This is a genomic window from Adlercreutzia sp. CNCM I-6215, assembly GCF_977072315.1.
Genome location: NZ_CDRVMA010000009.1, coordinates 1 through 113565, shown reverse-complemented (window position 1 = coordinate 113565; position 113565 = coordinate 1). Strand labels below are relative to the sequence as shown.

Sequence of the window (113565 nt, the reverse complement as noted above, 5' to 3'; positions counted from 1 at the left end):
TGGGCGGCGGTACCAATTTATCTTACCCAGGGTACCAAGCCCGCTGACTGGCGGTACCAGATTCTGCTGATTGTTGGTACCGGAGAGGGTTACTACTCAAACAAGCTATTTCTGGTATCTCCACGTACCTCCCTTCTTCTTAAAAAAAACACTCGCGTATGTTCGAGTTCTCACGATAGATGCAGAGAGCCCCAGTCGCTATGCAGTTGAGAACAGGGTTGATCATCAGCTCGCCTTCGATACACAAATATTGCTCGGCGAGCTCAAACTCCGAACCGATAACAGTCGCGCTACAGTCCTCGCGCGTCTCCATGATCTTGAACAGGTCGACCGAGCCTTGCGTCGATATATTGTTAGGATCGTCCGGCAATCTTCTGGGCAGGTACCGCAAGATGAAGGCAACCTCAAACGAGATGATCGTGCGGGCGACGGGGACGTTCACCTTGTGCGCCAGCCAAATCTGGACGCCGGAGATGGAGGAGAAGCTCTGCCGCTCCGACGCGCAGCGCCAGGCGATGGCCTACGGTCACGGGTTCACGCGGATCATCAGCCCCACGGGGCAGGTCATCGCCAAGATGGAGCACGACGCGGAGGGCGTGCTCGTCGCCGACATCGACCTGGGGCTCATCCCGGTCGCCAAGTACTTCATGGACCCGGCTGGCCACTACTCCACGCCGGGGAACATGCAGCTTTTCGTGGACGCGAGCCGCCAGAAGCCCGTGTTCATCCTCGGCGAGGAAGAGTGCCCGAGGGCCTCTCCTACGAGGACATCCAGTTCGAAGTTCAGTAGAATCTCGCCACCCGGAGGGTGCGGCCCAGGTCGTCTTCGCGCGGCATCGGGCCGCACCCTCCGCAATTCCAACTTCCCTGGGCGCTAGGGCGCACCAGAACCACCTGGACAAGTTCCCCAACGACTACTGCCATATCCCCAGGGAGCTCATGAGGAAGTACTTTCAGAAGGTGGAATAGCTTTCTCCACTTGTTCCAAACGCTGCTATAGCTCGGCGAATCTTTCCATACGCTCGGTCTCCGCCTCAGACAGGCGGCGCAGCATGGCGGCCAGGCCGTCGTAGTCGCTGCGCGCCAGCAAGTCCATGTAGGCGGCGCGCTCTTCCACGGGGATCACTACCGGAGCGAGACCGGCTCGCATGAGCCCGCGGTTTACGAGGATGCGACCCGTCCGCCCGTTGCCATCTTCGAAGGGATGAATTCTCTCGAAGCGGATATGGAAGCGGGCCTCACGCAGGAAGGGGTCTCCTCCCTCGTCGTGGTTGTACTCGTACACGAGCTGCATCATGAGCTGGTTCACTTGATTGGCGGCCGGCGGCAGGTGCTCCGCCCCGCGGACGATCACCTGGCCGTGACGATAGTCGTCGATGCCGCTTATGTTGCGGTTGATATCCCGCGCTATAGCCTTGACAAGCCGCTCCGAAAGAGGGTCGTCCATGTTTTCCGATGCCGTGGCCAGGGCGTACTTGTGGTTGATCGCCTCGTACAGCTCGCGAGCCGTGGCCGTCACCTTCATGGTGTTGTCGTTCCAGAGGATGGCATAGGTCTCGGCAAAGGACAGCGTGCTGCCCTCGATGGCGTTCGAGTGGTATGTGCTGCGTGTCACGTAGTCTTCGAAATAAGCCTGGTGATCGCGCGTGAATTGCAGGGCATCCACGGGGCGCTCCTCATAATGAAGCGGGTGCCCTCGTTACGGAGAGCACCCGCTAGGGTGATCAAGCGTCAAAGGAAAGAGGAGAACCCCTACTCCCACTCAATCGTAGTTTTTGCCGTCAGGCGTACAATACGTATCAAATCATGTTATGTCGTCCAACCTGCATCATGACGTCCACCTAGTTAAGCAAATCAACAGTATCGTTTTGTACTCACCTTAAATCCCGTTTTACACACCTCGGAAAGGGAATAAATACGGCGTTACAATAAAGCACCTGTGAACAGGTGTTTTCTCCTATTTCGAAAATGCTGAGTACAAAAATGCCGAGATCCCGATCGTTTACTCCGCAAATTTATTACCAGGAATAACTCAGGAATAAATTCAGCATAGGGGTGTAAAGGCCTGAACAGGCAGAACGTGAAACGCTGAGTACAAAGTGAGTTCCAAGTGAGTACAGGGTCTTTATGAGCCGGTTCGCAGAGCAAAATCGCCCCAAACCGCTTAGCAGCATGCATCGACTGCCCATTTGCCGCCCAGATCCAGCATGCGGCGAAGGGAGGTCGCCAACTTACCTCTGCTCAACCGATAAAGGCACGACCTCGTTGATGGGGACATGCTTGTGAAGCGTGCCGTCATCGGCTCTCACATCGCAACTGGGGCAGACACCGAAACAAACGCCGCCGCCCCTAGGATCGACGACGAAAACGGTGCCGGAGACGAGGTTTCCGTCGAATTCGAATCGAACCCTGTTGCCCGCTTCTGGCAGGACCCTGGGTGACTCCATGGTAATTCTCCAATCTCAAGCACTCGTTTGCGAAGACGCGCGCTCCGGGTGGAGCTGCGGCGGTAATGCCACGAGAGGCTCGGTTCCCCCGTGAGCTAGCTCTTGGGAAACTCCAGTCCCTTCAGCGTCTTCAGGAACACTTTGCTGAGCCTTCGCCTGCTCTCAAAGAAGATGAGCTCGGACTTGCTCATGCCCGCGCCATTTTCAGATTTCTCCCGCATAAGCTCCAGCGTGCAGACCATGTCCGCCGCCTGGCTCAGCCTGTATTCGGAGGGAGCTATCTTGCGGACATCCACATTCGTCAGATACGCGCAAAGCACGGTGTTGATGAGGTCCGTGACAAGAGCCTGACCGTTGTCGTAGTACACGATGACCGACTCGAATCCCTGGAAGAAAGCAAGGTTGTCCCTCAGGAAAGAGCCCAGCTCGTTTGCGAGCCGCCCCCTCAGCGCGAACCGGTCGGCGCATTCCCTCTTCCTGACGGAAAACGTCTTGTAGCTGATAGGGCTAAGCCTCATGAACGAGAACATCTTGAAGAAGACCTTGCGGCGCTTTTCGAGATCGACGTCCTTCCATTCGTCCTCTTTGCGGACTATGGGACCGGAGTGGACTGCTTCTTCAGGATGCACATCCAGAAGATCGAGCTCGTAGCAAAGCTTTTGTTCCTGCTGTTCGATGCTCGATGCTTGGTCATGGAGTATCATCGTGATCAGATAGAACTCGGAGTTCGACCCTACGTCTCCAGATTCGTCGATGAATATCCCAAGGTCAGACAAGGTATTGCTCCTAGATATAGAAATGGCGGGGAATATCCCCGCCGCAGGGTGGACCAAGATCTATTCGACCAGTCCGTTGCTGAACATTATAAGGCCTGCGAGCTCCTGCGACAACAGGCAATTCCGCCCTACACGAAATCGTGACCTCTCGTGGCTATACGCAGGCGTAGACCATATCCCAGGTGATGATCTTTCGAATCGCCCCGCATGCTCGGCGATAATCTCCGGCACCAACAGCAGCCTCATATGCAATCTTCACGGTAAGCTCGTCTATACCGACAGCCTCGGCGATCCAGAGGAGCGAGGCAGCGTTCATCAGGCTGTTGCAGCATCGTCTCGCGCTGGAGTTCGGAGTCTGCCTGCTGTACGAACCGCTTCCCTTGGTCTCGTTCGCGCGAAACCATTCGACCATGTGCTCGCGCTCGGTCCTTCCCGTCTTGGTGGACGAGTCGTGAACCTCGCTTATGTACCTGTCTGAATATGGGTAGTGATCCTCTTTGGTTCTGAGAATGTCCGAGAATCTCCTGCATCTGATGTCGGCCAAGCTGTTTCCCTCGTTTATGGTTCCTTCACATGTAATTATAACGGCAGGCACGGAGAGCCACTTTTGCACACCCTATGGCCTATCGCCTCTTTCCGAAGATCGCATCTATGATGCCGTAGACGATCGAAGACCCGAGCCATAGAGGAACAATCAGTATCGAGGCGATGAACAGACCGTAGAGTAGCGGGTGCAAGACAGCTCCTCCAACCAATCCGGCTATTGCCAACCCGATGACAAGTATCGCTATTATCCAGCCCATCAAAAGACCCTCCTGAACCACTGTGACAAATTGTCACAGTGGCCCTGAGCAGGCGACACTTCGAGAAAACTAGAACAGGCAGGCATCTATGGCCTCCTTGCCGCGAAGCTAGTGAAGCCAAATAGTGCCTCTGACCTGGTAATACTCACTCCCACTCGATAGTTTTAGGGGCGGATAATTGTTCGAGCAGAGTCATTTCGTATCACCTCATCATAGGATGTCCGACTAGTGTCGAGCATTCCTAGTACCAATTTGAACTCACTTATTTCGCAATCTCTAGTCTTAGCATGAGGGAGTAAATAAGAAAACTAGAAAACACTTTGTCTGACCAGCCGAAACTCTCTGCACATGTTTATGTTGAGTTCAACTACCCATTATACAGGACTCACATTTATACCCAGGAATAACGCAGGAATAAAAACAGACTATGGGTGTAAAGTCCTGAACTGCGCAAACGAAAAACCATGAGTTCAAAGTGAGTTCACGATGAGTTCAGTGTCTCCGAAGGCCAAATCACTGTAAAACATCACATCCAAGCCATTAGCCGCCATGCGAGAGCCATTGTTCTGCGGAGACTAGACTGACTTAGGTCAAGGCAGAGATAGCAGAGCATAAGAAAGGCCGAGGGATGCCCTCGGCCATTCAGCAGAAGAAAAGCCTCCAGCAGCTTCCATGAACTAGACTAGTCGCGAATTAGAGTGCCTATTCCGTTCGAAAACGCTGTAGGCACTCAACGCCCTTGTTGATTGCGTTCTCGCTGATCGAGTAGTGCATCCAGCGCCCTTGCTTCCTAGCGCTGATCAGACCGGCATCCTTCAATATCTTCATGTGATGAGACAAGGTGGGCTGGGTGATGTCGAGCTCGTCGAGAATACGACAGGCGCAGAGATCCTCTCCTTGGGATACAAGTTTTAGGATACGCAAGCGATTCTCGTCTCCGAGAGCCTTGAATAGCAGCGCTGTCTTCTCTGTCTCCATGATTCCAAACCTTAGAAATTGATGCTTATCTATATATTCAATCAGGATGTTACGGCTGTCAAGCGCAGAACGCACCCCGTCAGATAGCGGCTTCCGCCTACAGGAGCTCCTCGATCTCCGATTGCGCGAGCACCTTGCCCTGCGAGACGACCTTGCCGTTCACGAGAAGCGCAGGCGTAGCCATGATGCCCGCCTCGGCTATCGCTACCGGGTCGGTGACGTACTCCACGCTCACCGCGCCGCCCGCCTTCGATGCGGCGGCCTGCGCGTTATCGTTGAGCTGGTGGCAGCGCTTGCATCCCGGCCCCAGCACGGTCAGCACGACTGCATCCGCCCCAGATGAATCGCACTCGCATGCCGCAGGTGCCTCCTCGCCCTCGGGTACCTCCACGATCTCCATGTCGCAGCAGCAGCTATCTTTCTTGTCCTCTTTGCCGAGCACCTTTCCGAACAGTCCCATCTTCCTATCCTTTCTCTAATGGGCCTTCATTGCTATATGCTTCTCATGCCGCTAGGGCATGACGAGTGTGAACGCGAAGCCTGTGCCTATGGCCACCAGCAGGATGCACAGCACGAACGTCACCACCATGGGCTTCTTGAATATGCTGTTCAAAAGCGACACCTCGGGGATGGAACAGCCCGCGCCGCCCAGGATGAGCGCGATGACGACGCCCGCTGACACGCCCTTCTCCATGAGGATCCCCGCGATGGGGATCATCGTCTCCACGCGGATGTACATGGGGATGCCGATCACGGCGGCAAGCGGGATGGCGCAGAGGTTGTCCGCCCCGGCAAGCCCTTCCAGAAGCTCGGTGGGAACAAATCCGTAGATGAAGGCTCCGATGCCCGCGCCGAGGAGCAGCCACCCGACGACCCCCTTGAACAGCCCTATGGCGTCCTTGAAGGCGTACTTGCATGCCTGAGCCTGCTTCTGCCAGAACGTCCCCTTCAGGTTCTCCCAGGTGACCTCGTCGCCTCCACAGCACCCGCCCTTGACGGCGACGTTCTTGATGTAGCGGGAGAACCCGAGAGCGTCGAGCAGAAGCCCCACGCACACCGCGAACGTGAAGGTGATGACGGTGTAAACCAGCGTGGGAACGGGCCCGAAGAACACGAGCAAAAGCGCGATGATGGCCGGGTTGAGGATGGGCGATGTCATCAAAAACGATATGGCTCCCGAGAACGGAGCGCCGCTCTTGAAGAGCCCCACCAGCACGGGGATGGTGGAGCATGAGCAGAACGGCGTCACCGCCCCGAGCGCCGCGCCGAGCACGGCGTTGGTGACCTTGTGGGGACGAGAGAGGATGCGCTTGATGCGGTCCTTCGACACCCACACTTGCAACAGGGCCACGAAGAAGCTTATGGCGATGAAGAGCAGGAAGAGCTCCCCGAACAGGTAGGCGAACGCGCCCAGAACGTTGAGCAGGTTCTCCACGGTGAATAAGTTGTCGAACATCTATGCCTCCTTGGGCTCGCATGCCGATGGGAAGGGGTATGGCCCAAAGCCCATCGGCCGCAATCAATCGAATCAGCTATACGGTCGTCAATTGAAACCCGGGAGGCCTACACCGACCTGCATCTATGTCTTCTCTTGCACCTGCACATAAGAGCTCCTAAACGAACAATGGCTGCAGCCAGTTGAACACGTACCCGCTTATGATCATGCCGATAAGGCAGATGCCGACGAACGTGGCGAGCAGCTTCGGCTTCACCACGCGCGAGAGCATGGTGAGCGAGGGGATCGAGAGCACGGTGACGCTCATCATGAACGCGAGGATGGTGCCGAGTCCCACGCCCTTGCCGAAGAGCGCCTCGGCGATCGGGATGGTGCCGAAGATGTCGGCGTAGATGGGAGCGCCGATGAGCGTCGCGAGCACGACGGCAAACGGGTTGCCGTCGCCCAAGACCGCCTCGACGATGTCCTGCGGGATCCAGTTGTGGATGAGCGCGCCGATGGCGACGCCCAGGAGGATGAAGGGGAACACCTTCTTGAAAGTCTCCGCCGTCTGCCCGAGTGCGTAGGTCGCGCGCTCCTGCTTCGTCATCGTCTCGGCTTGCACGGCGTCCACCGCCTCGCCGCGCACGAAGTCGGCCACCTGGTCATCCATGTGGAGGTGCTGAATGACGGTACCCCCCGCCACTGCGATCACGAGTCCCACCACCGTGTAGATGAGGGCCACGTGCGGGCCGAAGATGCTCATGATGAGGATGATGGAGGCGATGTCCACCATGGGAGACGAGATGAGGAAGGAGAACGTCACCCCGAGCGGGAGCCCCGCGCGCGTGAACGCGATGAACAGCGGGATAGAAGAGCAGGCGCAGAACGGCGTCACCGTGCCAAGCAAAGCACCTACGATGTTGCCGCCGATGCCCTTGAACCGCCCCAGGATGCGCTTGCTGCGCTCGGGCGGGAAGTAGCTCTGAATGTAGCTGATGATGAAGATCATCACGCAGAGCAGAATGACTATCTTGACGGTGTCGTAGATGAGGAAATGTATCGTGCCTCCCCATTGGGAGTTGACGTCCAAACCGAATGCGCCCACGAGCATGGTCACAAGATCCGAAAGCCACTGCATCTTGAGCACCTGATCCATAAGGTACGAGCCGACCACTTCCATTATAAATCCTTTACATCGATAACCGTCTATGTAATACGCTTAGTATATTCATACATTGAAATGTGTCAATGTATAGTCTATGAATCGCTGGATTCTTAAAACAATTCAAAGTTATAAAGCTAAGGAATCTGAAATCTAAGCGCATATTTGAAACATTGTCTCTAGGCACAGCACTCCAGAAGCCGCCAATATACAGTATTGGAACCGGGAAAAGAAAGACCCGTCAAGGCTTTGACGGGTCATTTTCAATCAAATCGAGAGTGAGAGGATAATCGAGTGGCTTGCAAAATCCTTGTGGAGAATTACACAGTTTTACAAAGAATTAGAAAGTAATGGTGAAGCAAAATAGCGCCTCTGAACTGGTAAAACTCACTCCCACTCGATCGTTGCGGGCGGTTTGCTGGTGATATCATACACCACTCGGTTCACGCCGGGGACTTCGGCTACGATGCGGCCGGAGATGCGGGCTAGGACGTCATAGGGCAGGCGGGCCCAGTCGGCGGTCATGGCATCCGAGCTTTCTACGGCGCGCAGGATCACCGGGCGGGCGTAGGTGCGCTCGTCGCCCATGACGCCCACGGACTTGATGTCGGGCAGCACGGCGAAGTACTGCCACACACTGTGCTCGCTGTTGCGCTCGCCCGTCTCGACGAACAGACGCTCGTTGTAGGCGTCCAGCTCCTCGCGCACGATGGCGTCGGCGTTTTTCAGGGTGTTCAGCTTCTCGGCGTCCACATCGCCGATGATGCGGATGGCCAAACCCGGCCCCGGGAAGGGCTGGCGGTGCACGATGTAGTCGGGCAGCCCGAGCGCCGTGCCCAGCGCGCGCACCTCGTCTTTGAAGAAGTGGTCCAAAGGCTCGATCAGGTCGAAATGCACGCCCTCGGGGAACGGAATCAAGTTATGGTGCGACTTGATGGTGCTCGCCTTCCCGCCGGTCTTGCGCGCGCCGCTCTCGATGATGTCTGGGTAGATGGTGCCCTGGGCCAGGTACTTCACCGGGCGCCCATCCTGGGCCAGATCCTCCGCCACGGCGAAGAACTCCTTCCAGAACTGCGTGCCGATGATGCGGCGCTTCTCCTCCGGATCGGTCACGCCGCGCAGAAGTTCCAGGTAGCGCTCCTCGGCGTGCACGTGGATGAAGTCCACGTCGAACTGCTTCGTGAACACCTCTTCCACTTCCTCGGGCTCGCCCTTGCGCAGAAAGCCGTGGTTCACGAACACGCAGGTTAGCTGCTTGCCGATGGCGCGAGCGCACAGCGCCGCCACCACGGATGAGTCCACGCCGCCCGAAAGGCCTAAAATGACGCGGTCGTCCCCCACCTCGGCGCGAATGGCCTCGATGGAATCGTCGATGATGGAATCCATAGTCCAGTCCGGCTCAAGCTCGCACACGCCGAACAGGAAGTTGCGCAGCATGGTCTGACCGAACTCGGTATGGCGCACCTCCGGATGGAACTGCGTGGCGAACAGGCGCCGCTCGGGGTATTCCATGGACGCCACCGGGCACACCTCGGTGCGCGACGTGATGGAGAAGCCCTCGGGCACGCGGCTCACGGCGTCGCGGTGGCTCATCCACACGGTCTGCTCGCCGGGAGTGCCGTCGAACAGTGCCGACTCGCCCGCCCGCGTGATGACCGCCGGGCCGTACTCTCCCTTCTCGGTGTGGCCCACTTCCCCGCCGAGCGCCACGGCCATGGCCTGCTGCCCGTAGCAGAAGCCGAGCACGGGAATTCCCAGGGCGAGAATCTCCGGGTCGATGGAAGGCGCGTCCTCCGCGTACACCGACGCCGGGCCGCCGGACAGGATGATGGCTGCCGGTGCGATAGCGCGCACCTCCTCGGCCGTGATGTCGCAGGGCACGATTTCGGAATACACGTGCAAATCGCGCACGCGACGGGCGATGAGCTGCCCGTACTGGGCGCCGAAATCGACGACGATGACTTTCTGTTCCGGGGTAGCGGACTCGGCCACAATGCCTCCTTGGGTCGCGAAATGTTCGAGGGCGATTTTACACCTCCCCGCACGCAGAGGTATTTCTACGAGGTGAAATATCGAGAAAGTGCGGAATGGGCGGTTGGGAGATTAGGGTAGACCAAGGTCTGCCCCTACGGGCGGACAAGCGAGATGGCGGGATGCAGCGCCGGATGACCTACCGGAGGTACTTCGCGCGCAGGGCCTGACGCTTCTCGGGGCCGAAATCCAGGGCCTCGGCGAGGTAGGCATCGAAGGAGCCGTAGTTGGCGTTCACCGCCGCCATGGCGCAGTCGTAGTAGTCGTTGTAGGCGTAGAACAGCGAGTCGATGTCCGCATCGAGCCCCTTCATGAGACCCAGCTTCTTGCTGATGGCGTCGACGATCCCCTCGGCGCGGTTGCGCGCAAACAAGTTCGTGGCCAGGTAATCGGCGCGCACGTAGGCCTCGGGCACGCCGAGCGCCCGCTCCACGATAACCGCGCCCAGGCCAGCCCGGTCCTTGCCCTCGGAGCAGTGCCACAGATACGCTCCACCGTCGCCTTCCAAAAGCACCTCGAGAAACGACGTGTAGGCAACCCGCCCCGCGTCGTCCAGCAAAATCTGGGGGTACATGCCCCGCACCAGCTCGTGAGGACTGGCGTTGTAGCTGGCGAAGGTCTTCAAGTCCTGGGCCACGCCCGCGCCGTGGGTAATGCCGATAGTCTCGCCGGACAGCGCCGGGAAGTCGTAGAAGACCACGCCTTCCATAAACTCGCGGGGGTCGGGCTCCTTGTCGCGCTCGAGCTGGGTGCGGAAATCGATGACGCCGGCCAGGTCGTAGTCGCCCACAAGCCGCGCCAGATCCTGCTCGCTCGCCTTGTGAAGGCACCCGCTGCGGATGAGTTTCGCCGGCGCGATGCGGCGTCCATCGGCCGCCGGCATGCCGCCCAAATCGCGCGTGTTATGCAGCCCCTCGAAGGGGATGTGCCCGAATTCGGGGAACCCGGGAATGGGCTCGGGCATATCCAGCGGCGAGGACTTTTCCTCGTCGACGCGCTTCTCTTCCGTGGTCATGGCGGCCTCCTGTCTCGGCGAGCGCGGGATGCACCCGCATCGATATCTCTCGCTTATAGTAGGACAGCAAAGGGCCGCCCGCTACAAGCAGACGACCCTTGTCATCGTTTCGTCGCGACGAACGCGCCGACATCGGCAGCGCCGAACGCTCGGTCGCAGGCCTTCGCGCTCTCCCTAGGACGCCTTCGCGAAGGCAACCGACGAGGCCTCCACAGGACGCGCCGGGTCGCGCATCCAATCGTTCATGCTGCCGGCGTACAGATACAGCTTGCTGTACCCCGCCGACGCCAGGTAATCGCAGGCGATCTTGGCGTGCACGCCCATCTGGCAGTACACGATGACCGCATCCTCGGGGAAAATGCCGTTGTCCTGGAACATCTCGGCCAGCTCCTCGGCCGGGTCGTCCGAGGCAGCAGCCACATCGAGCCGGATGTTGATGGCCGAGGGAATATGGGCCGTGTCATAGCGCAGCGGCGGTCGCACATCCACGATGGGCATGCGTCCTATCTCGCGCTTCACGAAGTCGGCATCGACGATTTGGTAAGCCTTCATTGCAACACCTTTCAGATTCGCATCGGGCGCGATGGGACGGCCATCCGCGCCTTCTTCCCCGCCTCGTATCAATGATTGGGAGATAGCCGGATCGTGCACGAGACAAAGGCATGCGACACTGCGCCCTATCGCGTTTTCTGCCTTCAATGGTAGCTTTGACACGCCTTCCGATGGCGACGGAGCCGTTACGCTTCCCCTTCCGTTGCTCTTCCAAACGGGATCTTTTATTCCTCCCCTTGACAGGTCGATGGCGGTGTTTATACTTATGAACAGTTGCTCATATGTTTAATAGTTTGCAAGGAGTCAAGATGGGCGAACCGACAGCCATAGAGAAAGAAGCCGGCAAAATCGTGGAGGGCGCCTGCGCATCGCTGGAGGCTTGCCCCTGCGGCTGCAATCGCGAGGCCACGGCCAATCTGTTCGCGGAGATGCCCGACGAGGAGCTGCTGTTCGATGTGGCTGACCTGTTCAAGGCCTTCTCCGACACCACCCGCATCAAGATCCTGTTCGCGCTCATGGGCGGCGGTCTATCGGTCACGGAAATCACCGAGACCGTCGGCTGCACCCAAAGCGCCGTGAGCCACCAGCTGCGCACGTTGAAGCAGGCGCGCCTCGTGAAGGCCACCCGCGACGGCAAAAACGTCATCTACGCCCTGTCCGATGACCACGTCTACACCATGCTCGCCCAGGGCATGACCCACGTGTGCGAGTAACCCTGTCCCCCTTGCGATTCACCGAACCGCCCGCCACTATCGAGTGGGAACAACATTGAAAGGAACCATCATGCGCAAGTCATTCAAACTGGAGAACCTCGATTGCGCCAACTGCGCCGCGAAGATGGAGGCCGGCATCAATGAGCTGCCCGGCGTGAACAAAGCATCCATCAGCTTCATGACGAGCAAGCTGATGATCGACGCGGACGCCGCCGACGAGGAGGCCCTAGCCGCCATTGTCGACGCCGCCCAGGCCGTCTGCACCAGCTACGAGAAAGACTGCCGCATCGTCCGTTAGGATTCCCCATGAACCCGAAGCAGAAGAAACTCCTCACCCGCATCATCGTCGCGCTCGTGCTGTTCGTCATCATCGAGGTGGCGGCCCAGACCGGCATCCTGCGCGCCGCCTTCGGCACCCCCGGCGACGTGTACGCCGAGTTCGCGTTGTTCCTCATCCCCTACCTCATCGCCGGCTACGACGTCATCGCCGGCGCCCTGCGCGGACTCGTTCACGGACACGCGCTGGACGAGGACTTCCTCATGACCGTGGCCACCTTCGGCGCGTTTGCGCTGGTGCTGTTCCCCGACACCGAGCCGCACATGGCCGAAGGCGCGGCCGTGATGCTGTTCTTCCAGGTGGGCGAGCTATTCCAAAGCTACGCCGTGGACAAGTCGCGCCAGTCCATCGCGGACATGATGGATATCGCGCCCGAGTACGCGAACGTCATGGAGGAGGGCAAGCTGAAGCAGGTGGATCCCTTCGAGCTCGCCCCCGATGACGAGTTCATCGTCATGCCCGGCGAGCGCATCCCGCTTGACGGCACGGTGCTGACCGGCGAAAGCCAAATTGACACGGCGGCGCTCACCGGCGAGTCGGTGCCCCGCACGGCGCGCCCAGGCGACGAGGTCATCTCCGGCTGCGTGAACCTGACGGCCAAACTCGTCGTACGCGCCACCAAGCCCTTCGAGGACTCCACGGTAAGCCGCATCTTGGAATTGGTGGAAAACGCCGCCGAGAAGAAGGCACGCACCGAGAACTTCATCACCCGCTTCGCCCGCGTGTACACCCCCATCGTCGTGGGCGTGGCCGCTGTACTCGCCATCGCGCCCCCGCTGTTGTTCGGCGGTCAGTGGTCCGACTGGATCCTGCGCGGACTCACCTTCCTCGTGGTGTCGTGCCCCTGTGCGCTCGTGATTTCGGTACCGCTGTCGTTCTTCGGCGGCATCGGCGGGGCGTCGCGCCTTGGCATTTTGGTGAAAGGGTCGAACTACCTGGAAGCTTTAGGATCTACCGAAACCGTCGTGTTCGACAAGACCGGCACCTTGACCGACGGCACCTTCTCCGTGACCGAGCTCATCGGCGCCCCTGGCGTAAGCGAGACCGAGCTTATCGACATCGCCGCCGCAGCCGAGACCTTTTCCACCCATCCCATCGCGCAATCGGTGCGCGCCTATCGCGACTCCCTGACGACCGACGCGCGACCGGACAGCGACAACGACGCGAATCTGGCGCAACCGGACAGCGACTCCACCACGACTGGCGCGCGGCCCGGAAGCAGCTCCACCACAACCGCCGAACGGGTGCGCGACGTCCGCGAGATCAGCGGCCAGGGCGTGGAAGCGGTCGTGGACGGACGAAACGTGCTCGTGGGCAACGGCAAGCTCATGGCGGCCCATGACATCGCCTTCACGGCCACCGACGTGCCGGGCACCGTGCTCTACGTGGCCGCCGACGGCACCTACCTGGGCGCCATCGTCATCGCCGACACCGTGAAGCCCGACGCCGCCCGCGCCATCGCCGATTTGCGCGCGGCCGGCGTGAAGAAGACCGTCATGCTCACGGGCGACCGCACACCCGTGGCCCGGGCCGTCGCCGCCGAACTCGGCATCGACGAGGTGCACGCCGAGCTGCTTCCCCAAGACAAGGTGGCCGAGGTGGAGGCGCTTCTCGCCCAAACCGAGCGCGACACCAATGGCAAGGGCAAGCTCGCCTTCGTGGGCGATGGCATCAACGACGCACCCGTGCTCACCCGCGCCGACATCGGCATCGCCATGGGCGCCATGGGTTCGGACGCCGCCATCGAGGCCGCCGACATCGTGCTCATGAACGACGACCCCGACGACATCGCCCGCGCCATTCACCTGGCGCGGCGCACCATGGGCATCGTCTGGCAGAACATCGTGTTTGCCCTGGGCGTCAAGTTTGCCGTGCTGGTGCTGGCCGCCTTCGGCATCGCCAACATGTGGATGGCCGTCTTCGCCGACGTGGGCGTGGCCGTCATCGCCATCTTGAACGCCATGCGCGCCATGAACGTGAAGCGCTACCTCGACTAAAGGCGAGCGGTCAAATCAACTTTAAACTGCATTTCGGCAACCGCCCGTTCACAGGCTGGCTCATAGCCCCCGATTTTCCCAGTCGGGGGCTATGCTCTTTCCAGCACATCAGTTGCACCACGCGCCGTCGCCTTCCAACGTCAACGGCGCGGCGACACTGCTGCGCGCACTTTGTGTTCCCGACCACTTTGGAGGTTCGTCATGAAAGACGAGAAGGAGACCTTGCGGAAGACCGCCGATAGCATTCACGTGATGGAAAAGTTCGATCCGGCCATCCTCGCTGATGTGACCGCGCCCGTCGTGTCGCTCTATATTCCCGTGCACCACACCGAGCGCGAGGAGCGCCGCGATATCTGGGATCGCGACATGTTCAAGGATCTGATGAAGGATGCCGAGCGCACGCTCGCCGAAACCTACGACAAAGATGCCTATAAGGGCATCGTCGAGAAGGCCGACTACCTGCTCGAGCATCCGGACATGCCGCTTTGGCTGCATGCCGGCGAGGGTCTGGGCTTCCTCATGAACAACGACGACATCTACGTGTACAACCTGTTCTTCGCCCCCGAGCCCATGGTGGCCGCCGGCGACACCTACTTCGTCAAGCCCCTGCTGCGCAACTTCCAGTACGGCACCGAGTACTACGTGCTGGAGCTGGGCAACGACCGCTTCAGCTGGGTGAAGGGCGACCGCACCCACGTGGAGCGCCAGCAGCTGCCGCAGGAAGTGCACGACTTCTTCAGCGAGCTGTTCGCCAACAGTGACGACACCGCCGCCGACGCCCGCAAGGGCGAGAAGGGCGCGCTGGACTACATCTCGCTGGAGGGCCACATGGGCCAGTACCACGACCATCAGTCCCGCAATGAGGTGAAGAAGGACGACGCCCTGCCCTGGTTCCGCTATGTGAACAAGGCCGTGAACGACTACCTCGTGCGCGATGACACCACCCCCATCATCCTGTGCTGCGACGAGGAGTACGAGCACGCCTTCCGCAAGCTCTCCACGCTGCGCCACCTCCTGCCCGTCGGCATCAAGAAGGATCCCGCCGGTCTTGACGGCAAGGCGCTTCTGGAAGAGTCGCTGACCGTGATGGACGGCATCCGCGATGCGAACATCAAGGAAACCGCCGAGAAGTTCGGCGCCGATGCGGCCCACGGCAAGGCCTCGGACGACTTCGACGCCATCGGCATGGCACTGGCCGAGCGCCGCGTGGGAGCGCTGTTCCTCGTGAAGGGCAAAATCCTCCCCGGCGGCTTCGACATCAACACCGGCACCGTCACCTTCGACGGGAACCCCAACCCAGTCGACGACGGCTACATCGACCCGGCCGCGCCCGACATCACCGACGCCTTCGCCCAGGCGGCACTGGCCCAAGACGCCCACATCTACATCGTCGAGCAGGATCAGATGCCCACCGACCAACCCGTCGCCGCCCTCTTCCGCTACGCGGAGTAACTCGCCCGACATCGCGACGAATAGCTATACTGAAAGGGAGCTCTTATGGGCTCCCTTTTTTCGCGCCTCGAAGGAGTCCTCATGACCGACCCCGCCAAATATGCCGGCCTCACCATCAACCAGCCCGATGTGGCGCTCATCTTCGAGGGCGGCGGCATGCGCAACAGCTACACTGCCGGCATGGTGGTGGAGCTGCTCGCGCGCAACCTGAACTTCGGGCGCGTCTACGGCATCTCGGCCGGATCCAGCCATACGGTGAACTACCTGGTGCGCGACGCCACCCGTGCCCGTGCCTCCTTCGTCGATCTGGTGAAGTACCCGCGCTTCGGCGGCTGGGGCAGCTTCTTGCGGGGCACCGGCTACTTCAACAGCCCTTACCTTTACGAGGAGCTGATCGAGAACGCGGCCGCCGGCGACCCCATGGCCTTCGACTGGGACACCTTCGCCGCCAACCCGGCCGAGATGCATATCGAGGCCATGGATTGGAACACCGGCGAGACCGTCGCCTGGACCCGCGCCGATGTGAAAGACGCCCACGACCTGGGACTGAAAGTGCGCGCGTCGTCCACCATGCCCATCTTCATGCCGCCTACCACCATCGATGGGCGCACCTATATGGACGGCGGCATGGGAGATAGCTGGGGCATCCTGCTGAATGCCGCCCGCGCCGACGGCTACGAGCGCTTCTGCATCATCCGCACCCAGCCGCGCGGTTATCGCAAGCGCCCCATGAGCCGCGCCGCCCAAGCGCTCTTCCGCGCCGCCTTCCGCGCGCATCCCATCGTGGCCGAGCGCACCATCGCGCGCTGGCAGCCCTACAACGAGCTCTGCGACGAGATAGAGCACCTGGAAGAGGCGGCCGCCGCCTGGGTCTTCTACCCCGACACCATGGACGTCACCAACAAGACCACCGACTACGACGCCCTCGTCCGCTCCTACGAGACCGGCCTCGCCCAGGCCAAACGCGATATCGGCTCCCTCATCGAGTGGCTCGGCTAAACCGCCTATAAAGCAAGAGCACCCCGCAAAGGAGAGTACAGGCAAATCGCCAGGTGCTCTTTCGGAAGCCGAGAAGACGCCATCCTAGGGGTAGAACGAACGACCTTTTAATATTGCTCAATGAACGAAGCTAAGTCACTGCGGCTATGGACATCAAGTTTTTGGTAGATGTTCTGTACATGGGTCCGCACGGTGTTCAGCCCCATACAAAGCTCTTCCGCGATTTCTTTGTTCCCACGTCCCGCAGCCAGCATTCCCAATACCTCAGCTGTGCGTGGAGGCAAGTGATACTGCGCCGCAATGCGCTCGCATTTGTGGTTGAGATACTCTTCTCTGGCTTGCTGAAGATCAAACGCAGAGCGATCAGTTACCTCAGGGGCTTCCTGAATCGATACCTGGGTCAGCTCCACAAGGTTTCCCCCCGAGAGAACTACCGTCGCGCAACACACCACGACTAGAACAAGAGCAACCCAAAGATATTCGCCCCCTTGGAAGCTGTAAATCGACTTTAGATAGCCTGCACCGAGCAAATACCCCGCTATCGACCCCGCCAAAAATGCGGCGCGGCCAAACGCAACGATACAAAGTGCCCGCTTTCGACCCACGAAGGCAGCCGCGGCAATGAGGCACCATGACAAAACATCGAGAACCAGGTAGAGCGCATTAGTCAGTTCGAACATCCAATGAGCGTCTACCCCGACCGCAAACACCAGAAGTAACGCAAAAACGCAGCTGACCACAACCAAATAGTAAACTCCACGTAGCATGGATACCGAGAGACCCTTAACTGCCAGCAGCATAAGCGACAAGCAGGAAACCAGGGCGAGGAACATCATCGAATGGAGATAACCCTCCTGAGAGGCGTCTAGGAACAGCACACGCCCCATGCCAGCCACAGCCGCAAACACGAAGAACGCCGAGAAGAACCGCCAGAAATCGACAAGCGACACGCGCAGTCCCCTCTCGCCTTCCTCAGCCTCGTCAGCTCGCTTCCCTCCCTTTCTATAAGGGCCAGTGAGCACCAGCGCCGTCGTTGTCATCGGGAGCAAAGCCAACACGAGCCCTGCTGATATCAGAGTGACGCACGAAACCACAAACCAAATAAGCATTGAGAGAACCGACGATGCCGAGATAAAGAGAAACGCACGCTTGGGCCCCTCTTCAGCAAGATCAAGACCAATCCTCACGGCAAGTGGAGCCATTCCCGCAGCCGAAACGCATGAGCCGAGGCCGAAGAAGAAGGGGGTCAAAAACCCTACGGAGAACAGCATGAGCAGCGATCCCGCAGTCGCAACAAGAGCGAAGCCGGAAATAGCCAGCGGAAGCGAAAGAACCCTCAACGTTCGACGAGGAAGGAACGCCGCTGCTACGAAAGCTGCCACAAGAGTCAGAGAGGGAGCCACGAAGAGAAAGATGCGCTCTACGGGACCCGCCGCATTGAAGCGAATCCACGACTCCCCGAAAAACGTCATATGGTACCAAGCCATATAAAACGCCAGGGCGAAGCAATGAATGCCGGGCCACTTCTTCCCCTCGTCCGACAAAGCCGCAAACAAACCGCCCATGCTCTTTGTAGATGCCGCGCCTCTCGCCAATTTGCCAGCACCTCCAAAGTATCGCCGGCTACGCACACTCCTTCAGGACGAGGAGACATGCCTCCAGCCCCTTCGCCCAATTAGCATAATACCCCGTTTTGTCCCGCTCCTGCAGCGACTTCGAAAAAATGGGAGTCCAGCGGGCAAGGTGCTCATCGGCAAAACGGGCCGCATCTGCAACGAGAGCACGGCCCTCCTCCTCTTCGTCGGCTAAGGCGGCTCTTAGACAGAGGGCGGAAAGAAAGCCAAGCTCGATGGCGATATGGTCATCGGCCACCTGTTGAAACTTATCGGCTACATAGCCAAGTGACTTATAGAAATTGCGAACATCGAGGGTACTTTCCTGAAAGAGGAGCTGAGGGTTGCCAACATACGTGGATTCCCAGGGAGAAACCTCGAGCGAAGGGCTTACGAATAAGCGATAGTATCCCTCCCCGATGCGCTGGAAGTCATTCTCATCTGTCAAAAACTGGTCCATAGCGCAGGCAATAGCCTCGTTGCCTCCCAACCCAAGAAGGGCAAGAGCTTCCTGGAAGGTATCTTCGCGCAACGCATTGACCTGTCCAACACTGGGCTCTGCGCCGAATACGCTCTGTAACACCTTCAGCACCAAACCGAAGGCAGCCGCCTTTTGTCGATCAAATACGCTTACGTCTGTGCTCATTGGCCTTTCCTTTCCTTCGGCTCGGTAGACAGTTCTCCGAACATTTTCAGATTTGAAAACTTCAGCATATGGAAGGCGACCGCGCACAATTGCAATCGCCTTCCATCTCGCACGCTCATTTCGCGAACACTCGCCTTCGCGGCTTTTCAAATCGCATCTTTCCAGCAAGCATCCCTATAGACGAACGCTGGCGATTCTCTTAATAGACGCTCTGAACAGTGAATTCTTCTTCAAGAGCACAGGCACGCGGGTTTATAAGCAGCGAAGGGTTCGTCTCGCTAGCGGAGGGCAGCACCGGAATCTCCGACACCAAGCCTTCGCCATGAAGAGCGCGCAGATCGTCCAAATCGCCGAACTCCAAGCAGCGCATCAGGCAAGAATCGACACAGACGGGGTTCCCTCCAGCGGCAGTTAAATCCGAACAACCGTCGCACTTACGGCTCACACTTGCCTCCGCGTCATATTGGGGTTGGCCATAGGGGCACGACATTACGCAAGACCGACAACCAATGCATACCTCTTCATCGATAGTTACCAGTCCCTGCTCGTTCTTCGCGCAAGCTCCCGAAGGGCAGTTGCTCACACACGCAGGGTCTTCGCAGTGATTGCAGCCTTCGGAAATGTGGAAGAATGACCCCTCGGGGAAGCGTCCCGCTTCTACCGTCACCACACGGCGGAACAACATTCCCACCGGAAGAGCATTCTTGTCCTTGCAGGCAATCTGACAGGTTCGGCAACCAATGCAATTGACTGCGTCGAAGTAAAATCCCATACGTCCCATCGTTACTCCTCCTCGTCTTTCTGGCATTCGGGCATCGCCACAGGACGCTCCCAATCTTCAGGGCTGCCATCCACCTTGGTCACCGAGCAAATCTGGGTGTTGTATCCCGAGACGCCCGTGCCGCCCGTCACCGAGCCGCACAGCGTGGCGCCGGATCCGCCTAGATCGTTTCCTTGCTCGTCCATCTCAAACCATCCTCCATGGGGTAGCCCAACCACGCCAGGCATGATGCGGTTGGTCACACAAGCCTGACGCACCACCCGACCGTAATCGTTCTCAACGAGAACCGTGTCGCCGGTCTCAATGCCTAACGACTCGGCATCTTCCAGACTTATGAACAGCGGGCGTTTGAATGCCTCGCGAAGCTCCAAGACGTTATCGAAGTGAGCGTGCGCTGTACGGGGGTAGTGAGGATTGAAGAGCTGGAAGGGATACGGGCCTTTTTCGCGTGCCTCGTAGTTCGCAAATGTCGCCTTATAGCCGAACTTCTGATCATCGACGTATTCGGGCACGGGGGACACGACGCCCCATCCTGCGCGAGAGGTTTGCTCTTCCAGGCGACGACAGTACAGTTCCATCTTGCCGCTTTCGCTCGCGAGGGGATTTTTCTCGGGAGCAGTTCGGAACGCCTCGTATGCGATGTGCCCGTGATTGTCAGATTCAGAACGGGGTACGGTTATCACGCCCTGCTTTAGCGCGTCCCGGTAGGAAATCTTACCTTCTTGGGGCTCACCTTCCACGCCGAGGGCTGCGATGTCCTCTGCGGTAAAGGTAACAAGGGGCGAGAAGGTCTTTCCGTCGTCTTCAATAATCTGCGTCCCGGAAATCTGATAGAACGATTGCTGCTCGTCGGAGTACGGATAGGCCAAATCGGGGTCGATGCCCCAGCGCGCGAGGAGTTCGCGTCCAATCCACGTGACCGACTTCGACTCCCAGAGCGGATCACACACCTTATCGCCCAAGAAAGCCGCCTCTCGCCCCGTGAACATACCCAACTGGGGCGGCAGCTCCCAGGGCGAGCACACGGGAAGTACGATATCGGAGTACTGGGCGTTCGGATTGAACGTAAGCGCATGGGTCACCACAAAATCCATCTTTCGGTAGGCCTCGATACCCTTTATCTGGTCTTCCGTACGGCTGAGCATATTGAGCGAATAGTTGTAGATACAGCGAACATCAATCTCGCGCTCTTCGCCTTCGAGAAATTGGCCAAGGCCGTTGTACACGTAGCGATCCTCCAGAATCGCGGGCCACAGCAGCGGATCCTGAATGCAATCATCAACGGGGTCGGGCACGCATGGCAACTTTCTCCAGCCCGGGTTGATGAGCGCATTGCCGCCACTTGCCGAGGTGTCGCGCAAGCTGCTGCCGGTCATATGGCCCGACTTGCCGAAATGTCCACCGAGCACGCACCCCACTGCCATAAGAATCTGAGGAAGGTTATCTACGTCGTTGCAGCGCCCCGGACCCCATCCACAAAGCAGGGCCGTCTTGTTTTCCATACCCAGCACATAGGCAATCTCTCGAATCTTGCCTGCAGGAACGCCGCAAATCTCCTCTGCCCACTCGGGATTTTTGGCACAACCGTCATAGATTCCCAGAATATGGTCTTTGAAGTTCCTCTCGGTGTCGGCGCCCTCCGGCATGGATTCGGCATCGAAGCCGATGGAGCAGCGATTGACCACGTCCCAATCAATAAGCGGATTACTCTTGGGATCATCCTCGGTGATCATCACGTAGGCGCACGCCATGAGAAACGCGATATCAGTGCCAGGGCGAATGGGCACCCATTCCGCATCCAAGACCTCTGCCGTGTCCGTATGCATGGGGTCGATGCAGTAAAACTTGCATCCGGCGTCTCTCATGGGCACGAAATTCGCCCACAAGGTTGTGCCGTCAGAGCTCCAAGCAGGGTTCACGCCAACCATGACCGCGTATTCGCAGTTGCGTGCGTCAAGTCGATCATTAAGCATGTCGATGCCGCCACCAGCATTAGCTGTTCCAAAACCCACCAGTTCGGGAACGTTCTGGAAAGAGCCCGCCGAGCCCGTGCCGTAATGGGACACTTGACCGCCGTAAAGATTCAGCACATTGAAGAATTCCAGCCCCTTGATGAAGAAGTCAGGAAAATCGATGTACATTTCATAATCAACATAAGTACGGTTCGTGGGCTGTTGACCGCTTCCGAGAATGGCACGGTTTCCATAGGTTTCCTTGATGCGCGTTATTTCGTCTGCCACCATATCGAGAGCTTCGTCCCACGAGATGCGCTCCCACTCGTCAATGCCACGTAGGTCACCGTTGACGTTATCGCCGCCACCCGGCTGCCAGTGCTTCCGCTTCATAGGGAAGCGAACGCGGTCCTTCGAGAACACGTCAAACTTTCTCGAGCGGCCACGCAAGCAGGCGCGGTGCTGAGGATGATTGAAAGAATCGTCGTGGGTGTCGTCAGTTTTAAGCCTGAGGACGGTGCCGTCTTTCACATAGGCTTTGAGTCCACATTTGCCGCCGCAATGCGCCCAGCACACTACTGGCTTCCACTCCGGTTCAACTTCTTCCAACTCTCCTGTCTCTGCCATTCGGACGTTGTTTTCGGAGCACCCTAGGCTTGTAGCGCCCAAGGCAGCAACCGTGGCGGCACACGCGCCAATGAAGCCCCTTCGAGACAAATCTGACAATCTCTTCTCCGTATTAGACATAGTTCCCCTTTTCTCTCTACGGGATAAAGCGTTCTTGCAAACATCCCGGTTTGCAAGCGCCGACAATCCGCAAGATAGAACGCGGGGCTATACTTGTCCTCATCTATTCAGACGTTTGCGGGTTTTGGGACTAGTTCTTTTGGATGAGTCCAGTTTTGACCTGGGTTTTTTGTTATTTAGCTATAGTGAAGTTGCCGTCAATGCGACCATCTGATGGCGCGAGCGAAGGCAGCGACGAGGCGAACGCAATATTTAGAGCACCGTACTACTATCTCCCAAATGCCCTCGCTCGCTTCTAATGCCAACAAATAAGCACGACTAACCATTTCCAAATATCAAGGCTCGGTCATTCGCTATTGTTCGCAATGTCCATCCATTGCGTTCACGGACCACCCGTACGCGAACGCCAGCAAATGAAAGACTCGGAACCCTCATGAGCATCTATGATTTCAGCGTTAGAGTCTAAGGCGACACCGACGTGCCGCTGTCCAAATACAAGGATAAGGTGCTTCTTATCGTTAACACCGCCACCAGTCACGGTTTCACCCCACAGTACGAAGGCCCGGAGAAGACGGGCGCCGCCTGGATCTTCTATCCCGACAAGATGGAAGTCACCAACAAGACCACCGACTACGATGCCCTCGTGAAAATCCTACAAGGACGGCCTCGCCCAAACCCAGCGCGACATCACATCCCTCGTAGAATGGCTGGGCTAAGCCGACCGAGAGCCGGCAATCCTCCGAAGACAAAAAAGGACCCCTCTCGTAAGCGGGGTCCTTGTGTTCAACCGTGATGGTTGGGAGAAGTCTTCGCGAAAGCGAATTTACTTCAGGGTCACAGCGGCGCCGGCCTCTTCCAGCTTGCCCTTGATCTCCTCGGCCTTCTCCTTGTTCACGCCCTCGGCGACAGCCTTCGGAGCGCCCTCGACGACCTCCTTGGCCTCCTTCAGGCCCAGGCCGGTGATCTCGCGGACAACCTTGATGACGGCGATCTTGTTGTCGCCGAAGCCCTCGAGCACGACGTCGAAGTCGGACTTCTCCTCGGCGGCAGCGCCACCCTCAGCCGGAGCGGCGGCGGCCACGGCCACCGGAGCGGCGGCGGACACGCCAAAGGTCTCCTCGATGTCCTTCACGAGCTCGGAAGCCTCGAGCAGGGACATCTCCTTCAAAGCCTCAATGATCTCTTCACGAGTAACAGCCATGTTAGTTTCCTTTCAAAGGGGGCCGGCACCTCTTTGCGCCGACCGTCATTTCTTTTTGCGTTACGCGGCCCATCTCAGGCCGCCCGAGCTGTTAGGCAGCTTCCTTCTGCTCGGCCACGGCCTTGACGACCTGGGCCAAACCGCGCGGCACACCGTTGATGGTGGTAGCCAGACCGCGAGCGACGCCGGAGATGGCACCGGCGATCTGAGCCATGAGCTGCTCGCGAGAGGGCAGAGAAGCGATAGCCTCCACCTCTGCGGCCGACACGGCAGCGCCTTCCATCAGGCCGCCCTTGATCTCAAGGTTCTCGTTGGCCTTGGCGAAGGTCTTCAGGGCCTTAGCCGATGCGGCCACGTCGTTGCCGGAGAACACGAACGCGCTGGGGCCGGCGAGCATATCGTCGAGCGTCGGCAGTTCGGCCTCGGCAAGCGCCAGGTGAACCAGCGTGTTCTTGTAGACCTTCAGCACCGAGCCGGTCTCGCGAATGTCGCGGCGCAGCTGCTGCATCTCCTTCACGGTAAGACCGCGGTAATCCACGACCCACATGGCGGAAACGCCGTCGAGATCCTCCTTGATGCTGGCGAGCATCTCCTTGTTCTGAGCGTTGGGCATGTTGTACGTACACCTCCTTCTCAAGCTTATCCGGGTTCCGCACCTTGGTGGGTGGGCCGCAAGCCTGAGAAGCGAAAACGGCCCCCGCCCATAAGACGGAGGCCGCACGTATTCACGGAAGCGAATCTGTCGACCACCTCGGCGGGCCGCTTGCGCGATTAAACCGAGCCGTTGCGCCGGGTGTCGCCCCTTTCGGAACGCCCCGCAGGCGGTTGCAGACTCGGTACCTGCTGTCTTAAGTAGCGGAACATATCTGTTCGTTGCACTGCCCACCTTTGGGCAGCTCGTCTATTCTAGAGCGAATCCCGCCCGTGTCAACGGGTTTTTCTCCCCTCTTCAAAAAACCCGCGCGAGCGGCATGCCCGAATGGCATTCTTTGGATGCGCTATGGGCGCCTTAGGGGTGCGCTACGAGGGCACGCCCAGCAGCTCGAAGAGCTCCTTGCGGGAATTGATGCCCATCTTCTCGTAAATATGGCGCGTGTGCGCTTTGAAGGCACCCTCGGCGATGAACAGCTCCTGCTGGATGACGCGTCCGGTCTTCCCCTCGGCCAGAAGCGCCAGCACCTCCTGTTCGCGGGGGCTCAGCCGGTAGGTGGCCGACAGCTCCTCCACCCGCTGGCCCACGCGCTCTTCCTCGGCCGTGCGCTCGATAAGACCGCCCTCTTCCAGAATGTCCACGCCCCACTTGCTCGCCAGCTCTTTCTCCGAGAACAGCAGCACCGTGGCCGCCAAAATGAGCACCGACACAGCGACCGTCACCGCGAGCGCCTCGGTGGCTGCGGGCAGGCCGAGCATTCCCAGCGCGTCGGTGGCGCCGCCGCCGGCCATCTGCAACAGCTGCTCGGCGTTCTTGATGGCCATGAACGCCACAATGGCCACGCCCAGACGCTTGGCAATGTCGAAGAGCAGAAACATCACGAGGAAGGACATGAGCGAGTAGCTGATGGCGATGAGATAGCTGGATGCCGCCGTGCCCAGCAGGCTCTCGGCCGGTACCAGCAGAAAGCCGCACACCATGAGCACCACGGGCGACCGGTACAGAAGCCCGATATTGAATCGCTTCGATGCGAAATAGGCCGTGGCGAACAGCACCGCCATGAGAATGAACGTCGAGACCGACGAGTGGCGTCCCGCGCCCGCCACCAACTGGTTTGCCCGCATACCGTAAGCAAAGGCATACAGGCCGTACAACACGAACAGCTTCCACGGGTAGGAGAACTTCGGCACGCCGTGCTTGGGGCGATCCGCCGCAGGCACGTGCTCGTAGGCACCGCACAGGTACAGCGCCGCCAGCAAGGGCAAAAGTACGAGCACGGCCTGGGCCTGGATGCCCCCAAGCCCCTCGCAGAAGAACGTGATGACCGAGCCCAAAAGCATCGCGCCCGATAGGAACAGGAAGATGCGCAGCAAGCTGAAGGTAGCCAGCACCTCGGCGGCCAGAAGCAAGAAGAGCCCGTAGCCCACGCCCGCCGCCAGCGAGCCTGCGACCGTAAGCCCCAAGGCCGCTCCCGGCACCCACGCGGCCAACACGCACAGCAGCGACGCGGCGACCATGCAGCCGAAGGAGACCGCCTTCACCGTGCGATTCTCGTTCAGCGGCACGAGCCGTCGGAACAGCAGCACCAGCAGGACGCTAATGGCGATGAAAGCGACGTCGAAGGTGAGGTGCGGATCGAAGCCGCTCGGCGGCGCGCCCAGCACACCCGCGCCCGTCGCGCCGGTGAATGTCAGCGTCGCCCAGGCCCGGGCGCATCCGTAGGCGCAAATATAGCGCCGGCCGCCCCGCAAGAGCGCCCGGCGATCTTCCGCCTCAGTCATCGATTCGGCCATAGGCTCCTTTCCCTCATTCGGCATTATACGGCAAAGCCGACGCCCGGTGAGGGGCGTCGGCTCAGAGGGAGGGCAAGAAAGCGCCGTTAGCGAGTCTACAGGCCGGCGACGTAGCGGCCCGTGGCGAAGCCGGTGGTGATGGCGCGGCCCACCGACAGGCCCTCGATGTCCATGGGGTAGTTGCTGTTGCCGAAGAAGGGACCGGAAGCGTTTCCGACGGCGAACAGGCCCTCGATCGGCTTCATGTCGACGTCCAGGCACTGGAAGTTGCCATCACACCACAGGCCGTCCACCAGGGCATCGATGTTGTTCGCGCCGCGCGGCACCGCGTAGCAGGGGGCCTCGATGGGCACCATGTACTCGTCGCGCTTGCCGAAGTCCTCATCGCCGTTGCCGGCGGCCACCAGCTCGTTGTAGCGGTTGATGGACTCGACGATGGCCTCCACGGTGTAGTCGTGGGCCCAGCCCTCCTCGTCGGCGTAGGCGATCATGCCCTCGGCCAGCTCCTCCAGCGTGTCGCCCTTGATCCAGGCTTCGGGATCGACGTTGCGGTAGGCGTTGTGGATGGAGATGTCGGAGAAGTCCTTCCAGGCATCGTAGTGCTCCTCCCAGTTCGTGGGCACGATGGAGAAGAACTTGGCGGCCGTGGACTCGGCGAAATCGACTTCGGCCAGGTACTTGTTGGTGAACTCGTTCAGATAGCCCATGCGGCAGCAACCCTCGTCCATGAAGCGCTTGCCGTGACGGTCGAGGAACAAATACGGCATCTCGAAGCGCACCTTCGGGCCCTCGCCGTGCACCATCTTGGTGTGAGAGGCGGGGCACATCTGGGCGCCGGCCCACATGGCGGCCTTCAGGCCCGTGCCGTTGCGGAAGTCGACGGCCTGATGCAGGCCCTTCGCGTCGGGGGTGTAATAGTACAGCATCTCGGAATCGCCCACATAGTCGCCGGCGGCCATGATGACGCCCTTGTTGGCACGCAGCAGCACGTGAGCGCCGTCCTTGGTCTCGCCGATGGCACCCGCCACGCGGCCGTCCTCCACGAGCAACTGCACGCAGGGGGTCTCGAAGAAGATCTCGGCGCCCTCGGCCTGCACGGCGTCGCCGATGACGAGCGCGCCCTTCTGATGGCCCTCGTCATGGAAGTAGGTGTTGGCATGGAAGAACACCTCATGCCCGTTGCAGTTCACCGTGTAGTCGTAGGGCTTCGACTCGCTGCCGCCCTTGGCCGCAGCCTCGGCCCACCAGGCCAGCGCCTCCTGGGAGTTGCGGGCCCAGGTCTCTACCTGGCCCAGGTTGGCGCGGTAGTCGCTCTTGTAGTTGATGAAGGACAGCACCGCCTTGATGCCGGCCTCGTTCGTCTTCGTCAGGTCGATGGAAGCGCCCATGTTGCCGGCGGTCTGCACGATGGACAGACTCTGCAGCGCGCCCACCGTGGCGCCCGCCTCGAGCGCGGCGTGCATGGCGGAAAGCCCCGACTCGCCCGCGCCGACGACCACGACATCGTAGGTGTGCTCTTCGTCGAACTCGGTGATCTCGGCCGGTTTCTGCAAAAAGCTCGGGCCCACGTAGGTAGAGCCATCCTCGGCGGCAGCGCCCGTGCTCGCCATCTTCTGCTGGGGGGCGCATCCGGCAAGCGCGCCGGCGCCGGCAGCGGTGATAGCGGCCAGGCCACCGAACTTGAACAGGTCGCGGCGAGAAACATTCATTCCGTTAGTCATGATGGGTCCCTTTCCCTCACTCGTGATGCCGAGCTTCTCTGAAAGCTCGGTTGCAGCGTCCGTGCTGCGTTGGTTTGCGGAGAAGCTTTTCGCTTCGCCGCCGCAGCTCCCTCGCTGCACCACGCACTATGGACGCCCCGGCAAATCCACGCATCGACCAAGCGGAAAAAAGAAGTTTAAAGCTTTAAACCCTCCTATAAACCTTTACGTTGACCTGGGAAAACAAAAAGCGAGCGAGATTGCTCCCGCTCGCTTTAAACCTTGAGAATTACGTTGGCCCCGAAGCGCCCCTAGGCCACTTTCTCGGTATCCTCGCCAGAGGCGACGTCGGCAGGCGTCTGGGCGGCGCCGTCCTGCTGCACCACGTCGTCCTCGGGCTCGCCGGAGGCGTTCTCGTCTCCAGCCGGCGCGCCGCTGCCCGCAGCATCCTCGGTCGCCGGAGCCTTGCCGCCCTCGCCCAGGATCTCGTAGGCCGGGCTCACGTTGGAACCGGCAGCTTCCACGTAGGTGAAGTTGATCTCGTCGCCCACCTTGTAGCCGACGATGTCCAACAGCCCCGGCAGCGCGAAGTCGAAGATGGAACCGTCCTCCCCTTCCACGGTCAGGTAGAAGTGGGTGTTGCCCTCGATGACCGCCTGGTTCATCGAGCGGATGGTGCCCTTCACCGTCACTACGTCGGTCGCGCCGTCTCCGCTCTCAGCCACGACACCGTTGGTGGCGAGCAGCGCCTCGTAGGCCTTCTGGGTGTCGGCCACCGTATCGCCCACGGCCACGTTCTGGTAGCGCTGGATGTCGATCATGGCGAACTTCTTCACCAGGCCCGCGCCGTCCTTCAGGGCCATGAAGTAGGTCGGCTGGTTCGACACGTTGATGAGCAGCGGGAACGTGGAGGTGTAGCGCAAGTTCTGCACCTGGCCCTCGGCGGACTGCATGGCCGAGTCCTCCGTGGCGCCCGAGACGCTGTAGAAGTGCGACTCCTGGGTGCGCTGGTTCACCAGCACGAAGCCGATGATGGAATTGTCGGCCGTGGCCGAGGTGACGCCGGTGTAGACCCACACGTCGTCGTCCTTGGCGATGTAGTTGTAGCCGAGCGTGCCATCGGTGCCGGGCGTCGTGCGCACCACGCCCTCCTGACCGAGGAACGAGTTCAGCCAGCCGTTGTTGTAGGCGCCCCACCAGTTGTACTGCTGGATGAGCAGCTCGGCGGGGAACACGCGGTCGACCCACTCGGGGCAATCGGCCACAGCGAGATCCTGAGTCTCGCCGGTGGTGGCGTCGCACAGCACCACACGGCTGATGGTCTCGCCGCCGAAGAGGCCAATGGTGAAGTCCTTCACGGGACAGATCCACCAGGGGTGGCCGTCCTCGTCAATTTCGAAGGACTTCTCGCCGAACATGTAGAAGGGATAGGAAAGCTGCACGTGGCGGTCGATGTTGCGCACGAGCGGCTCGGACTGCGAATAGTGGATCGGCGAGTCGCCCAGACGCACGATCTCGGCGTCCTGGGTGGTCATGTTCACGAGCGCGTAGGCCGGGATGCCGCCCTCGCGGTTGGTGAACCACTTGAACAGGTCAGCGTAGCCCAAGGGGCTCACGCGCACCGGCGTGCCCTGGTAGTTGATCTGCGAGTACAGGTTCGACACCTCGAACTGGCTGACGTACTCGGGGATGGAGCCCATCTCGCGGTTGCCCAGCAAAATGGCGGAATCGCGGTCGATGACGGGAATCTCCGAGTAGTTCACTTCCTTGATGTCCTGGGCAAACTCCAGCGTGTCGGTCTTCAGCACGTTGGAGTACTTCTCGGCATTGCCCGGGAAGATCGCCATGGACATAAGGGCGCCAATGGCCACGAGCGCCACCACGGCCACGGGCACGAAGGACAGAATGCGGAAGGTCTTCGCCTTGCCCTCGTTTTTCGTCACTTCCTTGGTGCCCGTCTTGTACTGCTTGGAGCGCATCCAGAAAACGAGGAACAGCGGCAGCAGGATAACGATGAAGACGAAACCCCAGAAGTCCGTGGAGTGAATGTTGATGGCCGGATGGAACCACCAGTAGGCACCGGCGATGACGAGCAGCGCCAGCACGATGATGAGCACCAGCCACTTCTTCGACGGCAAATGGAAGTCGTTGGCGAGGAACTCGAAATCGACCGTAGGGCCACCATGGCCGCCATCACCGCCGTCACCGGAGCCGGAGCCGCCATGGCCGCGGCCGCCGCCATGACCCGCGCCGCCGAACCCGCCGAAGCCTCCGAAGGGAAAGCCGCCGAAGCCGCCCACACCGCCGCGCGAGCCCGACGCTCCCGCGCCGGCGCCCGAGCCAGAGCCCGAGCCGGAACCGGAGCCCGGCGTCTGCGGCCCGGACGACGCCGAATCCGACGCGCCGGCGCCCGAGCCCACGCCATCGGTGTTCATACCCGACTGGCGCAACGCCTCAAGCAGCGAATCCAAACCAGATTGTGCCACGTAACTCATCCTCTCTTTGTCGGCCGCAGCGCACCGCGCGGCGACCTCGTCCTGGGGCCCCTTTGGCCCCGTAGAAGGTTTCGTGACACTATACAGGAAGGCCCTGCGCCAACACCCAACCCGTCAAATACCCGAAAGAAAACCACGGGCCTGAAGATTTTCTTCACTGCGACCTTAAAAGTCTACCTCCGCCCACAACTCCAGAAGCAATCCCTCGACACGCCGGAACACCCTCGTGTTGTTCGAAACGAGCGTCGCGCCATGGGCAAGGGCCGTCGCGGCAATCAGCAGATCGTTCGGCCCGATTATGCAACCGCGCCGCTTCAAGTCGGCCCGGACTCGCGCGTAGCAGGCGGCGCACCGGGAATCGAAGGGAATGATGTGCAGCGGCGACAAGAGGCTCTCTACAAAATAGCGGCCCTCTTCGGGATTGTTACTGTTCTCGGCCCCGTACAGCAGCTCGGCCTCGACGATAGCCGGCACGCCGAACAGATCCGGCGAGCTTTTCCGCATGATCTCCTGGGCCCGCGGCAGATGGCCCCGCATGATCTCGATGCACACATCGGAGTCGAAGAAATACATGACGGCCCCTTACGCGAACAGAACGATCTCGTCGAGGTCTCCCTCTTCCTCGGGGACGACGAACGTCGGATCCTTCAGACAGCCGTAGACGTTATCCCAGTAGCCCGACGGCCAGCCGCGCCCTTCCCCACTCTCGCGAATGAGCCCCGTCACGTACCTCGACATCGACTGATGCGCTCGAGACGACTTCTCGCGCAGCATTTCCATGGTCGGCTCATCCAGATACAAAGACAACTGCGGCATAGCGCACCTCCTGTATACTTGTCACACAAGTATACTTGCCTTTATACTTGTCGTCAACTTAGACCAGCTTACGTGCATCCTGCGGGATTACCTATGGTTGCCGAGACGAGCATAAAAGCTCACGGTACGCCAACCCCGCCAGCGGCTCTACATTTTGTGGCGCGATCGCCCGAAATACCGCTTCTACAGAATCGCCCGGCCCAGCTCGCCGACGACTTCTTCCAGGCGCACCTTGGCCTCGGCATGAGTGGCCATGTCACGCAGCGTCACAACGCCTTCGGCCAGCTCGTCGGGACCGAGGACGGCCACGCGGGTCGCGCCCAGCTTGTCGGCCAGCTTGAACTGGCTCTTCAGCGAGCGCTTCTGGTGATCCATCTCGGTCGTGAAGCCGGCATCGCGGCACTCCTGCACGAGCACGAAGGCCCGGGCGCGCACGGAGTCGTCGACGCAGGCCACGAACAGATCACACTTCTGGGCTCGCGGGAACTCCACGCCGGCCGCCTCCAGGGCCAGCACGCAGCGCTCGAAGCCGAGCGCGAACCCGAGACCGGGCGTGGGACGGCCCCCCACCTCCTCGGCCAGCTTGTCGTAGCGCCCGCCGCCACCGATGGCGTTCTGGGCGCCCATGCCGTTGTCCACCTGCACCTCGAACACCGTACGGGTGTAGTAATCCAGGCCGCGCACGAGCTTGTAGTCCTCCTCGTAGACAACCCCGGCGCCATCGAGCAGAACCTTCACCGCATCGTAGTGCTCGCGGCACTCGTCGCACAAGTGGTCGGTGATCTTCGGCGCGTCAGCCATAATGGCCGCGCACTGGGGATTCTTGCAGTCGAACGCCCTCAGCGGATTCACCTCGGCGCGCGTCATGCAGGTGTCGCACAGCTCGTCGGCGTGCTCGTCCATGTAGGCGCGCACGAGCTCGCGGTAGGCCGGACGGCACTGCTCGCAGCCCATGGAGTTCAACAGAAGGCGCATGGAATCGCGCGGGATGCCCACCTTCTCGTAAAAGCGCATGAGCATGATGATGGCCTCGGCATCGATCGTAGGCTCCTCGGCGCCCAGGCACTCCACACCCACCTGATTGAACTGGCGCTGACGCCCCTTCTGCGGGCGCTCGGCGCGGAACATCGGGCCTGCGTACATGAGCTTCGCCGGGGCCGCGCCCTGCGGCACCAAATCGTGCTGCACTACGGCGCGCACCACACCGGCCGTGCCCTCGGGGCGCAAGGACAGGCGGCTCTTCGCCTTCGGGGCCTTCCCCTCTTCCACCCAGCGACGCAGATTCTCACCGGAAATGGCCGTGAACATCTCCTTGGACACCACATCGGTCGCTTCGCCGATGCCGCGGACGAAGAGCTCGGTCTGCTCCATGATGGGCGTCTCGATGGGCAAATACCCGTAGGCGCCGAACACCTCGGCCGCCGTCTGCTTGAACTGATTCCAGAACAGCGCCTCGTCAGGCAGAAGATCGCGAGTCCCCTCGGGAGCGTTAATGGCCATGGTGATATCCTTTTTCGTCGACGGGGCTTTGCGGCCCTGGTAAGTGAAACTTCGGGTATTGTAACGCAGAAAGGACGACCCCGCAGGCCGCCCTTTCCCAATGGTTTTGCAAGTTTAATCCCAGCGGCGATGGCGGCGAGCCGACAGGCCGACGAAACGGGCGAGGCGCTACAGATGCTCGACCACCAAGTCGCCCATCTTCGCGGTGCCCACAACCTTGTCGACCGGGGTCTCGGCGTCCTTGATGTCGCCGGTGCGCCAACCGGCGTCCAGCACCTCGGTGACGGCGCGGCGGATGTCGTCGGCGGCCTCGCCCATGCCGAAGCTGTAGCGCAGCATCATCTCCACGGAAAGGATCTGTGCCAGCGGGTTGGCGATACCGCGCCCGGCGATGTCCGGCGCGCTGCCGTGGCTCGGCTCGTACAGGGCCACGCCGTCGCCCAAAGAAGCGCTGGCGAGCATGCCCAGCGAGCCCGTGATCTGGGCGGCCTCGTCAGAGAGAATGTCACCGAACATGTTCTCGGTCACCACCACGTCGAAATCGGCGGGACGGTTGATGAGCTGCATGGCCGTGTTGTCCACCAGCAGGTCCTCCAGCTCCACATCGGCGTAGTCCGCGTCGTGCACGCGATGCACGATCTCGCGCCACAGGCGGCTCGTCTCCAGCACGTTGGCCTTGTCCACACTCGTCACCTTGCCGCGGCGCTTGCGGGCGATTTCGAAGGCCTGGCGGGCGATGCGCTCGATCTCGTACTCGGAGTACTCCAGCGTGTCGTAGGCGCGCTGGCCCGGCGCTCCGTTCACGCCGGCGGCCGGCTCGTCGTAGAAGCGCTCGCGGCGACCGAAGTACAAGCCACCGGTGAGCTCGCGGACGATCATCATGTCCACGCCGTCGACGATCTCCGGGCGCAGCGTGGAGGCGTCGGCCAGAGCGTTGAAGATCTGCACGGGACGCAGGTTGGTGTACAGGCCCAGCTCCTTACGGATGCCCAAGAGCCCCTGCTCCGGGCGCGGGGCGGCAGGATCGGTGGTGTCCCACTTAGGGCCGCCCACGGCAGCCAGCAGCACCGCGTCGGAGGCGCGGGCCGCATCCAGCGTCGCCGTCGGCAAGGGCTCGCCTGTCGCATCGATGGCCGCACCGCCGATGAGCGCGTCGGTGTACTCGAAGGCGGTGTCGTACTTCGCACCCACGGCGTCCAGCACCTTCACGCCCTCGGCAATGATCTCCGGCCCGATGCCGTCGCCGGCAAGCAGGCAAATCTTGTAGGTAGTCGTCATGCTACGCGTCCTTTCCGAGCTTCTTCTGCCAGCGGGGCACGAGGCCTCCCGCGTTGATGATCTCCATGAGGAACGGCGGGAAGGGCTGGGCCGTGAAGGTCTCGCCCGTGGTCTCGTCGGTGATGGTGCCCGCATCGGCATCCACGCTCACAACATCGCCGTTGCTGATGGCGTCCACGGCCTCGGGGCATTCCATAATGGCCAACCCCGTGTTGATGGCGTTGCGGTAGAAGATGCGCGCGAAGCTCTTGGCGATGACCACGTCCACCCCGGCTGCCTTGATGGCGATGGGGGCGTGCTCGCGCGATGAGCCGCAACCGAAGTTCTCATCGGCCACGATGATGTCGCCGGGCTGCACGTTGTTCACAAATTCCGTGTCCAGATCCTCCAGGCAATGCTTCGCCAGCTCCGCCGGATCGGAAGTGTTCAAATAGCGGGCGGGAATGATGACGTCAGTGTCGATGTCGCGCCCGTAGCGGTGCACGGTTCCCTTGAATTTCATGGAGCTTCCTCCTACTCCGCCGCGTCCGCGACGGCTTCCAAATCTTCCGGAAGGCCGATGTGGCCGAGCACGGCCGAAGCGGCGGCCACGGCCGGCGAGGAGAGGTACACCTCGCTGGTGGGGTCGCCCATACGGCCGACGAAGTTGCGGTTGGTGGTGGCGATGGCGCGCTCTCCGGCAGCGAGGATGCCCATGTAGCCGCCCAGGCACGGCCCGCAGGTGGGGGTGGACACGGCGCAGTGGGCGTCGATGAAGATGTCCATGAGCCCCTCGGCGATGCACTGCTGGTACACCTTCTGAGTGGCGGGGATGACGATGCAGCGCACGTCCGGATGCACCGTGCGGCCCGCGAGCACGGCTGCGGCCTGGCGCATGTCGGCGAGGCGCCCGTTGGTGCAGCTGCCGATGACGGCCTGGTCGATCTTCACGTCGCGAGCCTCGGCCACCGGGCGCGTGTTGCTCGGCAGGTGCGGGAAGGCCACCGTCGGCACGATGTCAGCGGCGTCGATTTCGACGACCTGGGCGAACTGCGCATCGTCATCGGAGTAGTAGGCGGTATAGGGCCGCTCGGCGCGCTCGTCCAGATAGGCGCGGGTCACATCGTCCACGGGGATGAGGCCCGCTTTGCCGCCGGCCTCGATGGCCATGTTCGAAATGGAGAGGCGCTCGTCCATCGGCATACTTTCGATGGCGCTGCCCGTGAACTCCATAGCCTTGTACAGGGCGCCATCCACGCCGATCATGCCGATGATGTGCAGGATGACGTCCTTGCCGGTGACGCCGGGGGCCAGCTCGCCGTCGATGACGAACTTGATGGTCTCGGGCACCTTGAACCAGGCCTTGCCCGTGGCCATGCCCACGCCGGCATCGGTGGAGCCCACCCCCGTGGAGAACGCGCCCAGCGCGCCGTAGGTGCAGGTGTGGCTGTCGGCGCCGATGATGAGGTCGCCCGCGCCCACGACGCCCTGCTCCGGCAGAAGCGCGTGCTCCACGCCCATGCAGCCCACCTCGTAGTAGTGGGTGATGCCCTGCTCGCGCACGAAATCGCGCACGATCTTGGCTTGCTCGGCGGACTTGATGTCCTTGTTGGGGGTGTAGTGGTCGGGCACGAGGGCGATCTTAGTCGGATCGAACACCTTGTCGGTGATCTCGCGAACGGTCTTGATGGCGATGGGGGCCGTGATGTCGTTGGCGAGCACCAGATCCAGATCGCATTCGATCAACTGGCCCGGTTCCACCTCATCCAGCCCCGCATGGGCGGCGAGAATCTTCTCCGCCATGGTCATGGGACGAGTCAAGGGATGCTCCTTTGCGCGCGATAAACATTACTCTCAAACTCGGCTATTGTAGCACCGTGTGTTTTTCCACTTGGTTTCCCTGGGCCTAAGTGCGAGATTTTCCACGCAAAAGCACTCGTCGCCTTTTTCGGGCCCTTCCCCATCCCTCTTTTCGGAATTCTCGCAGTAAATGCCAGTTCGACCCCGAAATGGCCGGCTTCCATCTGTCCCTTCTGCCATTTCTGCCCTCAACTGGCATTTTTCTGCCGCTTCAGGCCCGTAATGGCAGAGAGCTTCCGAACGTATCGACCATTTCGGGGTCGAACTGGCATTTGGCGGGAAGATTTCGAAAACGAAGCCAGCCGCTAACGTAAAAAGCCGCGGCACCCGCAGGGAGGAACGGGTGCCGCGGCGTCTCGAAGATGGCAGTCGCTAACTTACTTCTCGGCCAGCATCTTGCCGACCATACGGCCGAAGGTGGCGCAGCGCCCGGCGTTGAAGCCGGCGGCCAAGTTCGGGTAGGTGCCCGCGTAGTAGCAGCCCTGGTCGTTGCCGACGACATAGACACCCTCGATGGGGGCGCCGTCCTCGCCGTAGGGCTGCAGATCGTCGTTTACCTGGATGCCGTCCAGCGTGCACAGCGTCAGGCCGCAGTTCTTCACCGAACCGTAGAACGGCGGCGTCTTGATGGCCGACAGGCGGAAGGCCTCCTTGCCGAACTGCGGATCGACGCCGGCCTCGTAGTTCTTGGTTTGCTGGGCGCAGGTGTCCAGGAACACCTGCTTGTCATCGCCCGTAAAGCCGAGCTTGTCGGCCAGCTCCTCAAGGGTATCGGCCTTCTGGATGAAGCCGGCCTCGACGAAGGCCTCCATCTCGGGCTCGATCCACTCCTCCAGCATCCCGGGGAAGGCGTCGTGGTCGCTGCCGCCCTCGGGCTGCATGTAGATGGTGGAGCAGCCCACCGTGTGGAAGACGGGGATGTACTGCTTCCAATCGCCGTCCCAGATCTGATGCCAGTAACGCTCAGCCGCAGGGCGCTTCGACGATGCGTTCATCACGTAGTCGTAGGGAGCGCTCTCGTTGTGGAAGCGCGCGCCGTGTGGATCGACCCGCAGGAAGGGCTGGGAGGCGTAGAAGAAGTACCCGTAGGAGTCGCCGCCGATCTCATAGGGATGCGCGATCTCCTGATCCGCCGTCAGCAGGCAGCGGTTAAACGTGAGGGAGGTGTGCACCTCATCCATCTTCGCGCCGGCCCACATAAGCGCCTTGATGCCGTCGCCGGTGCAGGAGGGGAAGGCGTCGAAGGTGCCCAGGCACGAGTAGCGCGTGGGCTGCAGGGCCTGGTACATGTCCTGATTGCAGGCGTAGCCTCCCGTGGCCACCACGACGCCCTTGGCGGCATTGATGCGGATCATGCCGTCCGGCCCTTCGGCATAGGCGCCCACTACCTTGCCGTCTTCCACGATGAGGTTCTTCATGGGCGTGTTGAAGCGGATCTCGCAGCCGTCGAAGGAGGTGAGGTAGCTGTTCAGGCACTCGGACACCTGCGGCTCGCGCTCGGCGTAGCCGGCACCGTCGCGACCGTTGGTGCCGTGGCCGGTGGGCCAGTCCTTGTAGAAGGTGCCCTTGGGCATGTTCCACTCAAGCTGAACCTCAAGGCCGTCCTTGGCGATGACGTCGGCGTACCAGTCGATGGCCTCTCCGGAGTTCTCGGCCCACTTGCGGTAGAGGGACGAGTGCACCTGGCCGTCGGCGTAGCGATCCATGTCGTTCATGATCTCCATGGGATCGATGGCGGCCGCCTCGCCCACCTCCTGCTGGAAACGGGAGTTCACCGCGCCCAGTGCCGAGGAGCGCACGCCGTTGCCGGCGGACGACTTCTCGATGAGCAGCGTTTTGGCCCCGTTCTCGGCGGCAGCGCACGCGGCGAAATAGCCCGACGTTCCCGCGCCGATGACGAGCACGTCGCACTCGATGGTCTCCGCGCAATCACCATCGCTGATGGCGGGCGCTTCGCCGAGCCAGTCGGGCGCGCCGGAAGCCGAGGCGGTGTCCTCTTCGGTCGCAGCTCCCTCGGTCGGCGCCTCCGCCGGCGTCTTCGGGGAGCAGCCGGCCAGAGCGCCTGCAGCAGCCAGCGACCCCAGGGCGGCGGCGCCGGTCAGAAACGAGCGGCGGGAAAGCGAAGATTCAGTCATGATAGTTCCTCCTTTAGCTCCTTCGGCCGTGGTGCTGTTTGTCGCAGAGGCCCATCCCCTGCGAGCGCAACCGAACGTACCCGGCCGAAATCCCTCCCTTGAGATTTCAAGGTGGACTCAGTGTGGCACCGACAACATAGACAAACATCGCCTAAAGGCTGGGTTTTCATCCGTTTTCACCTACAATAGGTGAGGGTGATAGACCCCATGGAAGCCTATGATGGTTCCGCAAGAGCGCTTTCAGGGAGGGAACGTGACGAAACCGAAAACGAAAGCAACGGCACAAAGCTTGACGAGACTCGAGAGGACGCTGAAGGTGCGCTATCTCGGCATCGGATTTCTCTGGGCGTGGGTCTACGGATCCTTCGAGACCTTCGCAGTCTTTCCGGAGCGCGCGGGCATCGGCATCAACGCCGACAGTTCCTGGCTCGCCTCGGCTGTCGTTGTGACGCTCACGCTTTTCGTTTTGGGATTCGTCCTAGGGAGGCGCCAGACCATGGCGCCCCCCTGGCTCACCGTCGCAGCGGGAGTGGCAACGGCGGCAGGAACGCTTCTCTCGGGACTGGCGGCCGCCGAGGGGATTCTTGCGCCAGCAGTGGTCAGCGGCGCGCTTACGGGGCTCGGCACGGGCGCTCTTTACGTACTGTGGGGACAGGCCTTGGCAGCGCTGGACATCGAAAGCTCCGAAGTCGCCATCCCGGCTGCTTCCCTTACCATGCTCGGCTGCGCTTTGGTTCTCCCCTACTTGCCAAGCACCGTCGGCATCCTGGCGACCGCCTCTTTGCCTCTCGCGTCGGGCCCTATGCTGCTGGCCACCTATCGAGATATTCCACCAGTTGAAAACGCAAGCGTCGCAACAGACGGCCTGCGCCGGCCGGCGCTCTTTACCCTCGCCCGCATCGCCGCGCTGCTTTTCCTCTCATATTTCGTCATCGGATGCTCTGGCGCGCTGCAAGCGAACGCCGACGCGCCCTTCATTGATTGGGGCATCGACATCGCCACCGTCATCGGCTCAATCTGCGGCATCGCCCTCGTGGTCGGCATCGTACTGTTCGCCGCACGTCCAAGTTTCGACGGACTCTTTCGGCTCATTGCCCCGCTCGTTGCCATCGCCCTTGCCCTCCTGCCGTGGGCAGATCTGTGGGCCGTTGCTCTCTCCACGAGCCTTGTTGCCATTGCGGACACCACGCTTACCATCGCCGCAGTGCTTTTCGTGGTGACAGCGGCCAAAAGCAATGGGGCAAAAGCAGCTCTCGGCATCGGCGTAGCGGAAGGGTCGCTGCAGCTGGGTGTTCTGGCGGGCAACCTCGCCGGGCGTGCCTTGAGCGAGATGACCTCCATCGAGCCATTGGGGTTGTTCGCCATCGCCCTGGGTCTTTTGGTCGTGTTTTCCCTCTCCTGGCTGGGATACCCCACCAACCGCTCCTCTGTGCTTGAGATCTCCGCTGCTCACAACACCGCTCCGCGCAATGAGGCCGTCCTGCCGATTGGCAGGATCGACAAGCCAGATGACCCCGGCGAGGCAGGCAGCATCACCTCTAGCGCCGACACGACCATCGACGGCATCTGCCAGCGCCTCACCGAGGAGCACGGTCTGTCGGGCCGCGAGGCGGAAATTCTCGGCTACCTGGCGCGCGGGCGCAGCCAACCTTACATCCGCGAGGAGCTGGTGCTTTCGAAGAACACCGTGGCCACCCACGTCAAGCATATCTACCAGAAGCTTGGCGTTCACTCCCGTCAGGAGCTGCTCGACCTGTTCGAGTAGCTACTCCTGCAGCGCGGAGCAGAGGGCGTCGAGCAGCGTAATGGCGTAATGCTGGGCGGAGCGCTCCGGGCCGGCTTCCAGCCAAACGGTGCCGGGGAGCAACACCGACACGCGGGGCCAGCTCGCATCGCGGGCCACGTCGACGGCCGAGGCCAGACGCAGCGCCAGCGTACCTTCCTCCTCGTAGGACACCAGCGGCACTCCGACCTCGGCATCCGTCGCTTCCAACAGCACGTGCACAAGCATCATTGACGCATCCGGCGGTACCGACAGCGCATCGGCGCTGATGATCTTGGAGGCCGGGTTGGTCGCCTGGGCCACGTTCGACATGCGCGAAGCCACGGCGCGGGAGAACTCGTCGGTGCCGAACAGGCACACGGCGTTGCGTTCCAGCACGTCGGCGGCGCGGGCGAAGCCCAGATGGCGCACGGGCCCGTGGGTCGCCTCCTTGCCAACCCAGGAATGGGCCAGGTTGCGCAGAGCCGCGTAGGTGTAGGCTCCGGCAATGCCATCGGAAGGCAGCCCCAGGTTCAGCTGGAAGCGACGCAGCGCCTCCTCGGTATGGGCGCCGAAGATGGCGTCACGTGTACCGTAGAAGAACCCGAGCGCGCCGAGCGCCTGCTGCAATTCCAGCACGTCATGACCGTGGAAGTAGGGCATGCGCAAGTACAACGTGCGGTCGCCCAAGTTGTAGGTGGCATCCACCAAAGCGGCCCACACCTTCTCGGTCACATCCTCACTCGGCGGCAGTGCCGACGCGGCAAGGAAATCAGCCAATGCGGCGGCGGTAGCGTCGTCGAAGGTGCCAGTGATGGCATCCTCGGGAAGGTGCCCGATGCGGGCCAGGCGCGTCTGCACGTCCTCGACGGCAGCGCCGGTGTCATTTCTTTTGATAGGCTCCATGTTACTTCAACCTGTTCACAAACCAGTCGGCCATGGATACGAGCAAATCGCGATACGGCGAGGGAGGCAGCGCCCCGGCCAGTCGCGCCTTAGCATTCAGCGTAAGATCCTCAGCGAAGGTGCGGGCGTAGTCGATGGATCCCGTTTTCTCCATAATGGCCACGGCCTCGGCGAGCACCTCCGGATCGCGCTCCTTCGAGGACAGAATCTCGACGAGACGCTCTCGGGCCGCAGGCTCGGTGTTCTGCAGAGCGTGCACGACAACGAGCGTGCGCTTTCCCTCAGTGATGTCGCTGCGGAAGTCCTTCTTCTTGGCCTCGTCAGTGCCCACGAGGTTCAGTAGATCGTCCTGAATCTGGAAGGCGAGGCCCGTGTCAAGCCCGTAGCTGCGCAGGGCCTCCACCACCTCGTCGGAGGCGCCCCCCACGATGGCGCCCACGGCCAGCGGCACCGCGCCGGAATAGTGGGCCGTTTTGTGGATGGCCATGGTGAGGTAGTCCTCGGGCGTGATGTCGTAGCGGCCGTCGCGGGCCCAGCCCAGATCGAGCGCCTGGCCCTCCACCGTGCGGCAGGTCATGGCGATGAGCTCCTTGATAACGCGCACCTTCACGGCGTCTTCCAAAAGCGGGTCGTTCACCACCGGACCGTTTACCATGGAAAGAGCCAGATCCCCCATGTTGATGGCCAGCCCCAGCCCCTCGGTAAGGTGCAGGCAGGGCTCGCCGCGGCGCAGCTCGGCCTCGTCGGCGATGTCGTCGTGGATGAGGGCCGCGGAATGGAAGTGCTCAATGGCCGCGGCGGCGGTGGCGGCACGGTTGGGGTCGCCGCCCACGGCCAGACAGGCCGCGAAGCAAATGAGCGGACGATGACGCTTGCCCGCGTTCTCGCTGTAATGATAGAGCGGATCGTACAGGTAGCGGTCCATATCCCCGTGAGTCCCATGGGGAATGTAGCTGTTGATCAGCTCCCCGACCGGATCGGCGTAGGCTTTCAAATAGTCTTCGAACGTGGCGGGCGTCTCTTCGACGCTGGCGAGGATTTCTGAGATGTTCTTCATAGCGCTTTCTTGCCAGAGGGCGGTCGTTTCAGCATCGAACCATAATACCACGGGCACCAAGGCCCGCGCCGCGCGATCAGCCCACCGACAAGAATGTAAGATTTGGCGGCGAGGAGCGACGCCGGCACCATGGCCCTAAGCAGCGTAAGGGCACGACTGCCCTACAGATCGAACTCCCGAAAGAGCTCGTCTCGCCGGACGGGATCGGATGCCGCTTGCGCGAGATCGTCGACGCGGCCGGCCTCGATGAGCCGGGACGCCAGGGCGGCGAACCGCGCGGAGCCCTCCTCGAGGCCTTCTTGGCGGCCTTCTTGGCGGCCTTCCTCGCGCGCCTCCTCGCAGGCGATGCGGCCGTTTATGCGCTCGCGCCGCGCGGCGTTCTCCACGATCGTGCTCACCGACCACACCTTGTCCACCCACTCTCGATCCTCGTTGGCCCGCCCGACCGCCTCCTCTATCTTGCGCGAGAGCGAACCCAGGGCCTTGCCCGTCTGGGCATATCTTAGCAGATCGAGCAGGTCCCCGCCCGGCGCGTCCTCCCACGCCCGGGCGTTCAGCGCGAGCCAGTGCGAGGCATTCCCGAGCCGCAATTCGGGGACCTCGTCGCATCGGCGCTCGAGGTGGTAGACGGGCAGGTCGTACCCGAAGGGATCCTGGCTGCACAGGAAGACGACGAAGCTCTCGGGCAGCCGGTCGTAGTCGTCCCCGGCGGGAAGCTCCCTCACGTCCAGGACAGCCTGGTAGTACCGGAAGCGCTTCCCGAGCAGGGGCTCCCGCTGCGCCTGCATCTCCAGGTCGTAGACCCGCTCGCCCGACCCGCGCTCCCTGGCGTACACGTCCATGCGGACGCCGTGGCTCTCCGGGGCGGGGTCGAGCACCTGCTCGGCGTTCAGGTAGTCGATGCGCACGGCCTCGATGCCCAGCACGGCCCTGATGACATCGCGACATATCGACTCGTCGGTCATGACCCTCCCGAACATCCAGCTGTTGGTGAAATCGACCCTTCTTTGGCGCTCCCGCATGACTCCTCCTCCATCGGACTTGCAGCATGAGCCTAACAGAGCCGAGCCGTAGAAATGACGCGGGAATGTCCCGTTTCGTTCCTCGCGCCGACCGCAGTCGCGCCGCAAAATGAAGCGGGCCCCGGCGAAAAAAGCCAGGGCCCGCTCTTGGGAGACTATTCGATTCGTATCAGCTAGACGGCGCAGTCCCCGGTCTCGAGATCGAAGCCCGATGCAGCATCCAGGGCACCGACCGCTGCAACAGCACGCCGGTCGACGAGCGCCCGGCGGACGCGCAGCGCGGCGTAGGCGCCAAAGATCACCGTGTACACGACCACACTTGCCACAGCGGCCTCGCCGCCCTGGCTCGCCGCCGGCGCCAGCATCAGCATGAGGTGCACGTACACCAAGCCGAAGAACACATAGGCCCACCGCTGCAGGCGCTTCCAGCTATCGGTGCGCATGCGGCGCTTTACGAAGGCGAAAGAGGTCACGCCCAGCACCAGCAGAAGCACGAGCAGCGCGAGCGCTACCACCAGGGCGCTCACCACATTCACCCCCAGCGTGCCGCCGAGTCGCGGAGCGTAGGAGCCCAAATACACCGCCATATGCCCGCAAGCCAAAATGCATGCGATAATGGACAACTCGCTGCGCACCGGCTTAAGCCACTGATGCACCTTCGATCCCTTGGCGAACACACCGATGTACATGACCACCACAAACAGCGCCAGCGACAGCACACACTTGCCCATGAGCAGCGTAAGCGGCCCCATTACAACACGGGGGAGCAGCCCCTCGACGCCAATGACGTAGGCCACGTCAGCCGCCACAGCCAGTACGTAAAACGCCACCGGCCACTTATGCAGCGGCGTGCGCAGAGCCAGGCAAGCCGCCACCGTCACCGCCAAAACCATAAGGAATGTCATTGCTTGCTCCTCACCCTCGCCTATGCCGCACGCTCAGCAAGCGTTGCCAGCAGAAAACGCCCGTACGCCGCCAGCGCGCCATAGAAGCGCTCGGCCGCCGGGTCCACCTTGCCCGCCTGCGCGAGGCGTTCGACCTCTTCAGCCGTGCGCGTCAGGAAATCCGGCAGCCACAAAGCCGCGTGGTCTCGAACGAAATCAGCAACCCGACCCCGCCAAAGCGCCACGGCCTCTTCATCTTCCGCCTCTAAAGAAGCCGCCTCGCTGCCAAGGAGAAACGAGAGGAACGCCCATTCGTTCCACGCGCTGTCGCACGGCTCGGTCTCGGCGTCCTTCGGCAGAACGCCGCTCTCACGCATGGTTTTCTCGACACGCAGGGTCAGCGCCGTACGGAACAGCGCCGGCGCTCCGGGCAACCCCTCGCGAACGTGCACAAACGCGCTCTCGTAGGGAAAAATGGCCACTCCGCTTCCTTGGCGCGCGTACAGCAGCGACCATGCGCGGCGCAATGCGGCCCCGAGCGCCTCAGCATCTTCGTCGGCAGCGCACACGAAGCCTTCGCAAAGCGCCTCAATGTCACCAGCGCGCCCGTCATCACGCGCTGCCGCCACGTCTTTCGCGCAGCCAACCGCGTCGTCGTGCACCGATCCGCTCGCCACCGCTGCCGCCACATCGTTGTCAGGAAAGCGCGTCAGCGCGCTCATCAATTCGCAACCGTCGGCCAAGCCGACAACTTTCCTCATATCCTCTGCGCTCACGAAGCCTCCTTACAAAGAGGCGGGCGCCGTACTTTCCGACGCCCGCCCTGCCGTTTCCAGATACGCGCTTACTTCAAGTAGTAGACACTCGGGTTCGTCCCCGCCGACTCCAGCATGAGGTGATAGTCGCGGCCCTCGATGGCCTTCGACACCTCAGATTCCGGATCGTCCAAATCGCCCCAGTAGCGGGCGCGGGCCGGGCACAGCTGCATGCAGGCCGGCACATCTCCGCGATCGACGAGGTTCTTGCAGAACGTGCACTTCTCCACCGTCCCGGCCTTGTGGGGCGGGGCGTCGAACTCGCCGACCTCAACCTCAAGGTAATACTCGGGGTTGTCGCTGATAAGGGTGCGGACGCCCTCGTAGGGGCACGCCTTGATGCAGGACTCGCACCCGATGCACAGATCCGTATCAACGAACACGATGCCGTCCTCGCGCTGCTGGGTTGCGCCAGTGGGGCACACGCTCAGGCAGGCCGGATCAGCACAGTGCTGGCACTGCATGGGCAGGAAGTTCAGCGTGCAATTGGGGAAGGTGCCGCCGGCGTTGTCGTTGGCAAGGGCGCCGCGGGACACGGCGGTACCAATGGTGTCGAAATCGTCATCGGTCTTGGTGTACACGACGTTGTACGTCAGCTCCTTCGGCAGATTGTTCGCTATCTTGCACGCCGCAGCGCACGCCTGGCATCCGATGCAGCGACGAAGGTCGATCGCCATTCCGTATCGAGTCATCTATCTCAGCCTCCCTAGAGCTTCTCGATGGCCACAGCGCAGTCGAAGTAGGACTGGTTTCTGCAGGCCTGGTTGTATTCGTTGAAGGTCGTACGAGCAAGGTCGCCGTCAATGTGCTCGCGCGTCAGGAAGCTGCGCGGGCAGTGAACCGCCTTGCGCTGCTCACCGGGATTGAGGACGGCCAGCATGGTAACCGATCCGCGGTCGTTGTAGAGACGGACGGTATCTCCCTCTTCGATACCCAGCTCGGCGGCATCTTCCGGATTGATACGGCACACCGGTGCGGCCTCGAACTCCTTCAGATAATCGACGTCGTACCACTGAGTGTGGGCGCGGGTGCGCATATGCTCGCAGCAGATGGTGAAGGGGTACTTCTCGCGGATGGGGTTGGAAAGATCGGCCTCGCGCGCCGGCTCCCAGAAGACCGACAGCTTTTCCTTCTCCAAATCCAGCTCCTGGCCCATCATGTAGTCGGGCTTGGGATCCTCGCGGTAGAACATGGCGCGTCCCGTAGGCGTTCCGAAAACAGCGCCCTCGAAGGCGATGGTGGGATCGTTGTCGCAACGCAAGTAATTCTTCTCGCGGATCTTGTCGATAGTGATCCCCTTCTCCTTCCCATAGGGAGTGGAGAGAAGGACATTCAAGTACTCGTCGGCCGTGAACTGGAAGAAGTCACCGTATCCCATAGCCTCGGCGATGAGCTTGTAAATCTCGAAGTCCGGCTTGCTCTCGTACAGGGGCTCGACGGCCTTCTCGTTCCACAGCAGATAGGGGTTGCAGTAGTAGCGGACGCGCAAATCCTCAGTCTCGAACCAGTGGCAAGCAGGCAGCAGGATGTCAGCGTACAGCGCCGTGTCGTTCATGGTCATGTCCTGGATGACAATGAACTCGATCGCATTCATGAGCTCGAGGGTCTTGTTCTGATCCGTCTGATTCGAGACGACGTTGGTGCAGGAAGCGTAGAAGGACTTGATGGGGAAATCCTCGCCAAGCTTCTTGCCCGTGTGCACAATGTTGTTGCAGAAGTCGGTCCAGTTAAGAATAGCGCCGACTCCCTGAGGCACTTCACCCGAGGCGCTCGGCATCGTGATGCATGCCTGCACATTGCCCTCGCCGAAGTTCGGCTCGCCGGTGAACAGACCCGATCCCGAACGACCCATCTGGCCAGACACGAGCAGAAGCGAGTTGATGCACTTCGAGCTGTACATGCCGTTGTTGTAGTGGTTCAGACCGAACTTCATGTCCGTCTGAACATCGCCTTCCTGCGTGTAGAGGTGCGCGAGGTGCTGGATGTCCTCGACGCTCACGCCGGTCACCTCGGAGGTGTGCTCCAGCGTCCACGGCTCAACCGCTTCCCGCACCAGCTCCATCTCCGTGCGCACCGCGATGCCCTGGATGGGGGCAACCCCGCCGAGCGCAGGCTTGACGGCCTGTGCCAGGGGCACAGCGCTGGAAGTCTCCTCGTCCCACACCACGTAGGGGTCGACGGGAACTTCCTCGCCCTGAGCGTTGGTCGCAGTCTCGGTCGGCTCCACGCCCAAGTCGCTCATGCGCAGGAATTTACCGTCCTCCTTGATCAGCAGGGGAGCCTCGGTGTGATCGCGCAGGAAGTCGGTCGCTTCCCAGCCCTGCTCGAAGATCTCGTGGATAGCGCCGAGCGCCAGGGCGCCGTCGGTAGCCGGATGCACCGGGATGAACCAGTCGGCCTTCGAGGGCATGACGCGATAGGCGATATCGATCACCACAAGCTCGGTGCCCGCATCGCGCGCCTCCAGGAAGAAGTGTGCGAGCTGCTTCTGGGACACCGCCGTGTCGCCGCCCCAAATTACATGGTGCTTGGCGTTAATAGCGTCCGAGCTGCGATTGCCATAGGGGCCGGCTCCAAACACGTAGGCCCAGGACATCGGCGTAGCAATATCGCGGTCCGGCAGGACACGGCTCGCGCCCATGACGTTCAGCAGGCGAGCCATAATGGAGCCCTCCGGGGCGCCGCCGCCGAGAGTACCGGTGTTGCCGCTGCCCAGGAACATGGCAATGGACTTCGGGCCGAACTCCTCGGTGTAGCCCTTCCATTTCTCGGCGATCTCGGCAATCGCCTCATCCCAGCTAATGCGCTCGAACTCGCCACTGCCGCGCTCACCTACACGACGCATGGGGTACTGCAGTCGCTCGGCGCTGTACACGCGGGCGGGTTGGACAAGGCCCTTCGGGCAGATACGGTCGAACTCGGGGCCGTCATCGAAGTGACCCGCAGTCGTGCGCACCACGCGACCGTCGCGCACACGGACGTTCAGGTAGCAGCCCTGACCGCACTGGGCACGGCACGCGCCCGAGTAGATCTTCGTCTCCGGAACCTCTACCGTCTCCTCGCCCGTTTCCGCCAGCGTCTCCTTGGCGGGGGCGCAGCCGACGAGCGCGCCGGTGGCCGTCAGCGCGGCCGCTCCCTTGATGAAATTTCTGCGCGAGAAACTCATGCCCGTTGTCTGTTCGGTCATGTCCTGACTCCTCTCTCTCCCTCGCATGTTGACGAGGACGTTCGCCAGGGAGGGGGTGGCTCGCGTCCTCGCCCGCGTGAAAAGTCTCCTCTTTGGACTTTTCGATACTGCCATTATGCCGAGGTGCGCCGATTAATAGCGATACGCTATGCCTAAGCTTTAGGTTAAATTGACCTTAACAGGAGATTAAGTGGCCAATCGACAAGCATTCCGAACAGGGCGTTTTAGGATTTGGCGATGTTTCATTTTAGGATTTGGCGCTCGGCGCGACCCGGAGCGGCCCGCATGATCCACACGATCGCCACAGCCTGTGCCTACCCCAAGGTGTCGGCCATTTTGTAACCAACGCGCTGCACCGTCAGCAGGTATTTGGGCTCGCTGGGGTTCTCCTCTATCTTCTCGCGTATCTTGCGCACGAACACGGTGATGGAGTTCGAGTGCGCGTCCACCTCCCCTTCGCCCCAGATGTACTCCTGAATCTGACCGCGCGTGAACACCTTACCCGGGTGCGTCGCCAAAAAGGCCACGATCTCGAACTCCTTGGTAGTCAAATTCGCAGGAACACCGTGCACAAGCACCTGGTACTCGTCGAAACGCACCTCCAAGTCGCCGATAGTCACCGATCCGTCGCGGGTCGTGCAGCGAGCGAAATCAATCGTATCTTTGTGACGGCGGATGTGGGCCTCGATACGCAAAATAAGCTCGGTGGCGTCGAAGGGCTTCGTCACGTAGTCGTCACCCCCGGCCCTAAACCCAATGGACTTGTCCACAATGTCGTTTTTCGCCGACAGGAAGATAATGGGAATGCGCCGCCCCTCGGCGCGGATACGCGTGCACAAATCGAACCCATTCATACCCGGCAGCATAACGTCTAAAAGCAGCAAGTCCGGTTTCTCGGCGGCAAGCATTTCCATCCCCGACTCGGCGTCAGTGGCCCCGCAATACTCGTAGCCGTTCTTCGTGAGCAGCTTCTCGATGGCCATATGCAGGCTCTCCTCGTCATCGATGAGCATGACCTTGTACACAGCCGCCTCCTCGTCTCTCGCGTTCCGCGGCCTTCGAGGCGCCACACCCCGCGACCGCCGATCCTAGACCCGCGTTTCCTGCGGGCGCAGGTGGCTCCGAGCCGCCTACTCGTCCTCGTCCAACTCTACCACGGCCTTGACGGGAATGCGCACGGTAAACGCACTTCCACACCCCAGTTCGCTTTCCACCCCCACGGTGTAGCCCTGGGCCGCGGCGTACTCGCGAACGAGCGCCAGACCCAGCCCGCTGCCGCCGTAAATGCGCGTGGTAGAGCTATCCACCTGGAAGAACCGGTCGAAAATGCGCTCCTGATTCTCCTTGGCGATGCCGATGCCGTTATCGGACACCGTCACCAGCACATCTCCGGTTTCCTCCTCGCGCATCGCGGAAAGGGACACCGTGCCCCCAGCCGGCGTGAACTTCACTGCATTGCTGCCCAAGTTCTCCAGAATGCGCATCATCTTCTCGTAATCGCCGGAAACGAGCGGGACATCCGGAGCCACCGTCGTCGCCAGCGTTACCCGCGCCCCCACAGCCAGAGGGCCGATGGTGCTCTGCGCCGACGCCACGATGTCGCCCAGATCCATCAGCTCCATAGACACCGCCATCGCCCCCGCGTCCGACCGGGCGATATCCAGCATGTCGTTGATCATCCCCAAAAGCACCGAGCTCGACTTGCGCACCTCTTCCCAGCTGCGACGCTCCTCCTCGTCGGCCCCGCCCGACTCCAACGCAATTTGGGCGAGCGTGATGATGGAGGTGAGCGGCGTGCGCAGCTCATGGTTCACCATAGAGAGCAAATCGCTCTTCACCTGGGATTCCTTCGCCAGTTTCTCACTTAAGGCCTCCAGGTTATCGCGCTGGGCAGCCAACTCCTCGTTGGCTCGGCGCAAGTCCTGGGTACGCGCCTCCACCTGCTCCTCGAGCTCCTCGTAGGTAACGCTCAGCTCGCGGGACATGACATTGAAGCGATCGATGAGACTCGCCACCTCGCGCGCCGTGCCCGCGTCGTCCATGGATTGCCGAAGACGTCCTTCGCCCACTTCCCCGAACGCCCTCTTCATAGCCTCAAGCGGCCGCAGCACGAACACGGTCATGAGCCCGAACACCACGATGCCGATGAAGGTGGCCAGAAGCAGGAAGAAGCCCACGTCGCGGACAACGTTTTCCCGCAGGGCCTGATACTGCTGCTCCAGCGGAATGACGATGCTGATGGCGCCCCCGACGGAGTCCAGCGTCCAGCCCTCCTTGGGAAAGCCGGTGACATCGATCTCCCCGGCCGGTTCGCCATGGCACTCAAGGCAGCTCTCGTTTACCCTGAGCGCCTGCACATAGCGGAACTGCGCGGCGCCGTTGTCGGCCGAAGTTTGGGCGCGGTCGACCTCGGCCGGGTCGTCGCTCACAATGCGGAAGAACTCCTGAGTGTCCTTTTGCTCGTTGAACAGGGCCAGCGCCTCGGTTTCGAAGGCATCGGGCTTGTCCTGAGCCCGGCGCGGCTCGAAGTTCGTGTAGCGGATGGAGTAGTTGTTGCCCGCCGAGAAGATGGCGCCGACGCTCTTGCCGACGATGGCGCAGTGCAGCCCCTTGAACTCGTAGACGCCCGTCGTTGTGTTGTTGATGGTGTGCTGGGAGTTGTCCATGAACTCCCACACGGCGTCCATCTCGCGCGCGAAGGTGCGCGCCTCCTCGGCGAGCGAGTCCTCCATGTTCTGGGTTTGCATGCGGATGTCGAAGAGCGTGAACACCGCGGTGGCCACCACGAACACGAAGGTGAGCACGAGCAGCGATACCACTCGCAAGCTGATATTGCGTATCCTCATGGCCACCCCCTCGCACCGACAAGATTCTCCAAGTTCCCATGGTAACCCGACGCCCATGCACCGCAGCCTAAGTTTTGCCTAAGCTTTCGATTAACAGGATATTAAGGGATGAGGGGTGGAAATCTTGACGGGAAGTCGATAAAGTGAGGGCGAAAGCTTCGGCGCGCTCCTTGTTCCCTGTCGGCGGCGCGCATCTGGGCTGCACCGAGAAAGCATCGTGGAAAGGAAGAGCCTCGTGAGCCTTCGCCCCCTCCTCGCATCGCGAAAGGCAGCCAGGGCCTTTGCCCTGGTTCTCGCGGTGTGCCTGGGGCTGTCCATCATGCTGGGAGCCGCCGCGCCCGAAAGCGATGCCGACGAGGTGCCGCCCTTCCGCTTCACGGGGCGCATGGGCCAGGGCGTGTGCGACACCTTGTGGGTGTGGACCCACCACCTTGATGAGGCCCGCCAGGATGTGCTCACCGAGCAATCCCTGCAGGCAGCGCGCCGGGCCGAGCCCGCACCTTCGGCCGACGACGACAGAACGCCCAATGCCGCAAGCAGCCTCATCTGCTTCCTCGGCGAGGAAGTGCCCTATCGCCAGGGCGAGCCAGCCGACATCACCGCGCCCGACGGCTACGCCAGCACCTGGGTGGGCACCGGGTGCGTCTCCGACAACGCGAACACCTACTTTATCGGCCACAACCCCGGCGTCTTCGAGCGCGTCATGGATTTGGAAATCGGCGACAAGATCACCGTGTTCGACGACGACGGCGCCTCGCGTACCTACTACGTCTTCGACACGCTCTTTCTGCCCAACGGGTCGAACTACTTCGTCTACGAGGGCCGCATCGCGCCGACCGGCGAGACCATCACCCTGCAGACCTGCACCGGAGACAACCAGCGGGTGCGCTGCGTCATGGCCCGCTAGGGGCGACGGGCGCGAACGTCGCGCGAAGCGCTCTCTTGTCGTGGTATCATGCGTACATTCGCCGTTATCGGACGGCACACGATACGCGGGGGCGTGGCGGAATTGGCATACGCAGCGGACTTAAAATCCGCCTCTTCGGATTGTGGGTTCGAGTCCCACCGCCCCTACCATCAATCTTCCCGGGCGGCCTCGAAGATCATGCCGTGGAGGATGTCCGATTCGCTGGCCGTGTAGGCGTCGGCGCCGGCCAGAGCCAGCACCTCTTCCAAAATGACGAATCCGGCCACGATGACGCCGGCGCGCTTCGGGTCGAGGCCCACCGTAGCCTTGCGCTCTTCCAGCGGCTCGGCGGCCAGACGTTCCTCGATGGCCGCAAGCTCTCCAGCAGCGACAACGGCCTTGTGCACGCGGGAGGAATCGTAGACCTCCATGGCCTCGCGGATGCTCACGACGCTCGTGGCCGTGCCGGCCACGGCCACCACGCGGTCGATGGCGAACCCGGCGGTGGCCAAGCCTTCGAAATACGGCGCCATGGTCTCGCGAATCCACTGACGGGCCGCATCCATCTGGTCTGGCGTCGGCGGATCGTCGCGGAAGAACCGCTCCGTCACGCGACGGCACCCGATGTTGAAGGAATGGGAAGCAACGGGATCCTCGCCGAAGCGGCCGGCCACCACCTCCGTCGAACCGCCGCCGATATCGACGACGAGCAGGTTCTCGCCGGGGAAATCGCTGGAAGCGCCCAAGAACGTGAGCTGCGCCTCCCGGGAGCCGGGGATCACCGCCAACGTGACGCCGCGCTCTGCCAAGCGGGCCGCGAACTCGGGGCCGTTGGCCGCATCGCGGGAGGCTGAGGTGGCCATGGCGATGAGCCGTCGCACGGGATGCTCGGGGGTATCGTAACGTGCGAGCACCTCCAAGTAGCGATCCACGCAGGCGAGCACCCGCTCGATAGCCGCCTCGGACAGGCGCCCCGTAGCGTCCACGCCCACGCCTAGATCGGTGATGGCGTACTCCTTGTCCACGTCGATGATGCGTCCGTCCTCCACGTCCGCCACAAGAAGACGGCAGGTCACCGTCCCGATATCCAAGGCCCCATAGCGCCCATCAGCGTACGTCATATCGTGCTCCTGTCGATGTTCAACCTTATTCCACGCCGAAGAGGGGATCGAGGAGATCCGAGTACCAGGTGTCGGGGGCGGTGATGTCCTCGGAAACGATGTTGCCGCGGAACTCGGAGGCCTCGTCCTTTTCGTCCAGCCCGCTCACGGACACGGCGTGCTCGCCCTCGTGCACCCAGCCGAGCTGCGTGCGGGCCGCGTCCTCGATGCCGGCCTCGGTGGAAAGGGCATCCACCGACGCCTCGATGGCGGCGTTGCGCTCCGTGACGGCCTCGTACTCGGCGGCGAGGCGGTCTCGCTCGCGGATGTCCTGGTAGAGCTGCTGGGCCGGCCCGTAGAGGAAAGCCGCCCCCAGCCCCAGGCACAGAACCGTGGCGCAGGTGACGATGAAAGGCGCCCGAGTAAAGAAAGGAGCTTTCGCCTCGGGCATCTTGACGCGCCCAGAGGCGCCCGATTCCTTCTGCTGCATCCGAGACGAACGGCGGTGCGACGAGCCCATCTCGCCTTTGTACACGGCGGCGCGCGGACCGGCTTGGGAGGCGTCCGAGGGCTTGCCGGCCTCGTACTGGCGATAGTAGGCGCGACCCGCCCGCTCTTTCGCGCGCTGGCGGCGCTTCTTGCCGAACCGGGAGGTCAGGCGGCCCAAGGGCCCCAAGGGGGCTTCCAGCTCCTCGTCGTCGACATCTGCGGCGCGCGCGGCCCCGCGCGATTCCAAAGAGCCCGGCCCGCGGTGGGCGTCGCTCATGGAAAGGGGCGCGTAGCGAGAACCGGATGCCGGCGCGGCGAACGACCGGGCCGAAGAGCGCCCGGCGCTTGCGGCTCGACCGGTCACGCGCACCTCGAAATCCGGGTCATCGGCGAAGCGGCCGGCATGGGCGCGCACAGGCGGCGTCTGGCGCGCACGACGATCCGACGCAACGCGTCGCGCTGTGTCGAAGGAAACGATATTCGCCTGTCGTGGCACGGGAGTTCGCTCGTCCTTTCGCTGCCGGGGTTCGTTTCTGGTGCGGGTAGTCAGTCGAAAGCGGGTAGATTATCGGTCAGGCGCCGAGGCGCCCCTTGCTCACAAGTCGAGGCTACGGACGAACGCGCCCCATTTCTCGAAGGAGGCATCGCTGATGGCGTGTTCCATCTGGCAGGCCTCGACTTCCGCCACCTCGGGCTCGACCCCCAAGGCCTTGGTCAGAAAGTCGAAGAGCATGCGATGGCGGTCGAGCACCGACCGACCGTAGGCGTAGCCCGCCTCGGTCAGCGTGATGTCGCCGTAGTGCGGTTGCACGACCAGCTCCTGCTCCTTCAGAGCGGAGATGGCCTTGTTCACCGACGCTTTGGAAACGCCCAGCTTGTTGGCCACATCCACCGAGCGCACGGGCGCGTCGGTCGTGCCGCCCAGCATGACGATGGCCTCGAGGTAATCCTCGTGGGACATGGACGTTTTCACCACAGCAATCTCCTTATCGAACAAGTCAGATCATCATAGCACGGCGCGCGAAGAAAAAAGAGGCTCGGAGCCGAAACTTCCGAGCCTCTTTCACATTGTCTTCGCCAAACGGTTACGGACGGCGCGGGGCCTGATCCCCCACGGCCTTGGCGGCGGCTTGGGCCATAGCCTCGGCTGCCTGGCAGCACGGCGGCATCTCGTCACCGGCACCCGTGCCGTTGATGCGGCTTGAAACGGTCGGTCGAACGGCCGAAGCGCAGTGGGAGCAGCCGGCGCAGCCCCCTTCTCCATCGCCGCAGTGGTCGCCGCAGTCGCACAGGCCGCGGCGCGTCATGCGCCGGATGGCGAGCACCGCCAGGGCCAGGATGACCAAAAGGATGACGACAGTGGGGAAATTGAGGCTGAGCTCTTGCATAATGGCTCCTTGCAACTTAGGCGTTCTTTCTCGCCGCTTCCAGCCTGCCCGCGCCCTTGGGCTTGGCGGCCGGGCGGAACAGCAGGTACAGCATGCCCGCGGCCACCACGACAGCCAAAGCCGTGAACGGGCCGAAGGCGATCTCACCGGCGATAAGGCCGCCGAACTGGTAGATCATGAGGCCCACGCACCAGGCGAAGGCGCACATGTAGCCGATGGCGGCCCAGGTCCACTTCGCCGACATCATCTGGCGACGGATAGTGCCGATGGCCGCGAAGCACGGCGCACACAAAAGATTGAAGGCGCAGAAGGCCATGATGGCCGCCGAGCTGCCGCCGAGCATGGCGGCAAACGAGGCCCACAGCGACGGGTCGGTCTCGCCGATTTCCTCGCCGAGGCTCGTGATGACGCCTACGGTGGCCACGACATTCTCCTTGGCCACAAGGCCCGTGATGGAGGTGACGGTAGATTCCCAGTTGCCGAAGCCGAGCGGCGCGAAGATCCAGGCGAGCAGGTTGCCGAGGCCGGCCATGAGGCTGTACTGGATATAGTCGTCAACCTCGGGGTCGAGCAGGCCGAAGGAGCCCTCGTAGAAGCCGAAGTTCAGCAGGAACCAGATGACCATAGAGGACAGGAAGATGATGGTACCGGCTTTCACCACGTAGCTGCGCACGCGCTCCCACATGGAAAGCAGTACGTTCTTCACTGTGGGCAGATGGTATTGGGGAAGCTCCATGATGAAGGGGGCCACCTCGCCGGAGAAGGCGCGGAACTTCTTCAGGATGATGCAGGACAGGATGATGGCGAACAGCCCCAGGAAGTAGAAGACGGGCGCGACCCACCAGGTTGCCTCGTAGTCGCCGCCGGCAAGGGCGCCGAAGACGAGCGCGATGATGGGCAGCTTGGCGCCGCAGGGGATCATGGTCGTCGTCATGATGGTCATGCGGCGATCCTTCTCGTTCTCGATGGTCTTGGTGGCCATGACCGCGGGCACACCGCAACCGGAGGCAATGAGCATTGGGATGAAGGATTTGCCGGACAGACCGAAGCGGCGGAACACGCGGTCCATGATGAAGGCGACGCGGGCCATGTATCCGCAACCCTCCAAGAAACCGAGCAGGATGAACAGCACGATCAGCTGCGGGATGAAGCCGATGACGGCGCCCACGCCGGCGATGATGCCGTCCAGCACGAGCGACTGCACCCAGGGAGCGGCGCCGATGGATTCAAGCCAGCCGCCCACCACGACGGGCACGCCCACGTGGTAGAAGCCGTAGTCGGCCGGATCGGGCTCCTCCAACTCGCCAGCTTCGAAGGCAGCCACGCCCTCGTCGGTCTCGAGGATGCCCTCGAACTCCTCGACGGCGGCCTCGTACTGTTCGGTGCCGGTGTAGAGCCAGCCGTCGCCGAACAGGCCGTCGTTGGCCCAGTCGGTCACGATGGTGCCCACGGTGGACACCGAGATGTAGTACACGAGGAACATGATGACGATGAAGATCGGGATGCCCAGGATGCGGTTGGTGACCACGCGGTCGATCTTCTGGGTGGTGGTCATGGTCTTCGGGGACTTCCTCACGCAGGCGTCACAGACCTCAGTGATATTGTCGTAACGCTCGTTGGTGATGATGGACTCGGCGTCGTCGTCCTCCGCATCTTCCAGACGCTCGCGGATGGCGGCGATCTTCGAGAGCGCGGCGGCCGGCAGGTTCAGCGCGTCGATGGTGAGCTGCTCGCCTTCCAGGAGTTTGATGGCGTACCAGCGAGCATGGCGGCCCTTGATGGCCGCGCCGGCCACGTCGATGACCCGGGCTAAGGCCTCTTCCACCTCGTTGGTGAAACGCAGGGTGGTCGCAGGGGCGGCGCCCTTCTTGCCCGCCTCGATGGCGGCCTTCACGACCTCCTCCATGCCGCGGCCCCTGAGCGCCGAGGTCGGCACCACCGGGCAGCCCAAGCGCTTGGCAAGGGCATCGACATCGATCTTATCGCCGTTTTTCTCCACGAGATCCATCATGTTGAGGGCCACGACGGTGGGGATGCCCAGATCGATGATCTGGGTGGTGAGGTAGAGGTTGCGCTCGAGGTTCGTCGCGTCCACCAGGTTGATGACCGCGTCCGGTTTGCCGCTCATGAGGTAATCGCGGGTGACGATCTCCTCGGGGGTGTAGGGCGAGAGCGAGTACACGCCGGGCAGGTCGGTGACGACCACCCCCTTATCGGCGCGGTAGCGGCCCTCTTTTTTCTCAACGGTCACGCCGGGCCAGTTTCCCACGTACTGGTTCGCGCCGGTCAGATCGTTGAACATGGTCGTCTTGCCGCAATTGGGGTTGCCTGCAAGGGCAATGTTGATAGCCATGATCAGCCTTTCCTTCTCCAAAAAACCGTTGTTCGCCGGGCCCTTCTCGCGCCTCCCAATGCGCGCCGCGGCGAAGACAGAAGTTAGATAAAACTAACTAGAGGGGAGAAAAAATGCGCCCTCGGGCGCAGGGGAGGTGCGGCTCCCCTAGGATACGAGCACGTTTTGCGCCTCGTTCTTGCGAAGCGACAACTCGAACCCGCGGACAGTCACCTCGATGGGGTCTCCCAAAGGCGCCACCTTGCGCACGTAGATATCGGTGCCCTTGGTGATGCCCATATCCATGATGCGGCGCTTGATGGCGCCCTCGCCCACCAGGCGGCGCACCGTCGCCGATTGCCCCACGGGCACATCGCGCAGGGTCTTGTCCTCAGCCATGTTCTTCCTTTCTGTCCTCTCGGCGATTCCGGTTGATTGGGTCGGCACGACAACGCAGGCGCCCCGCGGCGTCCGTCATTGCGATCGCGCGACGACACGAACGCCTCTTGACGCCCATCTTTGCGGGCGCGCGACGGGCGTGCCTTCTTATGAAACGATGATCTTCGCGGCCACCGATTTATCGAGCGCCACACTCGCGCCCTTGATCTCCACGATGAAGTTTCCTGCCTGCTCGGAAACGACGGACACCTTCGCTCCCTCGACGAACCCGAGGTTCTCGAGATGATGGTGCACATCGCCCTTTCCCCGCACGCGGACAACTTGAGCGGCATCGCCGCGACGCAGGAACGTCAGCGGCATCGGCTGGCACGACGCGCCCGCGCTGCTGGCCCGGCAGACGGCGCTCTCCATAACCATCGCATTGCTCATGATGACTCCAATCAATGTTAGCTGCATGCAACATTGTATTATAGCCAAAAGTTAGACTATGTAAACCCTAAAAGTTTGCTTTTTCATACTTTGTCACGTGAGCGCGAAACTCGCACAGTCCGCCTGAAACGCCCCGCCAAAGGGCGGGCGACGTGGTATCCTTTATCCCATCTGACCTCTTTGAAAAAGGATGATTCATGGCGCAACGCATCGATCGGGCCGCCTCGTTCGGCCAGAACCTGTACGTGGACACGCGTGGAGCAGCCGGCGAGCCGGTGCCTTTCACCCAAGCCGTCATCAACGGCCTGGCCCAAGGCGGCGGTCTCTACGTTCCCGAAGAGCTGCCGACGCTGAGTCTTGACGAGATCTGCGCTCTGGCGCGTCTCCCCTATGCCCAGCGGGCGGCCGCCATCTACAAGGCGTTCAACGTCGACCTGCCCGACGAGGCCATCGACGAGCTCATGGGCCGCGCCTATGGCGACAATTTTGACGATGAGGCCATCTGCCCCATTACCTCACTGGACGAGAGCACCCACATCCTGGAACTGTGGCACGGGCCGACGAGCGCCTTCAAGGACATGGCCCTGCAGTGCCTGCCCCATTTCTTCTCGGCCAGCGCCGAGAAGTTGCGCGAGGAGGGAACGCTCGATCACGAGTTCATGATCCTCGTGGCCACCTCCGGCGACACCGGCAAGGCCGCCCTGGAGGGTTTCAAGGGTGTAGACGGCGTCTCCATCGGCGTGCTGTTCCCCGATGGCGGCGTGAGCGACATCCAGCGCAAGCAGATGGTCACCACCACCGGAGACAACGTGCAGGTATGGGCCGTGCGCGGCAATTTCGACGACTGCCAGACCGGCGTCAAGCACGCCTTTGCCGACGAGAAGTTCGCCGAGAAGTTGCTGGACGAGTACCGCATCACCCTTTCCAGCGCCAACTCCATCAACTGGGGGCGGCTGCTGCCTCAGGTGGTCTATTACATCTCCAGCTATGCCGAACTCGTGGCGGCGGGCAAGATCGAAGCCGGATGCCCCATCGACGTGTGCGTTCCCACGGGCAACTTCGGCAACATCCTGGCCGCTTGGTACGCCAAGCAAATCGGGGTGCCCATCGAACGGCTGCTGTGCGCCAGCAACGACAACCGCGTGCTCACCGACTTCATCAACACCGGCACCTACGACATCTCCGACCGCGAGTTCATTCTTACCTCCTCTCCCTCGATGGACATTCTCGTCTCCTCCAACCTCGAGCGCCAGCTCTTCGAGCTCACGGGCCGCAATGGCGAGGCTATTCGCCAGTGGATGGCCGATCTGGCCGACGCCCGTTGCTTCCGCGTAGACGCCGAGACGTTCCGCCGCGTGCGGGAGAACTTCAGCGCCGATTCCGTGGACAACGCCACCTGTCTCGCCACCATCCGCGAAGTGCTCGACGCCCACGACTACCTGCTGGATCCCCACACCGCTGTGGCCTACGCCGCCGCTCAGAACCTGCGCGGCGAGAACCCCGTCCTCATCGCCTCCACGGCCCACTGGGCAAAATTCGGCAACAACGTCTACCGGGCGATTCACGGCATCGAGCCTTCTGGCGAGTTGCCCGCGGACGTGGCCGCGCTCACCGGTTGCGAGCTGAACAAGCTCATCGCCGAGGAAACGGACAAGCATCACATCCCCGCCGGACTTGCCAACCTGGATACAATGCAAGTACGATTCACCGAAGTTATCGACAACGACGTCGAGGCCATCGAGGACGCCGCCGAGGCGTTCCTCACCCGCTAGGCCTCCCGGGAACGGAAGCGATGCCATCATGGGCCAGTTGAAGAACCTCTCCACCACCGTCCGCCTCACCGTGGCGAACCCCTCTTCCGAGAACAAGTCCGCCTTCGGACCGGGCATCGCCAAGCTCTGCCTGGGCGTGCGCGAGATGGGCTCCCTCAACGCGGCCGCCAAGGGCATGCGCATGGCCTACAGCAAGGCCTGGCGCATCATCAAAGACACTGAGGAGACACTCGACGTGCAGCTCCTCCTGCGCGACGGGGCTCACGGCTCCACGCTCACCGAGGACGGAAATCGCCTCCTCGATGCCTACCTGGCCATCGAGGAGCACCTCTCAGCCGAGGCCGATCGCCTCTTCAAGGAGATGACCCGCTAGACGGGCTCGATCTCTATGGTAAGCGAACTCCCCCGGGGCTGAAGCCCCTCGGAGCGCACGCGCAGACGCCAGCCAGGAACGCTCATCTCCTGGGCGGTGGGGGCGGCAGAACCGCCTTCGCCGCCTCTGCTGGCAGCGCACTCCCCTTCCCCTCCATCTACGGGCCAGGGCACTGCCTTCGCAGAGCGGGCCGCCTCGAGAGCCGGATCGCTGCCGAAACGGTACAGGCACCCGAAGCACGTATCCATGTCATCGAACAGGGTGCTCTCGCAAACTGGGCAAATTTTCATCGATGTCTCCTTCTCTTGGTTTCGTTCTTAACCGCTCCTCTGCCGCCCGACGTTTCCGGAGCGGCCTGAGTTCTTGCGAGAGCGGGCGCCCTCGGCTTTCTGCGTCGCGGAGCATCGGGGAGCAGGCACACATCGCCTCGGACGAACCAGGGCCCCGGCCGGGCAAAGCGCTCCACTACCGCCCAGGCTCGACCGCAACGCAGGCGCGCCCCCGGCAGCACGAGACGATGAACCGCTATCACCCGGCCCCTCCTGTCGAGAAAGGCAACGTCCAGAGGATGCCGCATCGTCAGCGTGTGCACATCGCGACAGCGCGGGAACACCATGACCGTAGAATCCGGCCTGCGTCCCGCCAATCCGCGCAACCGCAGAAGCGGGCTTGAAGCTACCACCCATCGGCCCTCGAACGGGGCCCGATCGCCATCCCTTACCGTGCAAAGGCGCGCAAACGCCGTTTTTGCGTCTCCCCTCATCCCATCGGCGCATTTACTTGAAGGACCACGCATAGCACGTCGCCCACCCATGTGCAGCTGAGTGCGAGCCATGAGCACCGCCCTCCTTCCTTGACTCCCGTCCATACTCCTTCTTGGCCACTGGCCACCAGTGCCCACCCGCGTCCCTCCAGCTCGCCAACGAGGCGATCGGGCAGGCCGTCCCCCTCCTCAACGAAGGAGACCACCGACCAGTCGTCATTGGCCCGCAGCTCCTCGCGACCGTTCACATCAACCACTTCCTCGGCGAACCAGTTGGGGGCCTCCCACGCCGCGCGCAGACCGACGTCGGGCTCAAGCTCCCCTGGCGCCCCGGGCAGCATGGCCTCCCCCATCGGTTGCCCCAAAGCCAGAGCGAGCAGGGGGGCCAGGACAAGCGCGAGGGCGCACCCGAATCGACGGCGCCATGTCTTCCCGGCACCCATCAGAGCAGCACCCCCGGCCGATAGGCGTCCACCGTCAGATCGACCTCGTGGACGAGCCTCGGAAGAGAGACACCGAACACCTCGTCTTTAAGCCCCAGCCCGAAAAGCGTAGGGGCAAAGGAGAGACGTCCGCAATAGCGCTGATAGGAGCCTGCCCGCCCCTGAACCGTTACCTCGATTGCCAGGTTGGAAGTACCCAAAGCCTCCTCCAGCTCGCTTTCCACAAGAGCGGCCACCTCGGCCGGCCCCTGGCCCGCATCGGGCGACGGAGCATAGGCGCAGATGGCTTGACGGGCCAGCTGGTCAAAAGCCGCGCATGCCTCGAAAAACGACAGCGCGTTCACGACGATGACGGCGAGCACAATGGCCACGGGAAGGACGACAGCCAGCTCGACGGTAGCCTGGCCCGCATCCCCGCGCTCCTTTCGCAGAACGTCCATAGCTCACTCCCATCTCTCGAGATACGTCGGAGCGCCGACGATGCTGCGCAGGGCTGCGAAAGCGCCATCGACAAGTCCGGTCGCTCCTTCGGCCAAGGTGGCGGGGAGGGTCACCGTCAACGGAACCGAGACCCCTGTCAGAGGAATCTCGACAACCGCAAGGGTGATCTCCAGGGAGGCCAAGCGCTGATAGGCCTCGTCGCTCACCCGCTCCGCTAGCAAACCGAGGGCATCGCTGGAGGCCTCGGGGCGCGCCAATGCCTGCTCGCGCAGAGAGAGGTACCGGGCTGACCAGTCGCCGCCGCCAGCGCGCGCCACGGCTTCCGTGCCCGCAAGAACCGGCTTGAGGGGAGCCGTGTCGGCCGGCTCGAGGCCCACCGCCTCGAGCCCTTCGCGAAGGCCATTGGCGGCCCACTCTCCCAATCCCGTCGAGCCGGCGAGCGGTATGCCCGAAAGCACGGCCGCCACGCCGTTCTCCAACCCTTCGGTGCCGCTGCTATAGGCCTCCAGGGCGCCGGCCCATCCGTCCAGCACCAAACCACCGACGCCGGAGAGCGCAGAGCCCGACCCCGACAGATCGTCAAGCAAGTCGCCTATCACCGACGCCTCCTCGCTCTCGTCCCGGATGAGCGTCGCCGCCGACGCCGCGGCCCGAGCGCCCAGCGTGCCCGAGGGCGCAAAAGCGCTCTCGAAGGCGGTCGGCTCCGACGTTCCCGTCGAGACGACGAAGGCGATGCACCCCGCCGCTCCGGGAGGATCCGCTTTGATGCGGAAGGCGCCCGCATCGCCGAGCGCGGCCAGAACCTCGTCCAAAAGGCCCTCCGCGTTGCCCTTCGCCGCGCGACTCAGCGGCTCAGCATCCGCTCTCGCCTTCTGGTAGTCGGCAGCAGCCTGGGCGACGGCGTCGTAGTGGTACTCGAACCCATTGTCGATGGAGGTGGAGGCCGAGGCCACCGACCCTAAGGCGCTCGCTGTGAACTTGCAGGCAGGGCAGGTTTCGAAGGAGCCGGACTCCCACTCCTCGGCCGACCCGTAATAGTCCACGAGCCCCGCCTCCGGGCAGCCGTCCCAGGCATGCATCACCGGCAGCTCTCCATCGACGGTCACCGGGTAGACGGGCTCGGTGTACAGCCGCGTGGCCCGCATCTGCTCGGTGTTCCGCGGAAAGCGGGGGAACGACGCTGAGAAGCTGTCGGCCGTCTCGTGGACGAAGGCCTCGCGCAGCTCGCTTATGGCATAGGCGTAGAATCGCTTGCGCAGGGCGCTGCGGGCCTGCTCCTCGGCAGAGTCCGAGGCAGGACGCTCGCTCAGCAGCCGCTCGCGGTAATAGACTCGCGCCCGTTCGAGAGGCACGGAGAACGACCAGCTGTCCACCGAGGCGAACAGAGGGTTATCGGCACCGCTCAGCCCTGCGAGGCGCCCCGCGCGCTCGTACATGCAATAGGACGGATTGTCGCCGCAGTCGCGGGCGAAACCCCGAGCCCGGGCTTCCTCGGCGGCACGCGCCGCCTCCTCGGCCCGGGACGCCGCCTCGGCAAGCTCGCCCTTGCCCGCTTCCACGGCCTCCTCCATGGACTCCTCGACCGCACTCGCCCCTGACGCAATAGACGACCCCTCGCCGGGCAGCAGCAGGGCCATGGCCGCATAGCCGCTCCCCTCACCATTGGCCGCCGCTACCGCCGCACCGTTGGCCGCCGCGAGAAACGGCAGCGCCCGCTGCAGCGCCCCCAGCCCCTCGCAGGCCTTCTGGGACAACGCGTCGCGCGCCTTGAGCACCTTCTGGCCGGCCGAAACGAGCTGGCTGCCCAACTCTGCCGCCGGCGGAACGCACAGGGCGACGACGCCGGCCCCGTACGCAATGTCCCCCAGAAGCGTGAGTGACAGCACGGCGGCATCGGCCACGCGCACGGCCACCATGAACTCGGCCACGGGGTTTAAGGCCGCGCATGCGGCGGCATCGGCCACCTCCTGCACCTCGGAACCAGCGGCATGGATGCGGTACACCTGGGCGGCAGAGAACAGCAGCGACAAGGTGACGAGCAGCGCCACGGCCATGCCGGCCGTCGTCGAGCCCTTCTCGTCGCGGAATATCGACCTACCCTTCATGGCGCCATTCACCTGCCTTTCCATTGACGCTCGCGCCATTCAATGATTCCTGAGCCCACGAGGCGCGCGTCGGCGCCGTCGCCGTCACCTCCACCACCAAGTTGCCCCGCTCGTTCACCATCCCGAGCAGCGTCGCCCCTCCATCCAGCAGGGGAAGCGGCCTCACCTCCGTCCGCACGGTCACCCGCGCGACATCCGCCGCACCGCCGCCCTCGCAACGCACCTCCCATGTGCAGCCGGAGTCATGCACATGGAAGACGTCGAGGGGCGGGATCGCCCCCAAGCGGCGGCGCACGTACTCCTCGCAAGTCGCCGCATCGCCGTCACTCGTCGCCAGAAGTCGGCAGCCCTCGGCCGCCGCACCGGCCATGACCATGCGGTCGTACAGCACGATGCCCGGCTGCACGAGCAGAAGAACGAGCAAGAAAACCACCGGCAGCGCCACGGCGGCCTCCACCGTCGACTGGCCGCGCGCATCGCGGGCCCTCGCACCCATCCGCCCCATTGCCTCGCACCTCCTTAAAACACGAGCATATCGGCGATCCACGTGGCCGCCCCAGCGAGATGATGCGACGCCGAGGCGAGCCCGTGATCGACGAAAAGCCCCTGGGACAAGGCCCGCCAGAGCGCCGCCCCGGCAACAATCACGCATAGGAAAGCCGCCGTGACGATGGCGTATTCCACCGCGCCCTGACCGCGCTCGTTCCCTAAAGGCTGTTTATTCCCGAGGCGATGGCGTCCCAGAGCTCTTGCAGCTTTGGCCGGAACAGGGTGATGGCGATGATGGCAATGACCACGAGCACCCCGACGAGAATGGCGTACTCGGTCGTCCCCTGGCCGCGCGTGTCCGCCAAGCGCGAGCGCACCGCGGCGCACCACGCGCGTGTGCGCCGATCGACCGCCTCCCGCGCATCCGCTACTTTTCCCACAACGGATTCGAGCCTCTTCATGTCGCACTTCCTTTCTCGTTCGTTTCATCTTCAAAAGCCCCCCGCCAATTCCAGAAGCACCGGCCCCAGCACGAGCATGAGCATGGCGGGCAGGATGAGCACGCCGGTGGGAACCATCATCTTCACCGGCGCCTTCGCCACCGCCTCCTGGCGACGCGCCTTGTATCCGCTGCGAGCCTCCCGCGCCGCGTCCTCCAAGTTGTCGGCCATAGTCGCGCCGAAGCGCAGGGAGCGCACAACGTTCTCGATCACCCGGGCGAGCAGCGGGGAGGCGTAGGAGTCGGCCACCTCGCGCAGCGCCTCCGGCCGCGATGCCAGGCCGCAGGCCCATTGGCGCTGGGCGCTTCGGAACGCATCGGCCAACTGCGTGCGGAAATACCCGGTGTACAAATCGAGGCTGCGGTCGAAGGACATTCCGCTGCGCATGCCGAGCGCCACCACGTCGAGCATCTCGGACAAGTCGCATTCCATGGCCTCGGCTCGCCGGCAACTTCGCCGCTTCACCGCCCAGGGCAACGCCCTCCACCCGGCGACGGCGCCGATGACAGCGAGCAGAGCCGCCAGCTCGGTCGTCGCCGTCAGTCCCACTGCACCGCCGAGAACCGCGCCGCCGAGCATCAGGCGCACTCGCGCCTCCCCATAGCCCGCAGGCGACAGCGCACCGCCAAGACCAGCTGCGGCCAAGCGGCACTCGGGCAAGGGCCGCTCCCGTAGAGACGACGGCGACAGGAAGTGGAACAGCGGACTTCGGGCCCGCTGGGACAGCTCCACCGCATAGGCGACTATCCGCGCATCCACTCCTTCTTCCCCGACCGCTGCGGCACGGCCGGTCTGGAGCGCGGACGACCCTTCCACCACCGCCGCGCGATGACGAATGCGACGCCGCCATGCCCCGACGATGCGCGAGGCCATACCTCCGAGCAGCGCCGCCGAGCCGACTGCAACGACCGCCGCCGCTCCCTGTACCCAACTTACATCCATCACAACCGCCTCCCCCCCGCATCCAGCATCCGATGCGCCAAGACGACGCCGGCCACCTGCATGACCAAAGCCGCCGCCAGAAGAGCCATGCCCGCCATGCTCTCGAAGAACGGCGAGAGGAAACCGGGGCTCATAAGCGAGAACAGGGCGATAAGCACGAACGGCATCGCCGTGACGATGCGCGCCGACAGCTGGGCCTGAGCCGTCTGCACCTTGAGGGAGCGGGCAAGGTCGATCTCGCTTTCCACCGACTCCCGGGCCGCATCGAGCACCGCCGCAAGACTGCCGCCGCTCTGATGCTGCACGTCCAGGGCAACGGCCACGAAAGCGAGTTCCGGCACATCGGCCCGCTGACGAAACAGCGCCAGCGCCTCCGAGGCCGTGCCCCCCGTCTGAAGCACCAGGGCCGCCGAGAGGAACAACTCACCGAGAGGGCCCTTCATCTCCAAGGCCGTCTGTTCCATCGTCTGCATGAGGGAGAGCCCCGCCCGAAAGCACACGCCCAACGAGCGCAGCGCATCGGGAATCTCGTCTCTCAAGGCGGCCTCGCGCCGTTCTGCATCGCTCTTCACCGCAGCGCAGAGCGCCACCAGAGCGCACCCCGCCACCGCCGCCCCGAATACCGGCGATGCGGCCATCACCCAGCTGGCGACAAGCAAGGCAAGGCAAGCGCCCAGAACCAGCGAGAGCAAGGCGTCGGACGTCGAGGCATAGCCCCGCTGCTCCAAGGCCATCCGCGCCCACAGGACATAGCGCCGCACCGGCTCGCGGCGCAGGAGCGCCTCGGCGACCGGCCGCAAGCCCGACACCCCGTGGCGCAAGCGCCAAGCAAGCCCGGGGTGGGCGGCTCCCCGACCGCCTTCGGCCGCAAGGGCCCAGGTACGGCGAAGGCGCTCGTGCCGGATCGTCGCAAGCCGCGCGACCAGATACCCCGCCGCCCCCGACGAGGCTACGCCGACTGCCGCAAGTCCAACGACCGCATCCATGTCTTCACCTCCCGTCTGTCCGCCAGGCCCATGGGAGCCAGCCGGTCGACCCACTGCGGATAGTCCAGCCAAAAGCCCGCTTCCTGGCCCACTTCCCACCGGTACAGCGTGCGAACGACGCAGCGGCGGCGCCCGTGGTCGAAGGACACCTCGGCGATCTCGGAGATGCAGCGGGCGCCCCCAGGACGGCGCGCCGTCTGCACGATCAGATCTAAAGCGTTGCCGATCTGCGCCTCGATGGCATCGGGAGGCAGCTCCACGGCGAACCGCACCATGGTCACCAGGCGCTCCACCGCCTCGCGCGGGGCGTTGGCATGCAGCGTCGTCAGCGATCCGTCGTGGCCCGTGTTCATGGCCTGCAGCATGTCGATGGCCTCGTCGGAGCGGCATTCGCCCACGATGATGCGATCGGGCCTCATGCGCAGGGCGTTCACCACCAACTCCCGTATGGTCACCTCGCCGGTGCCTTCGGCGTTGGGCGCCCGGGCTTCCAAGCGCACCACGTGGGGGTGCTCGTCGAACTTCAATTCGGCGGCATCCTCGATGGTGATGACGCGCTCCTCGTGGGAGATATGGCAGGAAAGGGCGTTCAAGAGCGTCGTCTTGCCGCTGCCCGTGCCACCGGAAACCGCAATGGAACGGCGCGACCCCACAGCCCAAATGAGAAACTGCTCTACCGTCTCGTCGAACGAACCTCTCGCTTTCAGCTCGGCCAGCGTCATGACGCGCCGCGTGAAGGCGCGAATGGTGAGCAGCGGCCCATTGAGGGAGAGCGGCGGCAGCACCGCGTTGACGCGATGGCCCTGGGGCAAGCGGGCGCTGGCCATGGGCGACGATTCGTCGACCCGCCGGCCCAAAGGGCCTAAAATGCGATCGATGAGCGCCCGCACCTGCTCGTCGCTCTCGAAGCTCACGCTCGCTCGGGACAGGCGGCCGTCGCGCTCTATGTACACGCTGTCCGTTCCGTTGACCATGATCTCGGTCACCGTCTCGTCGGCAATCAGATCCTCCAGCGGCCCGAGCCCGAACACCGTGCTGATCAGGCCCTCCACCAAGTCGCGGAACACCGCGGGCGCAAGCGCCTTCCACGGATCTCGCGTCGAGAGCCTCCGGCAGGCGGCCCGGATCTCGTTGCGCGCCCGCTCCGGGCTGTCGACGGCGATGAGCGCGACCCTATCCAGGGGAACCAGCTCGCCCACGGCCATCCGCAAGGACTCGAGCCCCGTTGCCACGCGCTCATCGTCTTGCTGATCGCGGGCGTCTTCCGCCACGCGAACCCATTCCAGAAGAGACATTTCCTCACCTCCTTACGATGCGCCCTTGGCCAAGGCGGCCTCGCGACGGCTCGCGCGACCCTTGCGTTTGCGCTGTTTGCCCCGCAACCCCGCGTCTGCCTTGGGCGCCAAGCCGATGCGGGCGAGAGGAGCCTGCACCCCCGCACTTGCAGGACGAGAAGCCAAGGGCAGCAGCTCGTCGAGAACACCCTCGATGCTTATGCACAAAGGGCTCGAAGCCTCTACCAGGCTCTGCGCCATGCCCGCGCCGAGCAGCTCCTCCACTTCGCGACCGCCGTCGGCCAGCTCCGCTACATGGGCCCCATCCAACGCACTGGACACGTCGATGGACGTGAAGGGCGCATGACGCGTGCAGCGGTTCACGGCGAGCAGAAACGATCCCGTTGCAATGCCGCAGCGCAGGCACAAATCGAGGGCATGGCGGCAGGCACGTACCGAGGAGGCGCGCTGGTCGACGAGGAACAGGGAGGCGGCAGCCCGTTCCAGCAGAAGGAGATGCACGTCGTCCCAGCCGCCTCCCGTGTTCGCGATCACGAAATCGAAGGAGGCGACGAGGACGTCGACGACCGATCCCATGGAGGCCGCTACGACCTCCGAGCGCTCCAGGGCGCGCGGAGCGCTGACGAGCACCAGCGGCGCCCCACTCAGCTCATCGGGTACTGCTCCCGTTCTCGCAACTTCTTCAACCGGCACCGACGGAGCGTCTCCCATCAGGGCCGCGAGATCCCCAAACTGCAGATCGGCGTCGAGCAACGCCGTGCGCAGGCCGCGCCGAGCCCCGAGAAGGGCCGTAAGGGTCGCCACCGTGCTCTTGCCCGCACCGCCGCTCCCACTCACCACCGTCAGCAGAAAGCCCGCGCGATTCTCTTCCTGCGTTTTTGCCGTCGTGAGAGCTTGTCGGACGCCTTCGGAGTCGGGTAGCGCCAGCGCGACGGATTCCCCATCGCCCCTGTCGCCATCGATGTTGCGCGCAGCTTCTTTCAGCAAATGCTCCCCCAGCTCCGCGGGGGACACGATGCCGTCCAGCTCGGCGGCCTGAGCCCGGGAGGCCACCGATCCCGTGCGATCCGCCGTCACAAGATAGACGGCCGTCTGCGGGCTGTCGCGCTTGCAGGCCGCAGCGAGATTAATGGGCTCTGCCCCTTCGCAGCACGACACCCACACGAAATCGAAATGCTCCTCGTTGACGCGCCGCCGAGCTGAGACCGCCTCGGCGCACACTTCCACAGCCAGGTCCTCCAGCACCGAAGAAAGCGAGGTTGCGCCGTCTTCCGCCATCGGCAGACTCTCGCCGTGGCCGCAGAGCAAGTAACGCTTGCGCTTCGTCATAGGTTCGCTCCTTCCCCCGTCGCCCCATTCTCAGGCGCCGCCGGTTGCCCAGAAGCGGAAGGCGCCTCGGCAGCGGGGCCCTCCACAGGCGTCTCCGCCGAAGCCGACGGCTCTGCCGCCTCCTGCCCCTGAGGCGCCGCTTCGCGAACCTCCCCTCCCGTCGAACCGTCCGATGGCGTGCTGCCACCCAAGGCCGGCAGCACGAAATAAAGTTCCAAGTTCTGCGCCGCCGCCACGACCTCCTGAACCCGCTCGGGCTCGACGGCCAACGTAACCCACTCCGCCGTCGCCCCCGATTCGGACGCAGCGCTCGTGGCCAGCACCAGAGCGCCGCCCACCAGCTTGGTCGTGGACACGGGGCCCGTGGCGTACACGTCCACTTCCATACCCGGCTCCACCGAACCACCCACGGCCTGCACGGGCCGCGCCGGCACGCTGATGGCGGCCATGCCCGCAGGCACCGCCAGTTCGGAGTCGGACACCTCGGTGCGCCGGAAGCAGAGGACTTCCCCCTTGATGACGTTCGAACCCAGACGTCTACCGATGATTTGGGAGGAATCAGTCACGGCAGTGTCGGGCAGAAGATCGGCCACCCACATCTTCGTGACGACGGCCGAGGCGTCCACCACCTCGCCCGCCGCCAAGTCGCGTTTGGCCACGCACACTTCCACCTGATCGCCCCCATAGCGCTCAAGCGCCTCGGCTCGGGCCGCGTCCACCTCCCCGCGCACGCTGGCCAAGTAGAGGGCCACGCACAACGCGCAGCACAGCCCGCAGGCCAGAGCACCCCATTTCGTCTTGTTGATTGCCATCGCTTCTCCTGACTTTCGGAAACGATGACATCATGCAAGATCACGACCGTAAAAATGACGCGGGAATGTCCCGTTTCGTTCCTCGCGCCGACCGTTATGGAGTCGCATCCTCGACCGCACTGGCGTCCCAAGGGCGAGGGGAATGCCAGGGCAAACAAGAAAGCCCCAGGCAACCCGGGGCTTTCTGCTTCAATTCATGGTGGTCGCGGAGGGATTTGAACCCCCGACCTTGTGCTTGTAAGGCACCTGCGCTCCCGCTGCGCCACGCGACCGAGCATATTACGCGCCTAAACGCGCGAGTCCGTATTGTGCCACAAGTTCCCCGCTGGGGCAAATGGAAAGCAGGGCGCCGAGACGATAGCACATCCCGCGCACCTCCCGGCACGGCGCCCGCTGCGCTACCTCGGCACAGCGGCCGCGGCATTGCCGCCGGCGTCGTCGCTGGTCGCGCGCATCCGGCCCACCACGAGCGCCGTAACGAAGATGGCCGCCGCGAACAGCAAGAGCACGCCGACCGCAAGCGCGACGCCTTCCGCCGCCGACCCCGTCGCATCGCCCACCGCCGCACGCAGGCCCTCGCCGAGCCAGTACACCGGCGTGAAGGTGGCCACGACGCGCACCGCCTCGGGCATAAGATCCAGGCTGATCCACGTACCGCCTAGAAACGTCAGCACCATGCCGGTGATGTTGCCCACGGTGTTCGACACACTCTCGCCGCAGCCCAGCTGCCCCAGCAGAAACGCGATGGCCAGCGGGATGAGCACGAACACGAGCTCCACCGCCAGCACGCAGGCAAGATCGGCCGGTGCGAGGGTGAATGCGGAATAGCCGAATGCGACAAGGCCGATGCCCATGATAACGGCCCACACGAGAAGCGCCACGACGAGCCCCGCCGCCGCCTTCTGCAGCCCCAGACCCAAGCCCGAGGTGGAGGAGACGGCAACACGCCGCCGCACGTCGGTGCGGTTAAAGGCCCCCATGAGAATGCCCACCGACACCACCACGGCCACCGTGAGCGGATAGGCGCTCCACATAAGATAGAAGACGAAGGCCTCGCTCCCCACCGCCGCACCCGGGACGGAAACCTCCTCGATGCGCGGCTCCTTCTGCGCGGAGGCCTCGGCCTGGGCCACCAGCACCTCCGGCGAGGCGTCCGGCTCGAGCACCGCCGCGGCCCGCACCAACCCCAGATACTGGTTCACCTGGGTATCGACCAGCGTGGCGGCCATCGACTGGAAGCTGAACACCGTCTCGAGATGAGGGCCGTCGCCGCCGTCGCGGGCCGCCGCCAGGTAGCCCTCCTCGAACCCGGCGGGCACGATGAGCAGATAGTCCACCAAGCCCGTGGCCACGGCATCCTGGCAGGCCCGCGCCTCGTCGGCCACCTCAACCGACGTTCCCCGCTCTTCGAGAAACGCCGCCACCGAGCGCGATAAGTCGCTTTGATCCCGATCGATCACCGCGAAGGGCACCTCGGCCGACTCGTAGCCCGCACTTGTCGCCGGCGGGTACACGCCGCTGGTGATAAACAGGCCCATGAGGCTCAAAAAGCCCACGTACACCAGCAGATAGATGGGATGCTTCGCCACCACTTCCAAGGCATATCTACAGGCTTGCATAGCGCTGCCTCCTCACGAACAGGGCCCCTACGGCGAACAGCGCGGCCGAGAACAGGCCGATGAGCGCCACGTTCCCCGCGAACACCTCCAGCCCGTCGTAGTAGTACAGGCTGTAGAACATGTCGCAGATGGCCTTCGCCGGGTTCAGCGAGGCCAGCACGGGGAATTCCCGCGAGACCATGTCGGCCAGCTCCATGCAGGGCTCGCCGTAGAGCCCCGTGAACAGCGAGAGCAGGCACACCACCCCGGTGAGAATGCCCGTCTTCGACCCCACATCTAACTTGGGAAGCGATCCGAGCGCCGTGCCCAGGGCGCAGGCGAGCAGCGATGCGGCGCCCAGTCCCGCCACGCACAGGCCCTCGCGGCCGGCAAAGTCGACCCCCACGACAAGACGCGTGTACAGAAACGCGATGAGCAGGCAGCAGAACGACAGCAGCCAGCAGGCCAGAAGCGTCGCCAGAAGCGTGCGCGTGCGCCCGATGGCCCCCAACGCCCGCCGCGCGCCCAACGGCGAGAGGTTCGGCTGGGTCCAGCAGACGGCCACCACGGCGATCTGGGCGCCGAACAGGGCCGCCATGGCGAACAGCGCGTAGTAAAAGCGCACCGACTCCTTGGGCGCGGCGTGGGTGAGCGAGACCTCCTCAGTCGCATCGACGCTCGAGAACATCGCCTCCAGACGGCCCGGATCGGCGAAGGCCCCGGGGTTCTCGCGGGCGATGGATGTCATCAGGTCGGCGTCGCGCACGTAGGTGCCCACCACCGATTCCAGGATGCTGCGATCGATAGCATCCATATCTGTCGTCTGACCGATCTGCAGCCCCGGCGCCAGGGACAGCACCGGCTCGCCGTCCTCGTCGACGGAGAACACCCCCATCACCTCGCCGTCGACGAGGGCCGATGCGGCCGCCTCCCCATCGGCGAAGCGGCGCACGTCCAGCAACCGATCATCGCTCTCTTCCCCCAGCGCCTCCGCCACCGCCGAAAACGGCGACGCGTCCCACGCCTCATCGGCCACCACGCCGGTGGGCACGGGGTCGAACTCCATGGCGCCGTCCAAGTTCGCGAACATGAACATGAAGATGGTCGCCATGAGGATGGGAAAGGCCAAAGACCAGATGAACAGGCTCTTCTCGCGAACGAGCGCCCGCAACGTGCTTGCGAACAACGTGCCCATAGCCCGCTCCTAATCCCTCAGCTCTTTACCGGTGATCTCGAGGAACACATCGTTTAAGGTGGGCGGCTCGGCATAGACGCGGCCCACGGCGCACCCCGCGTCCGCAAGCACGCCCAGCACGTCGCCCACGTTGTGGCCGCCCTGCTCGCACTGCACGACCAGCTCCGGCTCGGCGTAGGTCACGCGCCGCACATGGGGCAGCGAGGCCAGGCGCCCGCGCACGGCATCACCAAGCGCCGCCACCTCCACGATGATGCGCTCGCCGGCCCCCACCAGGGCCTTCAGCTCGACATTGGTGCCCACGGCCACTGATCGGCCCCGATCCATGATCATGATGCGCGAGCAAATCTCCTCCACCTCTTCCATATAGTGACTCGTGTACACCACGGTGCAGCCCTGCGCGTTCATGCGGCGAATGCCCTCCAGAATGGCGTTGCGGCTCTGCGGATCCACCGCCACCGTCGGCTCGTCGAAGAAGGCGAGCCGGGGCTTATGGGCAATGCCGCAGGCGATGTTGAGCCGCCGCAGAAGGCCGCCGGAGAGCTTGCGCGGGCGGAACTTCACGTAGTCCTCAAGACCCACGAACGCGATGGCCTCGTCAACGAGCCGCGCCCGCTCGCGCCGATCGTCCACGTACAGGGCGCAGAAGAAGTCGATGTTCTCCCGCACGGTGAGCTCCTCGAACAGCGCCACGTTCTGCGGCACCACGCCGATCTTGCGCTTCAGGTCGTAGCGCGTGGGCGTCATGGGCTCGCCGAACAGGCAGATGTCGCCCTTGTCGAAGGTGAGCAGCTGCAATATGCAATTGATGGCCGTCGTCTTGCCCGAACCGTTCGGGCCCAAAAGCCCGAAGATCTCGCCGGGCTCGATGCGCAAATCGAAGTGGTCGAGCGCCACCACGTCTCCGTAGCGCTTCACCAAGTTGCGCACCTCGACGATGGGCGCCGACATAGCGCCGGCCCGTGCGCTATCGTCTCTCGCGCAGTCGCCCTGCGCGCCATCCTGCGTGCCATCGATCCTCAGCGCGCCGGTCCGCGCGCTGCCGTTCGTAAGCTCGCCGTCCATGAGCGCTCCTTCCCCTATCGGTCATGGCCCCATTATTCCAAGAACCGCCGCGCCGCAGAAGTGCCAAATGTCACGAATGTCGACGTGCCCCTTGCTTCGCGAACGTGCGCCTTATAATGGCCCCATGGATAGAATCGTCGACGAGATCGTTCTCTTCGGGCTGGGGCTTCCCCTCCTTCTGCTCGCTCCCGCTGCCCCCGCAGCCGTAGCGGCGCCGCTTCTCGCCCTCATCGCCACGGGCGCGCTCGAACTGCTCGATCGCGGCGAAGGCGGTGCGCAGCGCCAGGCCCCTGCCAGCGCCGCAAGCCCCGTCCGCGCCGCGCGCTTCATCCGCGTCGCACGTCCCGCCATCGCCGCCGCCTACCTCATCGCCGCACTTGCCGCGCCGGCCCTCGCCGCCTTCGTGCCGCTTCTGGCCTACGCCGCCGTGGCGCAGAACCTCGGCCCCCTGCGCTTTCTATGGCCCGCGGCCCTCCTGGGCGCCGCAGTGTCCGGAAGCGGCGCGCTGGCGGCAGCCGCCCTTCTGCTGGGAGCGCTCGCCTGCCTGGCCGCCCGGCGCACGACCAAAGTTCAAACCGAGCGTGCCTCGCTCCGCCAATGGCGCGACGCCGTGCAGGAAGACCGCCTCGCGCTGACCGAGCGAGCCCGCGACCTCGCCGAGCGGCAAGATTTGGAAGTGAGCTGCGCGGTGCTGGCCGAGCGAGCCCGCATCGCGCGGGAGATCCACGACAACGTCGGCCACCTGCTCACCCGCTCGGTGCTGCAAATGGAGGCCCTTGCCGTCACGCACGAGGACGATCCGGCGCTTGCCGAAGAGCTGGCGGCGGTCGGCGCCACCCTCCACGAGGCCCTCGGCACCGTGCGGGCCAGCGTGCACGACCTGCACGACGAGGCCTTCGATCCACAGACCACCTTGGCCGAGCTGATCAGGGAATTCCCGGGGATCATCGGCACGCTCGCCTTCGAGGCCGAAAGCCTTCCTCGCCCTGTCGCCCTTGCCGTCGTGGCTATCGTGCGCGAGGCGCTCGCGAACGCCCGCACGCACGGGCGCGCCACGAGCGTCGCCGTCTCCCTCCTCGAGTTCCCCGGCTTCTATCAGCTCGCCATCGAGGACAACGGGCGCGCGGCGAACCTGGTCGGCGAGGGCGGCCTCGGTCTCGCCTCGATGGAAGAGCGCGCGACGGCCTTGGGCGGCACCTTCTCATTCGGACCGTTGCCCCCACCGCGCGCCGGCTCCCGCGTCTTCGCCACCTTCCCCAAAACCCAGGAGGTTCGCCCATGAGCGCCCCATCTCCCCTTTCCGTCGTCATCGTGGACGACGACGAGTTCGTGGCCCAATCGCTGCGCACGATACTGGAGGCGCGCGGTAGCGTGCGCGTGGCGGCCCTCGGCACGAAGGGGGCCGAGGCGGCGGCGCTTTTCAACGAGCACCACCCCGACATCATGCTCCTCGACATCCGCATGCCCGACCTGTCGGGCCTGGCCGCCGGCGAGGCCATCCTCGCCGCCCACCCGAAGGCGCGCATCGTTTTCCTCACCACCTTCGCCGACGACGACTACATCGTGCGCGCGCTGGCGATCGGGGCCCGCGGCTACCTCATCAAACAGGAGGCGCGCGGTCTGGCCGAAGCGCTGCATTCCGTCATGGAAGGCCAGATCGTCCTGGGATCCGATGTCACCGACCGCGTGAGCGCGCTCATCGGGCAACGGCCAGCGAACGGCGCCGGAGCCGCCTTCGACGACTCTCTGTCGCACCCCGATAACAGCCAGGCCGCCCCCGCCTTCGCCGAGGGGCTCACACAGCGCGAGCGCGATATCGCCGAGCTCATCGCCGAGGGGCTCGACAACCGCGAGATCGCGCAGGCGCTGTACCTGTCCGAGGGCACCGTGCGCAACCACATCTCGGCCATCCTGCAGAAGTGCGGCCTGAGAAACCGTACCCAGATCGCCATCGCCTGGTGGCGGTAGGTCGCAGCGTCATCCGCTCCCCACCGCCCGCGACGTTCCCCGGCGCCCTCATCGTCCGCAAGACCGCATGGTGCGCCGCTGCAATTTCATGCAAGAAATCTACGGGCAAATGGCTATCATCTCTCCTTGTTATGGAGATGACTCATGCCCCACATATTCAGCAGCCCCGCCACCCCCGGCACCGCGAGACCGTGCGCCGCGCCCTTGGCGGCACGATCGAGTTCCGGCATTTCACCGGCTTCGACCAGCTGTTCGCGCCTCACGCCCACGGCTACCCGGTCATAGGCCTCGTGCGCGAGGGGCATCGCATTATGGAATGCAACCGCACGCGCTACCGCCTCGGCCCCGGCCAGCTGCTCGCCCTCAACGCGGGCGACGCCCACGGATGCGTCCAAGAGGGAGCCACGCCGCTCGTCTACGACAGCCTCGCCCTGCTCGATTTCCACGATTGCCCGCCTTTTGCCGGCCCCATCGTTGAAGACGCCGAGGCCATCGCCCTCATGGGAGAGGCGGTCGACCTCATGCAGGCGGCCGCCGTTGACGAGGGGCACCTGGAAGAGACGATCTACCTGCTCGTCGGCCTGCTGGCCGCGACCGGCCAGCCCGACCCCCGCAACGATGCCGCCCACGCCATGGCCGCCCACCTACGCCGCCACGCGTCAGAAACCGTGCGTTTGGAAGAGGTCGCCGCCGCGGCGGGCCTGGACAAGTACCGCGCCCTGCGCTCGTTCACCGCCGCCTTCGGGCTCACGCCCATGCGCTATCTGACTTCGCTGCGGGTGGAGTCGGCCCGCGAGGCGCTCGCCAGCGGTGCCAGCTGCGCCGAGGCGGCCCTGGCGGCAGGGTTCTCCGATCAGGCCCACCTGACCCGCGCCTTCAAGGAGCGCCTGGGGATGACGCCGGACTTCTATCAACGGGCCGTCACTGAATCCAGCGTCGGCGCCGACCGGGCCAAGGGCGCCCCATTGTCCCCCTCTACCCCGAGAGGCTCCGTCGATTCGTCACCCGAGCAGGTGCTCTCATGAAAGCGCATGCACTCGCCCTGTTCACCATCCTCGTCTGGAGCACCACCTTCGTCGCCACCAAGGTGCTGCTCGCCGCCGGCCTCACGCCGCTGTGGATTCTCGTCATCCGGTTCGTTTTGGGCTTTGCCGCCCTCAGCTGCCTGCGGCCGCACCGCCTGCGCCTGGCGAATCCGCGTGACGGCCGCTTGTTTGCCGCGGCGGGCTTTACCGGCGTGGCCTGCTACTTCCTGCTGGAGAACGTGGCGCTCACCTTCACGAGCGCCACGGCCGTCGGCGCCATCTGCGCCACCTCTCCCCTCTTCTGCGTCCTCATCGCCCTTGCGCGCGGGCAGCGCCCCGCCTCCCCCGCGAGCTTCGCCATCGGGTTCGTCCTGGCCATGGGCGGCATCCTGCTCGTCGGCACCGCCAGCGGTGGGAGTGCCTTCACGGGAAGCGCCGCGGACAACCTCATCGGCTGCGGGCTGGCCTTTATCGCCTCGCTCGTGTGGGCCGTCTACTCAACCCTTGTCAGCCGCATCGCCGAAGCCGGCTACGAGACCCTGACCGCCACCAAGCGCATCTTCGCTTGGGGCCTCCTGTTCATGGCCCCGGCCCTCCCCTTCGCCGGAACGTTTCCCGCAGAAGCTCTCGGGAACCCCCTCGTCGTCCCGAACCTGCTCTTCTTGGGGCTTCTCGCCTCTGCCGCCTGCTTCGCCACCTGGAACTTCGCCGTGAAGCATCTCGGCGCCGTCGTCACGAGCACCTACATCTACCTGGTACCGGCGCTCACGGGCGCCGCCTCAGCCCTCGTGCTCGGCGAGCCGATGACGCCTCCCATCGTCGGCGGCGTCGCCCTCACCATCGCCGGCCTCATGCTTTCAAACCGCAAAGGCTCTCGCCGAGGGCAACGCCGCGGCCACGCCTCGCCCTCCTCTTCGTAGACGTAGTACAATGGCCGGAGCGTCAAGGGATCGCTGCTCGCACCAGCAGCATGGCCCTCACGCACCACCATCGCCATGTCGAAGAAAGGACCCCCGTGGCCGCTATTCCCGATCCCGTCCAAACCGCCTACGAGACGGCGGCGGCCCAGCGCACCTTGTCGCTGCCGACCATCCCGGAAGAGCTGCGCGCTCTGGAGGCCGACGACTTGCGCGGCGGCGCCGACGAGCCCCTGGAGGCCATCGACGCGAGCGGCCTCATCATCGCCGACGAGAATTTCTCGGAGCTGCAGGCGGCCCACGCCCGGTTCGCGAATTGCTTCCTCTCCTGCTGCGACTTTTCCGGCTCGCTGTTTACCGATACGGTATTCGAGGGATGCGACTTCGCCAACAGCTACTTCGATAGCGCCGGATTCACCCGCTGCACCTTCAAGAACTGCAAGCTCACAGGCGCGTCGTTTATGGAAGCGAACCTGGAGCACGTGGCCCTTGAAGACTGCACGCTGGACTTCGGCGCCTTCAACCGCTGCCGTTTCTGGGCCGTATCGGCCACGCGCTGCGATTTCTCCGGCGCCGACATGGCCGAGATGGAGCTGCACTACGTGACGCTGGACGACGACCGCTTCATCGGCACGAGCTTCTTCCGCACGCCCCTGCTCGGGCTCGATTTCTCCACCTGTCAGCTGGAGGGCGTGGCGCTCTCCGACACCATGGCGGAAATCTACGGCACGAAGATGAACGTCTATCAGGCCGCAGCCTTAGCCCGCCGCCTCGGCGTCATCGTGGCGGAGTAGCCTAAGCCGCCATCCTGTCGTCGCGGCGCTTCGACACGAGCAATCTCGGGCGCGGCACGGCTCGACAGGAAACGACGACGGGAGCAGCCGGAGCTGCGGGAGCGCCCGTGCGTCCGTCGGCCCAGGTGGCGGCCACCACCGTGCCCACGATGACCGCGGCACCCAGAAGCCCCATCGCCGAAAGCGTCTCCCCCAGGAACAGGTAGGCGAACAGGGCCGTGAACACCGGCTCGCCCGTCAGCAGCAGCGACACCGTCGTGGAAGAGAGGCGGTCGAGCGCCAAGCTCTGCAGGAAGAACGCCAGGCAGGTGGAGAACAGCGCCAAGAACACGATGATGCCCCAGGCCACCGGCCGCACGGCGGCCACGTCCAGCATCGGCTCCCATGCCAGAGCGCATCCCAGGCACAGCGCAAAGGCCACGGCGATCTGCGTGCCGGCCACGGTCACAGCGTCAAGCTCGGCCAGCGCCTGCTTGCCGAACACGAGCGCGCCGGCCAGCGCCACCGACGACCCTAAAGCCAGAAGCTCGCCCGGCCCCACGGCGAGGCTGCCGCCCTGGCTGCACAGGAGGTACAGGCCGCCGGCTACTCCCACCTGAAAAGGAATGATGGCGCGCGGGTAGCGGGAGCGCTCCACCATCGTTGAGAGCAGAGGCGCGAACACCACCGGCAGCGCCACGAGAAACCCCACGTTGGTGGCGGTGGTAAGGTCGAGCGCCACGTTGCAGCACAGATACGAAATACCCATGCACAGCGCCTGGGGCAGCCACAGCCGCACCTTCACGCTGCGAAGCCGCGCGATGATGCGGCGCCCGAAGAAGAGCGCGAACACCGCCGTGGCCAAGCCGAAGCGGACGGCCAGACACCACAGAGGCGTGATGGAGTCGTAGGCGAACTTCGTCACAGCGCTACCCGATCCGAAAATGACCACTTCGATGAGCACGAATACCACGAACGGCCAACGCGCCTGCTTCCAATGACTCATGGCTCCTCCTCTCGGCTTCGTCGCGGCCCGCATCCGGCACATGGCGGCGCGCAACCTCCTTCAAAGCGCAAAAATCCAAGCCCCACCTGGGGCGTTCTTTCTCTGAATTTGGAACGATGGCTATACTAAGCTCCGGGCAGGAAAAAGTAAAACGAGACTTCTTGTAAAACATTTCAAGAAAGTCTTATACTTGTGCAAGCGCACAACACGAAACAGGCTTATTCGTACCCCAGGGAGACACCTTATGGCCAATCAGAAATACGACGCTTTCCTCACGGTGGCGCGCCTCGGCAGCTTCAAGGCCGCTGCCGAGGAATTGGGCTATACCCAGGCCGGCATCAGCTACCTGGTGAACGCCCTGGAAAAGGAGCTGGGACTGACGCTCTTTTTGCGCGAGTACGGAGGCGTGCATCTTACTACCGAGGGCCGCGAAGTGCTCGGTCTTGTGCAGGCGATCAACGCCGACGAGCATGCGCTGGCCGCCCGCGTGCGCGAACTTGCCGATCGGGAGGGCGGCCTTGTGCGCGTGGGAGCCTTCACGAGCGTGGCCATCGAGTGGTTTCCCTCCATAGCGCGGGCCTTCCTCGACCAGTATCCGAAAATCGACCTGAAGCTTCTGTGCATCGACGACGAGGAGGAGCTCGTGAACGCCGTGTGGGAGGGCCGCGCCGACTGCGCCTTCTCCATCGCGCCCGAGCGGCGCAACCTGGAGGCGGTGCCGCTGCATACCGACCCGCTCCTTGTGGTGCTGCCGCCAGACCATCCCCTCGCGGGCGCCCCCTTCTTCCCCACCGAAGCCTTAGCCCGCGAGCCCTACGTGCAGCTGCAGGGCAACGCGCGCCCCTCCGAGATGGAGGCGCTGTTCGAGGCCAACGGGGTCACCCCCAACGTGCGCTTCACGGTGGACTCCGACTACGCCGTCATGTCCATGGTCAGCGCCGGCCTGGGCTTCTCCGTGCTGCCGAGCCTCATTCTGTCGCGCCCTCTGTTCCCGCTCGCCGTGCTGCCGGCCGAGCGCGAGTGCTCCCGCAGCATCTCGCTCGCCGTGCGCTCGCGCGAAACCGCCTCGGCCGCCACCCGCGCCTTCGCCGAAGTCACCCGAGAATGGGTCGCCGCGCGCTACGGGAGCTAGCACCAACTTCCGAAATGCATACTTGAGAACGGCCGCCCAAACTTGCTTTTTCGCCTTCCGTGCGGAGAAAAGTGCGATCGTGCGAGTCTTTTGAGCCGGGAAAGAGTCCTCGTGCAAGAAAAAGTGCGATCATGCGAGTTTCGAAAGCTCTGAAACTCGCACGATCGCACTTTTCTCCGCACGGAAGAGATAATTCTCGTCCTGGATCTTCGAAACCGCAACTTCTTGCACTCATATGAAAGCAAGAAGTTCTGACCCACCGAAAGCGCCGGTTCACAAAGCGAAGAAAGCCCCCAGTGGGGGCGATTCGCGTTTGCAAGGGGTTTGGGGATGCGAATCGCGCCCACCGGGGGCTTTCGGGATCGGGGGGTCGGGAATTAGCAGCCGCTCTTCCGTAGGGGCTGACCTTGGTCAGCCCTCCTCAACAAAGACAATCTTTCTCAGTCGGGAGGGGCGACCGAGGTCGCCCCCTACGGGTGCCAACCGGAAGACCGGCCTCCCTCGTGCTCTAGAAGAACGGGTAGATGGACACGCCGGTCATGTAGAACACCGCGCGCAGGGCGAGCGCGCTCACGAGCACGCAGGCCGCGCCCACAGCGCCCCACACCTTCCAGTCGCCCTTGGCGCGCCCGGCCAGCGCGGAGCCCAGGCCGGCCACCGCGGCCACGATGGCCGTGACGGCCCAGGACACAGACGCGCCGGAGAAGGGCGCCGTCGAGCCGTCGGGAGTGATGTCCATGGTCGGGCTCGTCGGGTCGAACCAGAACTCCACCGCCGTGTAGGAGCCAGCCGTGGCCTGCATGGCGACGAGATAGGCCACCACGAGCACCACGTTCACGGCCTGGCCGATAAGGTTCGCCTTCGCATCGAGGTCGGACGCCTCGTCGCGCACGGCGCAGATGAGCGCCATGGTGGCCGGGCCGAAGCCGCAGGCCGCGCCGAGCAGCGAGGCGATCTGCAGAAGCGAGTCCCAGGCTGGCAGCGAGGCCATCATGTAGGAGTGGCCCATGACGATGACGAGAATCGCCGCCACGACGATGCCGATGGCGGAAAGCCACGCCGGCACGCGCGCCTCGTCACCCGCGCGGCGCAGGTACACGAAGTAGACGACCATGACGACGGCGAGCACCACGATGGCGATGAGCTCCTGGGTGATGCCGCTCGTGAGGTGCCCGAAGCCGTTGAAGATGCGCTCCCAGTGCTCCAGATGGAAGAACACCGCGATGCCGCCCACGACCAGAAGCGCGGCCGAGGCGATGAGCGCCGGCATCTGGGCGCGGCCGCCCTTTCCGCGCAGCGCCCAGAGGCACTGGGCCGCGAACAGGCCGGCCGCCCAGGCCAAGAGCGTGGTGAACAAGATAAGGGGCCATTGCAGTTCCATTATTCCCCACCCTTCCAGTCGCGGTCGCGCAGGATGTAGGCGAAGTGCGGCCCGTTGCCCACATCGGGCAGGTGGTGCACGTCGGCCTCGGTGTACTCCTTGGCCATATCGCCCAGCTTCACGCGGTTGCCGGTGTACAAATTGTCATAGGAGCGATCGACGTCGTAGCCGATCTCCGGCGCCTCGAAGGAATCGATACCCTCGTCCAAATCGCCGAAGAAGCGGGCACGGCCACCGCACTGGATAACGCACTGGGGCAGACCGCCCTGGGCGGTGATCTGCTCGCAGAGCGTGCACTTCTCGACGACGCGCTCCTCCTCGTTCAGGTAGCGCACGCCGTAGGGGCAGGCCATGGCGCAGAACTGGCAGCCGATGCACTTCGACTTGTCGATCTGCACGGTGCCGTCCTCCAGCTTGTGGGAGGCGCCCGTCGGGCACACCTTCACGCACTCGGGGTTCTCGCAGTGCTGGCACTGCACGGGCAGGTAGTACATCTCCACGTCGTGGGCGCTCGTGGCGCCGGCCTTCAGGCTCGGGCCGATGCGGAGCACCTTGTTCCAGTACGAGCCGATCGGCACGTTGTTCACGGCCTTGCACGCGACCATGCACGCCAGACAGCCCACGCAGCGGTTCAGGTCGGTGACGATTGCTTTGTTCGCCATGGCTTAGGCCTCCTCTCGGATATCGTAGTTGGGCAGCCATTCCTTCAGGCGCGGGTCGGAGGCGTCGCAGATGATCTGGGTGCCGTCCTCCGGCGCGCAGGGGATGACCTTGCCGTCGGGGCAGTTCTCGGGCGTGGCCTTGTAAATCTTCACTGGCACGCCGCGCATATGGTGCGAGCTGATGAACTTGTCCTGGCCCTCCGGGTCCCAAATGCACTCGATGTTGGAGAGCAGGCAGCCGTGGGTCGGCGCCGGCAACTCCGGGAACCACCAGGCATGCTCGGCGTTGGCCCAGCCGGGGGCGATGCCGTGGTACAGATCGACGCACTGGCGCACCTTGCCCCACGCGGTCTCGATCCAGGCCCACTCGCCCTGCTTAAGGCCGAGCTTCTCGGCGTCGGCGGGGTTCAGCTCCAAACGCGGCGCCGGCCACAGCTCGCGGCACCAGGGCAGCTGGCGATGCTCGCTATGGAAGTACACCGGGATGCGGCGACCGGTGGTGAGGATGATCGGGTACTCCTCAAGATCGATCTGACCACCCTGGGCAGAGGACGCGGGCGGCTCGTAGTTCGGCATGATCTCCTTCATCACATCGAACTTGCCCGGCTCGAACTGGTTGGCCATATCGAGGCAGAACGTCTCGAACTCCATGGACCAGAAGCTCACCAGACCCGTCGGCGTGGGGCAGCCGAAGTTGTTCACCGGCTGGCCCGTTTCCGGATCGGTCGACCAGGGAGCGGCCGTGCAGGCGTCCTTGCCCATGCGCATCCAGCCGGTCTCGAAGCGACGGTAGGTGCCCCAGCGGTCAGGCTCGATCACCTTGGCGTTGATCCAGCCGTTCTCCTGGAAGTCGTCGCGGAAGTCCTCCCAATGCTCCCACTTGCAGCCCGGATAGCGGTCGCCGAAACCGGACACCTCGTTGTGGGCCTGGAACCAATCCTCCAGACGGTCGTCGTGATGGTAGGCACCGGGCGCGTCGCCGGCAATATTGGTCCACGTGCCGTTGGGGTTGCCCTGCTTCTCGATGGCCTCGAAGATGAGGCGGTTGATGTCGTAGTCGAACTTCGTGTCGGCCGGCGGCTCGATGCAGCGCTGCGTGAGCCCGATGCCGCCCGAAGCGCCCTGGGACACGCGGATGTTGTTGATCTCGGTCCAGTGCTGGCACGGCAGGATGATGTCGGCCATCTCGGTGCCGGGGTGATGGAACATGTTGATGTCCACCCAGAAGTCCAGCTTCGAGAGCGCCTCCCACGCAAGCGTCGCGTTCGACATGTTCATGAACGAACCGGACTCGTTGATGCCGCCCTTCAGCGGGTACTCGCCCTCGCCCAGGCACGCCTTCCAAATGCAGGTGGCGTCGGCCCACTCGTTGTAGTACGGCAGGATGGGGAACTTCTCGGCGCCGATCATGTTGCTCAGTACCTCGCGGCGATCCGGGATGTTCATCGGGTCGACCTGCTTGTCGGCTAGATACATCGGCGGGCACATGGGCTGGCCGGTGAGCGCCTCCATGCCCTTCAGCGTCCACTTCACTTCCTGGGGCATGTTGGTGCCGGGAGCGGCCGTGGCCTGCTCGTCGACCGGCGTGCGGGAAAGGCCGCGGTTGCCGGCCGGGCCGTCGAAGTTGCCCGAGGAGTAGATGAGGTTGAGCACCGCGCGAACCGTCTGCGCGCAGTTGCCGATCTGATCGGGCGCCAGATTCAGGTGGATGCCACCGTTGCCGTAAGTCTGGCCCTCGGGACGCGTGGCCCACACCGTGCACGACTCCTCGATGAGCTGCGGGTCGAGACCGGTGATCTCGCTGGCCCACTCCGGCGTGCAATCGGCCACCGACTTGGCGAGGTAGCTCCACACCGGGCGCGCGATGTGCTTCGTGCCGTCGGCCAGCGTCACCTCGTGCTCGCCTTCCAGATCGAAGTCGATGCCGGCCTCTTCCAACTCCCAGCAGGAGATCGGCGGCAGGTAGCCCTCCTGCGAGGTGCCCGCGTACACCACTTCCATCTGGTCGCGGGTGGGGGCCACGTGGTTGCAGCCCTGCCACTGGGTGGTGTCGGTATCCCAGTACACCAGGCCGCCCTTACCGTCGTTGGCCTTCTTGTTCCAGGCCATGAACTTGTGGGGGCTGCCGCCCTCTACCAGATCCATCTCCTTCAGAAGGCGCGTCTTCAGCTTCGTGCCGATAAGATCCTGCAAGGCCGGAACCTGAATCGGCGAGGAGAGATCGAGGTAGCGGCCGCCCGTGGGCTCCATGTCCTCCACCACGAGCAAGGACGCATCGGTCCAGCGCTTCACGAACTCCCAGTCGATGAGGTCCTTCTCAATGAGAATGTGCTGCCAGGCCAGCGCCAGCGCGCCGTCGGTGCCCGGCTCCAGGTTCAGCCAGTAGTCGGCCTCCTTGCCCGAGCCGGACAGGCGCGGGTCGACGCAGATGTGCGTCTCGGCGGCGCTCATGCGGTCCACCAGGTTGCGGCAGCTGTCGTCGTAGTTCGAGTTCTCCGGCGCGGTGCCCCACTGCACGTACACGCGCGGCCCGTCGCGCAGCGCCATCCACGGGGCGCCGTCGACCGAGCTGATCCAGCCCATGAGGCGACGCGGGCCCTTGCAGATCTCGGACGCCACATGGGCGTTGGGAGTGTCGAACAGCCACTTGTAGAACGCGTAGGGGCCGTAAACCCACTGACGGGATGTGCCGCACATGTTGAAGATGGACTGACCGCCGTACTGATCCATGATCTCCTGGAACTTCGAGCCGATGGTTTCCATGGCCTCATCCCAGGTGATGCGCTGCCAGCCCGGCTCCTCGCCCTTGGGGTTGGTGCGCTTCATGGGATGGTAGATGCGGTCGGGGTGGTAGGCCGCCTGCAGCGACGACTGCGACTTGCCGCAGCAGTTGCCCGACGACTGGAACGACGACTGGTCGCCCTCCACCTTGACGGCGCGTCCGTTCTCCACCGTGACCCACACGCCGCACTCCATCTTGCCGCAGCCGCGGCAGCACGTGCGCACGCGCTTGATCTCGCTGCCGCGGCTGGGCGCCTCGGCGTCCTCGGCGAGTGCGGCGCCCGGCACCGCGCATCCGATGACCGCCGTGGCAGCCGTGGCCGCGGACAGCTTGGCGAAGGTACGGCGGCTCAAGTTGAGCTTACCCATCTCTCCTCCTTTTTCTCTCATCCTTTCGGGCGCCCCGGACGGGTCGCCCACGTTGACATAGTGGCAAAATCAGGCCCCCGCCGCATCATATGTTTGCCATGATTTTTGAGTTTTCCCAGATGAGAGCTTTGTTAGTCCCCTGAAAAGGTCGGGGGCAAGCACGGGGTTTCGCCGTATAATTTTTGCCAAGGAAAAGGGGAGTTTTCCTTGAGGAATTCCAGGGAAAGGGCTCTCGGCGCGCACATGCGGCGACCGCCCTGCCATTCTTTCTATCGAGGGGGTCGCGTGAGTTTTCGTTCCATCTCAGAGAACCTGAACGCCTACCGCGAAGAAGCCGGCAGCCATCCGGTGGCCCTCGATCGCGTGCTCGGCTTTACCTTTATTCGCGCCTGGGTATACCTCATGTTCGTGGGCGCGGCCGCCAGTTCCATGACATGGAGCGGCGAGCAGATCCCGCCTTTGTTCTACGTCGTCTCCACGGCCAGCCTCTGCGCCGTGCTCTTCGGGAGCGCGCTGGCCGGCGAGCGCTTCGTGCGCTTCATGACCCATCCAGCCGCGCGCTTCGCGGCACCCGCGCTCACCACCGGCGGAACCCTGCTTCTCGCCTCGTCGGCGGCGGACACCGGAGCGGCCCTCTCCTTCGGCATCCTGGGCGCCATCACAACCGGCATCGGCTCGGGGCTGATCGATCTGGGCTACGGCGAGTTGTACCGCAACGAGCCGCCCGCCCGCGCTACGTTCGAGGTGCCCCTGGCCTTCTTTCTGGCCGCCGTGGCGTTTTCCCTCGTCATCATGCTGCCGTCAGTTGTTGGCTGCCTCATCTGCTCGCTTCTTCCCGCCATTTCCGGCTGGATCCTGTTCGTCGAGCAGCATGCCTGGTCGCGCAAGCACCAGGCCAGCGTCCTGCCCATCGATTTCGACCCGAAGTCCTTCGCCTGGCGCATCGGCGTGTGCGCGTGCTTGGTGGGCGTGGCCGACGGCATGGTGCGGGCGGCGTTCCTCTCGTCGAACAACCTGAGCATCCACGTGTTTTTGCAGTGGCCCCTGGCCGGCGCCGGGCTGCTCACCATGGTTATCGTGTACGGCGCCGCCCTGCTCTCCTCCGAACAGAGCACGCGCACCATCTACAAAGCGGCCATCTGCGTCATGGCCTTCTTCTTCATGCTCCTGCCCGTATTCACCAGCGCGCAAGACGTGGAAAGCGTGCTGGCCCTGGCAGGCTACGGCACCTTCAACGTGCTTATCTGGATGCTTTTGGCAGAGATCTCGTCGAACTACCGACTCTCTTCCACCGAGGTGTTCGGCATCGGGTGGGGCATGGTCACGCTCGGCGTGCTGCTCGGTTCCATCGCCGGCAACATCGTGGATCAGTTCGCTCCCTTCACGCCTCAATTCTTAAGCCTCATCGCCCTCATCGCCACCATGGCGGTGCTGCTGTCGTTCCTGTTCGTGTTCCGCGAAAGCGACCTCATCGCGCTGACCGAGGAGCCGGAAAGCGAGGCCGAGAACGCCGAAGATCGCGCGCTCGCCAGCCCCAGTGACGTACCTCCCGCAGCCAGCGACAGCCCCCGCCCGCGCTTCCAGGATCGCTGCCTTGAAGTGGCCGCCGCCTTCGAGCTGTCGCCCAAGGAGACCGAGGTGATGATCCTCTTCGCCAAGGGCCGCTCGGCCGCCCGCATTCAAGAGGAGCTGTTCATCTCGAAGGGGACCGTGAGCACCCATTTGCGCCACATCTACCAGAAGATGGACGTCCATTCCAAGCAGGAAATGCTCGACGTCATCGAAGGCGTCACGAGGGAGTAGGGCCTTCCCCTTTTCTATGCCTTCAGTATAATAGCGGGCGGAAAGGAGAGGACTATGAGTTTACGAGGGCGCACTGCGCTCATTGTCGCGGGTGCGGGAATGAATCTGAGCACCTACGGTATCGGCGTGTGGGGCGACAGCGTGCTGCTCTCGAGCGGTTCCTTCGTGGGGCCGGCCCTCGCCGCGCTGTCGGACACCTATCTGCTCTTCTCGGCCCTGGGCCTGTTCGGCGCCCTTATCGCCCGGGTGATTATTGCCGTCGTGTCGGGAGCGAGCAACCATCGCTACCTCGCCTGCGGGCTTGGACCCATGGCGATGGCAGCTGCACTATTCATATCCGGTGTTTGGAACACCTCAGGGCTTCTGGTGGCCCTAGCGGCTTTCTGCGTCGGCTGGAGCTTCGCCTGCCAGAGCCTGTTCTGGGTGACGTCAATCTCTTTCGAGCCCAAGCAGATGCGCACGATCTTCCCTTTGGAACTAGCCTGCGCAGCCGCGTTCAACGGACTGTTCGTCATCGGCTTCATGGACAACCAGGGGCTGTTCCTCGGATTGTGCATCGCCCTTTCCGCTGCCGCCAGCGTAGCCCTGGTGCGCCTTGATCAAAAATGTGAGCAGCCGAAAATGGTGCCCGTAGCGGGATTCTTCGAGAGCCGCTATGTGCCTGCTTTTCGCACCTTTGCTGAGGTGCTGTTCTGCGTGGTGGCCCTTCAGACCATAGCCCCCACTCTGAACTACATGGGTTTTTTGGGAGATCTTTCCCCGATCGAACAGCAGCTGGTCGTAGCAGGAGCCAAGCTCGCCGCCGTCGTGGCCCTCGTAGCCATCCTGCGCTTCTCGAAGGCGCCGCTGCTCTCCGTCCAGGTGTTCAAGGTGGTCACGCCCGTGCTCATCCTGTTACTGTTCGCCGTGCCCTTTGCGCCGGCGCCCTACCTGCTCGGACTGTTGGCAGCGGGTTCTTGCTTGCATTTCGTTGTAATGAACTCGCTGTTCTGCATTGACGCCATCGCTATCGCGCAACGGCACCGTCTTGTGTTCGAGGCGTTCTACGGCGCCGGCTACCTCTTACTCATGGGCTTTTGCTCGGTGCTGGAGAAAGTCATGCCCCAGCTTCTGGCCGCCGGCTCCTCCGCCGAGCTGCTGCTGGTGTTCGGGGTGTTCTTCTCCGTGTACGTGCTCAGCATGGTGCTTGTGCTGGTGCGCAGACGCCGCCGTGATGAGGATGGCGGCGCACTGCCGTCCAACCGTTTTGTACCAGATGCAGACACGCGGAGAGATGCTTCAGCGACGCTCTCGGAAGCAGAGCCTTCCTCGGGCATCGCCACCACCGAAGATGCTCCCGCCCCTCTACCTATTGCCGAACGCGTAGGCATCGTACAACGGAAATTCGGTCTGTCCGACAGGGAGGCCGAAATCGTGCTGCTCATAACACGAGGACGCAACGTGCCAGCCATTGCCGAGGAACTCGTTATATCCCAAAATACCGTGCGCACCCACATAAAGCGCATCTATAGAGCTTGCGGCGCCCACGCTCGCCAAGAGCTTATCGAGCTCTGCGAGACTGCGGAGACCGAAGAGGACTCCCTCTCCCAGGATTAGACTGGATCAGATCGTATCACCAGGTAAATCACCCATTCATCCCGTGAATCACCCATTTTGAGACACCTATCGATCCTCTTTTTGCCCTATTGTCTTCCCGTCGCAAAAAGCGATGAAAGACGAAAAGGAGGGTCTTATGTCGAAGATTACCGAAGGCGGCCTGTCGCGCCGCCAGTTCCTGACCGGCTCGGCGCTCACCGCCGGAGCCGTAGCCTCGCTCGGCTTGGCCGGATGTGCCCCAAAAGCGCCGACGGAGGCACCCGCAACCGGCGAGAGCGATCTAGCAGCCACCGGCGCCGACGGCACTACCGTACGCGCCCATGCAGCCCAGTTGAATCCTCAGTCTGATCCGAAACCGGTATCGAACACCACCTGCCCCTCACTGTTTACCGAGTGGAAGATGGGCTCGCTCACCTTGCCCAACCGCGTGGTGAAATCGGCTGCCGGCTATATCGGCGTCACCTCGCAGGGCATCACTGGCGACTTGCACATGCAGCACTACGGGAAGTTGGCCGCCGGCGGCGCGTCAGTGGTCTACTGCGACGACTTCGCCGAGCTGTACGATCACTTCCGCGCTATTCCCGACGTGGGCAAGTTCACCGACTGGACCGACGAGGATCTGACGGCCTTCGCCAACAACATCAAGGAAAACGGCGCGAAGGCAGGCTACCAGCTAGCCACGATGGGCCTCGTGTTCAGCGGCTTCGAGCCCGATCCGACGGCCATCTTCCAATCCTCCGACTGCATGGATATGACCGCCGAGGAGATCAGCAACCTCATTGCCGACACCATTAAGGCGGCAGCCACCCTGAAGCGCTGCGGCTTCGACTGCGTGGAGGTCAACGCAGCCGGCGAGAATGTCGGCCAGACGTTCATGTCCCGCAATCGCAACAAGCGCGAGGACGATTACGGCCCCCAGACCTTCGAAAGCCGCACGCGCTTCGTCTGCGAGATCGTGCGCGGCATCAAAGCCGAGTGCGGCGAGGACTTCCCCGTGCAAGTGCTCATCAACGGTGTCGAGGAGAACGACAAGGCCATCGGCGACAACGCCTTTTTCACTACCGTTGAAGAGAACAAAGAGATGTGCAAGCTCATCGAAGCCGCCGGTGCCGACTCGCTGCATATCCGCATCGGGCCCTGCGGCCAGCACGTGGCCGAGTTCGCCGGCGACTTGTACTTCTGCGGTACCGGCATCGAGGGAACGACCGGCTATGGTACCCAGTTCGATTTCACGCGCCATTGGCAGGGTATGCTAAAGGCCGATCAGTCGGGCCTCGGCATCATGGTGCCCGTGGCCGCTGAGATCAAGAAAGCCGTGAGCATTCCCGTGGGCGCTGTCACCTACATGGATCCGGCTCGCGATCCCGAGTTCTTCGAGAGCCTCATCGCCTCCGGCGAGCTAGACTTCATCCTGTTGAACCGACCGCTGTCGGTGGACTACGATTACCTGCACAAGCTGGAAGAGGGCCGCATCGATGAGATCCGCCCCTGCACCCGGTGCATGCACTGCCATTGGGATGCAGCCGATGACGGCAACCTCACTTTCAGCTGCCGCACCAACGCCGCCCATCCCTTCCGCTTCGTCACCGGGCAGCTGACCGGCAGCTACGATCCCGAGCCAGCCGCCACGGCGAAGAACGTGGTAGTCGTGGGCGCCGGCCCTGCTGGCCTCGAGGCGGCGCGCGTAGCCGCCGAGCGCGGACACTCCGTGACCCTCTACGAGAAGAAGAGCTCCGTGGGTGGCCTTCTGGAATTCGCCAATAACGTGAAGGGCCCCCATGAGAACCTGTCGGTGCTGCGCAGCTACTTCGAGCGCCAAATGGAAGTACTCGGCGTAAACGTGATGCTGAATACCGAGGCCACTGCCGACATCATCGCCGAGGCCTCCCCCGATATCGTAATCGCGGCCACCGGTGGCGTGCGCGACACCTTGGGGCTGTCCGACACGGCCGGCACCAAGGTGGTGGGCATCGACGACTTCATGATGGCCAACATTGCCGAGGAGGTCGTCATCGTTGGCTCGAACGTGCAGGCCATCGACGCCGCCATGTACCTGCTCGCCCAGGGAAAGCACGTGCAAGTGGTCACGCCAAACGCGGCAAGCGCCATCGGAGCAGGTCACTCGTTCTGGGTGAAAACCTTCACCCAGCCCAACATGAAGGCCTTGGGCGTACGCTTCTGGCCCGAGGCGACTGTGACCGCCGTGAACGACGGCTCCGTCACTGTGAAAACGGCCACGGGCATCGAGCAGGAAATTGCCTGCGGCACCGTAGTCGAAGCCCTGGACTGCCTGCCGAACGACAGCCTCAGCACGGGACTCTCCTGCGAGGTGGTCACCGTCGGCGACGCGGCGCGCCCCTTCAACATCGGCGAAGCCATCTGCTCCGGCAACGCCGCCGCCCGCGCGATCTAGATTCGACCCAAAAGCTCGGCCGCCTAGACGTCGCACTCAATCTCAGTCCTCCCCTTCAATCGGGGCAGCTCCCCCTCCGAGCTGCCCCGATTTTTATCGCCACCTGTAGCCCGGAGCCACTTTTTGGCATCGCCGCTCGGACTTCCCGGCATTTTCTTGGGTCGGGCTGCGGGTATTCTGGCAGAAAGCCGCGTCGGGCTGCGGATTCGGAGCAAAACCCGCAGCCCGACGCGGCTTTTTGCCAGGCAGACTGATGGCGCAGGGGAATTTCCCCCCTTGACGAATCCAACAGCCTTCGGCTACTATGCGCTGTGGGGATACCGCCCGAATTCTCGGACGGACAATGTTTGCAAAAGTCGAACCTCGGGGGCGAGGTTCATCTCTCGCTGCGTGCGAGAGGGAAGACTGCAAGCATTTGTTCAAAGGGCGGATGATATGAAAGACACTTCCTCGTTCCTCGATCTCGCATTAGACGATTCCATGGGCTTCGACCCCCTCGGTGCCTTCGACAATGATGTCGACGACGATGCCGAAGAGGTAACCGAGGGCTATTTGGGCACGCCCCACACCGATGACCCGACACCCGTTGTGGACACCCGTCCCGCGCCCGAGCGCATCGCCGACCTGTTCAGCGCCATGGCGCCGCGCCGACGCACGCTGCTCGGCATGATCACCTTCTGCGCCGCGCCGCAGACCACCGACGCCCTGGACGCCGAGGTGGATCGCCTGCAGGCGGACAACTTCTCCGTGTACTCCCCCGCCTCGCTCGCGAACTTGCTCGAGCGCGCCGGAGCCCTCACCCGCGTGACCGCCGACGGCGAGCCGTACCCCGAGGGCGACCCGGAGCCGGTGCTCGTGGAAGTCGACGGCGTGTCCTACTACGAGGCCGGCGAGGCGCCGGAGGTCTGCTGGCTTGCCACGGCGGACGGCGCGGCCTACGCCGAGGCCGACAAGCCCCTCGACCGCCTGACCGACCTGCTTTCCGAGGACGCGAAGTACACCACGATCTACGAGCGCATTCTCGGCCTTACCGCCCAGGAGAGCGGCGCCTCGATGCCGACCATCAACGAGGCCGTGGACAACGACGAGCTGCTGAAGAGCCCCCGTTTGTACGCGCCCCACTTCATCGACAAGCTGGAGAAATGCGACGCCGTGGAATGGCGCGACAAGAGCTGGCGCATTACCGAGGTCGGCCGCGCGGGACAGCGCATCGTGGCTGACCTCGTAGCGGCCCAATCCGCGCCCGAGGCCCAGGCGCAGGCAGATAAAGCCACTCACGACGCCCAATAACGCGGCGCCTTCCACCGTTTCCTTCCCGGCACCTAAGGGGCGCCCGCGCGCCTCATCGAGAACAGAGGAGATTCCCATGACCGACACCGCAACCACTGCCGCCGCAGCAACCCCCGCCGCCGAAGAGGCGACCGACCTGGCCGCACTCGCCGAGCTCACGGCCCAGCGCTCTGCCGTCTACCGCCTGCTCGCTCGCCTGTATCGCGTGGAGGTGGACGAGGAGTTTTTGGCCGAGCTGAAGGCCATGCGCTTCCCCGCCGCCACGGGGAACACCGCCGTGGACGCCGGCTACCGCGCCATCGCCACCTACCTGTCCGGCGCCGATGCCCATGCCGTCACCGATCTGGCCGTCGATTACGTGCGTGCCTTCATCGGCCATGGCGTCGATGCCTACTCGGCCGCCTACCCCTTCGAGTCGGTGTACACGAGCCCCAAGCGTCTCATGATGCAGGAGGCCCGCGACGAGGTGCTGGCGGTCTACCGCAGCGAGGGCCTGGACAAGCTGCCCAGCTGGAAGGAGTCCGAGGATCACATCGCGCTGGAACTGGAGTTCATGGCCGTGCTCGGCGACCGCATCGTGACGGCGGCCGAGGCGGCCGACGAGGCGGAGGTGGAGCGCCTGCTTTCCACCCAGCGCAACTTCCTGGAGGATCATTTGGCAAGCTGGGCGCCGCTCATGACCGCTGATCTGCGCCGCTTCGCGCAATGCGGTCTCTACCAGGGCCTCGCCAGCCTGACCGACGGCTTTCTGCAGGTGGAAGAGGAGTTCTTCGACGAGATTTTTGAAACCGAGGGCGAATAGCCGCGCAGCCGAAAGACAACATCCAACGAGGTCGACACCGACCATCCATGACGACGAGGGCGAATGAGAGAGGAAGAGAAGACCATGGCAGACACTGAGGAAAAAGCAGCTCCGAAGAAGGAGGGACGTCCCGTCATCACGCGCCGCGCGCTGTGCGTGGGGCTCGGCGGCACGGCGGCGCTTCTGGGCCTGGGCGCGGTGCGCTACGCCGGCAGCGCGCCACTCGTGCGACCGCCCGGAGGCCAGGACGAGGAGGCGCTCGTCTCGGCGTGCATTCGCTGCGAGAAGTGCTACGAGGTGTGTCCGCGCGGCGTCATCGCCCCGGCTCATCTGGAGGACGGCATCCTGAACATGCGCACGCCCGTCATGAACTTCGACGCGAACTGGTGCGATTGGTGCACCGAGGAGAACGGCGGCGAGCCTCTGTGCGTGGCATCGTGCCCCACCGAGGCGCTCAAGGTCGGCTCGACCCCCGAGACCGGCGTGCTCGGCGTGGCGGAGCTCAACCAGGACCTGTGCCTGGCCTACCGCCTCATCGGCTGTCGGTTCTGCTACGACGCCTGCGAGTTCGAGGCCATGGAGCTTGACGAGAACAACCGACCCTACGTGATCGCCGACGCCTGCAACGGCTGCGGGGCCTGCGAGAGCGTGTGCGTCTCGCTGCAGAACGGCTCCATTTCCGCCGGCGCTACCGAGCGCGCCATCATCGTCCGTCCCCTCGAGTCGTAAAGGAGGGCCGCACCTGTGAACACCAAGCGACTCCGTACCATCATTCCCCTCGCCGTCATCGGCGTCATCGGCGTGGGATTCGCCACCCATGTGGGCGTGGGCACGCTGTCGGCCATCGGCTGGCAGGACATCTCGCTTCTGTGCCCCCTGGGCGCGCTCGCGACCATGATCGCCACGAAGACCCTGCTGCCGCGCGCGGTCGTCTCAGTCGTCATCGCGCTCGCCCTCATCCTGCTGTTCGCCCGCGCCTTCTGCGGCTGGGTCTGCCCCGTGCCCGTGGTGTCGAAGATCCGCGGCATCTTCTCGAAGAAGACGTCGAACACCGACATGACCGGTACCGGCGTCTTGCCTGCCGACGAGAACCCGCTGGTGAAGGCGGCGAAGGGATCGGAGGCCGCCGACGCGCCCGCGCCCCTTTCCGCCGACGAGCAAGCGGCCCTCTCCGGCTGCGGCCACAGCTGCTCTTCCTGCGCCGAGAAGCGGGCGACGTTCGATTCCCGCCACGTCATCTTGGGCGGCTCGCTGCTCTCGGCGGCCGTCTTCGGCTTCCCCGTGTTCTGCCTCATCTGCCCCATCGGGCTCACCTTCGCCACCATTGTGCTGGTCATGCGCCTGTTCGCCTTCGGCGACGTGGCCTGGGGCGTCATTCTCGTGCCGGCGCTCTTGCTCGCCGAGGTGGTGTTCTTCCGCAAATGGTGCAGCAAGTTCTGCCCCATAAGCGCGCTCATGAGCCTCGTGGGCAAGGCGAACCGCACCTTCGTGCCCGCCATCGACAATGCGAAATGCCGCGAGAGCGCCCAGGGCACCCCCTGCGAGGTATGCGCAGCCGTGTGCCCCCAGGGCATCAACGTGCGGCATCCCGAGGCCGGCATGAGCTTCTCGGAATGCACCAAGTGCCGCGCCTGCGTGGAGGCCTGCCCCACACGTGCCATCACCATGCCGTTTCTGCCGAAGAAAGCGGCGCCTTCCACCGTCATCGTGGAGGACGACGAGACCGTGCCGGCAGCCTAGGGCAAGCCCGCTCGCGTCGTCACCCCTCCTGCGACGCGAGCGGGGCGCGCGTTTCCGCGACGCCGCGCCCAGGAAAGATCGCCCTGCGCGGTCTTTCCCCGTCAGCCTGCCGCCCGGGGCCGGCTGACGGGGAAAGACACGTGGAACGAGCCCTTTGCGGAAGAGAGGAATGCTATGACGTTGGAACTTGCCCCCACCCCGACCGCTGTGCTTATTGAAGGCGGCGTCGGCTGCGGGAAGACCGCCGCGCTCATCGCGCGAGCGGCGGCGCTTTTGGAAGATGGCGCGGCGCCGGAGGACATGCTCGTGCTGACCGCCACGCCAGATGCAGCCCGCGTCCTAGCCGCACGCCTGATCGAAGTCGTCGGCGAACGCGGAGGCGCGGTTGAGGTCACCTGCACCCGTGATGTGGCCTTAGGACTGCTCGCCAGCGAAGAGGGCCGCGCCTTCAGCGGACGCGCCGGGCGCCTCGTCACGCCGGTAGAGCTCGGCTTCATCATGGAGGACATGAAGGTAAGCGGCCTGAAGCAGCGGCGTTTGCGCGAGATGCTCAAGTTCTTCTACCGCAACTGGACGGAACTGGCCGGCGGCGCCAACGACGATGACCGTTGGCTCATCCCCGGCGAGGAGGCCGATACCCACGCGCTTCTGAAGGACATACTGCGCTTCACCGGCGGCATCCTGGAACCGGAAGCGTCGGCGATGGCCGTGCGCTTTTTGCTCGCATGCCCCGAAGTGCTGGCCAGCGCACAGCGAGCCCACGTGCTCGTAGACGACTACCAGATGCACTCCCGCGCCTCCCAGCATTTAGCGAATCTGCTCGCCCGCGATTCCGTCATTGTGGCTGCCGATCCCGCTGCCGTGGTAGAGGTCTTCGACAGCTACCCCTACGGTGAGGGTATCGGCGAATTCACCCAGGTCAACGAGGGTTGCGAACGCATCGTGCTGAACGAGAGCCACGCCTGCGCGGCGGCTGCGCGAGCCGCAAGCCGCCTGCGCGCATTGCTGGATGCGGGCGCGGCACCCTTGGGCGATGCGGGGGCGGAAAGCGACGCCCCCTCGCCCTCCCAAAGTGCTTCATCCGCGACGTCGGGCACGACGGCCACGCCGACCGTTCCCGACCGCGCAGCAATCGCCGCCTCGTTCACGGCTCTGAAAGCCACCGACCCTGCCGCAGAAATGGCCTCCGTGGCCGACGCCGTGCAGACCGCCCTGGAGGCGGGAGCCGACCCCTCCTCGATTTACGTGCTCGCTTTCCATCCCGCTTGGGAGCGCCGCGTTGCCCGCGCGCTTGAGGCCCGCGGCATTGCGACGGCGACGCCTGTCCGGGGGTATGTGGCCGCGGGCGACTACCGCGACCTTGACCGCTGCGCCCCGGCCCGACTGCTCACGGCCCTCGCGCTGGTCGCCGACGCGCACGACGCCCTGGCGTGGCGCGCCTGGTGCGGTTTCGGCGACTATCTGGCCAACAGCGCGGTATTCGCCGATATGCGCGCCGAGGCCGACGCTCGAAATCAGAGTCTCGTCGCGATGCTCGACGAAGTGGCAGCCGCCGCGCCCGAAGAGGGATTCCCGGGCACCGGCATCGGCCGCGTCCTGGACGCCTACCGCACGGGCCGCACCCTCATCGAGCAAGCCCAGGGTTTGGAAGGCGACGAGCTGATCGGCGCCCTCGCCTCCGCCCTTAACTTGACCGGCGAAAACGGCGAGCACGCGATGCAGCTTGTCCGCGCCCTCACCGCTCCCGAGCCCAAGCCTGTTGTATCCACTTCCGACACCTCTTCCGATGCGAACGCGCCCGTGCCCGCACCGTCAAACGCCGTCGCGCCAACCTCTTCCGAAACGGATACCGCTGCGCCGAGCGACGCCCAAACCCTGATCGCTCGAGCCCGAAACCGTATGAGCGCCCCCGCCTTCGAAGCCGCCGAAGGCTGCGTGCTTGTCGGCGACAGCGCGCATCTGACAGGCCGCGCGCCCGCCATGCTGGTGCTCGCCGGCTTCACAAACGGCTTCTTCCCCACGCGCGACTTCTTCGACGCCACCGTAACCACCCCGGACAAGCAGAAGCTCGTCCGTGCTACCGACACGCGACGCCTCTACGCCGCCGCAGGCAAAGCGACACAGCGCCTTGCGGCCAGCTGGTTCACTTCCATCGGACTCGTAGAGGCCGAGACCCTGAAGCTGGAAATCGGCCGCGTGAAGCTTCGCCGCGGCGAGCGCATCGCCGTCACCACGCCGAGCATCTACCTGGCCGACATCGACCCTGGTGCAGAAAGCCACACCGTCGAAGTCGCCAAAGCCGCAGCCACAGCACCCTCGTCCTAGACCACTCGGAAAAGGCGACACGGCCGCCCCGCCCTCCCCCTCACGCACCCCTCGCGTCGGGACGGCCGCCCTCGCCGCATACGTCGGCCTCGGCATTCATTCGCCCGCCGAGGCCGGCACCCGTCAAGAAAGCCCCCGTCAGGGGAGGCTCGCGCTGCAAGGGATCTGGGGAGCGCGAACCTCCCCCTCCGGGGGCTTTTATTGCCCCCGCATCCCCTTGTCGGCTCATTCCTCATTTGCTCGTCGTGTTTTTCTTACAGAATGGATGACGCAAGATTCTAGAGAACCAAATTGTGCTACAGTTTATCTAACAACGCCGCCATCCTGCGCGGATGGTTGGAAGTCGAGCCGGTGTACCCGCGGTGGCGTGGGAGCTGGCTCGTCGCTTTTATCGAGGCCTGTCGATCGCTGCAAACAATTTCGTGGATCACCGTCGATCTCTCAGTATTTGAACGCTTTGCTTCAGCTCAAACCTCCCCCCCCCAAACGCGGCTCCGTGACAGAAAAGGGCCTTCTCGTGCAGGTTTTTGGACTTATACAGACATTTCCAATCGGGAAAACCAGAGCCCCGAACGCAGCCGTCCATTCCTTGTCGTATTTCCCCTGGTCAGGCGTTAGCCACAGAACGCCTTTCCCTCCATGCCAGCATGCTCCGCGCCCTCGAATGTCTGTATAAGTCGAGAAACGTGCACGAGAGGCCCAGCTTTTGTCACCGCGATGGGAACGGAACTCCTTCCAAGCGGCCGCGACGAACGCCATCGGCGCTAAGCGCCGGCCCGATCCCCCGTGGGCCCGCGCCGCGAACGCAAAAGAGCCCCCGCCGGGGGCCGGTTCGCTGTTTGCAAGGGGGTTTGGGGAAGCGAACCGGGCCCGGCGAGGGCTCTCGGGGAGGGGGCGTCCGGCGCCCGGAGGGAAGGGCGCCGGACTCGTCGGGCTAGTAGAACAAGTACACGGAGGCGCCCACGGAGTAGAAGGCCATGCGCAGGGCCACAGCGCCGACGACGGCCAACGCCACCGTCACGGCGCCCCACAGCTTCCAGTTTCCGGATCTTTTGCCCAGAACGGCTGTTACGATAGGAGCGATGGCGCATATCGCCGCCACGACCGCCATGGCCGCAAACTCTCCGGCAAAGGGCGAGAGCGCCGCCATGTCCACCACGCCCGCCGTAGGGTGCGTGGGGTCAAAATAGGTTCCGACCTCGGTGTAGGCTTCCGTTGATCCTTCCATGACCAGCAGATAGGCCACCGACAGCACCGCGTTGGCCGCAGCGCCGACCACCGCGCCAAGTGCAATGCCCCGACCGACGGCCTCGTCGCGCACCGTCTCGATGACCGCGAACGTGGCCGGCCCGAGAGCGCAGGCGACTCCGAGCAGCGACAGAGGGCCGAGCACCGTGTCCCACGCGGGACGCGCCTCCATCATGTAGGAATGCCCGGTGACGAGCACCGTCACCGCAGACGCTATGACCATCAGCGTAGCAAGCCATTTCGGCGCGGCGACCGCATCGGCCGCTCCCTCCGACTTCCGCAGCATCACGAAAAGGACGACCATGAGCACTGCCATGACCACAATGCACACGAGCTCCTGGGTGATGCCGGAAGTCGGGTTGCCGAAGCCGTTGAAGATGCGCTCCCAGTGCTCCAGATGGAAGAACACCGCAACGCCGCCGATAGCCAGAAGCGCGACCGAGCCGATAAGAGCCGGCAGCTGGGCGCGCTTGCCCTCACCAGCCAGCACTGCCAGCCCTTGAGCGCCGAAGAGTCCTGCCGACCAGGCCACAAAGGTGGTGAACAAGATAAGGGGCCATTGCAATTCCATTATTCTTCACCCTTCCATTCGTGGTTGCGCAGGATGTACAGGAAGCTGGGGTCGTTGCCCACGTTGGGCAAGTGGTGCACATCGGAGTCGGTGTAGGGCTTGGCAATCTCGCCGTAGGTACAGAACTCGCTGTTCACCGCATCGTAGCCGGCATCCCCGGCGATGGACACCTTGCCGGCACCGACAAAGCTGTCGAGCCCCGCATCCAAGTCACCGAAGAAGCGGGCACGGCCACCGCACTGGGCCACGCACTGGGGCAGCTCGCCCTGGGTGATCTTCTGCTCGCAGAGGGTGCACTTCTCCACCACGCGCTCGGTCTCATTCAGGTAGCGCACGCCGTAGGGGCAGGCCATCGCGCAGAACTGGCAGCCGATGCACTTCTCCTTGTCGATCTGCACCGTGCCGTCGGGCAGCTTGTGAGAGGCACCGGTGGGACACACCGCCACGCAGGCGGGGTTCTCGCAGTGCTGGCACGTCACCGGCAGAAAGTACGTGTACACGTCGGGAAACTGGGCCCCTTCCCCATCGGGAAACGGCCCAATGCGCAGGACTTTGTTCCAGAAGGAACCGATCTCCACGCCATTGACGACCTTGCACGCCACGCTGCAGCCGAGGCAGCCCACGCAGCGGTTCAGGTCGGTGAGGATCGCGTATTGGGTCATGGCTTACTCCTCCCCCTCAAAGCTCAGCTTCGCCCACTCCTTCAGGCGCGGGTCGGTGGCGTCGTGAATGATCTCGGTGCCGTCGTTGCCGCAGGGACACGGATTGCCGAACGGCGAGTTCTCGGGCGTAGCCTTGTAGATCTTCACCGGATACGAACGCAAATATGAGGCGCCGCAATGCCGATCGCGCAGATCGCGCGACACCAGGCAGTTCACACCGGACAGCTCGAAACCGTGACCCGATTGGTTCAGCTCGGGATACCACCATTGATGCTCGCAGTTGATGACGCCCGGCTCGATGCCCGCGTAAATGTCGGCCACCTGGCGGATCTTGCCGTTCTCGTTCTCGATCCACACCCAGTCGCCCTGCTTGATGCCGTACTTCGCGGCATCGTCGGGGTGAATCTCCATACGCGGCACGGGCCACTGCTCGCGGCACCACGGCAGCTGGCGATGCTCGGAATGGAAGTACACGGGAATGCGGCGGCCAGTGTTGCAGATGAGCGGGTACTCCTCTTCCAGCTCGGGATGCTCGGTGCGGGAAAGCGGCGCCTCGGCGTAGTTCGGCAGGATGTCGTCGGGGTTCTCGGGGAAGAACGTCTCCATGACCGTGCTCCACAGCTCCATCTTGCCCGTGGGCGTTTGCATGCCCGGCTTCATATCGGGACGCAGCATGCCCAGCTGGTAGCGACGATAGAAGCCCCAGGTGCCCTTCCATTCCGCAGGCAAGACCTTGCAGTCCCACCAACCGTTCTCCTGGAACTCGTCCACCATCTGCTGCCAGGTGAGGCCCGAACCCTTCACGTAGTCGTCGCAGTACTCTTCCTCGGTAGGCCACGGATTGTCGGGGTCGGCCGAGAAGGGCACGCCCATGGCCTTGTACAAGTTGATGTTGAAGTTCAGGTCGTACTCGACCTCGCCGGGACGCTCGACGCACTGCACGTTCAAGCCGAGACCGCCCGAAGCACCCTGCGAGGGACGCGTGGCGTTCGCCTCGATCCAATGCGCGCAGGGAACGAGCAGGTCGGCGCGATCGGAAAGCGGCGTGTGCCAGAAATCGATGCATACGAAGAAGTCGAGGTCCTTGAACGACTCCCAGTTGTACAGGGAGTTGCCCATGTTCATGAAGTCACCGGACTGAGCGATGCCGGCCACGATCGGGTAGGGGTCGCCCGTCTGCATCTGCTCGTAGCAGGCGTTGGCGTCGGCCCAGTACTGCCACCACTTCAAAACAGGGAACTTATCAATGCCGGCGAGCTTGTCCAGCGTTGCCTCGTCCGGATCGGGCGCACCGCCCATGTTGGTGTTGCCAGCGAAGTTCACCTGAACCGGCGTCAGGAAGCTCGTGGTGCCGCCACGGTTGCCACCGGGGGTGTCCCAGTTGCCCGTGATGCCCACCAGCGCGTCGAGCGCGCGGGAATTCTGGATAGCGTTGCAACCGTGCTCGATGGCGAGCATGTAGCCGATGCCGCCGTTGCCGTAACCGGTCTCAGGACGCAGGCGCGTGGCGTAGGTCACCGCCGCTTCCTCAATCTGCTCGGCGGGAATATGCGTGATGACAGACGCCTTGTCGGGAGCGTACTCGGCGCAGCGGGCCTTGAAGTGCTCCCAAACCGGCTTGACCTCATGGACGCTGCCATCGGCAAGAGTCACCTTATAGCTTCCCGTCAGGGCCGGGTCGATGGCCACGGCGAACCCGTCCTCCTCGGTAAAGCCCGTCTGATCGGGCACCCATCCTTGGGCCACACCGGGGAACAGGTTGTTCTGCTGGGCCTCCTTGCCGCGCACCATGCCCTGCTCCATGGACCACGTTTCGCCCTCCCACAGCATCGTCTCGGCGTCGAAGTAGGTGAGGCGGTTTGCCAGGGTGTCCCAGCACATTAGCTTTGAGGGGCTGCCGTCGGGCTTGAGGTCGGACTCAGTCAGAAGGCGCGTCATAGTCTGGAAGAATCCCGCCCGGAACTTCGCCCCCATCGGGCCGGGCGAGGGTTCCATATCCTCCACTACCAAAAACGGCGCATCGGTCCATTTCTTCACGAACAGCTCGTCGAAGAGGTTCTTCTCGATGATGACGTGCATCCACGAAAGCGCCAGCGCGCCGTCGGTCTGCGGATAGAGCGGCTGCCAGATGTCCGACTCCTTGCCCAGGTTCGTCAGACGCGGATCCACCGTGATGAACTTCTGGGCGTGCATAGCCGTATCGACCGTCATGCGGCACGAGTCGTCATAGTTCGACAACTCGGTTCCGCTGCCCCAGCGCACCATCACTTCGGGCTGGTCGACCGTAGCCTGCCAGCTGAAAGCATAGGCCGACTGCATGAGCGTGCCAAAATGGCGCGGGCCCTTGCACACCTGATAAGGAGTCACGCGATTGGGACTCTGGAACAACGCTGGAAACGTGCCATAGGCGCCCATGCACCAGCAACGGCTCGTGCCCGACATCATCATGATGGCCTCGCCGCCGAACTTGTCCATGATCTCGCCGTACTTCTCGGCCATGGTAGCGTAGGCCTCGTCCCAGCTGATGCGTACCCAGCCCGGATCGTCGGCGTCCTTGGGGTTGGTGCGCTTCAAGGGGTACAGCACGCGGTCGGGATGATAAGCCGCTTGGATAGACGATTGCGACTTAGCGCAGCAGTTGCCGCCTGAAGTGAAGCAGCTGGTGTCGCCCTCCACTTTCACGGCGCGGCCGTTCTCCACGGTGACCCACACGCCACACTCCATCTTGCCACAGCCGCGACAGCAGGTGCGGATGCGCTTGATGTCGCTACCTTGGGTGCCCGCGTCCGCCTCAGCAAAGGCAACCGCCGTCCCCGCCGAAAGCCCGGTCGCGATAGCGGTGGCAGCTGAAAGCTTCATGAACGTACGACGTGAGAGCGCTCTTGTCTTCATGATTGCCTCCTCCTATCTTTCTCTTTTCTTCCCCTGTCCTCAAGGGGCACAACGCCAGTATGGGAAGCAAACGGAGGTGTCAGATCGGCGCATTCGGAATACTGATTCCGCGTTGCCCACTGATTCCGCAGAAGCAACGGTAATTCCCAAATAGAATCAACAAGGCGTGGCGCAATAAAGTCGAAAGACCGGCCCGGCGCCTCCTGGCGTTATAATCGGCAAGATATGTAAAGGAACGAGGGGGCATCGCTATTCATATCGAGTATTACAACGAGTTCATCACGCTGGCAGGCGAACTCAACTACCACAATGCAGCCGAGCAGCTGCACGTCTCCCAATCGGCGCTCAGCAAGCACATCGCGGAGCTTGAGCGCTACCACGGCGTACGCCTGCTTGAGCGCGACCGCACCTCCGTGCGGCTCACCGCGAAGGGCGCGGTTTTCCTCGAGCAAGCCAACGAGCTCATGAGCGCCCATGCGGCCCTTATGAATCTTTTCTCCCAAAGCGACGACGCGCCCGCGCTCTCCATCAGCGGCGTGCTGGACAGCCCTATCGACTTCCCCTTGGTTTCACGGGTGATTGAGCTGTGTCAGGAAGAGGGCATGGCGAAGATGCCGACCTTTCTTCCCTGCGAGTCGGTGTCCCTATCGGATCAAGTCGATATCCTCCGTCGCGGCGAGGCCAATTGCGCTCTTATTTTCACTACACCCGACGTCGTCGGTGAGCTGCCCAAAGACGCCGAGCTGCAAAGCCGTGAGGTGTTCCGCATCCCCATGGACGCCATCGTGCAGCGCGACCACCCCCTTGCCGATCGCGACCACCTCACCCTGGACGACCTGAACGCCCAAACGATCATCCGCATCATCGGCCCGCGCTTTTCCACGGCATGGTCGAGCCTTGAGGCGCAGCTGTCCCGCGCCGCCATCCACGTGAAGACGAAACTTGCACCCGCCTCGTCGGCCTACGAGTACGTTACTTGGAACCCCGAAGAGGCCGTTCTGCTCGTCCAACGCGCTCCCGTGTTCTCCACCGCCATGCAAAGCGCCAGCTGTTTGCGCATTCCCATCGAGGACGAGCGTTTGCGTCTGCCCCTCACCGCCATCTATCCCGCCGGCGCGCCTTCGCAGGAGTTGTCCACCTTTCTCGACAAGTTGGAGCAGACATACCGGGAGGCTTTCGACCCGTCGTAACCAGAGAGGACTCTCCAGGGCGAGCGCTCGATCCGACAGAAAGAGCCCGCGGTTCTGAATGAACCGGGGCTCTTTTGCTCGCCGCTGGAGGGAGGATCGGGGCGGCGAGGCGCTAGATGCCGTCGACGCAGTTGCGTGCGGCCACGTAGGAGAGCGTCGTGGAATGGCCCGAGAGGCTCATGGGCACCTGCGGCGCGTAGATGTTGCCGTAGAAGCAGCCGGCCGGGTTGCCGCCGGCGTACAGGCCGGGGATCGCCTGGCGGTTCACATCGAGCACGTGCAACGCCGTGTCGATTTCCAGGCCGCCCACCGTCGTCATCCAGGAGGAGCCCATCTCGGCGGCGTAGAACGGCGGCGTGTCGATGGTGGTCATCCACTCCGCGGGCTTGTAGAAGTCGTCGTCGGAGCCGACGGCGCACAGCTCGTTGTAGCGGGCGAGCGTCTCCTTGAACTTCTCGCCGTCGAACTTGCCGTTGTCCCATTCGGGGGCGTTCATCTTCTCGACGAGCTCGTCGATGGTGTCGGCCTTGATGAGAAGGCCCGCCTCCACCATCATCTCCGAATGCTCGTCGGTATCGATGCCATCCACAAGCCGGTCGAATTTGTGCGGCTTCACCTTGGTCTCGGAGTCGCCGTCCCAGAAGGCCCAGAACAGGCCCTCCGGCTGCTTGTCGATGGTAGGTCCGCTCATGAAGTAGCCGATCTCCTCGTTCATGAAGCGCTCGCCCTTCTGGTTCACGTAAAGCACCGGAGCGAGGGCGTTGGAAGGAAGGGCCCATTCCACCCACGGGGTAATGAAGGCCTGGGACTCGGTCTGCATCATGCGCTCATCGCTGCGCATGACGGCGGCCGGCGCCACCGTCCCCATCATATGGGACACGTACTGACCCGGATCCTCCATCTTGGCGCCGACCCACACGCCCATCTTGTGGCCGTCGCCGGTCATCCACTTCTGCCAGGTGCGGCAGGTGCGCAGCCCGATGGGATAGTAGTAGCCGACCATCTCGTCGTCCCAGTCGAAGCCGCCAGTGGCGAGGACGACGCCCTTGGCCGCGTTGATGCGCACGTAGCCGTCGGGTCCCTTGGCAATGCAACCGGTCACGCGCTTGGCCGGGTCGTCCTCCCAGCCCTCCTCGCGCTCGAGTTGCTCGGCCGTGGTGTTGAATAGAAACTCGGCGCCGGCGTCGACGGCGTGCTGGTAGACGGGCGTGAGCCAATCGGCATCCGAGAGGTCGGGGCGCCCCCACAGGCACACGCCCGGCGCCTCATTCTCGCCCACCTGGTGCTGCAGGGCGTACATGTTCCAATAGGAGTCGCTGTAGATGCCGCCCGTCTTCTTCATGTCCTCGGCGCTCTCAGCCACGGTGTCGAAGTGCTTGTAGTAGCCGTAGTAGCCGCCCACGCGCACGGGGATGCCAGAGGCCTCGATGATGTCGGTGAGGTAGTCGCCCGCCTCACCGGATTCGTCCAGCCACAGCCTCACGATATCCTGCTTCGATGTGGCGTTGGCTCCACCGAAGATATCCTTGACGATGACGGCCTTCTCCTCCTCGGTGCACAGCACGCCCAGCTCCTTGAGCTTCTTCGTGCCGAACCACGACATACCAGTCGGACGCGTGGCGCAGGGCGCCGACCCCTTCTCGACGCAGATCACCTTCGCTCCCTTGTCGGCCGCGATGGCCGCGGCGGGGCAACCAGAGATGCCGGCGCCGATGACCAGCACGTCACAATCGATCGTCGAGGCAATCTCGTCCTCGGGAACGGGATCGGGCTTGGCCATGGAGGCCGGCAGCGTCTGGCCGTTCAGCTCGATGGTTTTCGATGCTCCGCCCCCGACTGTCGAGGCCAAAGCGTCGTCTTTCGCCTCCGTCGGCGAAGTCGGTGCGCAACCGCTGATGCCGACAGCAGCCGTAGCCGCCGCAGCCAATCCCGCTCCTTTGAGGAAGCTCCTTCGAGAAACATCGTTTTTCATCGCAATTCCCTTTCAAATCGTCCTTCTTTGCCCTCGGCCTTTCCTCGGGCGATAAAACGATCTTAAAGGGATGCTTCGGTTACGCCTCTTTCGCTTCGGGAGCGCTGATTCGCTTTTGGCCAGATCACCGCTTGCAGCAATCACCGCCCACGAATCGGAATCAACGGGCCAGCGACTCGGTTCTTTGCTTCTCTACCGTTCGTAGACGTTGGGGACGCCGAGGAGGTCGCTCATGGCGTTCACGATGGACTTCGGGTCGTTCACCTTGCGCTTGCGGGGCTTCATGGGAATGCGCTCCGAGCGGCCGCGCTTGGTCACGTCCGTAGCGAACACGTCGGTCGAGAGGGTCAGCGCGCCCGTGGGGCAGATGTCCTCGCAGCAATGGCACTGCACGCAGCGGCCCGTGTAGTGGTCAATGCCGAAGGGCTTGCCGGTCTCGGCGGCGGTGGTGGCGTCGCCGAACTTGCGGATGGCCTCGGTGGGGCAGAACGTGGCGCACATCTGGCAGGAGGCGCACTTCTCGCCGTCGATGATGACGTGGCCGAACAAGCGCGTGTCGATCATGACATCTTCCGGGCTACCCAAATTGCTGAGAGCCAGAAGCAGCCGCCCGCGGCGCTCCGGCAAAAAGTGGGGGAGCGTGCCGTCCTCGGCCACTTTCGCGAACTTGGGCTCTTCCGGCTCTTCGGCGCCCAGCTTCTCGCGCACCACGTGCTCTGCGGTGATGGCGGCCGCAGCGCGGGCCTCGTCGCGCACCGACGAGAAGAACCCGCGGCGGCCCGTGTCGAACTCCGCGGGCTCCGTTCGGCGCACCGAACGAGGCAACTTGCTCGTGAGCTTCACCGACACGTCGCTCCCCCAGGTCTCCAGCAGCAGCGCGGCGGTGTCGCGCACCAGTTGAGCCGCGCGGTCAGGCGGAGCGCCCACCGTCTCGGCAATCTCCACGGCCTCCGTGGCCTCGGCATTACCCTCTGCCGTCGTCCCTTCGCCGGAGCCGGCACCTGCGACCGAGCCTTCCGCAGGCCCGGCCACCAGCGCGACAGACGTCGCGCCGCCCGCAGCGAGCACGGCGATGAGGCTCTCGTCCACCCGACCCAGGCTCTTCACCACGACCACCTTCGCCGGGTCGTACTTGCCCTCGGCCGCCGCCTGCATGGCCGCGTCCATGATGACCGCCGCGCCGTCGTTGGCCTGCATGGCCGCCACAGCCGCGCGCAGAAGCTCCTTGTCGTCGGGCTTCTTCGACTCCAGCGCCGCCGTCGGACACACGGTAGCGCAGGTGCCGCAACCGACGCAGCGCTCGGGGGCCACGACCAAGTCGTTGCCTTCCACGAGAATGGCACCCGTAGGACACGCCTCGGCGCAGCGACGGCAGGAAGCGTTGCGATTGCGCACCACTACGCACCGGCTCGGTTGCACGGCCAGCGACTGGCTCTCAAGCTTCTCGAAAAGTCCCAGAATGTTGTCCATGGATATCCTCTCCCGCTAACCGCTGCATGGCGCAACAAAATACGGCCGGCCTTGCACAGCCGATCCGCCTGGCGCCTCGATATCCATGTCAAAGATCAAAGAGGGCCGAATCGTTGCGGTCATGGTGGTTCCTTCCACAAATCATCGTCCCCAAACCCACTGCTCAGTATGGCGAAAACACCCCGCTCTGTCAACGGGAAGGCGGCGCAAAGTCGGCAAGGCAAAGCGGCTTCCTGCGGCTCTCGCATCCTACCGCCAGCCCACTGTCAGGACCGACGTCGCCGGAGACGATTCGGAAATCTCCCAGCACACCGACGTCGTCGCCTCAAGCAGGGCGGCGTCGTGGGACACGAGCAGCAAGGCGCCGGGGAAGGCGGCCAGAAGGCGCTCCAAGGCCTCGACGGAATGGAGATCCAGGTAGTTGGAAGGTTCGTCCATGATGATGAGCTCCGGTTCATCGAGTATCCCGAGGCCGAGCATGAGCTTGCGCATCTCGCCCGGGCTCGTTCGCTCGCCTTCCACCAAGCGATCGGGATCGGAATTGAGCGCCGCGGCCACCGCCAGCACCCGCCCCCGACTGCGCGAATCGAGGGAGGCCAATCGAGAAAGCGCGTCGCGGCACTGCTCGGCGGTGGGCTCCTGCGGGATGACGAGCACCCGCGCGGTCGGGTCGATCCGCCGTGCCACCTCACTCACCAACGTGGTCTTCCCGGCACCGTTGGGGCCGGTCAGGGCGATGTGATCGGTGTTCCCGATGGAAAGCGGAGGCACGAGAAGCTGACGCTCCCCCAGAGCCAGCGTCATTTCCGGCTGACGGTAAAGAACCTTACGCGCACTCGGCTCGGCGCGCATCCACAAATCGCCGTCGTAGCGCTTTTCCACCTTCACCCGCGCCAGCGTCTCCTCGACACGAGAGAGGCGGCTCTCCATACGGGAGCTGAGCTTGCCGGCCACGCCATCCTTTCCCGTGTAGACGGCCAGCTTGACGCGCTCTTTCCCGCTATGATCCTTCGGATCGAGGTTGCGACAGCTGCGCATGCCGGCCGCGCGCGAGGCCTCCTCCCGACGGCGCTGGGCCTCCCCTGCGAGACGTTTTTTCTCGCGCCTCGCCCGTTCGCGCTGGCGAAGGGCCGTTCCCCGTTCGAGTTCCTCCTGATCGCGCCCTTGGCTGTAGCCGCCGGGCCGCGCCGTCAGACGACCCTCTGCCATGAACAGGCACTGCACGCAAAGGGCATCGAGCAGGGCGCGATCGTGGGAAATCAGCAGGCCCACGCCCTTGAAACGCGCGAGAGCCGCCGTGATTGCCTCACGGGTCGGGGCATCAACGTGGTTGGTGGGCTCGTCCATAACAAGCAAATCGGGACGCTGCCAGAGCGCGCAAGCCACTTGCAGCCGCTTTTGCTGGCCGCAGGACAAGGTGTCGTAGCGCCACGGCCAATCGTCTTCCACGCCTAAATCACGGCGAAGGGCCACGGCGTCGCGGTCGTAGGCGGCCGCGAAATCATAGAGCGCGTCCGGTTCCGCACTCGCGTCCTGCTCGCAGTAGACGCTGAACAGGTGCGGCGCCACCGTGCCCCTATCGGGAGTAAGCCGCCCGCATGCAATGCGCGCGAAGGTCGATTTGCCGCATCCGTTGTCGTCCACCAGCCCCGTCCAGCCCCAGGGCAGCGTGGCCGACACGTCGCGCAACACGGGATCGACGCACGAAGGATAGGCGTAGGCAAGATGCTGAAGTGATAGTTGCATGAGAACCTCCTTGCAAGGAGGCCATGCGCTGGCGCGCAGGAAAAGACAGAGCTAACGATGCGGCACCCGCGAGCATGGCCGTAGAGTCATACCGATAAGGGGCGCCCAAAGGGGCATCGTTAGTTCTTCATGCGCCGAATCCTCTCTCGTGCCGGCGCTTGCCAAAGGCTCCGGCGGAACAGTGCCCCTATTTTGGCGAGGGCGCACCGCTTTGTCAAGGTGGAAGCATGCGGCAATGCGCAGGGTTCGAAATGCCGCGGCGAGATTTCCTCTTGACGGCTGTGTATAGGTGTGTATATACTGTGTATGTAGGGTATATACACTATTCACGCTCTCGCCGTGCCCGGGACGCCGGGGCGGCGAGAGCCGAAACCAGGACGGCACATCGCCGCACCTTCGACGATCGTCCCAAGGACGAGCGCTGCCGGGGCTTGCGATACGCCGTCTGCGAAAGAGGCACCTTGGACATCATCATCTCAAACGGAAGCAGCGAGCCCATCTACGAGCAGATCACGCGCCAGATCAAAGCCGCCATCATGGCCGGCGAGCTAGCCGAGGGCGACCCCCTTCCCTCCATCCGCGCCCTGGCGAACGATTTGCGCATCAGCGTCATCACCACCAAGCGGGCCTACGCGGAGCTGGAAGAGGCCGGCTTTATCGACACCGTGCAGGGCAAGGGTTCCTTCGTCGCCGGAGGAAACCTGGAGCTTCTGCGCGAAGAGCGGCTGCGCCAGGTGGAGGGACACCTCGCCCGCGCCGTGGCCGAAGCGGAAAACGCTGGTATAGAAGCCGCCGATCTGCACGCCATGCTGGATGTGCTGCTGGAAGAAAACTGAACGAGGAGCGAACATGACTTACCTCATGGAAATAGACAACCTGGGCAAGCGCTACGACGACTTCGAGCTTTCCGGCGTGAGCCTGGCCGTGGAACCGGGCTGCGTCGTCGGCTTCATCGGATCGAACGGCGCCGGCAAGACCACCACCATTAAGGCGACCCTTGGCATCATCGCCGCAGACGCAGGCACCGTGCGCCTGTTCGGGGAGCCCGTTACCTGCGGCAGCGCGGCGCTGGACGCCATCAAATCCCGCATCGGCATCGTGCTGGACACCTGCGCCTTTCCCGACACCTGCCGCGTGTGCGATGTGGGCGCTATCGGGCGGGCAGCCTACCGCGAATGGGACGCCGCCCAGTTCGCCGCGCTGTGCGACCGCTTCAACCTGACCCCCAAAAAGAAGGTGAGCGAGCTCTCCCGCGGCATGGGCATGAAGCTGACGCTGGCCTTCGCGCTCTCCCACAACCCGGAGCTGCTCGTACTGGACGAGGCCACCGCCGGGCTCGACCCCATCGCCCGCGACGAGGTGCTCGACCTGCTGCGCGACTTCATGGCCGAGGGCGACCGTGGCATCCTCATGTCCACCCACATCACCTCCGATTTGGAGAAGATCGCCGACGAGGTCGTCTGCGTCGATGCCGGACGCATCGTGTTTACGGCCCCCAAAGACGCCATCACCGACGAGGCCGGCGTGGCCCGCTGCCGCGCCGCCGATGTGACCGCAATCATGGACGCCGGCTTCTTTGCCCCCGGCGAGGCCCGCATCCTGCGCCACGACTACGGCTGCGACGTGCTCGCCCCCGATCGCTTCGCCTTCGCCCGCGCCTTCCCCGACATTCCGGTGGACAAGGCCACCATCGAAGACTACATGACCCTCACCTTGAAGGGAGAATCACGATGAAAGCCATAATCGTTTCCGACTTCGCCGTTCTGCGGAGTGCTCTTCTGCAACTGCTGGGCATCTGCTTGGTCATAGCCTTGTTCATGGGGTACGTCATGGGCGCGGTGGACACAGCAGCCGCCATCGCCGCCATGATTCCCTTCACGGGCCTGTTCAGCCTCGCCGCCTATGACGAGCAGAACAACTGGGAGCGCTTCCGCCTCACGTTGCCCCTCACTCGCCGCCAAGTGGTGTTCGGACGCTACGCCTCCATCGCCCTTCTCACGGTGGGATCCCTAGCCTTGGCTCTCGTGCTGGGCCTGGGAATTGCGGCCCTGGCGGGGCTCCTGCCGGCGGAGTGGCTGCCCGAGAGCCTCTCGCCGTCTGAAAACACTCCTGAAATGATCGTAGGATCCACCGTAGGCGGCGTGTCCGTCGTCGCCATCGCCATGGCAGTGGCGATGCCCGTCATCACGCGCTTCGGAATGACGAAGGCCGCCCGCATCGTTCCTATTATCGTGGTTCTCATCGTCGCCTTCGCTGTCGCCTTCTTCGGCAACGGCGTCCAGCTCACCGGCGTCCTCGCCGACCTCGTGCAGTGGCTCGACACCGGCAACAACTACCTCTTCCTCGCCGCCGCCCTGGCGGTCGTCGTCGCCCTCATCTACGTGGCCAGCGCCTTCGTCGCCGCCAAGCTCTACGAGAAGCGCGAGTTCTAGCCTCAGAAGCCCGAGGCGCCTTCCGTGCGCAAAAAAGTGCGATTGTGCGAGTCCTAGCCCCCTTTTTCGGGGCGTCGTGCAGAGAAAAGTGCGATCGTGGGGGTGCGAACGTTTTTCCGGACGGCCTAGGCGGCCACTCCAATGAACTTGCTGCCTCCTTGTCCACTCGCAAGTCCCTGGTTTCTATGAGTCGTGTGGCAATTGTAGTTTGAAAGGTTATTTTTTCGCATCAATCCAGTTCGTTCGCTCCGCCTTTTACTAAATCAATGAGACGCTGCCTGCCGTTAACGCCCGTTTTGGAGTAAATGCGACTGATATGATTTTTCACCGTGCTGGTAGAAAGAAATAAAGCGGAGGCAATGTATGGGGCGCTTCTTCCGCTAACGTATTCACGAAGAATCTGGGCTTCGCGCTCCGATAGGCCGTAGATTTCAACAATTTCATCAACTCTCTTATTGAACGTCACCTCTTCGGAGGCATGAGTGAAGCTGGATTTGAAAATCTTCCTATATGTCATGTAGGTAGCGAAGAGCGTGATAAGGATTACGGCGGCAAGCACCGTCATTGCGCAAAGCGCGATTTGTCCATGCGAAAGCGCTTCGTTAGCGCTTCGCTGGACGATGACGACAGTTGCATTTCCCAATAGCCTTCCCATCCAGGATACGGCATCAGTCAATCCCATCAACAAACCGGCTGAAAGGGGCGTCTGCTCGCTCTTGGCTGCTTTGAAGCAAAACAGCCAGCATGCAACATGGAAAAATATAGTCAAAACCCTTGAGAAGAGTACGGGGAGGAAGGTGAGCTCAGAGTTGATAGCGGAAGAAACTACGAGAACGAAAGAAGCAAATGCGACGAAAAAGAACGAGGCGTCTACTCCAATTTCCTTCCCGAACATGTACGCGCAAACGAATAGAAGTGGCGCGGCGATGTTCCCTACGAAAGAGGCTGCTTCTCGATATACGAAAAGCTCCGGAACATCCCAAGACACAAGCTCGAACACTCCGAATAGGCTGGGGGCGAGTGCCGTCCCTCCTATCGCCACGATCAGCAACGGCAGGACGTTCCGATTGGCGCTTCCGTTCGCTCCGAATGCTCTTCGGGGGAAAGCCTCGTCGGAAAGATTGAAAGTAGACCTGTTGGCAAATCTTATGAGCGTGATAAGGACGAGAGCCGCGAAGATGCAGAGCGCCGACGCCTTCGTGCCTCCTGCGTCTACGGAAAAGAAAGCGCACGATATAAAGTAGGCGATCGTTTGGGATGCGGGGACAATGTATTTGAGCTGGTTCCATTCAAGTTTCGAGGCAATGGCTCCGACAAAGACGGTGCTTACCGTAGTAGCAAAACCAAACGAAAGATAGTAAACGCCTACGTAAGCGAAGGCATCGGACAGAAGACCGAGAATGGGCGACATGAGAAATACGAGCGTCGAAGCGCACCAAAAAAGAAACAGCCTCCTGAGATTAATTCCAGCAAAGAGGATGTACAGCGGAAGCAGAATCGAGCAGACGGCGCGAGTTAGGCTCAGCGAAGCTCCTTGAAAAAAATCATTGCCAATCTCCATAGGGCTTTGCAGGATGCTTGTCGCCCCAAGAAGAGACAGTGCCGCGAGCGCCCATATGACTTCGCGGCTTGGGAGGCGGCTTGTTATTGAATCTCTCGAGAAGGCCAACAATCTTATCCTCTCTCTTGAGCCAAGTACAGCGGTCTGATGTTTTGCCGTTCGCGCTGGAAGGAGATCCATGGCGCGATAACGACAAGCCTCAAGTCTTCGATTTTCGGGAAAAGCTAAAACAGCTGTTTTGAAGTATACACATTCGAAGTCCCGCTGTTAAACCACCATTGACATAGACCCACTTTCGGTACACGCGGAAAGGGGCCTCCCGCTACGATGCGATTGTCGAGAAAGCACCGGAGAGGAGG

General features: G+C 63.3%; 97 protein-coding genes, 2 tRNA genes and 2 pseudogenes. 30 read left to right on the top strand and 71 right to left on the bottom strand.

Annotation, left to right across the window (positions count from 1 at the left end; translation table 11 throughout):
- Positions 1–392: 392 nt before the first annotated feature.
- Positions 393–878 carry a nitrilase-related carbon-nitrogen hydrolase gene (locus tag ACW4LP_RS08385; protein ID WP_302011310.1) on the top strand — a complete coding sequence of 162 codons (486 nt, stop codon included), beginning with the start codon at positions 393–395 and terminating at the stop codon, positions 876–878.
- Between the two features lie 116 nt (positions 879–994).
- Here the strand turns inward: ACW4LP_RS08385 and ACW4LP_RS08380 are convergent, their stop codons facing one another.
- The 10 genes from ACW4LP_RS08380 to ACW4LP_RS08335 all read right to left on the bottom strand — a co-directional run bounded on the left by ACW4LP_RS08380 (position 995) and on the right by ACW4LP_RS08335 (position 11202).
- A complete protein-coding gene (locus ACW4LP_RS08380; protein ID WP_455803714.1) occupies positions 995–1666 on the bottom strand; it encodes a Fic family protein in 672 nt (223 codons plus the stop codon).
- 876 nt (positions 1667–2542) lie between these two features.
- Entirely contained in the window at positions 2543–3223 is a 681-nt protein-coding gene (locus ACW4LP_RS08375; RefSeq protein WP_302011314.1) for a DUF3800 domain-containing protein, read from the bottom strand.
- A 154-nt stretch (positions 3224–3377) separates the two neighbouring features.
- A complete protein-coding gene (locus ACW4LP_RS08370; protein ID WP_157012439.1) occupies positions 3378–3767 on the bottom strand; it encodes a hypothetical protein in 390 nt (129 codons plus the stop codon).
- Positions 3768–4728: 961 nt separating this feature from the next.
- Positions 4729–5004, bottom strand: coding sequence for an ArsR/SmtB family transcription factor (locus ACW4LP_RS08365; RefSeq protein WP_114539525.1), 276 nt, complete (start codon positions 5002–5004; stop codon positions 4729–4731).
- A 97-nt stretch (positions 5005–5101) separates the two neighbouring features.
- Positions 5102–5464: a thioredoxin family protein gene (locus ACW4LP_RS08360; RefSeq protein ID WP_302011318.1), complete on the bottom strand. Its 363-nt coding sequence runs from the start codon at positions 5462–5464 to the stop codon at positions 5102–5104.
- A gap of 51 nt (positions 5465–5515) precedes the next feature.
- Positions 5516–6460 carry a permease gene (locus tag ACW4LP_RS08355; RefSeq protein ID WP_455803713.1) on the bottom strand — a complete coding sequence of 315 codons (945 nt, stop codon included), beginning with the start codon at positions 6458–6460 and terminating at the stop codon, positions 5516–5518.
- 157 nt (positions 6461–6617) lie between these two features.
- Positions 6618–7622, bottom strand: a complete 1005-nt coding sequence (locus ACW4LP_RS08350; RefSeq protein ID WP_114539416.1) for a permease — start codon at positions 7620–7622, stop codon at positions 6618–6620.
- 369 nt (positions 7623–7991) lie between these two features.
- A complete protein-coding gene (guaA, locus tag ACW4LP_RS08345; RefSeq protein WP_417177211.1) occupies positions 7992–9596 on the bottom strand; it encodes a glutamine-hydrolyzing GMP synthase in 1605 nt (534 codons plus the stop codon).
- A gap of 178 nt (positions 9597–9774) precedes the next feature.
- Positions 9775–10650, bottom strand: a complete 876-nt coding sequence (locus ACW4LP_RS08340; protein ID WP_417177213.1) for a tyrosine-protein phosphatase — start codon at positions 10648–10650, stop codon at positions 9775–9777.
- 174 nt (positions 10651–10824) lie between these two features.
- Positions 10825–11202, bottom strand: a complete 378-nt coding sequence (locus ACW4LP_RS08335; RefSeq protein WP_417177214.1) for a sulfurtransferase — start codon at positions 11200–11202, stop codon at positions 10825–10827.
- A 308-nt stretch (positions 11203–11510) separates the two neighbouring features.
- On the opposite strand from ACW4LP_RS08335, the gene ACW4LP_RS08330 reads away from it, so the two are divergent.
- From ACW4LP_RS08330 to ACW4LP_RS08310, 5 genes are all read left to right on the top strand, one after another.
- Entirely contained in the window at positions 11511–11915 is a 405-nt protein-coding gene (locus tag ACW4LP_RS08330) for an ArsR/SmtB family transcription factor (RefSeq protein ID WP_173114203.1), read from the top strand.
- A gap of 70 nt (positions 11916–11985) precedes the next feature.
- Positions 11986–12213 carry a cation transporter gene (locus ACW4LP_RS08325; protein ID WP_114539425.1) on the top strand — a complete coding sequence of 76 codons (228 nt, stop codon included), beginning with the start codon at positions 11986–11988 and terminating at the stop codon, positions 12211–12213.
- Between the two features lie 8 nt (positions 12214–12221).
- On the top strand, positions 12222–14249 hold the full coding sequence (locus ACW4LP_RS08320) for a heavy metal translocating P-type ATPase (protein WP_173114206.1): 2028 nt from the start codon (positions 12222–12224) through the stop codon (positions 14247–14249).
- Positions 14250–14450: 201 nt separating this feature from the next.
- Positions 14451–15701: a baeRF8 domain-containing protein gene (locus ACW4LP_RS08315; RefSeq protein ID WP_173114209.1), complete on the top strand. Its 1251-nt coding sequence runs from the start codon at positions 14451–14453 to the stop codon at positions 15699–15701.
- An 81-nt stretch (positions 15702–15782) separates the two neighbouring features.
- The gene (locus ACW4LP_RS08310; protein ID WP_173114212.1) at positions 15783–16700 is read left to right on the top strand and encodes a patatin-like phospholipase family protein; all 918 of its coding nucleotides are present in this window, start codon (positions 15783–15785) and stop codon (positions 16698–16700) included.
- 107 nt (positions 16701–16807) lie between these two features.
- Here ACW4LP_RS08310 and ACW4LP_RS08305 read toward each other — a convergent pair whose 3' ends face one another.
- The 17 genes and pseudogenes from ACW4LP_RS08305 to ACW4LP_RS08225 all read right to left on the bottom strand — a co-directional run bounded on the left by ACW4LP_RS08305 (position 16808) and on the right by ACW4LP_RS08225 (position 37848).
- Complete coding sequence (locus ACW4LP_RS08305) at positions 16808–18256, bottom strand: helix-turn-helix transcriptional regulator (protein WP_417177215.1); 1449 nt, start codon at positions 18254–18256, stop codon at positions 16808–16810.
- 67 nt (positions 18257–18323) lie between these two features.
- Complete coding sequence (locus ACW4LP_RS08300) at positions 18324–18959, bottom strand: TorD/DmsD family molecular chaperone (RefSeq protein ID WP_114539430.1); 636 nt, start codon at positions 18957–18959, stop codon at positions 18324–18326.
- A gap of 199 nt (positions 18960–19158) precedes the next feature.
- Positions 19159–19740, bottom strand: coding sequence for a 4Fe-4S dicluster domain-containing protein (locus tag ACW4LP_RS08295; protein WP_114539431.1), 582 nt, complete (start codon positions 19738–19740; stop codon positions 19159–19161).
- Between the two features lie 2 nt (positions 19741–19742).
- Positions 19743–22319, bottom strand: coding sequence for a molybdopterin-dependent oxidoreductase (locus ACW4LP_RS08290; protein ID WP_417003790.1), 2577 nt, complete (start codon positions 22317–22319; stop codon positions 19743–19745).
- Positions 22320–22349: 30 nt separating this feature from the next.
- Positions 22350–22439, bottom strand: a pseudogene (locus tag ACW4LP_RS08285) (twin-arginine translocation signal domain-containing protein); the annotation flags it as partial.
- 823 nt (positions 22440–23262) lie between these two features.
- Positions 23263–23640, bottom strand: a complete 378-nt coding sequence (gene rplL, locus ACW4LP_RS08280; protein WP_022740627.1) for a 50S ribosomal protein L7/L12 — start codon at positions 23638–23640, stop codon at positions 23263–23265.
- Positions 23641–23731: 91 nt separating this feature from the next.
- Positions 23732–24253, bottom strand: coding sequence for a 50S ribosomal protein L10 (gene rplJ / locus ACW4LP_RS08275; RefSeq protein WP_114549283.1), 522 nt, complete (start codon positions 24251–24253; stop codon positions 23732–23734).
- Positions 24254–24660: 407 nt separating this feature from the next.
- Complete coding sequence (locus ACW4LP_RS08270) at positions 24661–26085, bottom strand: helix-turn-helix transcriptional regulator (RefSeq protein WP_455803712.1); 1425 nt, start codon at positions 26083–26085, stop codon at positions 24661–24663.
- Between the two features lie 95 nt (positions 26086–26180).
- Positions 26181–27806 (bottom strand): FAD-binding protein, encoded by a 1626-nt coding sequence (locus ACW4LP_RS08265; RefSeq protein WP_455803711.1) that lies wholly within the window; start codon positions 27804–27806, stop codon positions 26181–26183.
- Between the two features lie 290 nt (positions 27807–28096).
- Positions 28097–30280, bottom strand: coding sequence for a Tat pathway signal sequence (locus ACW4LP_RS08260; RefSeq protein WP_455803710.1), 2184 nt, complete (start codon positions 30278–30280; stop codon positions 28097–28099).
- A 165-nt stretch (positions 30281–30445) separates the two neighbouring features.
- A complete protein-coding gene (locus ACW4LP_RS08255) occupies positions 30446–30853 on the bottom strand; it encodes a type II toxin-antitoxin system VapC family toxin (protein ID WP_157012433.1) in 408 nt (135 codons plus the stop codon).
- Positions 30854–30862: 9 nt separating this feature from the next.
- Positions 30863–31096 (bottom strand): hypothetical protein, encoded by a 234-nt coding sequence (locus tag ACW4LP_RS08250; protein WP_022740633.1) that lies wholly within the window; start codon positions 31094–31096, stop codon positions 30863–30865.
- A gap of 183 nt (positions 31097–31279) precedes the next feature.
- Positions 31280–32596, bottom strand: coding sequence for a histidine--tRNA ligase (hisS, locus tag ACW4LP_RS08245; RefSeq protein WP_455803709.1), 1317 nt, complete (start codon positions 32594–32596; stop codon positions 31280–31282).
- A gap of 168 nt (positions 32597–32764) precedes the next feature.
- Entirely contained in the window at positions 32765–33874 is a 1110-nt protein-coding gene (gene leuB / locus ACW4LP_RS08240; protein ID WP_161127596.1) for a 3-isopropylmalate dehydrogenase, read from the bottom strand.
- Position 33875: 1 nt separating this feature from the next.
- Positions 33876–34376 (bottom strand): 3-isopropylmalate dehydratase small subunit, encoded by a 501-nt coding sequence (locus ACW4LP_RS08235; RefSeq protein WP_161127595.1) that lies wholly within the window; start codon positions 34374–34376, stop codon positions 33876–33878.
- 11 nt (positions 34377–34387) lie between these two features.
- Positions 34388–35674 carry a 3-isopropylmalate dehydratase large subunit gene (gene leuC, locus ACW4LP_RS08230; protein WP_117284323.1) on the bottom strand — a complete coding sequence of 429 codons (1287 nt, stop codon included), beginning with the start codon at positions 35672–35674 and terminating at the stop codon, positions 34388–34390.
- Between the two features lie 416 nt (positions 35675–36090).
- Positions 36091–37848, bottom strand: coding sequence for an FAD-dependent oxidoreductase (locus tag ACW4LP_RS08225; RefSeq protein WP_455803708.1), 1758 nt, complete (start codon positions 37846–37848; stop codon positions 36091–36093).
- A 289-nt stretch (positions 37849–38137) separates the two neighbouring features.
- Here ACW4LP_RS08225 and ACW4LP_RS08220 point away from each other — a divergent pair, with 289 nt between their 5' ends.
- Positions 38138–39613, top strand: coding sequence for a response regulator transcription factor (locus tag ACW4LP_RS08220; RefSeq protein ID WP_455803707.1), 1476 nt, complete (start codon positions 38138–38140; stop codon positions 39611–39613).
- On the opposite strand, the gene ACW4LP_RS08215 is transcribed toward ACW4LP_RS08220, so the two are convergent.
- The 9 genes from ACW4LP_RS08215 to ACW4LP_RS08175 all read right to left on the bottom strand — a co-directional run bounded on the left by ACW4LP_RS08215 (position 39614) and on the right by ACW4LP_RS08175 (position 50327).
- Positions 39614–40516 (bottom strand): peptidoglycan-binding domain-containing protein, encoded by a 903-nt coding sequence (locus tag ACW4LP_RS08215; RefSeq protein ID WP_302011352.1) that lies wholly within the window; start codon positions 40514–40516, stop codon positions 39614–39616.
- A 1-nt stretch (position 40517) separates the two neighbouring features.
- Positions 40518–41573, bottom strand: coding sequence for a polyprenyl synthetase family protein (locus ACW4LP_RS08210; RefSeq protein WP_418914853.1), 1056 nt, complete (start codon positions 41571–41573; stop codon positions 40518–40520).
- A 161-nt stretch (positions 41574–41734) separates the two neighbouring features.
- A complete protein-coding gene (locus ACW4LP_RS08205; protein WP_302383719.1) occupies positions 41735–42595 on the bottom strand; it encodes an Rpn family recombination-promoting nuclease/putative transposase in 861 nt (286 codons plus the stop codon).
- A gap of 173 nt (positions 42596–42768) precedes the next feature.
- On the bottom strand, positions 42769–43500 hold the full coding sequence (locus ACW4LP_RS08200) for a ferric reductase-like transmembrane domain-containing protein (protein WP_455803706.1): 732 nt from the start codon (positions 43498–43500) through the stop codon (positions 42769–42771).
- A gap of 20 nt (positions 43501–43520) precedes the next feature.
- Positions 43521–44255 carry a molecular chaperone TorD family protein gene (locus ACW4LP_RS08195; RefSeq protein WP_114549272.1) on the bottom strand — a complete coding sequence of 245 codons (735 nt, stop codon included), beginning with the start codon at positions 44253–44255 and terminating at the stop codon, positions 43521–43523.
- 68 nt (positions 44256–44323) lie between these two features.
- Positions 44324–44986, bottom strand: coding sequence for a 4Fe-4S dicluster domain-containing protein (locus ACW4LP_RS08190; protein ID WP_114549271.1), 663 nt, complete (start codon positions 44984–44986; stop codon positions 44324–44326).
- A 14-nt stretch (positions 44987–45000) separates the two neighbouring features.
- Positions 45001–47481: a molybdopterin-containing oxidoreductase family protein gene (locus tag ACW4LP_RS08185; RefSeq protein WP_455803705.1), complete on the bottom strand. Its 2481-nt coding sequence runs from the start codon at positions 47479–47481 to the stop codon at positions 45001–45003.
- A 314-nt stretch (positions 47482–47795) separates the two neighbouring features.
- Complete coding sequence (locus tag ACW4LP_RS08180) at positions 47796–48506, bottom strand: response regulator transcription factor (protein WP_197745952.1); 711 nt, start codon at positions 48504–48506, stop codon at positions 47796–47798.
- 105 nt (positions 48507–48611) lie between these two features.
- On the bottom strand, positions 48612–50327 hold the full coding sequence (locus ACW4LP_RS08175; RefSeq protein WP_161127588.1) for an ATP-binding protein: 1716 nt from the start codon (positions 50325–50327) through the stop codon (positions 48612–48614).
- A gap of 235 nt (positions 50328–50562) precedes the next feature.
- Here ACW4LP_RS08175 and ACW4LP_RS08170 point away from each other — a divergent pair, with 235 nt between their 5' ends.
- Together ACW4LP_RS08170 and ACW4LP_RS08165 are read left to right on the top strand one after the other, a co-directional pair.
- The gene (locus ACW4LP_RS08170; RefSeq protein WP_173114234.1) at positions 50563–51234 is read left to right on the top strand and encodes a sortase; all 672 of its coding nucleotides are present in this window, start codon (positions 50563–50565) and stop codon (positions 51232–51234) included.
- 87 nt (positions 51235–51321) lie between these two features.
- Positions 51322–51404: transfer RNA gene (locus tag ACW4LP_RS08165), tRNA-Leu, on the top strand.
- Here the strand turns inward: ACW4LP_RS08165 and ACW4LP_RS08160 are convergent.
- The 7 genes from ACW4LP_RS08160 to ACW4LP_RS08130 all read right to left on the bottom strand — a co-directional run bounded on the left by ACW4LP_RS08160 (position 51405) and on the right by ACW4LP_RS08130 (position 57371).
- A complete protein-coding gene (locus ACW4LP_RS08160) occupies positions 51405–52355 on the bottom strand; it encodes a Ppx/GppA phosphatase family protein (protein WP_173114237.1) in 951 nt (316 codons plus the stop codon).
- 25 nt (positions 52356–52380) lie between these two features.
- On the bottom strand, positions 52381–53319 hold the full coding sequence (locus ACW4LP_RS08155) for an FtsB family cell division protein (protein ID WP_147319467.1): 939 nt from the start codon (positions 53317–53319) through the stop codon (positions 52381–52383).
- A gap of 99 nt (positions 53320–53418) precedes the next feature.
- Positions 53419–53799, bottom strand: coding sequence for a metal-dependent transcriptional regulator (locus tag ACW4LP_RS08150; protein WP_256156232.1), 381 nt, complete (start codon positions 53797–53799; stop codon positions 53419–53421).
- A 109-nt stretch (positions 53800–53908) separates the two neighbouring features.
- Positions 53909–54211 carry a hypothetical protein gene (locus ACW4LP_RS08145; protein WP_117284312.1) on the bottom strand — a complete coding sequence of 101 codons (303 nt, stop codon included), beginning with the start codon at positions 54209–54211 and terminating at the stop codon, positions 53909–53911.
- 16 nt (positions 54212–54227) lie between these two features.
- Positions 54228–56564 carry a ferrous iron transporter B gene (feoB, locus tag ACW4LP_RS08140; RefSeq protein WP_455803704.1) on the bottom strand — a complete coding sequence of 779 codons (2337 nt, stop codon included), beginning with the start codon at positions 56562–56564 and terminating at the stop codon, positions 54228–54230.
- Positions 56565–56711: 147 nt separating this feature from the next.
- A complete protein-coding gene (locus tag ACW4LP_RS08135; RefSeq protein ID WP_161127584.1) occupies positions 56712–56942 on the bottom strand; it encodes a FeoA family protein in 231 nt (76 codons plus the stop codon).
- A gap of 147 nt (positions 56943–57089) precedes the next feature.
- A complete protein-coding gene (locus ACW4LP_RS08130) occupies positions 57090–57371 on the bottom strand; it encodes a FeoA family protein (RefSeq protein ID WP_225885503.1) in 282 nt (93 codons plus the stop codon).
- Positions 57372–57568: 197 nt separating this feature from the next.
- On the opposite strand from ACW4LP_RS08130, the gene thrC reads away from it, so the two are divergent.
- Together thrC and ACW4LP_RS08120 are read left to right on the top strand one after the other, a co-directional pair.
- Positions 57569–59143: a threonine synthase gene (gene thrC / locus ACW4LP_RS08125; RefSeq protein WP_302782819.1), complete on the top strand. Its 1575-nt coding sequence runs from the start codon at positions 57569–57571 to the stop codon at positions 59141–59143.
- A 28-nt stretch (positions 59144–59171) separates the two neighbouring features.
- Positions 59172–59516: a winged helix-turn-helix domain-containing protein gene (locus ACW4LP_RS08120; RefSeq protein ID WP_022740658.1), complete on the top strand. Its 345-nt coding sequence runs from the start codon at positions 59172–59174 to the stop codon at positions 59514–59516.
- Here ACW4LP_RS08120 and ACW4LP_RS08115 read toward each other — a convergent pair.
- The 17 genes from ACW4LP_RS08115 to ACW4LP_RS08035 all read right to left on the bottom strand — a co-directional run bounded on the left by ACW4LP_RS08115 (position 59513) and on the right by ACW4LP_RS08035 (position 73479).
- Positions 59513–59806 carry a hypothetical protein gene (locus ACW4LP_RS08115; RefSeq protein WP_022740659.1) on the bottom strand — a complete coding sequence of 98 codons (294 nt, stop codon included), beginning with the start codon at positions 59804–59806 and terminating at the stop codon, positions 59513–59515. The genes ACW4LP_RS08120 and ACW4LP_RS08115 overlap by 4 nt on opposite strands.
- Positions 59803–60279, bottom strand: coding sequence for a DUF192 domain-containing protein (locus ACW4LP_RS08110; RefSeq protein ID WP_084280629.1), 477 nt, complete (start codon positions 60277–60279; stop codon positions 59803–59805). The genes ACW4LP_RS08115 and ACW4LP_RS08110 overlap by 4 nt, the downstream gene beginning before the upstream one ends.
- Positions 60276–60722, bottom strand: coding sequence for a hypothetical protein (locus tag ACW4LP_RS08105; protein ID WP_302011374.1), 447 nt, complete (start codon positions 60720–60722; stop codon positions 60276–60278). The genes ACW4LP_RS08110 and ACW4LP_RS08105 overlap by 4 nt, the downstream gene beginning before the upstream one ends.
- The gene (locus ACW4LP_RS08100) at positions 60722–61162 is read right to left on the bottom strand and encodes a hypothetical protein (RefSeq protein ID WP_161127579.1); all 441 of its coding nucleotides are present in this window, start codon (positions 61160–61162) and stop codon (positions 60722–60724) included. The genes ACW4LP_RS08105 and ACW4LP_RS08100 overlap by 1 nt, the downstream gene beginning before the upstream one ends.
- A 3-nt stretch (positions 61163–61165) precedes the next feature.
- On the bottom strand, positions 61166–63268 hold the full coding sequence (locus tag ACW4LP_RS08095) for a molybdenum cofactor biosynthesis enzyme (RefSeq protein ID WP_418379508.1): 2103 nt from the start codon (positions 63266–63268) through the stop codon (positions 61166–61168).
- Complete coding sequence (locus ACW4LP_RS08090; protein WP_232325605.1) at positions 63258–63773, bottom strand: TadE/TadG family type IV pilus assembly protein; 516 nt, start codon at positions 63771–63773, stop codon at positions 63258–63260. Before ACW4LP_RS08090 ends, ACW4LP_RS08095 begins: the two co-directional genes overlap by 11 nt.
- A 14-nt stretch (positions 63774–63787) precedes the next feature.
- Entirely contained in the window at positions 63788–63952 is a 165-nt protein-coding gene (locus ACW4LP_RS08085) for a hypothetical protein (protein WP_418379507.1), read from the bottom strand.
- 23 nt (positions 63953–63975) lie between these two features.
- On the bottom strand, positions 63976–64218 hold the full coding sequence (locus ACW4LP_RS08080; RefSeq protein WP_231699517.1) for a class III signal peptide-containing protein: 243 nt from the start codon (positions 64216–64218) through the stop codon (positions 63976–63978).
- A gap of 30 nt (positions 64219–64248) precedes the next feature.
- Positions 64249–65199: a type II secretion system F family protein gene (locus ACW4LP_RS08075; protein WP_303150509.1), complete on the bottom strand. Its 951-nt coding sequence runs from the start codon at positions 65197–65199 to the stop codon at positions 64249–64251.
- Positions 65199–66185, bottom strand: coding sequence for a type II secretion system F family protein (locus ACW4LP_RS08070; RefSeq protein WP_418379506.1), 987 nt, complete (start codon positions 66183–66185; stop codon positions 65199–65201). The genes ACW4LP_RS08075 and ACW4LP_RS08070 overlap by 1 nt, the downstream gene beginning before the upstream one ends.
- Complete coding sequence (locus ACW4LP_RS08065) at positions 66149–67480, bottom strand: CpaF family protein (RefSeq protein WP_114539466.1); 1332 nt, start codon at positions 67478–67480, stop codon at positions 66149–66151. The genes ACW4LP_RS08070 and ACW4LP_RS08065 overlap by 37 nt, the downstream gene beginning before the upstream one ends.
- Positions 67481–67492: 12 nt before the next feature.
- Positions 67493–68809: an AAA family ATPase gene (locus ACW4LP_RS08060; RefSeq protein ID WP_455803703.1), complete on the bottom strand. Its 1317-nt coding sequence runs from the start codon at positions 68807–68809 to the stop codon at positions 67493–67495.
- Complete coding sequence (gene cpaB / locus ACW4LP_RS08055; RefSeq protein ID WP_279056460.1) at positions 68806–69621, bottom strand: Flp pilus assembly protein CpaB; 816 nt, start codon at positions 69619–69621, stop codon at positions 68806–68808. Before cpaB ends, ACW4LP_RS08060 begins: the two co-directional genes overlap by 4 nt.
- A gap of 197 nt (positions 69622–69818) precedes the next feature.
- Positions 69819–69893 (bottom strand) — tRNA-Val (locus ACW4LP_RS08050).
- 126 nt (positions 69894–70019) lie between these two features.
- Entirely contained in the window at positions 70020–71240 is a 1221-nt protein-coding gene (locus ACW4LP_RS08045) for an ABC transporter permease (RefSeq protein ID WP_418379504.1), read from the bottom strand.
- On the bottom strand, positions 71227–72414 hold the full coding sequence (locus ACW4LP_RS08040; protein ID WP_418379503.1) for an ABC transporter permease: 1188 nt from the start codon (positions 72412–72414) through the stop codon (positions 71227–71229). The genes ACW4LP_RS08045 and ACW4LP_RS08040 overlap by 14 nt, the downstream gene beginning before the upstream one ends.
- A gap of 9 nt (positions 72415–72423) precedes the next feature.
- Positions 72424–73479, bottom strand: coding sequence for an ABC transporter ATP-binding protein (locus tag ACW4LP_RS08035; RefSeq protein ID WP_418379502.1), 1056 nt, complete (start codon positions 73477–73479; stop codon positions 72424–72426).
- 124 nt (positions 73480–73603) lie between these two features.
- Between ACW4LP_RS08035 and ACW4LP_RS08030 the strand changes: the two genes are divergently transcribed.
- The 5 genes from ACW4LP_RS08030 to ACW4LP_RS08010 all read left to right on the top strand — a co-directional run bounded on the left by ACW4LP_RS08030 (position 73604) and on the right by ACW4LP_RS08010 (position 78183).
- Positions 73604–74761, top strand: a complete 1158-nt coding sequence (locus tag ACW4LP_RS08030; protein ID WP_302404719.1) for a sensor histidine kinase — start codon at positions 73604–73606, stop codon at positions 74759–74761.
- Positions 74758–75447, top strand: a complete 690-nt coding sequence (locus ACW4LP_RS08025; RefSeq protein WP_114539473.1) for a response regulator — start codon at positions 74758–74760, stop codon at positions 75445–75447. The genes ACW4LP_RS08030 and ACW4LP_RS08025 overlap by 4 nt, the downstream gene beginning before the upstream one ends.
- Before the next feature lie 137 nt (positions 75448–75584).
- Positions 75585–76472: a helix-turn-helix domain-containing protein gene (locus ACW4LP_RS08020; RefSeq protein ID WP_455803702.1), complete on the top strand. Its 888-nt coding sequence runs from the start codon at positions 75585–75587 to the stop codon at positions 76470–76472.
- Complete coding sequence (locus tag ACW4LP_RS08015; protein ID WP_270355919.1) at positions 76469–77392, top strand: DMT family transporter; 924 nt, start codon at positions 76469–76471, stop codon at positions 77390–77392. Before ACW4LP_RS08020 ends, ACW4LP_RS08015 begins: the two co-directional genes overlap by 4 nt.
- A 95-nt stretch (positions 77393–77487) precedes the next feature.
- Positions 77488–78183: a pentapeptide repeat-containing protein gene (locus ACW4LP_RS08010; protein WP_022740678.1), complete on the top strand. Its 696-nt coding sequence runs from the start codon at positions 77488–77490 to the stop codon at positions 78181–78183.
- A gap of 1 nt (position 78184) precedes the next feature.
- On the opposite strand, the gene ACW4LP_RS08005 is transcribed toward ACW4LP_RS08010, so the two are convergent.
- Positions 78185–79168, bottom strand: coding sequence for a DMT family transporter (locus tag ACW4LP_RS08005; RefSeq protein ID WP_302222491.1), 984 nt, complete (start codon positions 79166–79168; stop codon positions 78185–78187).
- Between the two features lie 244 nt (positions 79169–79412).
- On the opposite strand from ACW4LP_RS08005, the gene ACW4LP_RS08000 reads away from it, so the two are divergent.
- Positions 79413–80300 (top strand): LysR family transcriptional regulator, encoded by an 888-nt coding sequence (locus ACW4LP_RS08000; protein WP_302404721.1) that lies wholly within the window; start codon positions 79413–79415, stop codon positions 80298–80300.
- A 508-nt stretch (positions 80301–80808) separates the two neighbouring features.
- Here ACW4LP_RS08000 and ACW4LP_RS07995 read toward each other — a convergent pair.
- Genes ACW4LP_RS07995 through ACW4LP_RS07985 form a run of 3 tightly spaced genes read right to left on the bottom strand, consistent with a single transcriptional unit; the run spans position 80809 to position 85493 of the window.
- Entirely contained in the window at positions 80809–81681 is an 873-nt protein-coding gene (locus ACW4LP_RS07995) for a dimethyl sulfoxide reductase anchor subunit family protein (RefSeq protein ID WP_302404723.1), read from the bottom strand.
- Positions 81681–82343 (bottom strand): 4Fe-4S dicluster domain-containing protein, encoded by a 663-nt coding sequence (locus tag ACW4LP_RS07990; RefSeq protein ID WP_022740684.1) that lies wholly within the window; start codon positions 82341–82343, stop codon positions 81681–81683. The genes ACW4LP_RS07995 and ACW4LP_RS07990 overlap by 1 nt, the downstream gene beginning before the upstream one ends.
- Before the next feature lie 3 nt (positions 82344–82346).
- On the bottom strand, positions 82347–85493 hold the full coding sequence (locus tag ACW4LP_RS07985; RefSeq protein ID WP_302404725.1) for a molybdopterin-containing oxidoreductase family protein: 3147 nt from the start codon (positions 85491–85493) through the stop codon (positions 82347–82349).
- A gap of 285 nt (positions 85494–85778) precedes the next feature.
- Here ACW4LP_RS07985 and ACW4LP_RS07980 point away from each other — a divergent pair, with 285 nt between their 5' ends.
- The 8 genes from ACW4LP_RS07980 to ACW4LP_RS07945 all read left to right on the top strand — a co-directional run bounded on the left by ACW4LP_RS07980 (position 85779) and on the right by ACW4LP_RS07945 (position 97462).
- On the top strand, positions 85779–87296 hold the full coding sequence (locus tag ACW4LP_RS07980) for a response regulator transcription factor (RefSeq protein ID WP_455803701.1): 1518 nt from the start codon (positions 85779–85781) through the stop codon (positions 87294–87296).
- A gap of 54 nt (positions 87297–87350) precedes the next feature.
- Complete coding sequence (locus tag ACW4LP_RS07975) at positions 87351–88892, top strand: helix-turn-helix transcriptional regulator (protein ID WP_455803700.1); 1542 nt, start codon at positions 87351–87353, stop codon at positions 88890–88892.
- A 136-nt stretch (positions 88893–89028) separates the two neighbouring features.
- Entirely contained in the window at positions 89029–91305 is a 2277-nt protein-coding gene (locus tag ACW4LP_RS07970) for an oxidoreductase (protein WP_302234199.1), read from the top strand.
- Between the two features lie 435 nt (positions 91306–91740).
- On the top strand, positions 91741–92595 hold the full coding sequence (locus tag ACW4LP_RS07965) for a hypothetical protein (RefSeq protein WP_302404729.1): 855 nt from the start codon (positions 91741–91743) through the stop codon (positions 92593–92595).
- Between the two features lie 76 nt (positions 92596–92671).
- Positions 92672–93397, top strand: coding sequence for a TorD/DmsD family molecular chaperone (locus ACW4LP_RS07960; protein ID WP_302404730.1), 726 nt, complete (start codon positions 92672–92674; stop codon positions 93395–93397).
- An 84-nt stretch (positions 93398–93481) separates the two neighbouring features.
- Positions 93482–94126, top strand: coding sequence for a 4Fe-4S dicluster domain-containing protein (locus ACW4LP_RS07955; protein ID WP_302404732.1), 645 nt, complete (start codon positions 93482–93484; stop codon positions 94124–94126).
- 15 nt (positions 94127–94141) lie between these two features.
- A complete protein-coding gene (locus ACW4LP_RS07950) occupies positions 94142–95137 on the top strand; it encodes a 4Fe-4S binding protein (RefSeq protein WP_302404733.1) in 996 nt (331 codons plus the stop codon).
- Between the two features lie 174 nt (positions 95138–95311).
- Positions 95312–97462: a UvrD-helicase domain-containing protein gene (locus ACW4LP_RS07945; protein ID WP_302404734.1), complete on the top strand. Its 2151-nt coding sequence runs from the start codon at positions 95312–95314 to the stop codon at positions 97460–97462.
- Between the two features lie 934 nt (positions 97463–98396).
- On the opposite strand, the gene ACW4LP_RS07940 is transcribed toward ACW4LP_RS07945, so the two are convergent.
- Genes ACW4LP_RS07940 through ACW4LP_RS07930 form a run of 3 tightly spaced genes read right to left on the bottom strand, consistent with a single transcriptional unit; the run spans position 98397 to position 102835 of the window.
- Positions 98397–99281: a dimethyl sulfoxide reductase anchor subunit family protein gene (locus ACW4LP_RS07940; protein WP_302404735.1), complete on the bottom strand. Its 885-nt coding sequence runs from the start codon at positions 99279–99281 to the stop codon at positions 98397–98399.
- Positions 99281–99943 (bottom strand): 4Fe-4S dicluster domain-containing protein, encoded by a 663-nt coding sequence (locus ACW4LP_RS07935; protein WP_302404736.1) that lies wholly within the window; start codon positions 99941–99943, stop codon positions 99281–99283. The genes ACW4LP_RS07940 and ACW4LP_RS07935 overlap by 1 nt, the downstream gene beginning before the upstream one ends.
- Before the next feature lie 3 nt (positions 99944–99946).
- Positions 99947–102835 (bottom strand): molybdopterin-containing oxidoreductase family protein, encoded by a 2889-nt coding sequence (locus ACW4LP_RS07930; protein WP_418379998.1) that lies wholly within the window; start codon positions 102833–102835, stop codon positions 99947–99949.
- A gap of 245 nt (positions 102836–103080) precedes the next feature.
- Between ACW4LP_RS07930 and ACW4LP_RS07925 the strand changes: the two are divergent.
- Positions 103081–103209: pseudogene (locus tag ACW4LP_RS07925) on the top strand (helix-turn-helix domain-containing protein); the annotation flags it as partial.
- A 90-nt stretch (positions 103210–103299) separates the two neighbouring features.
- Complete coding sequence (locus ACW4LP_RS07920; protein WP_418379997.1) at positions 103300–104025, top strand: LysR substrate-binding domain-containing protein; 726 nt, start codon at positions 103300–103302, stop codon at positions 104023–104025.
- Positions 104026–104137: 112 nt separating this feature from the next.
- Here ACW4LP_RS07920 and ACW4LP_RS07915 read toward each other — a convergent pair whose 3' ends face one another.
- The 3 genes from ACW4LP_RS07915 to ACW4LP_RS07905 form a co-directional block, all read right to left on the bottom strand.
- Positions 104138–105997 carry an FAD-dependent oxidoreductase gene (locus ACW4LP_RS07915; RefSeq protein WP_022740725.1) on the bottom strand — a complete coding sequence of 620 codons (1860 nt, stop codon included), beginning with the start codon at positions 105995–105997 and terminating at the stop codon, positions 104138–104140.
- Positions 105998–106189: 192 nt separating this feature from the next.
- Positions 106190–107467 (bottom strand): 4Fe-4S binding protein, encoded by a 1278-nt coding sequence (locus ACW4LP_RS07910; protein WP_455803699.1) that lies wholly within the window; start codon positions 107465–107467, stop codon positions 106190–106192.
- Positions 107468–107716: 249 nt separating this feature from the next.
- Entirely contained in the window at positions 107717–109213 is a 1497-nt protein-coding gene (locus tag ACW4LP_RS07905; protein ID WP_418379996.1) for an ATP-binding cassette domain-containing protein, read from the bottom strand.
- A gap of 461 nt (positions 109214–109674) precedes the next feature.
- On the opposite strand from ACW4LP_RS07905, the gene ACW4LP_RS07900 reads away from it, so the two are divergent.
- From ACW4LP_RS07900 to ACW4LP_RS07890, 3 genes are read left to right on the top strand one after another with little or no spacing between them, the layout of a single operon-like run.
- Complete coding sequence (locus tag ACW4LP_RS07900) at positions 109675–110049, top strand: GntR family transcriptional regulator (RefSeq protein WP_114539498.1); 375 nt, start codon at positions 109675–109677, stop codon at positions 110047–110049.
- Between the two features lie 13 nt (positions 110050–110062).
- The gene (locus tag ACW4LP_RS07895) at positions 110063–110947 is read left to right on the top strand and encodes an ABC transporter ATP-binding protein (protein WP_418379995.1); all 885 of its coding nucleotides are present in this window, start codon (positions 110063–110065) and stop codon (positions 110945–110947) included.
- Positions 110944–111645 carry an ABC-2 transporter permease gene (locus tag ACW4LP_RS07890; protein ID WP_418379994.1) on the top strand — a complete coding sequence of 234 codons (702 nt, stop codon included), beginning with the start codon at positions 110944–110946 and terminating at the stop codon, positions 111643–111645. Before ACW4LP_RS07895 ends, ACW4LP_RS07890 begins: the two co-directional genes overlap by 4 nt.
- Before the next feature lie 229 nt (positions 111646–111874).
- Here ACW4LP_RS07890 and ACW4LP_RS07885 read toward each other — a convergent pair whose 3' ends face one another.
- Positions 111875–113206 (bottom strand): response regulator transcription factor, encoded by a 1332-nt coding sequence (locus ACW4LP_RS07885; protein ID WP_418379993.1) that lies wholly within the window; start codon positions 113204–113206, stop codon positions 111875–111877.
- Between the last annotated feature and the right edge of the window lie 359 nt (positions 113207–113565).

Bases quoted from the DNA above. Each gene is read 5' to 3' on its own strand.
- ACW4LP_RS08215 (WP_302011352.1), bottom strand. From the start codon at position 40,516: ATGGAGCCTATCAAAAGAAATGACACCGGCGCTGCCGTCGAGGACGTG.
- ACW4LP_RS07995 (WP_302404723.1), bottom strand. From the start codon at position 81,681: ATGGAACTGCAATGGCCCCTTATCTTGTTCACCACGCTCTTGGCCTGG.
- ACW4LP_RS07960 (WP_302404730.1), top strand. From the start codon at position 92,672: ATGACCGACACCGCAACCACTGCCGCCGCAGCAACCCCCGCCGCCGAA.
- ACW4LP_RS08260 (WP_455803710.1), bottom strand. From the start codon at position 30,280: ATGAGTTACGTGGCACAATCTGGTTTGGATTCGCTGCTTGAGGCGTTG.
- ACW4LP_RS07955 (WP_302404732.1), top strand. From the start codon at position 93,482: ATGGCAGACACTGAGGAAAAAGCAGCTCCGAAGAAGGAGGGACGTCCC.
- feoB (WP_455803704.1), bottom strand. From the start codon at position 56,564: ATGGCTATCAACATTGCCCTTGCAGGCAACCCCAATTGCGGCAAGACG.
- ACW4LP_RS08320 (WP_173114206.1), top strand. From the start codon at position 12,222: ATGAACCCGAAGCAGAAGAAACTCCTCACCCGCATCATCGTCGCGCTC.
- ACW4LP_RS07885 (WP_418379993.1), bottom strand. From the start codon at position 113,206: ATGGAGATTGGCAATGATTTTTTTCAAGGAGCTTCGCTGAGCCTAACT.
- ACW4LP_RS07890 (WP_418379994.1), top strand. From the start codon at position 110,944: ATGAAAGCCATAATCGTTTCCGACTTCGCCGTTCTGCGGAGTGCTCTT.
- ACW4LP_RS08035 (WP_418379502.1), bottom strand. From the start codon at position 73,479: ATGGACGGCGAGCTTACGAACGGCAGCGCGCGGACCGGCGCGCTGAGG.
- ACW4LP_RS08045 (WP_418379504.1), bottom strand. From the start codon at position 71,240: ATGCAAGCCTGTAGATATGCCTTGGAAGTGGTGGCGAAGCATCCCATC.
- ACW4LP_RS08340 (WP_417177213.1), bottom strand. From the start codon at position 10,650: ATGACCACGGAAGAGAAGCGCGTCGACGAGGAAAAGTCCTCGCCGCTG.
- ACW4LP_RS08120 (WP_022740658.1), top strand. From the start codon at position 59,172: ATGGGCCAGTTGAAGAACCTCTCCACCACCGTCCGCCTCACCGTGGCG.
- ACW4LP_RS08185 (WP_455803705.1), bottom strand. From the start codon at position 47,481: ATGACCGAACAGACAACGGGCATGAGTTTCTCGCGCAGAAATTTCATC.
- ACW4LP_RS07920 (WP_418379997.1), top strand. From the start codon at position 103,300: ATGAGCGCCCATGCGGCCCTTATGAATCTTTTCTCCCAAAGCGACGAC.
- ACW4LP_RS08210 (WP_418914853.1), bottom strand. From the start codon at position 41,573: ATGAAGAACATCTCAGAAATCCTCGCCAGCGTCGAAGAGACGCCCGCC.
- ACW4LP_RS08110 (WP_084280629.1), bottom strand. From the start codon at position 60,279: ATGAGGGGAGACGCAAAAACGGCGTTTGCGCGCCTTTGCACGGTAAGG.
- ACW4LP_RS08040 (WP_418379503.1), bottom strand. From the start codon at position 72,414: ATGGGCACGTTGTTCGCAAGCACGTTGCGGGCGCTCGTTCGCGAGAAG.
- ACW4LP_RS08095 (WP_418379508.1), bottom strand. From the start codon at position 63,268: ATGAAGGGTAGGTCGATATTCCGCGACGAGAAGGGCTCGACGACGGCC.
- ACW4LP_RS08360 (WP_302011318.1), bottom strand. From the start codon at position 5,464: ATGGGACTGTTCGGAAAGGTGCTCGGCAAAGAGGACAAGAAAGATAGC.
- thrC (WP_302782819.1), top strand. From the start codon at position 57,569: ATGGCGCAACGCATCGATCGGGCCGCCTCGTTCGGCCAGAACCTGTAC.
- ACW4LP_RS08070 (WP_418379506.1), bottom strand. From the start codon at position 66,185: ATGGATGCGGTCGTTGGACTTGCGGCAGTCGGCGTAGCCTCGTCGGGG.
- rplJ (WP_114549283.1), bottom strand. From the start codon at position 24,253: ATGCCCAACGCTCAGAACAAGGAGATGCTCGCCAGCATCAAGGAGGAT.
- ACW4LP_RS08300 (WP_114539430.1), bottom strand. From the start codon at position 18,959: ATGAGCACAGACGTAAGCGTATTTGATCGACAAAAGGCGGCTGCCTTC.
- ACW4LP_RS08310 (WP_173114212.1), top strand. From the start codon at position 15,783: ATGACCGACCCCGCCAAATATGCCGGCCTCACCATCAACCAGCCCGAT.
- ACW4LP_RS07945 (WP_302404734.1), top strand. From the start codon at position 95,312: ATGACGTTGGAACTTGCCCCCACCCCGACCGCTGTGCTTATTGAAGGC.
- ACW4LP_RS07895 (WP_418379995.1), top strand. From the start codon at position 110,063: ATGACTTACCTCATGGAAATAGACAACCTGGGCAAGCGCTACGACGAC.
- ACW4LP_RS08015 (WP_270355919.1), top strand. From the start codon at position 76,469: ATGAAAGCGCATGCACTCGCCCTGTTCACCATCCTCGTCTGGAGCACC.
- leuB (WP_161127596.1), bottom strand. From the start codon at position 33,874: ATGACGACTACCTACAAGATTTGCCTGCTTGCCGGCGACGGCATCGGG.
- ACW4LP_RS07985 (WP_302404725.1), bottom strand. From the start codon at position 85,493: ATGGGTAAGCTCAACTTGAGCCGCCGTACCTTCGCCAAGCTGTCCGCG.
- ACW4LP_RS08350 (WP_114539416.1), bottom strand. From the start codon at position 7,622: ATGGAAGTGGTCGGCTCGTACCTTATGGATCAGGTGCTCAAGATGCAG.
- ACW4LP_RS08100 (WP_161127579.1), bottom strand. From the start codon at position 61,162: ATGGACGTTCTGCGAAAGGAGCGCGGGGATGCGGGCCAGGCTACCGTC.
- ACW4LP_RS08330 (WP_173114203.1), top strand. From the start codon at position 11,511: ATGGGCGAACCGACAGCCATAGAGAAAGAAGCCGGCAAAATCGTGGAG.
- ACW4LP_RS07975 (WP_455803700.1), top strand. From the start codon at position 87,351: ATGAGTTTACGAGGGCGCACTGCGCTCATTGTCGCGGGTGCGGGAATG.
- ACW4LP_RS08325 (WP_114539425.1), top strand. From the start codon at position 11,986: ATGCGCAAGTCATTCAAACTGGAGAACCTCGATTGCGCCAACTGCGCC.
- ACW4LP_RS07915 (WP_022740725.1), bottom strand. From the start codon at position 105,997: ATGAAAAACGATGTTTCTCGAAGGAGCTTCCTCAAAGGAGCGGGATTG.
- ACW4LP_RS08295 (WP_114539431.1), bottom strand. From the start codon at position 19,740: ATGGGACGTATGGGATTTTACTTCGACGCAGTCAATTGCATTGGTTGC.
- ACW4LP_RS07970 (WP_302234199.1), top strand. From the start codon at position 89,029: ATGTCGAAGATTACCGAAGGCGGCCTGTCGCGCCGCCAGTTCCTGACC.
- ACW4LP_RS07990 (WP_022740684.1), bottom strand. From the start codon at position 82,343: ATGGCGAACAAAGCAATCGTCACCGACCTGAACCGCTGCGTGGGCTGT.
- ACW4LP_RS08020 (WP_455803702.1), top strand. From the start codon at position 75,585: ATGACTCATGCCCCACATATTCAGCAGCCCCGCCACCCCCGGCACCGC.
- ACW4LP_RS08235 (WP_161127595.1), bottom strand. From the start codon at position 34,376: ATGAAATTCAAGGGAACCGTGCACCGCTACGGGCGCGACATCGACACT.
- rplL (WP_022740627.1), bottom strand. From the start codon at position 23,640: ATGGCTGTTACTCGTGAAGAGATCATTGAGGCTTTGAAGGAGATGTCC.
- ACW4LP_RS08005 (WP_302222491.1), bottom strand. From the start codon at position 79,168: ATGAGTCATTGGAAGCAGGCGCGTTGGCCGTTCGTGGTATTCGTGCTC.
- ACW4LP_RS07965 (WP_302404729.1), top strand. From the start codon at position 91,741: ATGAAAGACACTTCCTCGTTCCTCGATCTCGCATTAGACGATTCCATG.
- ACW4LP_RS08080 (WP_231699517.1), bottom strand. From the start codon at position 64,218: ATGAAGAGGCTCGAATCCGTTGTGGGAAAAGTAGCGGATGCGCGGGAG.
- hisS (WP_455803709.1), bottom strand. From the start codon at position 32,596: ATGGCCATTAACGCTCCCGAGGGGACTCGCGATCTTCTGCCTGACGAG.
- ACW4LP_RS08175 (WP_161127588.1), bottom strand. From the start codon at position 50,327: ATGAGGATACGCAATATCAGCTTGCGAGTGGTATCGCTGCTCGTGCTC.
- ACW4LP_RS08030 (WP_302404719.1), top strand. From the start codon at position 73,604: ATGGATAGAATCGTCGACGAGATCGTTCTCTTCGGGCTGGGGCTTCCC.
- ACW4LP_RS08105 (WP_302011374.1), bottom strand. From the start codon at position 60,722: ATGGGTGCCGGGAAGACATGGCGCCGTCGATTCGGGTGCGCCCTCGCG.
- ACW4LP_RS08060 (WP_455803703.1), bottom strand. From the start codon at position 68,809: ATGACGAAGCGCAAGCGTTACTTGCTCTGCGGCCACGGCGAGAGTCTG.
- ACW4LP_RS08200 (WP_455803706.1), bottom strand. From the start codon at position 43,500: ATGACATTCCTTATGGTTTTGGCGGTGACGGTGGCGGCTTGCCTGGCT.
- ACW4LP_RS08065 (WP_114539466.1), bottom strand. From the start codon at position 67,480: ATGTCTCTTCTGGAATGGGTTCGCGTGGCGGAAGACGCCCGCGATCAG.
- ACW4LP_RS08090 (WP_232325605.1), bottom strand. From the start codon at position 63,773: ATGGGGCGGATGGGTGCGAGGGCCCGCGATGCGCGCGGCCAGTCGACG.
- ACW4LP_RS08265 (WP_455803711.1), bottom strand. From the start codon at position 27,806: ATGACTAACGGAATGAATGTTTCTCGCCGCGACCTGTTCAAGTTCGGT.
- ACW4LP_RS08205 (WP_302383719.1), bottom strand. From the start codon at position 42,595: ATGCGGGAGCGCCAAAGAAGGGTCGATTTCACCAACAGCTGGATGTTC.
- ACW4LP_RS08145 (WP_117284312.1), bottom strand. From the start codon at position 54,211: ATGCAAGAGCTCAGCCTCAATTTCCCCACTGTCGTCATCCTTTTGGTC.
- ACW4LP_RS08075 (WP_303150509.1), bottom strand. From the start codon at position 65,199: ATGGATGTAAGTTGGGTACAGGGAGCGGCGGCGGTCGTTGCAGTCGGC.
- ACW4LP_RS08160 (WP_173114237.1), bottom strand. From the start codon at position 52,355: ATGACGTACGCTGATGGGCGCTATGGGGCCTTGGATATCGGGACGGTG.
- ACW4LP_RS08115 (WP_022740659.1), bottom strand. From the start codon at position 59,806: ATGAAAATTTGCCCAGTTTGCGAGAGCACCCTGTTCGATGACATGGAT.
- ACW4LP_RS08365 (WP_114539525.1), bottom strand. From the start codon at position 5,004: ATGGAGACAGAGAAGACAGCGCTGCTATTCAAGGCTCTCGGAGACGAG.
- ACW4LP_RS08385 (WP_302011310.1), top strand. From the start codon at position 393: ATGAAGGCAACCTCAAACGAGATGATCGTGCGGGCGACGGGGACGTTC.
- ACW4LP_RS08190 (WP_114549271.1), bottom strand. From the start codon at position 44,986: ATGACTCGATACGGAATGGCGATCGACCTTCGTCGCTGCATCGGATGC.
- ACW4LP_RS08135 (WP_161127584.1), bottom strand. From the start codon at position 56,942: ATGGCTGAGGACAAGACCCTGCGCGATGTGCCCGTGGGGCAATCGGCG.
- ACW4LP_RS07940 (WP_302404735.1), bottom strand. From the start codon at position 99,281: ATGGAATTGCAATGGCCCCTTATCTTGTTCACCACCTTTGTGGCCTGG.
- ACW4LP_RS07910 (WP_455803699.1), bottom strand. From the start codon at position 107,467: ATGGACAACATTCTGGGACTTTTCGAGAAGCTTGAGAGCCAGTCGCTG.
- ACW4LP_RS08250 (WP_022740633.1), bottom strand. From the start codon at position 31,096: ATGCCGCAGTTGTCTTTGTATCTGGATGAGCCGACCATGGAAATGCTG.
- ACW4LP_RS08225 (WP_455803708.1), bottom strand. From the start codon at position 37,848: ATGACTGAATCTTCGCTTTCCCGCCGCTCGTTTCTGACCGGCGCCGCC.
- ACW4LP_RS08290 (WP_417003790.1), bottom strand. From the start codon at position 22,319: ATGGCAGAGACAGGAGAGTTGGAAGAAGTTGAACCGGAGTGGAAGCCA.
- ACW4LP_RS07935 (WP_302404736.1), bottom strand. From the start codon at position 99,943: ATGACCCAATACGCGATCCTCACCGACCTGAACCGCTGCGTGGGCTGC.
- ACW4LP_RS08130 (WP_225885503.1), bottom strand. From the start codon at position 57,371: ATGAGCAATGCGATGGTTATGGAGAGCGCCGTCTGCCGGGCCAGCAGC.
- cpaB (WP_279056460.1), bottom strand. From the start codon at position 69,621: ATGGCAATCAACAAGACGAAATGGGGTGCTCTGGCCTGCGGGCTGTGC.
- ACW4LP_RS07905 (WP_418379996.1), bottom strand. From the start codon at position 109,213: ATGCAACTATCACTTCAGCATCTTGCCTACGCCTATCCTTCGTGCGTC.
- ACW4LP_RS07930 (WP_418379998.1), bottom strand. From the start codon at position 102,835: ATGAAGACAAGAGCGCTCTCACGTCGTACGTTCATGAAGCTTTCAGCT.
- ACW4LP_RS08355 (WP_455803713.1), bottom strand. From the start codon at position 6,460: ATGTTCGACAACTTATTCACCGTGGAGAACCTGCTCAACGTTCTGGGC.
- ACW4LP_RS08255 (WP_157012433.1), bottom strand. From the start codon at position 30,853: ATGTATTTCTTCGACTCCGATGTGTGCATCGAGATCATGCGGGGCCAT.
- ACW4LP_RS08270 (WP_455803712.1), bottom strand. From the start codon at position 26,085: ATGGCCGAATCGATGACTGAGGCGGAAGATCGCCGGGCGCTCTTGCGG.
- ACW4LP_RS08025 (WP_114539473.1), top strand. From the start codon at position 74,758: ATGAGCGCCCCATCTCCCCTTTCCGTCGTCATCGTGGACGACGACGAG.
- ACW4LP_RS08335 (WP_417177214.1), bottom strand. From the start codon at position 11,202: ATGAAGGCTTACCAAATCGTCGATGCCGACTTCGTGAAGCGCGAGATA.
- ACW4LP_RS08315 (WP_173114209.1), top strand. From the start codon at position 14,451: ATGAAAGACGAGAAGGAGACCTTGCGGAAGACCGCCGATAGCATTCAC.
- ACW4LP_RS08000 (WP_302404721.1), top strand. From the start codon at position 79,413: ATGGCCAATCAGAAATACGACGCTTTCCTCACGGTGGCGCGCCTCGGC.